A 115343-nucleotide genomic window follows, 5' to 3' on the forward strand; every position below is an offset into this window, starting at 1 on the left:
AGGGTCTGCTGGGCGAGGGCGGTGAGGACACCGCCGGGGCCGACTTCGAGGAACGCGTTGGCTCCCGCGTCGGCGAGAGCACGGACACCGTCGGCGAACCGGACGGTGCAACGGACGTGCTCCACCCAGTAGGCGGCGGTGCTGAGTTGACCCGGGGTGGCGAGCGCGCCGGTCACGTTGGAGACGACGGGGATCGTCGGCTCGCCGTACGTCAGCCCCTCCGCGACCTCGCGGAACGCATCGAGCATCGGCTCCATCAGCGCCGAGTGGAACGCGTGACTGACAGCGAGCCGCTGCGCCTTGCGCCCCTCGGCGACGAACTCGGCCGCCAGCGCGGTGACTTCAGTCTCAGGACCGGCGACGACCACCGACTCAGGACCGTTGACGGCGGCCACGGACAGCCCGTCCGTCAACCGCTCGACCACCTCCGCCTCGGTCGCCTGCACGGCCACCATGGCGCCACCGGACGGCAGTTCCTGCATCAGCCGGGCACGGGCCGCGACCAGCGCGCACGCGTCGTCGAGGGAGAACACCCCGGCGACATGCGCGGCGGCGATCTCACCGATCGAGTGCCCGGCCACGAACTCCGGGCTCACACCGAGGGATTCGACCAGCCGGTACAGAGCGACCTCGACGGCGAACAGCGCGGGCTGGGTGTACCCGGTGGTGTGCAGCCGCTCGTCGTCGTCGGCGAACAGCACCTCCCGCAACTCCGGGACGTCCAGACGGGCCAGGACGGCGTCCAGCGCCTCCGCGAACACCGGGAAACGACCGTACAGTTCACGGCCCATCCCGGCCCGCTGCGAACCCTGACCCGAGAACAGCACCGCGAGCGACCGCTCCACGGCACGGCCCCGCGCCACCTCCACCGGCTCACCCTCCGCACCCGCCAGCAGCACCGCCCGGTGCTCGAAGGAGGTGCGGCCGGTGGCCAGGGAGTAGCCGAGGTCGAGCGGGGCGGTGTCGAGTGCGGTGAGGCGGTCGAGCTGGCCGGGCAGGGCCTCTTCGGTGCGGGCGGATACCGGCCACGGCACGACGGCCGGGGTGGTCTCGGGCTCCGCCGGGGTCAGCGGCTCGTCCTCGGCGGGTTCCGGCTGCTCCAGGATCACGTGGGCGTTGGTGCCGGAGAGGCCGAAGGAGGAGACGCCGGCCCGCCAGGGGCGTCCGGTCTCGGGCCACGCGGTGTGGTCGGCGAGGAGCCTGACCGCCCCTGCCTCCCAGTCGACGTGCGTGGAGGGCTGATCGATGTGCAGCGACTTGGGCAGGGTGCCGTGGCGCATGGCCAGGACCATCTTGATGACGCCCGCGACACCGGCGGCGGCCTGCGTGTGGCCGATGTTCGACTTGATGGAGCCCAGCAGCAGCGGCTGCTCGGGGTCGCGGTCCCTGCCGTAGGTGGCGAGGAGGGCCTGCGCCTCGATGGGGTCGCCGAGGGTGGTGCCGGTGCCGTGCGCCTCGACGGCGTCGACATCGGCGGTCGTGAGTCCCGCGCTCGCCAACGCCTGCCGGATGACCCGCTGTTGGGACGGTCCGTTGGGCGCGGTGAGGCCGTTGGAGGCGCCGTCCTGGTTGATGGCGGAGCCCCGGACGACGGCCAGCACCTCGTGCCCGTTGCGGCGCGCATCGGAGAGCCGTTCCAGGACGAGCATGCCGACGCCCTCGGACCAGCCGGTGCCGTCGGCGGCGTCCGCGAACGCCTTGCAGAGTCCGTCGCCCGCCAGGCCGCCCTGCCGGGTGAACCCGGAGAAGTTCATCGGGGTGGAGAGGACGGTGACGCCGCCCGCGAGGGCGAGGCTGCTCTCCCCGCTGCGCAGGGACTGGGCGGCGAGGTGCAGCGCGACGAGCGAGGAGGAGCAGGCCGTGTCGACGGTGAGGGCGGGACCTTCGAGTCCGAGGGTGTAGCTGACGCGGCCGGAGATGACACTGGTGGCGAGGCCGGTGCTGGCGTGTCCCTCGACGTCCTCGCGTGAGGTCATGACGAGGTTGGCGTAGTCCTGGCCTGTGGTGCCGACGAAGATGCCGGTGGCGCTGCCGCGCAGGCCCGCCGGGTCGATGCCGGCCCGCTCGAACGCCTCCCACGACGTCTCCAGGAGGAGGCGCTGCTGCGGGTCCATGGCGAGGGCCTCGCGCGGGGAGATCCCGAAGAACCCGGCGTCGAAGCCGCCGACGTCGTGCAGGAATCCGCCGCGGCGGGTGGCGCTGACGCCCCGGTTGTCGTGGCCGCCGCCGAAGAGGGCGTCGAGGTCCCAGCCGCGGTCGGTCGGGAAGCCGGTGATGCGGTCCTCGCCGTCGGCGAGCATCCGCCACAGCGCGTCGGGGGTGTCGACGCCGCCGGGCATCCGGCAGGCCATGCCGACGATGACGACCGGGTCGTCGGCGACGTCGGCCGCCACGACGGGGGCGCCCGTCTCACCGTGTTCGTCGAGGAGTTCGGCCACCAGGTGCTCGGCGAGGCCGTGCGGGGTGGGGTAGTCGAAGACCAGGGTGGCGGTGAGGCGCAGCCCGGTGACGGTGGTGAGCCGGTTGCGCAGTTCGACGGCGGTGAGCGAGTCGAAGCCGAGTTCGCGGAACTCGCGTCCCGGCTCCACGGACTTGGCCGAGGAGTGGCCGAGGACGGCGGCGGCCTCGGCGCGGACCAGCTCGACGGCGTACCTGACCCGGTCGTCCACGGGGAGTTCGAGGAGCCGGCGGGCGAGGTCGGCGGCGGTGCTCGCGCCGCCGACGGCGGTCGCGGCGGCGCGGCGGGTGCCGCGCACCAGGTTGCGCAGCAGCGGCGGGACGAATCCGAGGACGCGGCTGTCACCCGAGGTGGCGCCGATGGCGACGACGAGGGGTTCGTCGGAGCCGGTGGCGGTGTCGAAGAGGGCGAGGCCGCGCTCGACGGGCAGGGGCGCGGCACCGGAGGCCGCGATGCGCTGCATGTCGGCGTCGGAGAGGGTGCCGGTCATGCCGGCGCTCTGCGCCCAGGCGCCCCAGGCCACCGACTGGCCCGGCAGCCCGTCGGCGGTGCGGTGCTGGGCGAGGGTGTCGAGGAAGGAGTTGGCCGCCGCGTAGTTGGCCTGTCCCGCGCTGCCCATCACACCGGAGACGGACGAGAACATCACGAACGCGGCCAGGTCGAGGCCGCGGGTCAGTTCGTGCAGATGCCAGGCGGCGTCGACCTTCGGACGCAGCACGGTCGCCAGGCGCTCGGGGGTGAGCGCGGTGACGACACCGTCGTCGAGGACACCAGCGGTGTGCACGACGGCGGTCAACGGGTGCTCGACGGGGACGGAAGCCAGCAGCTCGCCCAGGGCCGCACGGTCCGTCACATCGCACGCGGCGACGTCGACCTGCGCGCCCAAGTCCGCGAGTTCCGTGCGGAAGGCGTCAACGCCCGCCGCGTCCGGGCCGCTTCGGGAGGCGAGCAGCAGCCTGCGCGCGCCTCGGGCGGTCACCAGGTGGCGGGCCAGCTCACGGCCGAGACCGCCGGTGCCGCCGGTGATGAGGACGGTGCCTTCGGGGTTCCAGCGCGGCGGCATGGTCAGGACGATCTTGCCGATGTGCTTGGCCTGGCTCATGTGGCGGAACGCCTCACGGGCCCGCCGCACGTCCCACACCGTCACCGGCAGCGGACGCAGCGCACCGGACTCGAACAACTCGACCAGCTCAGCGAGGAGTTCGGCCGTCCGGTCGGGTCCCGCCTCGCCGAGGTCGAAGGCCCGGTAGCGGACCTCACCGACCGCCTGCGGGTCGCGGATGTCGGTCTTGCCCATCTCCAGGAACCGCCCGCCAGGAGCGGTGATCCGCAGCGACGCGTCCACGAACTCGCCCGCGAGCGCGTTGAGGACGACGTCCATGTCACGGAACTTCTCCGCGAACGCCAGGTCACGCGACGACGCGATGTGCTCGTCGTCAAGTCCGAGGCCGCGCAGGGTGTCCCACTTCGCCTCGCTCGCCGTCGCGAACACCTCGGCCCCCAGATGCTGGGCGAGCTGGATCGCGGCCATGCCGACACCACCCGCACCGGCATGGATCAGCACCCGCTCCCCCGCCGACAGCGCGGCCAGGTCACGGAACGCGTACAGCGCGGTGAGGAACACCAGCGGCATCGAGGCCGCTTCGTCGTCGCTCCACCCGGCGGGGACGTGGGTCAGGTAGCGCTCGTCGATGAGGACGGTGTCGGCGAGGCCGCCGGGCACCATGCCCATCACCCGGTCGCCGACGGCCAGTTCGGTCACGTCGGGGCCCACGGCCGTGACGGTGCCCGTGGCCTCCGAGCCGAGGAGTCCGGCCTCGCCGGGGTACATGCCGAGCGCGTTGAGGACGTCGCGGAAGTTCAGTCCCGCCGCGCGGACCTCGACGCGGACGTGGCGGCCCTCGGGCTCGTCGAGTGCCTCGGGGGCGGGGACGAGGGCGAGGGCGTCGATGCTGCCGGGGGCGGTGCTGTCGAGGCGCCACGGGAGTCCGGGCACAGGAAGCAGGCCGGTGCCGGTGGTCAGCCGGGCGAGGCGGGCCACCAGGACGGTGTCGTCGCGTACCGCGAACTGGGTGTCGCCGCCCGCGAGGAGGGCGGGGAGCTGCGGCAGGACGTCGTCGAGCCCGGCGTTCTCGTCCAGGTCGAGGAGGGCGAACCGGCCGGGGTTCTCGGCCTCGGCGCTGCGGACCAGGCCGTGCGCGGCGGCGGCCGGCAGGTCCCCGACCGTGCCGTCGGGGCCCGCGGCGACGGCGCCACGAGTGACGAACACCAGGCGTCCGGCGTCGGACGGGTCGCGGTCGAGCCACTGGCGGACCAGGTCGAGGGTGCGGGCGGTGAGGGCGTGGACGGCGGCGGGGGTGTCGCCCTCGGGGGCGGCGAGCGGGACGAGGACCAGGTCGGGGGTGTGGGTGGCGGCCTCGTCGAGGTCGGCCACCGGGGTGGGCCAGGAGGCGTCGGCGGTGCCCAGGGTGACGGGGCGGACGGCGCTGGTGCCGCTGTCGGGGGCGGGCACCCAGGCGAGGCGCAGCAGTCCGTCCTGTTCGCTGCTGTGCAGGGTGGGGGCCTGGAGGGCGGAGGGGACGCGCAGGATCAGGGACTCGGCGGAGAGCACCGGGGCGCCCTCGACGTCGACGGCGGCGATGGAGACGGTGTCCTCGCCGGTGCGGGCGACGCGGACGCGGACCACGGAGGCGCCGCCCGCGTGCAGCGACACCCCGGACCAGGAGAACGGGACGAGCTTCTTGCCGTCGCCGAGGCCGGCGAAGCCGACGGACTGGACGGCGGCGTCCAGGAGCGCCGGGTGCATGCCGTAGTACTCGGCGTCGTCGACCCGGGCGGGCAGGGCGACCTCGACGAAGGCCTCCTCGCCGCGGGTCCAGACGGCGCGCAGGCCCTGGAAGACCGGGCCGTACTCGGTGCGCTCGTAGAAGCCCTCCAGGTCGGCGGCGACCGCTCCGCGCGGCGGCCAGACGGCGGCGTCGAAGCGGGCGGTGTGTTCTCCGGTGGTGAGGTGTCCGGTGGCGTGCTCGGTCCAGCGCTGCTCGGGGTCGTCGACGGTCTGCGAGTAGACGGTGACGGGGCGGGCGCCCGAGGTGTCGGGGGCGCCGACCCAGACCTGGACGAGGGCGGCGGACGTCTCGGTGAGGATGAGGGGCTTGGCGAGGGTGAGTTCCTCGATCCGGTCGCAGCCGACCTGGTCGCCCGCGCGGACGGCGAGTTCGAGGAAGCCGGTGGCGGGGAAGGCCGCCATGCCGCCGACGGTGTGGTCCATCAGCCAGGGGTGGGTCTGCGCGGAGAGGCGTCCGGTGAACAGGACGCCGTCGGTGCCGGCGAGCGAGACGGCGGCGCCGAGCAGCGGGTGTTCGGCGGAGACCAGGCCGGCCGCGCTGACGTCTCCCGCGGCGGCCATCAGGACGGGCCAGTACCGCTCGTGCTGCCAGCTGTAGGTGGGCAGGTCGGTGCGGCGGGCGCCGGTGCCGTCGAAGCAGGCGGCCCAGTCGACGGCGACGCCCGCGACGTGCAGCCTGGCGAGGCCGGTGAGCAGGGCGCGTTCCTCGGCGCGGTCCTTGCGCAGCACCGGCACGACGACTGCGTCGGCGGTGGCGGTGGCGGTGGCGGCGTCCAGGGTGCGCTGGGCGAGGGCGGTGAGGACGCCGTCGGGGCCCACTTCGACGAAGGCGTTCGCGCCTGCGTCGGCGAGGGCTCGGACGCCGTCGGCGAAGCGGACGGTGGCGCGGACGTGCTCGACCCAGTAGTCGGGTGTGGTCAGGAGCCGTTCGTCGGCGAGGGCGCCGGTGACGTTGGAGACGATGGGCAGGAGCGGCTCGTGGTAGGTGAGGCTCTCGGCGACGCGGCGGAACTCCGCGAGCATCGGCTCCATCAGCGGCGAGTGGAAGGCGTGGCTGACGGCGAGGCGCTGGGTCTTGCGGCCCTCGGTGGCGAACTCGGCGGCGAGGGCGAGGACTTCGCTCTCCTCACCGGCGAGGACGACGGAGTCGGGGCCGTTGACGGCGGCCAGGGCGACGCCGTCGGTGAGGCGGGGTGTGGTCTCGGCCTCGGTGGCCTGCACGGCCACCATGGCGCCGCCGGACGGCAGTTGCTGCATCAGGCGGGCGCGGGCGGCGACCAGGGTGCAGGCGTCGGGCAGGGAGAGGACGCCCGCGACGTGCGCGGCGACGATCTCGCCGATGGAGTGTCCGGCGACGGACTCCGGGGTGACGCCGAGGGATTCGAGGAGCCGGTAGAGGGCGACCTCGACGGCGAACAGGGCGGGCTGGGTGTACCCGGTGGAGTCGAGGAGGGCGGCCTCGGGGGTGCGACGCTCGGCGAACATGACCTCGCGCAGGGGGCGTTGCAGGTGCGGGTCGAGGAGGTCCATGACCTCGTCGAGGGCGCGGGCGAACACCGGGAAGCGGGCGTACAGTTCGCGGCCCATGCCGGGGCGCTGGGAGCCCTGGCCCGAGAAGAGGACGGCGAGGGAGCGTTCGGTGGCGTGGCCGCGCGCGGTCTCGGCGGGGACGCCGTCGAGTCCGGCCAGCAGGACGGCGCGGTGCTCGAAGAGGGAGCGTCCGGTGGCCAGGGAGTGGCCGATGTCGAGGGGGGTTCCGGTGGCGGTGGTGAGCCGGGTCAGCTGGGCGTCGAGGGCGGCCTCGGTGCGGGCGGAGACCGGCCAGGGGATGACGGCGGGCACGGTCACGGGCTCCGCGGGGGTCTCGGGTACGGCGACGGGCTCGGCCTGTTCGAGCAGGACGTGGGCGTTGGTGCCGCTGATGCCGAAGGAGGAGACGCCGGCCCGGCGGGGGCGGCCGGTGTCGGGCCACTCCTGGGCGCCGGTGAGCAGGCGGACGGCGCCCGAGGTCCAGTCGACGTGCCGGGAGGGGTGGTCGGCGTGCAGGGTCTTGGGCAGGACGCCGTGGCGCATCGCCATGACCATCTTGATGACGCCTGCGACACCGGCGGCGGCCTGCGCGTGCCCGATGTTCGACTTGATGGAGCCCAGCAGCAGCGGCTGGTCGGGGTCGCGGTCCTGGCCGTAGGTGGCGAGCAGGGCCTGCGCCTCGATGGGGTCGCCGAGGGGGGTTCCGGTGCCGTGCGCCTCGACGGCGTCGACGTCGGCGGTGGTGAGCCCGGCGGCACCCAACGCCTGCCGGATGACGCGCTGTTGGGACGGTCCGTTGGGGGCGGTGAAGCCGTTGGACGCGCCGTCCTGGTTGACGGCGGAGCCGCGGATCACGGCGAGGACGGGGTGGCCGTTGCGGCGGGCGTCGGAGAGCTTCTCCAGGAGGAGCACGCCGACGCCTTCGGACCAGCCGGTGCCGTCGGCCTCGTCGGCGAAGGCCTTGCAGCGGCCGTCGCCCGCCAGGCCGCCCTGGCGGGAGAACTCCATCAGGGAGCCGGGCGCGGACATCACGTTGACGCCGCCCGCGAGGGCCATGGTGCACTCGCCCGCGCGCAGGGCGTGGGTGGCGGCGTGCAGGGCGACGAGGGAGGAGGAGCAGGCGGTGTCGACGGTGACGGCGGGGCCTTCGAGGCCCAGGGTGTAGGAGAGGCGTCCCGAGGTGGCGCTCGCGGCGATGCCGGTGCCGATGTCGCCGGTGGCGTCGGACAGCGACCTGATCATCAGGTAGGCGTAGTCCTGGCCGTTGGTGCCGACGAAGACGCCGGTGCGGCTGCCGCGCAGGGCGCGCGGGTCGATGCCGGCGCGTTCGACGACCTCCCAGGACGTCTCCAGGAGGAGCCGCTGCTGCGGGTCCATGGAGACGGCCTCGCGCGGGGAGACGCCGAAGAAGGCGGCGTCGAAGTCGGCGACCGAGTCGAGGAATCCGCCCTGCTGGCTGACGGCGTGGCCGCGGGCGTCGACGCCGGCGTCGCGCAGCGCGTCCAGGTCCCAGCCGCGGTCGGTGGGGAAGCCCGAGACGGCGTCGGAGCCGGTGGCGACGAGGTTCCAGAGGTCTTCGGGGGAGTTGACGCCCCCGGGGTAGCGGCAGCTCATCGCGACGACGGCGATGGGCTCCGAGGCCGCGGCGGCGAGTTCGCGGTTGTGCCGCCGCAGGCGCTCGGTCTCCTTGAGCGAGGCCCGGAGAGCTTCGACAACTTTTTCGCTGGGCGTGGTCATGTTGGCTCCGTCAGTCCCGCTCATGGTCAGGGTTGCCGTTGAGTGCCGCCTGCACCAGGTCGTCGATCGCCATGGCGTCGATCGACGCGTCGGTCGCGCCGTCGGCGGCGGTGGTGTCCTGGTCGGTGCCGGCGCCCGCCGGGGTCTGCCCGGCGAGTTCCAGCAGCTGGTCCAGGAGTCCGCTCTCGCGCAGCCGCTCCATCGGGACGCCCGCGAGGGCGGCGCGCACGGCCCGTTCCTCGTCGCCGACCGCACCGGGGGTGCGGGCGTCGTCGGGGAGGAGCTGTCCGAGGATGTGGCCGGCGAGGGCGGCGGGGGTGGGGTGGTCGAAGACGAGGGTCGCGGACAGGGTGAGTCCGGTGGCGGCGCCGAGCTGGTTGCGCAGTTCGACGGCGCCGAGTGAGTCGAAGCCGAGGTCGCGGAAGGCCTTGTCGGGGCCGACCTGGTCGGTGCCCGAGTGGCCGAGGACGTCGGCGGCGCGCTCCCGCACCAGGGTGAGGACGCTCGTGGCGCGGCGGCCCTCGGGGAGCCGGGCCAGCCGGTCGCGCAGTCCGGGGCCCGAGCCCTGGGTGTCGCTCGCGGTGGCGGTGGCCGCGGTGAGGGCGGCGTGGGCGGGCATCTCGGCCAGCAGGCTGCTGGGCCTGACGCTGGTGAAGGCGCGGACGAACCGGTCGGGGTCGACGTCGGCGACGACGGCGACCGGGTCGGCGGCGGTGACGACCTGGCGCAGGGCGAGCACCGCGAGGTCAGGGTCGAGCGGCCGGATGCCGGTGCGGCGGGCGAGCGCGGCGGCGCGGACGCCGTCGGCCATGCCCTCACCGCCCCAGGCGCCGTAGGCGACGGAGGTCGCCGGGAGGTCTTCGGCGCGGCGCCGTTCGGCGAGGGCGTCGAGGACCGCGTTGGCGGCGGCGTAGGTGGCCTGGCCGGGGTTGCCGACCGCGGCGGACGCCGACGAGAAGAGGGCGAACACCTCCAGGTCGTGGCCGCGGGTCAGTTCGTCGAGGAGCAGCGCCGAGGCGACCTTGGCGCGGAACACGGTGGCGAACCGGTCGGGGGTGAGGCCGTCCACGACGCCGTCGTCGAGGACGCCGGCGGTGTGGATCACGGCGGTGAGGGGCGCGTGGTCGGGCATCGAGGCGAGGACGGCGGCGAGCGCGTCGCGGTCCGCGGTGTCGCACGCGGTGATGACCGGCTCGGCGCCCAACGCCCTGAGGTCGGCGGCGAGTTCGGCGGCGCCCGGGGCGTCGGGTCCGGTGCGGCTGAGGAGCAGCAGGCGGCGGGCGCCCGCTCCGGCGAGCCTGCGGGCGGTGCGGGCGCCGAGGGCGCCGGTGCCGCCGGTGATCAGGACGGTGCCGGTGGGCTGCCAGTCGTGCGGGGTGCCGGGGCGGACGGCGGCGAGGCGGCGGCCGAAGACCGCGCCGGGCCGTACCGCGAGCTGGTCCTCGCCCTCGGGGTCGGCGAGGACGGCGGCGAGGCGCTCCGCGGTCCGCTCGTCGAGGGCGCGGGGCAGGTCGATGGTGCCGCCCCAGCGCTGCGGGTACTCCAGTGCGGCGACCCGGCCGAGTCCGTGGACGGCGGCCTGGAGGGGGGCGGTGACGGTGTCGGCGGGTGAGACGGCGGCGGCGGCGCGGGTGAGGCACCACAGGGGTGCGTCGGTGCGGGCGTCGCCGAGGGCCTGGATCAGGGTGGCGGTCAGGGCGGCGCCGAGCGGCACTCCGTCGGTGAGCCCGTCGGCGGGCCGTTCCGCGCCGGGTTCCGGGTCCTGGCCCGCGAGGGCGAGCAGGGACACCACGCCGGTGAACGGGCCCGCGGTGTCGAGGCGTTCGCGGAGGGCGGCGGCGAGTTCCGCGCGGCCCTGTCCTGCGACCTCGAGGGTCTGGACGCCGGTGCCGAGGGTGCGCAGCACGGTGGCGGTCCACGGGTGGTCGGCGTGGTCGGCGGGCAGCACGGCGAGCCAGGTGCCCGCGGGGGTGCCGGTGGTGGCCCGGTTCAGGGGCCGCCAGGCGATGCGCTGGCGCCAGCCGTCCACGGTGGACTGGTCGCCGTGCTTGCGGCGCCAGTCGCGCAGTGCGGGCAGCACCCGCAGCAACGCGTCGCCGTCGACGCCGAGTTCACCGGCGAGGGAGTCGAACTTCTCGTCCTGGACGGCGGCCCAGAAGGCGGCGTCGCCGGCGTCGGGGACGGCCGGTGCGGCCGACGCGGCGGGCGCCTCGTCGGGCCAGAAGCGCTGCCTGCGGAAGGCGTAGGTGGGCAGGTCGACGCGGGTCGCGCCGGTGCCGTCGAGGAGGGCGGGCCAGTCGACGGGCTGGCCGGCCGCGTGCAGCCGGGCGACCGCGGTGATCAGGGAGCGTTCCTCGTCGCGTCCGGTGCGCAGCGCCGGGACGACCGCGGGGGCGGGCCGGTTCTCGTCGGCGAGGGTGTCGAGGGTGTCCTGCGCGAGGCCGCACAGGACGCCGTCGGGGCCGAGTTCGAGGTAGCGGGTGGCGCCGCGGGCGGCGAGGGTGCGGACGCCGTCGCCGAAGCGAACCGCTCGGCGGACGTGCTCGACCCAGTACCCGGGGTCGCACACCTGGTCGTCGGTGGCCGGTTCCCCGGTGAGGTTCGACACCAGGGGCAGCTTCGGCGAGGCGTACGACACGCTCCGGGTGACCCGTTCGAAGTCCTTGAGCATGGCGTCCATGTGCAGTGAGTGAAACGCATGGCTCACCCGCAAACGCCTAGTCTTCCTGCCGAGTGCGGCGAACTCGTCGGCGAGCGCGGTCACCGCGTCCTCGTCGCCCGAGACGACGACGGCCTCCGGGCCGTTGACGGCGGCGAGGGAGACGCCGTCGGTGAGGCGCGGGACGACCTCGTCCTCGGCGGCGCGGACGGCGAGCATGGCGCCGCCCGCCGGGAGCGCCTGCATGAGGCGGGCGCGGGCGGCGACGATCCGGCAGGCGTCCTCCAGGGTGAACACCCCGGCGACGTGCGCGGCGGCGATCTCGCCGACGGAGTGTCCGGCGAGCAGGTCGGGCCGTACGCCCCAGGACTCGACGAGCCGGTGCAGGGCCACACCGAGCGCGAACAGGGCGGGCTGGGTCCAGCCGGTGGCGTCGAGGAGGTCGGCCTCGGGGGTGCCCTCGGGCGCGAACATCACGTCGCGCAGCGGGCGTTCGAGGGTGCGGTCGAAGTGGGCGAGGACCTCGTCGAGGGCGGCGGCGAAGACCGGGAAGCGGGCGTAGAGGGCGCGGCCCGCGCCGGCCCGCTGGGAGCCCTGTCCGGGGAAGAGGAACGCGGTGCGGCCGCCCGGGGTGGTCCTGCCGTGCAGCACGGTGGCGGCGGCGCGGCCCTCGGCGAGCGCGGTGAGCGCGTCGAGGAGTTCGTCGCGGCCCTGGACGGCGAGCACCGCGCGGTGTTCGAACGCGGAGCGGGTGGTGCCGAGGGAGAGCGCGAGGTCGGCGACGGTCGGCCGGTCCCCGGGTGCGGCGGCGATCCGGTCGCGGAGCCGGGCGGCCTGCTCGGTGAGGGCGTCGGCGGTGGCGGCGGAGAGCGGCACGGGCAGCGGCCGTGCTCCGTCATCGATGGCGCCGGTGGCGCCGTCGGGGGCGTCAGGCGTCGAGGGGGCCGTCCCGGTGGTGGCGGGGGCCTGTTCGAGGATGACGTGGGCGTTGGTGCCGCTGGCGCCGAAGGAGGAGACGGCGGCCCTGCGGGGCCTGCCGGTGTCGGGCCAGTCGGCGGTCTCGGTCAGCAGCCGCACCGCGTCCGGGTCCCAGGCGACGTGCCGGGAGGGCCGGTCGGCGTGCAGGGTGCGGGGCAGGGTGCCGTGCCGCATGGCGAGGACCATCTTGATGATCCCGGCGACACCGGAAGCGGCCTGCGTGTGGCCGATGTTGGACTTCACGGAGCCCAGCAGCAGCGGCTGTCGCGGCTCGCGGTCCTTGCCGTAGGTGGCGAGCAGGGCCTGCGCCTCGATGGGGTCGCCGAGGGTGGTGCCGGTGCCGTGCGCCTCGACGGCGTCGATCTCGCGGGCGGTGAGCCCGGCGTTGGCGAGCGCCTTGCGGATGACGCGCTGCTGGGAGGGGCCGTTGGGGGCGGTGAGGCCGTTGGAGGCGCCGTCCTGGTTGATGGCGGAGCCGCGCAGCACCGCGAGGACCTCGTGGCCGCGGCTGCGGGCGTCGGAGAGGCGCTCCACGACGAGCATGCCCACGCCCTCGGCCCAGGCGGTGCCGTCGGCGTCGTCGGAGAAGGGCTTGCAGCGGCCGTCGGGGGAGAGCGCGCCCATCTCGCCGAACTCGACGAAGCCGACCGGCGTCGACATCACGGTGACGCCGCCCGCGAGGGCGAGGGTGCACTCGCCCGAGCGGATGGCCTGGGCGGCGAGGTGCAGGGCGGTCAGGGAGGAGGAGCAGGCGGTGTCGACGCTGACCGAGGGGCCTTCGAGGCCGAGGGTGTAGGAGAGCCGGCCGGAGAGGAGGCTCGCGGACTGGGCGGTCTCGACGTGGCCCGACTGGCCGATGGCGGGGCGGTAGTCGCCGCTGCCGCCGCCGACGAAGACGCCGGTGTCGCCGCCGCGCAGCCCGGCCGGGTCGATGCCGGCCCGTTCGAGGGCCTCCCAGGCGGCCTGGAGGACGATCCGCTGCTGCGGGTCGATGACCAGGGCCTCGCGGGGTGAGATCCCGAAGAAGGCGGGGTCGAAGTCGGCGACGTCGTAGAGGAAGCCGCCCTCGCGGGTGACGCTGCGGCCGCGTCCGTCGCGGTCGCCGTGCAGGAGCCGTTCGAGGTCCCAGCCGCGGTCGGTGGGGAAGCCGCCGATGGCGTCGGTGCCGGCGCCGAGCAGCTCCCACAGGTCCTCGGGCGAGCGGACGTCGCCCGGGTAGCGGCAGCTCATGCCGACGATGACGATCGGGTCGTCCGCGGCGGCGCCGCCGCGGACCGGCGCGGCGGCCGACTCGGCGTCCGCGCCGAGGAGTTCGGCCAGCAGGTGGGCGGCCAGGACGGCGGGCGTCGGGTAGTCGAAGACCAGGGTCGCGGGCAGGGTGAGCCCGGTGCTCGCGGCGAGGCGGTTGCGCAGGTCGACGGCGGTGAGCGAGTCGAACCCGAGGTCCTTGAAGGCGAGTTCGGCCGGTACCGCGCCGGCGTCGGCGTGGCCGAGGACCGAGGCGACGTCGGCGAGGACCAGGTCGAGCAGCGCGCGGACCCGGTCGGCGGGGTCCGAGGGGCGCAGCCGGTCGCGCAGTCGGGCCGCGGCGGTGGTGTCGCCGCCTTCGCCGCCCGCGGTGCGCAGGGCGTCGCGGGCCTCGGGGAGCGCGGTGAACAGCGGGCCGGGGCGGGTCAGGGTGAAGGCGGGCGCGAACCGGTCCCAGGCGACGTCCGCGACGGTCACGGAGGCGTCGGCGGCCGGGTCCTGGGCGGCCTCGCCGGTCACCGCGGCGAGCGCGGCCAGGGCGCGGTCGGGTGCCATGGCGGGCAGGCCGTTGGCGCGCAGGTGGGCGGCGAGCCCGTCGGGTCCCGCACCCTGCCAGGCGCCCCAGGAGACGGAGACGGCGTTGGTGCCGCGGGCCCTGTGCTCCTGGACGAGCGCGTCGAGGCAGGCACAGGCGGCGGCTCCCGCGCCCTGTCCGCTGACGCCCCAGACGGCGGAGATCGACCCGAAGACGACGAACGCGTCCAGCACCGCGTCCCCGACGGCGACCGTCAACGCGGCGTAGGCGGAACGTGCTTGAGCCGCGCGGGAGAGCAGGTCGGACGGGTCGGAGGCATCGGCACCACCCGCGTCGTTCGCGTCCGAGGTGTCGCCCGTGTGGACGACGGCGGTGAGCGGGCGGTCGGCGGGCAGCGCGGCCAGCGCGTCGGTGAGCGGGGCCGGGTCGGCCGGGTCGTCGTGCCGGACGACGGTGAGGGCGGCGCCCGCGGTCTCGACGTCGGCGCGGAGCGCGTCCAGCGCGTCGCCCGGGGCGTCGGGTCCGGCGAGCAGCACCTCGGTGGCGCCCCGCGCGGCCAGCCAGCGGGCGACCTGCCCGCCGAAGCCCTCGGGGCCGCCGGTGACCAGGACGGCCCCGGTGGGCCGCCAGTCCGCGCCCGGCTGCCGGGCGGCGGCCCGGGTCAGCCTGCGGCCGTGGACCCCGGAGGCGCGCAGCGCGACCTGGTCCTCGGCGGGGGCGTCGGTCGCCGCCTGGTTCAGGACGGCGCGCAGCCGCTCGGCGGTGCGGGCGTCGGCGACCTGGTCGACGTCGACAAGTCCGCCCCAACGCGTGGGCTCCTCAAGGGCGATGACCCGGCCGAGCCCCCAGACGGCGGCCTGCTCGGGGTCGGCGGCGCGGTCGGCGCGGCCCACGGTGACGGCGCCCCGGGTGACGCACCACAGCGGGGCGTCGATCCCGGCGTCCGCCAGGAGCCGCAGCAGGGTGTCGGGTCCTGCGGCGCGCAGCGAGAGGACACCGGCGTAGGCGGTGCCGTCGGCCGTCGCGGCGCGCAGGGCGGCGACGGCCCTGTCGGTGCCGTCGGGCAGGGCGAGGCGGATCGCGTCGGTGCCGAGCGCGGAGGCGAGTGCCTCGGTCCACGGGTCGCCGTCGAGCGCGCCCCGGGTGAGGACCAGCCACGGTCCGGTCGCGGTGGTCGCGGCGGTGAGGGTGACGGGCTGCCAGGTCACGCGGTAGCGCCAGCCGTCGAGCAGGGTGCGCTCGGACCGGCCGCGCCGCCAGGTCGACAGGGCGGGCAGCACGCTGGACAGGAGCGCGTCGTCGAGGTCGAGGGTGGTGGCGAGGGACTCCAGGTCCTCGCGCTCGACGGCGGCCCAGAACGCGGCGTCCACCGGGTCCTGGCCGGTGTCGGTCGCGGAGGCGGGTTCGGGCCAGTACAGCTCGCGTTGGAAGGCGTAGGTGGGCAGTTCGGTGCGGCGGGCGCCGGTGCCGGTGAACCAGGCGGCCCAGTCGACCGGGACGCCCGCGGTGTGCAGTCGGGCCAGCGCGGTGAGCAGGGCGGTCTCCTCGCCCCTGTCCTTGCGCAGGACGGGGACGCTCACGGCGCCGTCGTCGAGGACCCGGGCGGCCATGCCGGTCAGCACGCCGTGCGGGCCGACTTCGAGGAAGGCGTCGGCGCCGACGTCGGCGAGGGCACGGACGCCGTCGGCGAACCGGACGGTGCCGCGCACGTGCTCCACCCAGTAGGCGGGGGTGGTGAGTTGGCCGGGGGCGGCGAGGGCGCCGGTGACGTTGGAGACCACCGGGATGCGCGGCTCGGCGTACGTCAGCCCCTCCGCGACCTCGCGGAACGCGTCGAGCATCGGCTCCATCAACGCCGAGTGGAACGCGTGACTGACCGCGAGCCGCTGCGTCTTGCGGCCCTCGGCGGCCAACTCCGCCGTCAGGGCGAGGACTTCGGCCTCCTCCCCCGCGATGACGACCGAGTCGGGCCCGTTGACCGCGGCCAGCGCGATCCCGTCGGTGAGGCGTCCGGCGATCTCCGCCTCGGTCGCCTGCACGGCCACCATGGCCCCACCGGACGGCAGTTCCTGCATCAGCCGGGCACGGGCCGCGACGAGCGCGCACGCGTCGTCGAGGGAGAACACCCCGGCGACATGCGCGGCGGCGATCTCACCGATCGAGTGGCCCGCGACGAACTCCGGTGCCACACCCCACGATTCGACCAGCCGGTAGAGGGCGACCTCGACGGCGAACAGCGCGGGCTGGGTGTACCCGGTGGAGTGGAGCCGCTCGTCGTCGTCGGCGAACAGCACCTCCCGCAGCTCCGGGACGTCCAGACGGGCCAGGACGGCGTCCAGGGCCTCCGCGAACACCGGGAAACGGCCGTACAGTTCGCGGCCCATCCCGGCCCGCTGCGCGCCCTGGCCTGAGAAGAGGACGGCCAGGCGGCGGTCGGTGGCACGGTCGCGGACGGTCTCCACGGGCTCGCCCTCGGGCGTCACCAGCAAGGCCGCGCGGTGGGCGAAGGCGCTGCGGCCGGTGGCCAGGCTGTAGGCGGTGTCCAGGGCCGGGACCTGCGGGCGGGCCGCGGTGAAGGCGTCCAGGCGGCCGGCCTGGGCGGTGAGCGCCTGCTCGGAGCGGGCGGAGAGCAGCCACGGCAGGACCGCGGGGGCGGGCCCGGTCGCCTCGGGCGCCGCCGGCTCCGTCGCGGGGGCGGGCTGTTCGAGGATGACGTGGGCGTTGGTGCCGCTCACGCCGAACGCGGAGACACCGGCCCGGCGCGGGCGGCCGGTCTCCGGCCAGGCCCGCTGTTCCCGCAGCAGTTCCACGGTGCCCGCGGACCAGTCGACGTGCGAGGTGGGGGCGTCCACGTGCAGGGTGCGCGGGAGGTGGTCGCGGCCCAGGGCGAGGACGGTCTTGATGACACCGGCGGCACCCGCGGCGGCCTGGGTGTGGCCCAGGTTGGACTTGACGGTGCCGAGCAGCAGCGGCCGGTCCTCGGGGCGGCCTTGGCCGTAGGCGGCGATCAGGGCGTGCGCCTCGATGGGGTCGCCGAGGGTGGTGCCGGTGCCGTGCGCCTCGACGGCGTCGACGTCGGCGGGGGTGAGGCGGGCGTCGGCGAGCGCCTGGCGGATGACGCGCTGCTGGGCGCGGCCGTTGGGTGCGGTGAGGCCGTTGGAGGCGCCGTCCTGGTTGACGGCGGAGCCGCTGAGGACCGCGAGGACCGGGTGACCGTTGCGGCGGGCGTCGGAGAGGCGCTCCAGGACGAGGACGCCGGCGCCCTCGGACCAGGCGGTGCCGTCGGCGCTGTCCGCGAACGCCTTGCAGCGGCCGTCGCCCGCGAGTCCGCCCTGTGCGGTGAACTCGACGAACGCGTCGGGGCTCGCCATGACGGAGACGCCGCCCGCGAGGACGAGGGAGCACTCGCCCGAGCGGAGCGCGCCCGCGCCCATGTGCAGGGCGACCAGGGCGGAGGAGCAGGCGGTGTCGACGGTGACGGCGGGGCCTTCGAGGCCCAGGGTGTAGGAGAGGCGGCCGGACATGACGCTCGCGGTGGTGCCGGTGGCGGCGTGGCCCCGGACGTCGGTGGTGCCGCGGCGGAGCATGGTCGCGTAGTCCTGGCCGTTGGTGCCGACGAAGACACCGGTCGCGGAGCCGCGCAGCCGCTGCGGGTCGATGCCGGAGCGCTCCAGGGCCTCCCAGGTGGTCTCCAGGAGGAGGCGCTGCTGCGGGTCCATGGCGAGGGCCTCGCGCGGGGAGATCCCGAAGAACGCGGCGTCGAAGCGTCCTGCGCCGTCGAGGAAGCCGCCCTCCAGGGTGGCGGAGCCGCCGCGGGCGAGGGCGTCCAGGTCCCAGCCGCGGTCGGTGGGGAACCCGGAGACGGCGTCGCGGCCCTCGTCGAGCAGGCGCCACAGGTCGTCGGGGGATTCGACGCCGCCGGGGAAGCGGCAGCCCATGCCGACCACGACGACCGGGTCGTCGTCGGTGGCGCGGCCGGTGCCGTCGGTGGCGCCCGCGGCGGGTTCGGGCAGGGTGCCGAGGATCTCGGTGAGGAGGTGGGCGGCGAGGTCGCGGGCGGTCGGGAAGTCGTAGACGAGGGTGGCGGGCAGCCTGAGGCCGGTGGTGGCGCTCAGGGTGTTGCGGAGTTCGACGGTGGTCAGGGAGTCGAAGCCGAGGTCGGTGAAGGCGCGGTCGGGTTCGACGGCGTCGGGGTCGGGGTGGCCGAGCACGGCGGCGACCTGGGCGCGCAGGAAGTCGAGCACGTACCGCTCGCGGGCCGGCCCGGTGAGCGCGGCGACCTGGCGGCGCAGCACCGGCTCGGTGTCGCCCGGGGTGGTCGCGGCGGCCGCGGTGGCGCGCAGTTCGGGGAGGTCGGCGACGAGGGCGCGGTGGGGGGCGAAGACGGTGGCGTAGCGCTGCCAGTCGATGTCGGCGACGACGAGGGCGGTGTCGCCGTGTCCGACGGCGGTGTCGAGGGCGGCGAGCGCGTCGTCGGGGCTCATCGGGGTGTAGCCGCCGCGCCTGACCCGGTCCTCGACGCCGGTGTGGTCGCCCGCCATGCCGGTGCCCGACCAGGGGCCCCAGGCGACGGAGGTGGCGGGCAGGCCGTGGTCGCGGCGGTGCTCGGCGAGGGCGTCGAGGTAGGCGTTGGCCGCGGCGTAGTTGGCCTGGCCCGCGGCGCCGAGGGCGCCCGCGGTGGAGGAGAACAGCACGAAGTCGGTGAGGCCGAGGTCGCGGGTGAGGTCGTGGAGGTGGGCGGCGGAGCGGGCCTTGGCGTCCAGGACGGTGGCGAACCGCTCGGGGGTGAGGGCGTCGAGGAGCCCGTCGTCGAGGACGCCGGCCGCGTGCACGACGGCGGTCAGCGGGTGCGTGTCGGGGACGGTGGCCAGCAGGGCGGCGAGGGCGTCCCGGTCGGCGGTGTCGCAGGCGGCGACGGTGACCTCGGCGCCCGACTCCCGCAGTTCGGCGGCGAGTTCGGCGGCGCCGGGCGCGTCGGGTCCGCGGCGGCTCACGAGCAGCAGGTGCGGGGTGCCGCGGCCGGCGAGGCGGCGGGCGACGTGCGCGCCGAGGGCGCCGGTGCCGCCGGTGATCAAGGCGGTGCCCTCGGGGGCGAACGGGCGGGCGGGCTGCTGGGGGGCCGGGTGGTGGGCGAGGCGGCGGGCGTAGGTGGCGGAGGCGCGGACGGCGAGCTGGGTCTCGTCGCCGGGGGCGGCAAGGAGGTGGGCGAGGCGGCGCACGGTCCGGTCGTCGATCTGCTCGGGCAGGTCGGCCAGGGCGATGCGGCGTCCGGGCTGTTCGAGGGCGGCGGCGCGGCCGAGGCCCCAGAGGGCGGCCTGTCCCGGGTGGGTGAGGCGGTCGGCGCGGCCGGTGCTGACGGCCTGCCGGGTGACGATCCAGACCGGGGCGCTGATCCCGGCGTCGTCGAGCGCGGTCAGGGCGGTGGCGGTGGGGGCGAGGGCCGCGGTGCCGGCCGGGTCGTCGTCGTGGTCGGTGCCGGTGAGGGCGAGCAGGGCGAGGACGCTGGTGAACCCGCCGTCGGGGCGCGGGAGTTCGCGCAGGGCGGCGGCGAGCGCGGCCCGGTCGGTGGTGTCGGCGGTGACGTCGGTGGTGGTGAGGCCGAGGGTGTCGAGGAGCGCGGTGGCGCCGGGGGCGGGGGTGGTGGGGCGCAGCACCAGCCAGGTGCCGTCGGGGCGGGCGGTGGGGGCGCCGTCGAGCGGCTTCCACAGGACGCGGTGGCGGCGGCTGTCGGCGGTGGCGCGCTCGGTGCGGCGGCGCCGCCAGGAGGAGAGGGCCGGGACGAGGGCGGCGACGGTGGTGTCGTCGAGGCCGAGGTCGGCGCCGAGGGCGGGCAGGTCGGCGCGTTCGACGGCGGCCCAGAACGCGGCGTCGGTGCCGGTCTCGGCGGGGCCCGTCGCGGTGGGCGGGGTGGCGGTGGTGTCGGGCCAGTAGCGGCTGCGCTGGAAGGCGTAGGTGGGCAGGTCGACGCGGCGGGTGCCGGTGCCGCGCAGGGTGGCCGACCAGTCGACGGGGGTGCCGTGGACGTGCAGGCGGGCGACGGCGGCGGCGAGCGAGGGCACCTCGGCGCGGTCGCGGCGCAGCGCGGGGACGGCGGTGACGGTGGCCGCTCCCCCGGTGTTGTCGGGGTCATCGGGGTTGGCGAGGTCGTCGAGGACCGTGCGGGCCGCGGCCGACAGGGTGCCGTCGGGGCCGAGTTCGAGGTAGGAGGTGACGCCCTGGCGGTGCAGGGTGCGGACCGCGTCGGCGAATCGGACGGTGGCGCGGACCTGGTCGACCCAGTAGGCGGGCGAGGTGAGGTCGGCGGCGGTGGCGAGGTCGCCCGTGACGGTGGAGACGACGGCCAGCAGGGGCGCCTGGTAGGTGAGTTCGCGGGCGACGCGGGCGAAGTCGTCGAGCATGGCGTCCATGCGCGGCGAGTGGAAGGCGTGGCTGACCCGCAGCGCGCGGGTGCGGCGGCCGTCCTCGGCGAGGAGCGCGGCGACCAGGGCGACCGGTTCGGCGTCGCCCGCGACGACGACGGCGCGGGGCCCGTTGACGGCGGCCAGGGAGACCTGGTCCTCCAGTCCTTCGAGGAGCGGCAGCACCTCGTCCTCGGTGGCCTCGACGGCGATCATGGCGCCGCCCGCCGGGAGGGCGGCCATGAGCCGGCCGCGGGCGGCGACCAGGGTGCAGGCGTCGGCGAGGGAGAACACGCCGGCCACGTGGGCGGCGGCGATCTCGCCGATGGAGTGGCCCGCGACGCTGTCCGGGCGCACGCCCCAGGACTCGACGAGCCGGTACAGGGCGACTTCGAGGGCGAACAGGGCGGGCTGGGTGTAGGCGGTGTCGTGCAGCAGGCCGGCCTCGGGGGTGCCGTCCTCGGCGAACAGGACGTCGCGCAGCGGGCGGTCGAGTTCCTGGTCGAAGTGGGTGAGGACGGCGTCCAGGGCGTCGGCGAACTCCGGGTGGCGTGCGTAGAGTTCGCGCCCCATGGCGGCGCGCTGGCTGCCCTGCCCGGTGAAGAGGAAGGCGAGCCTGCCGCGGGCGGGGGCGCCGGTGAGGAGGGTGGTGTCGGGGCGGTCGTCGCGCAGCGCGGTCAGGGCGCGCAGCAGTCCCGCGCGGTCCTCGGGCAGGACGGCGGCCCGGTGTTCGAGGGCGGCGCGAGAGCCGGCCAGGGAGGCGGCCAGGTCGGTCAGGGGCAGCGCGGGGTGGTCGGTGAGGTGGGTGAGGAGGCGGCCCGCCTGGTCGCGGAGGGCGGTGGCGGTGCGGGCCGACAGCACCACGGGGACGCCGTCGGGCAGGGTGTCGGGGTCGGCGGCGGCGACGGTGGCGGGCTCGGGCTCCGGCTCGGCCTGTTCGACGATGGTGTGGACGTTGGTGCCGGAGAGGCCGAAGGAGGAGATGCCGGCCCGGTGCGGGCGGCCGGTCTCGGGCCACGGCACGGTGTCGGTGGCGAGGGTGATGGCGCCCGCGGTCCAGTCGACGTGGCTGGAGGGCGTGTCGATGTGCAGGGTGCGCGGGACGGTGCCGTGCCGCATCGCCATGACCATCTTCATGACGCCCGCGATGCCGGAGGCCATCTGGGTGTGGCCGATGTTCGACTTCACGGAGCCGAGCAGCAGCGGGCGTTCGGCGGGCCGGTCCTGGCCGTAGGTGGCGAGCAGGGCCTGCGCCTCGATGGGGTCGCCGAGGGCGGTGCCGGTGCCGTGGCCCTCGACGACGTCGACGTCGGCGGCGGTGAGCCCGGCGTTGGCGAGTGCCTGCCGGATGACGCGGGCCTGGGAGGGGCCGTTGGGCGCGGTGAGGCCGTTGGAGGCGCCGTCCTGGTTGACGGCGGAGCCGCGGATCACGGCGAGGACGGGGTGGCCGTTGCGGCGCGCGTCGGAGAGGCGTTCGACGAGGACGAGGCCGACGCCCTCGGCGAGGCTCATGCCGTCGGCGCCCTCCGCGTACGCCTTGCAGCGGCCGTCGGGGGCCATGGCGCGCTGCCTGCTGAAGCCGGTGAAGGCCTGCGGGGTGGCCATCACGCTGACGCCGCCGGCCAGGGCGAGGGTGGACTCGCCGTTGCGCAGCGACTGGCAGGCCAGGTGCAGCGCGACCAGGGAGGACGAGCAGGCGGTGTCCAGGGTGACGGCGGGGCCCTCGAAGCCGAAGGTGTAGGCGAGGCGGCCGGACATGACGCTGGAGATGGTGCCGGTGATGAGGTGGCCCTCGGCGCCCTCGGAGCTGGCGCCGCCCGCCGAGTAGTCCTGGTAGCTGGCGCCGATGAAGGTGCCGGTGAGGCTGGAGCGCAGGGTCTGCGGGTCGATCCCGGCGCGTTCCATGACCTCCCAGCCGGTCTCCAGGAGGAGGCGCTGCTGCGGGTCCATGGCGAGGGCCTCGCGGGGCGAGATCCCGAAGAACCCGGCGTCGAAGTCGGCGACGTCGTGCAGGAACCCGCCCTGCGTGGAGTAGGTGGTGCCGGGGCGGTCGGGGTCCGGGTCGTAGAGGGCGTCGGCGTCCCAGCCGCGGTCGGCGGGGAAGCCGGTGATGGCGTCGGCGCCGGCCGAGACGAGGTCCCAGAGCGCCTCGGGCGAGGTGACGCCGCCGGGGTAGCGGCAGCTCATCGCGACGACGGCGATCGGGTCGTCGTCGACGGCTGCCGTGGTGCGGACCGGGCCGCCGGTGTCGGCGGCGGGCCCGCCGATCAGGCCGCGCAGGAACCCGACGAGGGTGAGCGGGTCCGGGTAGTCGAACACCATGGTGCTCGGCAGGGTGAGACCGGTGACGGCGGCCAGCCGGTTGCGCAGGTCGACGGCGGTGAGGGAGTCGAAGCCGACGTCGCGGAAGGCGCGGCGCTCGGAGAGGACCTCGGGGGAGGCGTGGCCGAGGACGGTGGCGGCCTCGGAGCGCACCAGGTCGAGGAGGAGCCGGTCCTGTTCGCCTGCGGGCAGGGCGCGCAGCCGGGCGGTGAACTCGCCGCCCTCGGCGGCGCGGGCGGCGCTCTCCTCGGTGAGGGCGCGGACCTCGGGGACCTCCTCGAAGAGGTCGGTGGGCCGCGAGGAGGTGAAGACCGGGTGGTAGCGGTCCCAGTCGACGTCGGCGACGGCGAGCGCGCCCTCGTCGCCGTCGAGGACCTGCCGGAGTGCGGCGAGGGCCAGCTTCGGGTCCATGAACTCCAGGCCGCTGCGGCGGATCTGGCCGGGGTCGACGCGGCCGAGTTTCATGTCGTCGGCCCAGATGCCCCAGGAGACGGCGGTGCCATGGGCGCCGCGGGCGCGGCGGTGCTCGGCGAGCGCGTTGAGGTGGGCGTTGGCGGCGACGTACGCGGCGTGGCGTCCGCTGCCCCACATGCCGGCGGTGGAGGAGTACAGGACGAACGCGTCGAGCTGGTCGTCGTCGAGGAGTTCGTCGAGGTGCAGGGCGCCCGCGGTCTTGGCGTGCACGACCTTCGCGAACGCGTCGAGGCTGGTCTCGTCGAGGGACTGCAGCTCGATGACGGCGGCGGTGTGGAAGACGCTGCGGACGGTGCGGCCCTCGGCGGCGATCCCGTCGAGGAGCGCGGCGACGGCGTCCCGGTCGGCGACGTCGCAGGCGGCGACGGTCACCCGGCAGTCGCGGGCGGCGAGTTCGGCGACGAGGTCGGCGGCGCCGGGGGCGTCCGGGCCGCGCCGTGAGGTGAGGACGAGGTCGGTGGCGCCCTGGTCGGCGAGCCAGCGGGCCAGGTGCGGGCCGAGGGTGCCGGTGCCGCCGGTGACCAGGACGGTGCCGCGCGGGGTCCAGTCGCCGCCGGTGGGCGCGGGGGCGGGGGTGATGCGGCGGGCGAGGACGCCGCCGGGTCGGACGGCGAGCTGGTCCTCGCCTGTGGTGCCCGACAGGACGGCGGCGAGGCGTTCGCCGGTGCGCGCGTCGAGGGTCTCGGGCAGGTCGACGGTGCCGCCCCAGCGGTCGGGGTGTTCGAGGGCGGCGGTCCAGCCGAGGCCGTGGACCATGGCCTGGGCGGGCCGGGTGAGGCGGTCGGCGCGGCCGGTGGAGACAGCGCCCCGGGTCAGCGCCCAGACGGGCGCGTCGGTGCCGGCGTCGCCGAGGGCCTGGACCAGGAGCACGCTGAGGGCGAGGCCGTCGGTGAGGACGGGGTGGACGGTGCCGGTGGTCTCGGCGTCGGCGAGCAGCGACACGATGCCGGTGAGGGGCGGCAGGGCGCGCAGCCGCTCGGCGAGGGCGGTCCGGTCGGTGTCGGCGGCGGTGAGCGTGAACGGCAGGGCCGTCGCGCCGTGCGCGGTGAGCGCGTCGGTGACGGCGTCGGTGTGCGCGGGGTCGGTGCCGTCGGCGGTGACGAGGAGCCAGCTCCCGTCGAGGGCGGCTGCGGGCAGCGCGCCGAGCGGCTTCCAGGTGGCGCGGTAGCGCCAGGAGCCGACGGTGGAGCGGTCGCGGCGCTGCTTGCGCCAGGTGGACAGGGCGGGCAGCAGCGGGGCGAGCGCGTCGCGGTCGAGGCGGAGCCTGGAGGCGAGGGAGTCGACGTCCTGCTGTTCGACCTCGGCCCAGAACTCGGCGTCGGCGGGGTCGCCCGCGCCGGTCCCCTGCGGGCGGCCGGCGACGGCCCAGAGGTGTTCGCGCTGGAAGGCGTAGGTGGGCAGGGGGGTCTTGCGGGCGCCGGTGCCGGCGTAGACGGCGTTCCAGTCGGCGCGTCCGCCGCGCACCCACTGCTCGGCGAGCGAGGTGAGGAAGCGGAGGGTGGAGCCCTGGTCGCGGCGGAGGGTGCCGACGGCGGCGACCGGGCGTCCGGTGTCCTCGGCGGTGGCCTGGACGGCCATGGTGAGGACCGGGTGCGGGCTGATCTCGACGAAGACGGTGTGCTCGGTGGCGAGGAGGGAGCGGACGGTGTCGTCGAAGCGGACGCTCTGGCGCAGGTTGCGGTACCAGTAGGCGGCGTCGAGGCCGGTGGTGTCGAGGAGTTCGCCGGTGACGGTGGAGTGGAACGGGACGCGGGCGGCGCGCGGGGCCACCGGGGCGAGCACGTCGAGGAGTTCGGCCTCAAGGCGCTCGACCTGCGCGGAGTGCGAGGCGTAGTCGACGGCGACGCGGCGGGCGCGCACGTCGCGGGCGGTGAACTCGGCCTGGAGGGCGTCCAGGGCGTCGGGGGTGCCGGCCAGGACGACGGAGCGGGGCCCGTTGACGGCGGCGACGCAGACCGCGCCGTCGTGCGGGGCGAGGTGCTCCTCGGCCTCGGCGGCGGAGAGCTGCACGGACATCATGCCGCCCGCGCCGGCGAGGACGCGGCCGATGGCCTGGGAGCGCAGCGCGACGACGCGGGCGCCGTCGGCGAGGGAGAGCGCGCCGGAGACGACGGCGGCGGCGATCTCGCCCTGGGAGTGGCCGATGACGGCGTCGGGGGTGACGCCGTGGGCCCGCCACAGTTCGGCGAGGGAGACCATCACGGCCCAGGTGGCGGGCTGGACGACGTCGACGCGGTCCAGGGTGGGGGCGCCCTCGGTCTGGCGGACGACGTCGACGAGGGACCAGTCGGTGTGGGCGGCGAGGGCGGCGGCGCACTCGTGGAACCGTTCGGCGAACACCGGCTGGGTGTCGAGGAGTTCGGCGCCCATGCCGGCCCACTGGGAGCCCTGGCCGGGGAAGACGAAGACGGTGCGGCCGTCGGTGTCGGCGGTGCCGTGCACGACCTGCGCGGTGGCCGCGGAGCCGGCGAACGCGGTGAGCGCGTCGGTGAGTTCGGCCGGGCCGGCGCCGAGGGCGACGGCCCGGTGCTCCAGGACGGAGCGTGCGGTGATCAGGGTGTGGCCGACGTCGGCGGGGTGCGGGGCGGCGGCGGTGAGGTGGGTGGCGAGGTGGGCGGCCTGGTCGCGCAGGGCGGCCGGGGCGGCGGCGGACAGGATCCACGGCAGGGTGCCGCCGGCGGGCAGGCGCGGCTCGGCGGCCGGCGCGGGTTCCGCGACGGCGGGCGCCTGCTCCAGGACGGCGTGCGCGTTGGTGCCGCTGATGCCGAAGGAGGAGACCGCGCAGCGCAGCGGCCGGTCCTCGTGGTGCCAGGCGGTGGGCTCGGTGATCAGGCGGACGGTGCCGCTCGACCAGTCGATGTGCCGGGACGGCTGGTCGGCGTGCAGGGTGCGCGGGAGCTGCCCGTGGCGCATCGCCATGACCATCTTGATGATGCCCGCGACACCGGCGGCGGACTGGGTGTGCCCGATGTTGGACTTCACCGAGCCGAGCAGCAGCGGGTGTTCGGGGTCGCGGCCCTGGCCGTAGGTGGCGAGGAGGGCCTGCGCCTCGATGGGGTCGCCGAGGGCGGTGCCGGTGCCGTGCGCCTCGACGACGTCGACGTCGGCGGTGGTCAGTCCGGCGGCGCCGAGGGCCTGCCGGATGACGCGGACCTGGGAGGGGCCGTTGGGCGCGGTGAGGCCGTTGGAGGCGCCGTCCTGGTTGATGGCGGAGCCGCGGACCACGGCGAGGACCTCGTGGCCGTTGCGGCGGGCGTCGGAGAGCTTCTCCAGGACGAGGATGCCGATGCCCTCGGCGAGGGTCATGCCGTCGGCGCCGTCGGAGAAGGCCTTGCAGCGGCCGTCGCGGGCGAGGGCCCGCTGGCGGCTGAAGGCGATGAACGGCATCGGGTTGGTCATGACGGTGGCGCCGCCGGCCAGGGCGAGGGTGGACTCGCCGTTGCGCAGCGACTGGCAGGCCAGGTGCAGCGCGACCAGGGAGGAGGAGCAGGCGGTGTCGACGGTGACGGCGGGGCCTTCGAGGCCGAAGGAGTAGGCGAGGCGTCCGGAGAGGACGCTGGGGCTCGATCCGGTGACGGCGTGGCCCGCCGACCCGTCGTCCATGCTGACGCCGTAGTCCTGGTAGGTGGAGCCGATGAAGGTGCCGGTGGGCGTGGAGTGCACCGACGCCGGGTCGATCCCGGCGTGTTCGAAGGCTTCCCAGGTGGTCTCCAGGAGGAGGCGCTGCTGCGGGTCCATGGAGACGGCCTCGCGCGGCGAGATCCCGAAGAACCCGGCGTCGAACTCGCCCGCGTCGTGCAGGAATCCGCCCTGGGTGGAGTAGGTGGTGCCGGGGCGGTCGGGGTCCGGGTCGTAGAGGGCGTCGGCGTCCCAGCCGCGGTTGACGGGGAAGTCGGAGATGGTGTCGGTGCTGTCGGCGACGAGGCGCCAGAACGCGTCGGCGGAGCGGGCGCCGCCGGGGAAGCGGCAGCTCATGCCGATGATGGCGATGGGTTCGTCGGTGGCGGCGGGCGCCGCGGGGGCGAGGGCCGGCTGCTCGGCGGTGCCGAGGAGTTCGCCGCGGAGATGGCGGGCGAGGGCGACCGGGTTGGGGTAGTCGAAGACCAGGGTGGTGGGCAGCGCGAGGCCGGTCAGGGCGACCAGCCGCTTGCGCAGGTCGACGGCGGTCAGCGAGTCGAACCCGGCGTCCCTGAAGGCGCGTTTGGCGGGGACGCCGTCGGCGGAGGTGTGGCCGAGGACGACGGCGGCCTCGGAGCGCACCAGGTCGGTCAGGAGGCGCTCCTGCTCGTCGCCGGTGAGGGCGCCGAGGCGGACGGCGAGTTCGGAGGTGGCGGCGGTGGTGCCGGCCGCGGGGGCGGCCAGGGCGGCGACGGAGTCGAGGGCGTCGAAGAGTCGGCTGGCGCGGGCGGCGGTGAAGACCGGGTGGTACTGCTCCCAGTCGACGTCGGCGACGGTGACGGCGCTCTCGCCGCGCACGACGGCGCGGCGCAGTTCGGCCATGGCGGTGTCGGGGTCGAGCAGCCGCAGTCCGGTGCGTTCGAAGCCGTCGGAGACCGCCTGGTGGGCGCTGGCCATGCCGATCTCGGCCCAGGGTCCCCAGGCGACGGAGGTGGCGGGGAGGCCGCGCGCGTGGCGGTGTTCGGCGAGGGCGTCGAGGTAGGCGTTGGCGGCGGCGTAGGCGCTCTGGCCGGCGCTGCCCCACACTCCGGCGACGGACGAGACGAGGACGAAGAAGTCGAGGTCGTGGCCGTCGAGGAGGGCGTCGAGGTGGGCGGCGCCGAGGGTCTTGGCGGCCATCGCGGCGGCGACGTCGTCGAGGGGGGTCGCGGTGAGCGGCGCGGCCTGGCCGACGCCCGCCGCGTGCACGACGCCGGTGAGCGGCGCGTCGTCGGGGACGGCGGCGAGGACCGCGGCGAGGGCGTCGCGGTCGGCGCTGTCGCAGGCGACGACGGTGACGCGGGCGCCCGACTCCTCCAGTTCGGCGCGGAGTTCGGCGGCGCCGGGGGCGTCGGGGCCGCGGCGGCTGGTGAGGATCAGGTGGGCGGCGCCGGCGCGGGCCAGCCAGCGGGCGGTCCGGGCGCCGAGGCCGCCGGTGCCGCCGGTGATCAGGACGGTGCCCGAGGCGGTGAAGGCGTCCTCGCGGGGCAGGTCGTCGCCGGGGTGGCGGACGATACGGCGGGCGAGGGTGCCGCCGGCCCGGACGGCGAGCTGGTCCTCGCCGTCGCGGGTGGCGAGGACGCTGACCAGCCGCTGCACGGTGGGCGCGTCGAGCTGCTCGGGCAGGTCGACGAGGCCGCTGAACTGGGCGGGGCGTTCCAGGGCGGTGACCCGGCCGAGGCCCCAGGCGGCGGCGCGGGCGGGGTGGGTGAGGGGGTCGTCCGCGCCGGTGGAGACGGCGCCGCGGGTGACGGTCCACAGCGGGGCGGTGGAGCCGTTGTCGGCGAGGGCCTGGGCGAGGACGACGCCGAGGGCGAATCCGGCGGGCAGCGTGGTGTCGGGGCGGGCCGGGTCGGCGAGCGGCAGCAGCGAGATCACGCCGCTGACGCCGTCGGGGGCGGCGGCGCGCAGGGCCTCGGCGAGGTGGTCGCGGTCGCGGTGGGTGGCGTCGAGGTCGAGGCGTTCGACGACGGCTCCGTGGCCGCGCAGCGCGTCGAGGACGTCGCTGCCGGCGCCGTCGGTGGTGACGGCGAGCCAGGTGCCGTCGAGGACGGGGGCGCCCTCGGCGGCGGCGGGCTGCCAGCCGACGCGGTAGCGGGCGGCGTCGAGGACGGCCCGCTCGTGGCGGGCGCGCCGCCACGAGGAGAGGGAGGGCAGCAGCGCGTACAGGGAGGCGTGTTCCTCGTCGCGCAGGCCGAGCAGCCCGGCGAGGGAGGCGGCGTCGCCCGACTCGACGGCGCTCCACAGGGCGGCGTCGGCCGGGTCGGCGGGGCCGCCGGCGCGGCGGGCGGTGGGCGCGGTGGTGTCGGGCCAGTACGTCTGGTGCTGGAAGGCGTAGGTGGGCAGTTCGACGGTGGTGGCGCCGGTGCCGTGGTGGACGGCCGTCCAGTCGACGCGGACGCCGCGCACGTGCAGGCGGGCCAGGGCGGTGAGGGCGGCCTCGTCCTCGGGGCGGTCGGTGCGCAGCAGCGGGACGGCGTCGGCGCCGGTGTCGTCGCCGAGGGTGTCCTGGGCGGCGGCGCACAGGGAGCCGCCGGGGCCGAGTTCGAGGTAGGTGGCGGCGCCTGCGGCGTGGGCGGCGCGGACCGCGTCGGCGAACCTGACGGTGGAGCGGACGTGCCGTACCCAGTGGTCGGCGGTGCGCAGGTCGTCGCCCTCGGCGAGGCGGCCGGTGAGGTCGGAGACGACGGGCACGGTCGGCTCGTGGTAGGTGAGGCTCTCGGCGACCTCGCGGAAGGCGTCCAGCATGGCGTCCATGCGGGGCGAGTGGAAGGCGTGGCTGACGCGGAGCCTGCGGGTGGTGCGGCCGAGGTCGGCGAAGTGGGCGGCGATCCGGTCGGCGGCCTCCTGGTCGCCGGAGACGACGACGGCGTCGGGTCCGTTGACGGCGGCGAGGCCGACGTGGTCCTCCTGCCCGGCGAGCAGTGGTGTCACCTCGTCCTCGGTGGCCTGGAGCGACCACATGACGCCGCCCTCGGGCAGGGCCTGCATCAGGCGGGCGCGGGCGGCGACGAGGGCGCAGGCGTCGTCGAGGGAGAGGATGCCGGCGGCGTGCGCGGCGGCGACGGAGCCGACGGAGTGGCCGAGGAGGACGCCGGGCCGTACGCCCCAGGAGCGGACCAGCCGGTAGGCGGCGGTCTCCAGGGCGAACAGGGCGGGCTGGGTCCAGCCGGTCTCATAGAGGGCGGTGGCGCCCGGGGTGCCTTCGGCGGCGAACAGGACGTCCTTGAGGGAGCCGTGCGGGGTGCCGGCGGGGGCGTCGACGAGCAGCGGGTCGAGGCGGGCGATCACCTCGTCGAGGGCCTCGGCGAAGACCGGGTGGCGTTCGTAGAGGGCGCGTCCGGTGCCGGGGCGCTGGCTGCCCTGGCCGGTGAAGAGGAACGCGGTGCGGCCCGCGCCGCCGGTCTCGCCGAGGACGAGGGCCGGGTCGGGCCGGTCGGCGGCGAGCGCGGCGAGGGCGCGGCGGGCGTCGTCGGGGGTGCCGACGACGACGGCGCGCTGTTCGAAGGCGGGCCGGGTGGTGGCCAGTGAGAGGGTGAGGTCGGCGGCGGCGCCCGGGTGGGTGTCGAGGTGGCCGAGGAGGCGGGCGGCCTGGGCGCGCAGCGCGGGGCGGGTGCGGCCGGAGAGGGTCCAGGGCAGCGCGGTGGGGGTGGCGGGCCGGGGGGCCGCGGGGCGGGCGGGTTCGCCCTGTTCGAGGACGAGGTGGGCGTTGGTGCCGCTGATGCCGAAGGAGGAGACGGCGGCGCGGCGCGGGCGGCCGGTCTCGGGCCAGGCGGTGTGGTCGCGCAGCAGGGTGACGTCGCCGCTCTCCCAGTCGACGTGCCGGGAGGGCTGGTCGGCGTGCAGGGTGCGCGGGAGCTGCCCGTGGCGCATCGCCATGACCATCTTGATGACGCCTGCGACACCGGCGGCGGCCTGGGTGTGGCCGAGGTTGGACTTCACCGAGCCGAGCAGCAGGGGCCGTTCGGCGGGGCGGTCCTGGCCGTAGGTGGCGAGCAGGGCCTGCGCCTCGATGGGGTCGCCGAGGGGGGTTCCGGTGCCGTGCGCCTCGACGGCGTCGACGTCGGAGGTGGTGAGCCCGGCGCTCGCCAACGCCTGCCGGATGACGCGCTGTTGGGACGGGCCGTTGGGGGCGGTGAGGCCGTTGGAGGCGCCGTCCTGGTTGACGGCGGAGCCGCGCACCACGGCGAGGACGCGGTGGCCGTTGCGGCGGGCGTCGGAGAGGCGTTCCAGGACGAGCATGCCGACGCCCTCGGACCAGCCGACGCCGTCGGCGTCGTCGGAGAAGGCCTTGCAGCGGCCGTCGGGCGACAGGCCGCGCTGGCGGGAGAACTCGATCAGCGAGGTCGGGGTGGACATCACGGTGACGCCGCCGGCCAGCGCGAGGGAGCACTCCCCCGCGCGCAGGGCCTGCATCGCCCAGTGCATGGCGACGAGGGAGGAGGAGCAGGCGGTGTCGACGGTGACGGCGGGGCCTTCGAGGCCGAGGGCGTAGGAGACGCGTCCGGAGGCGATGCTGGGGGCGGTGCCGCTGCCCTGGTGGCCCTCGAAGCGTTCGTCGGCGAGGGTCGCCGAGTAGTCGCTGTACATGACGCCGGCGAAGACGCCCGTCTGGCTGCCGCGCAGCGCGACCGGGTCGATCCCGGCGTGTTCGACGGCGGTCCAGGACGCTTCGAGGAGCAGCCGCTGCTGGGAGTCGGTGGCGAGGGCCTCGCGGGGACTCATCCCGAAGAACTGGGCGTCGAACTCGCCCGCGTCGTGCAGGAATCCGCCGTAGCGGGTGTAGGAGGTGCCGGGGTGGTCGGGGTCGGGGTGGTAGAGGCCGTCGAGGTCCCAGCCGCGGTTGACGGGGAGTCCGCCGATGGCGTCGGTGCCCTCGGTGACCAGCCGCCACAGGTCGTCGGGTGAGCTGACGCCGCCGGGGTAGCGGCAGCTCATGCCGACGATGACGATCGGGTCGTCGGCGGTGGCGCGGGACTGCGGGGCGGCGGCGGGCGCGGCCGGCTCGGGGGTGTCGCTCAGCTCCTCCAGGAGGTGGGCGGCGAGGGCGGCGACGGTCGGGTAGTCGAAGATGACGGTCGCGGAGGTGCGCAGGCCGGTGGCGGCGGCGAGGCGGTTGCGCAGTTCGACGGCGGTGAGGGAGTCGAACCCGAGGTCCTGGAAGGGCCGTTCGGGGTCGATGTCGGTGGCGGAGGCGTGGCCGAGGACGCCCGCGGTCTGGGCGCGCACCAGCTCGACGACGGCGTCGGCGCGGGCCTCCTCGTCGAGCCTGGCGAGCCGCTGGGCGAGGCCGAGGGCGGCTTCGGAGCCGGTGCGCACGGTGCGGCGGGCGCGGCCGCGGACCAGGCCGCGCAGCAGCGGCGGCACCTCGCCCCGGCCGCGCAGCGCGGCGAGGTCGAGGCGGACGGGCAGCACGGCGGCGCGGGGCAGGCCGAGGGCGGCGTCGAAGAGGGCGAGGCCCTGGGCGGTGGTGAGCGGGGGCGTGCCGGAGCGTTCCATGCGCTCCAGGTCGCGCGCGGACAGGTCGCCGGTCATGCCGCCGGTGGGGGCCCAGGGGCCCCAGCCGAGGGAGAGTCCTGGCAGTCCCGCGTCGCGGCGCAGTCGGGCGACGGCGTCCAGGAAGGCGTTGCCCGCCGCGTAGTTGGCCTGTCCCGGGGCGCCGGTGGTGCCGGCGAGGGAGGAGAAGACGACGAACGCGGCGAGGTCGAGGCCGCGGGTGGCCTGGTGCAGGTGCCAGACGGCGTCGGCCTTGGGCCGCAGGACGGTGGTGAGGCGTTCGGGGGTGAGGGACTCCACGAGTCCGTCGTCGAGGGTGCCCGCGGTGTGCACGACGGCGGTGACCGGGTGCTCGGCGGGGACGGCGGCGAACAGCCGTGCCACGGCGTCGGGTTCGGCGACGTCGCAGGCGGTGACGGTGACGTCGGCGCCCGACTCGCGCAGTGCGGCGGCGAGTTCGGTGGCGCCGGGGGCGTCGGGTCCGCGCCGTCCGGCCAGCAGCAGGTGGCGGACGCCGTGTTCGGTGACGAGGTGGCGGGCGAGGACGGCGCCGAGGCCGCCGGTGCCGCCGGTGATCACGACGGTGCCTTCGGGGTCCCAGGCGGTGGCGGCGCGGTCGCCGTCGGGGCGGACCCGGGTGAGGCGGGCGGCGAGGACGGTGCCGGCGCGGACGGCGGTCTGCGGTTCCTCGGCGGCGAGGGCGGCCAGGAGTCCCACGGGGTCGGGGTCGGCCGGGTCGAGGTCCACCAGGCCGAAGCGGTGCGGGTGTTCGGCCTGCGCGGCGCGGACCAGGCCCCAGACGGCGGCGGCGGCCGGGTCGGTGAGGGCGCTGCCGTCGGCGGCGACGGCGCCGCGGGTGACGACGACCAGCCGGGTCGCGGCCGGCCGGTCGCCGGCCAGCCACTCCTGGAGCAGGCCGAGGACGCGCGCGGTGAGGGTGTGGACGGCGGCGGGCACGTCGTCCTCGCCGCCGGTGACCGGTGCGAGGACCACGTCGGGCGCGTCGCCCCCGACGGTCACACCGGCGGCGGTGAGGGCGGCGCCGAGTCCGTAGGGGTCGTCGCCGAGGAGGCCGACGGCGGTGGGCGCGGTGGTGTCGGCGGTGTCGGCGGTGCCGGGGACGCGGGTCCAGTCGAGGGCGAAGAGGGCGTCGCGCTCCAGGGCGGTGGCGGCGGCGCGGGCGTCGGGCGCGGAGCGCAGCACGAGGGAGCCGATGGAGGCGACGGGCGCGCCGGTGGTGTCGGCGACGGCCAGCGTGACGGCGTCGTCGCCGGCCGGGGTGATGCGGACGCGGGCCTCGGCGGCGCCGCCCGCGTGCAGGGTGACGTCCTGCCAGGCGAAGGGCAGTCCGCCGCGGGCGTCCTCGCCGAGCGGGGCGAGGGCGGTGGCGTGCAGGGCGGCGTCGAGCAGCGCGGGGTGCAGGCCGAACTGGGCGGCGTCGGCCGCGGGTCCGGCGTCGAGGGCGATCTCGGCGAAGGTGTCCTCGCCGCGCCGCCAGACGGCGCGCAGGCCGCGGAAGGCGGGGCCGTAGGCGAACCCGGCGTCGGCGAGGCCGTCGTAGAAGCCGTCGAGGTCGACGGGCTCGGCGCCCGCGGGCGGCCAGACGACGGCGAACGCGTCGGTGTCGTCCGGCCGCCCGCGGGCGCCGGTGGCGAGGGTGCCCTCGGCGTGCTGGGTCCAGGGGGTGTCGTCGTCGCCGTCGGGGCGGGAGTAGAGGCTGAGGGCGCGGCGGCCGGTCTCGTCGGGGCTGCCGATCCAGACCTGGACCTGGACGCCGCCGTCCTCGGGCAGGGCGAGGGGCGCGGCGAGGGTGAGGTCCTCGACGCGGTCGCAGCCGACCTCGTCGCCCGCGCGTACGGCGAGTTCGAGGAAGGCGGTGCCGGCCAGCAGGACGGTGCCGCGCACGGCGTGGTCGGCGAGCCACGGGTGGGTGCGGACGGAGAGGCGGCCGGTGAGGAGGGTGCCGTCGGAGTTGGCGAGGGTGACGGCGGCGGCGAGCAGCGGGTGGTGGGCGGCGCCGAGTCCGGCGGAGCGCATGTCGCCGGTGAGTCCGGTGACGGCCTTGGGCCAGAAGCGGCGGTGCTGGAAGGCGTAGGTGGGCAGGTCGGCGCGGTGGGCGCCGGTGCCGTCGAACCAGCGCTGCCAGCGCACGGCGGTGCCGCGCAGGTGCAGTCCCGTGGCGGTCTCGGTGAGGGTGGCGGCCTCGGGGCGGTCCTTGCGCAGCGCGGGCAGGACGGCGGCGCCCTGGTGTGAGCCCGCGTCGAGGACGGTGCGGGTGAGGGCGGCGAGGGTGGCGTCGGGGCCGAGTTCGAGGAAGACGCCGGTGCCGTGCCCGGCGAGGTAGGAGATGCCGTCGGCGAAGCGGACCGGCCTGCGGACGTGGTCGGTCCAGTAGTCGGCGGAGGTGAGCTGTTCGACGGTGGCGGGCGCGCCGGTCAGGTTGGAGACGACGGGGAGGGTGGGCGCCTGCGGGGCGAGTCGGGCGACGACGGCGCGGAACTCCGCGAGCATCGGTTCCATGAGCGGCGAGTGGAAGGCGTGCGAGACCTTGAGGCGGCGGGTGCGGCGGCCCAGGGCGGCGAGGTGCGCGGCGATGTCCTCGACGGCGGTCTCGGCGCCGGCGACGACGACGGCGGACGGGCCGTTGACGGCGGCCACGGAGACCTGGCCCTGGTGGGCGGCGAGCAGCGGCGCCACCTCGTCCTCGGTGGCTTCGAGGGAGACCATGGCGCCGCCCTCGGGCAGTGCCTGCATGAGGGAGCCGCGCGCGACGACCAGGGCGCAGGCGTCGGCGAGGGAGAACACGCCGGCGACGTGGGCGGCGGCGATCTCGCCGACGGAGTGGCCGGTGACGTGGTCGGGGGTGACGCCCCAGGACTCGACGAGCCGGTAGAGGGCGACTTCGAGGGCGAAGAGGGCGGGCTGCGCGTACCCGGTGCGATCGAGGAGGGCGGCCTCGGCGCTGTCGGGTTCGGCGAACATCAGGTCCCTGAGCGGCCGGTCGAGTCCGGCGTCGAGGTGGCCGAGGATCTCGTCGAGGGCGGCGGCGAAGACGGGGAAGCGGGCGTACAGCTCGCGGCCCATGCCGGGGCGCTGGGAGCCCTGGCCGGAGAAGAGGACGGCGAGCTTGGTGCGGCCGCGCAGCTGGTGGACGGTGAGCCCGGGGATGTCCGCGGCGTCGGTGTCCCCGGCGAGCGCGGTGAGGGCGGCGACGGCGGTGTCCCGGTCGGCGGTGGTGAGGGCGGCCCGGTGCTCCAGGGCGGAGCGGGTGGTGGCGAGGGCGTGCGAGACGTCCAGGGCGGGCAGTTCGGGGCGGCCGGTGAGGTGGTCGAGGAGGCGGGCGGCCTGGGCGCGCAGGGCGTCGGGGGTCCGTCCGGACAGCAGCCAGGGCAGGGCTCCGGGCTCGACGGCGGGCGGGGCGTCGGCGGGCTCGGTGGCGGGGGCCTCGGCCGGTGCCTCTTCGATGATGGTGTGGGCGTTGGTGCCGGAGAGGCCGAAGGAGGAGACGCCCGCGCGGCGCGGGGCGCCTTCGCGGCGGGGCCAGGGGGCGGCGTCGGTGAGGAGGCGGACGGCGCCCTCGGTCCAGTCGACGTGGGTGGAGGGCCGGTCGACGTGGAGGGTGCGGGGCAGCAGGTCGTGGCGCATGGCCATGACCATCTTGATGATGCCGGCGACGCCCGCGGCGGCCTGGGTGTGGCTGATGTTGGACTTCACGGAGCCGAGCAGCAGCGGCCGTTCGGGGTCGCGGCCCTGGCCGTAGGTGGCGAGGAGGGCCTGCGCCTCGACGGGGTCGCCGAGGACGGTGCCGGTGCCGTGCGCCTCGACGGCGTCCACGTCGGCGCCGGTGAGACGGGCGTTGACGAGGGCGGACTCGATGACGCGCTGCTGGGAGGGGCCGTTGGGGGCGGTGAGGCCGTTGGAGGCGCCGTCCTGGTTGACGGCGGAGCCGCGCACCACGGCGAGGACGTGGTGGCCGTTGCGGCGGGCCTCGGAGAGGCGTTCGAGGACGAGGACGCCGACGCCCTCGGACCAGCCGGTGCCGTCGGCGGCGTCGGCGAAGGACTTGCAGCGGCCGTCGCCCGCGAGACCGCCCTGGCGGGCGAACTCGACGAAGGTGGTGGGGCTGGCCATCACGGTGACACCGGCGGCGAGCGCGAGGGAGCACTCCCCCGCGCGCAGCGACTGGGCGGCCAGGTGGAGGGCGACCAGGGAGGAGGAGCAGGCGGTGTCGACGGTGACGGCGGGTCCGACGGCGCCGAAGAAGTAGGAGAGCCGGCCGGAGAGGATGCTGGTGGCGTTGCCGGTGAGCTGGAAGCCCTGGACGTCGTCCTCGGGTCCGACCCGGTAGTCCTGGGGCATGGCGCCGACGAACATGCCGGTGCGGGAGCCGCGGATGCCGGCCGGGTCGATGCCGGCGCGTTCGAAGGCCTCCCAGCCGGTCTCCAGGAGCAGCCGCTGCTGCGGGTCCATGGACAGCGCCTCGCGGGGCGAGATGCCGAAGAAGTCCGGGTCGAAGGCGGGCGCGTCGTGCAGGAAGCCACCGGCGAAGTCGGCGCTCGCCTCGCCGACGGCCGCCTCCCAGCCGCGGTCGTCGGGCATCGCGGTGATGCCGTCGCGGCCGTCGACGAGCATCGCCCACAGCTCCTCGGGGCTGCTGACGCCGCCGGGGTAGCGGCAGCTCATGCCGACGATCGCGATGGGCTCGGTGGCCGCCGCCTCCAGCTCGCTCACCCGCTGCCGGGAGCGCTTCAGATCGGCGCTCGCCCGCTTCAGGTAGTCCCGGAGCTTCTGTTCCTTGTCCATATCAACGCAACCCATCTGGAAGAAGACCGGCGGACGGCTGGTGGTCCGGCGTGGACACCTGGTGTCGGAGGCGGCCTCGTGCGGCCGGGGGTGCCGGGGTGTCCGGGAGAGAGCGAGCGGCTGGGGGCGGGTCCTGGGCGGTCCGCCGGGTGCGGTGTCTCACGCGGGCGGGGCGCCGTGCCGCGGGCGGGGCACCCGGGGGCGTCGCTCGGCACGGGGGCGGGCCGGCGTCGCCGGGTCCGCTCCGTCGGGGCACCCGCCGTGGGCGCGTGCCGTGCACACGGTTCCGCAGATCATGGGCTCAGTCTGCGACGGTCCTTCTTTGGAAATCCCTAGTGTGTGACGGCGGTCGGCGCCGGGCGGGCGGGGCACGGGGAAGGCCCGCGACCGGGTGGGGTGCGGGCCTTCGGGGTGCGGCGGCGGGTGCCGTGGGCGGGTGGCCGCTACCAGGCGACGGTGGACAGCAGGCGGCTGTAGTCGCGTTCGCGGGAGGCCTGGCGCAGGTCCGACTCGACCATCATGCGCATGAGTTGCTCGAAGTCGACCTCGGGTTCCCAGCCGAGTTCGCGGCGGGCCGCGGAGGCGTCGGCGCACAGCGTCTCGACCTCGGCGGGGCGGACCAGGTTGGGGTCGACGACGACGTGTTCCTCCCAGTCGAGGCCGACGTGCTCGAACGCGATGCGGGCCGCGTCCCTGACGCTGTGCATGGCGCCGGTGCCCACCACGTAGTCGCCGGGCTGCTCCTGCTGGAGCATCAGGTGCATGGCGCGCACGTAGTCGCCGGCGAAGCCCCAGTCGCGTTCGGCGTCGAGGTTGCCGAGGCTGAGCTTGTCCATCATGCCGAGCTTGATCTGCGCGACCGCGAGGGAGATCTTGCGGGTCACGAACTCGGCGCCGCGGCGCGGTGACTCGTGGTTGAAGAGGATGCCGGAGACGCCGTACATCCCGTAGGACTCACGGTAGTTGCGGGTGATGTAGTGGCCGAAGGTCTTGGCCACGCCGTAGGGGCTGCGCGGGTGCAGGAACGTGGTCTCGCGCTGCGGGGTCTCGGCGACCATCCCGAACATCTCGGAGGAGGAGGCCTGGTAGACGCGTATCTGGCCGCCGCCGGTGGAGCCGGTGGTCTTGCTGAGGCCGGAGACGATGCGCACGGCCTCCAGCATGCGGAGCACGCCGGTGCCGTTGACCTCGGTGACCAGTTCGGGCTGCTGCCAGGACATCGGCACGAACGAGATGGCGCCGAGGTTGTAGACCTCGTCGGGCTGGACCAGGTCGACGGCCGAGACCAGGCTGCCCTGGTCCATCAAGTCGCCGTCCACGAAGGACAGTTCGGGGATCAGTTTGGCGATCCGGTCCTTGCGGGGGTTGGCCTGGCCCCGGCACAGGCCCCAGACCTGGTAGCCCAGGCCGAGGAGGTGTTCGGCCAGGTACGAGCCGTCCTGGCCGGTGATTCCGGTGATTAGTGCACGCTTGGACATCTTCCCTCTTTCCACCGCCACGGTGAGGACCGGTCGGGCGGGAGCCCGCACCCGCGGGGCGGACCGATCGGCACTCGGTGCGTGCTGTCACGCTCAGGCCGCGGCCAGAGCGTCGTCCACCGCCGGAGCACGAGACGCGTGGCTGCGCTCACGAGCCGTCCTCGTCGCAGTCATGCAAGCACGGGCGAAGCTAAGGAATTTGCGAGTCTTCGGCGGCCCCGCGAAGATTTTTTTAAGTTAGGCTTACCTAAGTAATGCGTTGATCAAGTCGCGCCGGGCGACGGCTTCGTCACGCCCGCGATCCGTAGGGAACAGGTATGTCTGTACAGCCGAGCCGCTGGTCCCGTCGTCTGCCGGCCGCCGTGGCCGCCGCGTCGCTGCTGGTCCTCACCGCGTGCGGTGCCTCCGACAACGACGCCGCCGCCCCGGAGAAGAGCGCCGCGGGCGGCGCCTTCCCGGTGACCGTCAAGAGCGCCCTGGGCAGCGCCACCGTCACGAGCGCGCCGCAGCGGATCGTCACCCTCGGCCAGGGCTCCGCCGAGACCGCCATCGCCCTGGGCACCACACCCGTCGGCGTCGAGGAGTACGCCTGGGGCAGCGACAAGACCGGCTACCTGCCCTGGGTGCACGAGGCCGTGAAGAAGGCGGGCGACCCGCTCCCCACCCAGTTCACCGGCGGCGAGGAACTCGACATCGAGGCCATCACCGAGCTGGCCCCCGACCTGATCCTGGCGCCCTGGTCCGGCATCACGCAGAAGCAGTACGACGTCCTCAAGGACATCGCCCCGACCGTCGCCTACCCCGACAAGGCGTGGAGCACCGACTGGGACGAGCAGATCGGCATCATCGCGACGGCCCTCGGCTCGCCCTCGAAGGGCGACGACCTCGTCAGGACCATCAAGAAGCAGCTCGCCGACGCCGCCGTCACCCGCCCCGGGTACAAGGACGTCACGTTCTCCTACATCTACAACACGGGCCCCGGCACCCTCGGCGTCTTCAACGGCAGCGAGCAGCGCGTCGAGATGGTCTCCTCGCTCGGCCTGAAGGTCGACCCGGTGTGGAAGACGTTCAAGGAGACGGAGGGCACCGACTCCTCCCTCATCGGCCTGGAGAACGCCGACAAGCTCGCCGGCAGCGACCTGCTGTTCACGTTCTACTCGGACGACGCCAACCGGCGCGAGATAGAGGCCCAGCCGCTGTACGCGGCGATGCCCGCGGTCAAGAAGGGCGCCCTCGTCCACGGCGAGGACAACTCGTTCGTGACGGCGTCCTCGATGCTCAACCCGCTGACCGTGCCGTGGACCATCGAGCGGTACCTGCCGCTCATCGACGCGGCCGTCGAGAAGGCCGGCAAGTAGCGGACGCCGGAAGTCACCCATGACCACCACCGACACCGCGCCCGTCCCCCGCACCGCGCCCGGGGGACGGGCGCCCCGGCGGGTGCGCCGGTGGCCGCTGGCGGCGCTGCTGCCCGCGGCCCTGGCGGCGCTCGCGGCGGTCTGCTTCGCCAGCGTCATGTACGGCAGCAAATCCCTGTCCGCGACGGAGGTGTGGGACGCGCTGGGCGGCCACGGCGACGCCTACGCGGTCACCGTCGTCGAGAGCCGCTACCCGCGCACCGTCCTCGGGCTGCTCGCGGGCGCCGCGCTGGCCGTCGCGGGCATTCTCATGCAGGCCGTCGCCCGCAACCCGCTCGCCGAACCCGGCCTGCTCGGCATCAACACCGGGGCGGCGGCAGCCGTCGTCACCGGCACCGCCCTCGGCCTCGCGGGCGACCAGGGCGCCGTCCTGCTGTGGGCGCTGCCCGGCGCGGTGCTGACCGGCCTCGCCGTCCATGTGATCGGCACCGCGGGCGGCACCGCGAGCCCGGTGCGGCTGGTGCTCGCGGGCGCCGTCCTGAGTGCCGTCCTCACCGCGTACATCCAGGCGCTGACCCTCAGCAGGCCGCAGGTCTTCGACAGTTACCGCTACTGGGTGGTGGGCGCACTCGGCGGGCACTCCATGGCCTCGGCGCTGACCGTGCTGCCGCTGGTGCTCGGCGGGCTGCTGATCGCGCTCGCGCTCGGGCGCGGCCTCAACGCCCTCGCCCTGGGCGACGATTCGGCCGCGGGGCTCGGCGCGCGCCCTGGACGGGTCAAGGCCGTCGGGCTCCTCACGGCGACCGTGCTCAGCGCCGCCGCGACCGCCGCCGTCGGCCCGATCGCCTTCGTGGGCCTGGCCGTTCCGCACCTCGTGCGGGCCGTGGCGGGCGTCGACCGGCGGGCCCAGACGGTGCTCGCCGTCCTCGTCGGACCGACCCTGCTGCTCGCCGCCGATGTCGCGGGACGGCTGCTGCTGCGCCCGCAGGAGCTGATGGTCGGGGTCGTGACGGCCTTCGTCGGCGCCCCCGCCCTGCTGCTCGCCGTCCGCACCATGAAGGCCGCCTCATGACGACCACGCACCGCGCCGCACCCCGCACCCGGGTCGTCAGGATCGGCTCCGCGGTCACCCTGCTGACCCGCCCCCGGGTGCTGTGGACCGGCGCCGCCCTCGGCCTGCTGACGCTCGCCGTCTGCGTCGCCACCCTCACCACCGGACGGCTCGGCATCGCCCTGGCCGACCTGCCTGACGCGCTGTCGGGCGGCGCCACCGGGGTGGACGCGTTCGTCCTCGACCGGCTGCGCGGGCCGCGCCTGACGGTCGCGGTCGCCGCCGGGGCCGCGCTCGGCGTGTCGGGCGCCCTCTTCCAGAGCGTGACCCGCAACCCCCTCGGCAGCCCGGACGTGATCGGGGTGGGCCCCGGCGCGGGCGCGGGCGCCGCGCTCGTCGCGCTGTTCCTGCCGGCCGGCGTCCCCGTGGTCCTGGGCGCGCTGGCCGGCGCCTGCGCGGCCGTCCTGCTGGTGTACGTCTCGACCGGCACCGGGTTCCGCAACCCGGGACGCCTGGTGGTCGCGGGCATCGCGGTCGCGGCCATGGCCACCGCGCTCACCCAGTACGTCGTCTACGCCGTCGAACGCGACCAGGCGACCGTCCTCAGCGCCTACCTCAACGGCAGCCTCACCGCGCGCTCCTGGGACGACGCGCTGGTGATCTGGCTGGTGCTCCTCGTGACCGCCCCGGCCGCCGTGCTGCTGGCCAGGCCGCTGGCCCTGAGCGAGATGGGCGACACGGCGGCGGAGGCCCTCGGGGTCAGCCCGCGCCGGACAAGGGGCCGGGCGGTCCTGCTCTCCGTGGTCCTCTCGGCGGGCGCGGTCGCCGCCGCGGGCCCGGTCGCGTTCATCGCCCTGACGGCGCCGCAGATCGCCCGCCGTCTGACCGGCGCCACCGGCCCGCACCTGGCGCTGTCCGCGCTCACCGGCGCCCTGCTGCTGCCCCTCGCCGACCTGGCCGCGCAGCGCTCCCCCTACCTGTCCGACCTGCCCGTGGGCATCTGGACCCTGGGCATCGGCGGCCTCTACCTGGGGAGTCTGCTGGTGCGCGAGTGGCGCAAGGGGGCCCTGTGACCCGTGCGGGCCCGCCCGCCTCTGCCGGTCCGGGGAGGCGGGCGCCCGGCCGGGGTCACCGACGGGCAGGCACCGCGTCGCTCAGCCGCTCGTGCAGCCGGGCGCTCGCCTCGTTCAGACCGGTGATCTCGACGCTCTTGCCGCGCCGCGCGTACCGCTCCCCCACCGCGTCGAGGGCGGCCACGGACGAGGCGTCCCAGACATGGGCGGCGGATAGGTCGACGACGACCCGGTCCGGGTCGCCCGCGTAGTCGAACCGGGCGGCCAGATCGTTCGCGGAGGCGAAGAAAAGCTCGCCGACCACCCGGTAGACGACCGTGCCGCCGTCCGGGTCGACGACGGAGGTGACCCGGGCGACCGTGGCGACCCGGCGGGCGAAGACGGCCATGGCGGTGAGCGAGCCGACGACGACACCGACGGCCAGGTTGTGGGTGGCGACCACGCACACCACCGTCACGGCCATGACGGCGATCTCCCCCGCGGGCAGGCGCCGCAGCGTCCTCGGCGCGATCGAGTGCCAGTCGAACGTCGCGAACGACACCATCACCATCACCGCGACCAGCGCCGCCATCGGGATGTCCGAGACGACCGGCCCGAAGACCACGCACAGCACCATCAGGAACGCCCCCGCCAGGAACGTCGACAGCCGGGTGCGGGCGCCCGACACCTTCACGTTGATCATCGTCTGGCCGATCATGGCGCAGCCGCCCATCCCGCCGAAGAACCCGGTGACGATGTTGGCGACGCCCTGCCCGACGGACTCCCTGGTCTTCGACGACCGGGTGTCGGTGAGGTCGTCGACCAGCTGCGCCGTCATCAGCGACTCCATCAGCCCGACCAGCGCCATCGCCAGCGCGTACGGGGCGATCGTGGTCAGGGTGTCCAGGGTGAACGGCACGTCCGGCAGACCGGGCGTCGGCAGCGCGGACGGCAGGTCGCCCTTGTCACCGACGGTCGGCACGGCGATCCCGGCCGCCAGCGTGACGACGGTGAGCACCACGATCGACACCAGCGGCGCGGGCACCACCGAGGTGAGCCTCGGGAAGAACACCATCAGCGCGAGACCGGCCGCGAGCAACGGGTAGACCGGCCACGGGACATGGGTCAGCTCGGGCAGCTGCGCCATGAAGATGAGGATGGCCAGGGAGTTGACGAAGCCGACCATCACCGCGCGCGGCACGAACCGCATCAGCCTCGCCACGCCCAGCGCGCCCAGGACGATCTGCAGGACACCGGCCAGGATCACGGTCGCGACCAGGTACCCGAAGCCGTGCTCCCGGTTCACGGGCGCGATCACCAGGGCGACGGCGCCGGTGGCGGCGGAGATCATCGCCCGGCGTCCGCCGACGATCGCGATGGTGACGGCCATGGTGAAGGAGGCGAACAGGCCGATCGCGGGGTCGACGCCGGCGATGACGGAGAACGAGATCGCCTCCGGGATCAGCGCGAGCGCGACCACCAGACCGGCCAGCACCTCGGTGCGCCAGACGGCCGGATCACGCAGCCAGTCGGGGGCCGACCCGCGCAGCCGGGCGACGGGGGAGAGAGCGGGGAAGGACAACGGAACGGCTACCTGTTCATGGTCGGGCGGGCCCCAGGGGCGGGGCGGGCGCGGAGGACCGCACGCGGGAACGGGGCAAGGACCGCGCGAGGGAGGGGAGGAAGCGGCACGGGACCGGGGCCGCGGAGACCTCGCCGGGGGCGGCGTCGGCCCCGGCACGGCGGCGGGCGGCGGCCCGCGACGCCGTCAACCCTACCCTAACGTTAGGGTAGGGATCGGCGGGCCGGGCGGCACCTGGTCCCGGCCCCGCCCGCAGCGAGAGAGGCCGGGACAGGCACGTGGACGGCAAGCACATGCAGATCGGCGAGGTCGCCGCGCGGACCGAGCTGTCCCTGCGGACCATCCGGCACTACGAGGAGGCCGGCCTGGTGGTCCCCTCCGCGCGCTCGCAGGGCGGCTTCCGCCTCTACACCGAGGCCGACGTGGCCCGCCTGATGATCATCCGCAGGATGAAGCCGCTGGGGTTCACACTGGACGAGATGCGCTCCCTGCTGGAGACCACCGACCGGCTCGACGCGGGCGGTACCACACCCGGGGAACAGGCCGAACTCGTCGCGCGGCTGCGGGACTTCGAGGCCGCCGCCAAGCAGCGGGTGGCTGACCTGCGGGTGCGACTGGCGCGGGCCGAGGAGTTCGCGGCCCGACTGAGCGCACGCCTCCCCGGCCCGGCCGACGAAGATCCCAGGGACGGCTAGAGCGAGAACCGCTCCCTCGCCAGCAGCGGACGGACCCGGCCCGCGAACCCGCCGCCGCGGAACGGGCCCTGGAGCAGTCCTGGGCGCAGCCGCTGGGCCAGCGCCGCCGTGATCATGCCCTGGTCCAGCGCCAGGACGACATCGCTGACCCGGCCCGTGGTGACGTCCACCGAGTCGCGGAAGCCGTAGCGGTCGTCGTAGGCGCCGAAGGCGCGGTCGAGTCCGCGCAGATTGGCCAGCGCCTCGGCCGGGGCCTGCGGCAGGGCGAGGAAGGAGGCGTGCGGGGTGACCACGCCGAGCGAGTGGTAGCCGTCCTCCTGCATGCCGATGCCGTCGACGCCGTACTCGCGGTAGCCGCCGTCCGGGACCGAGGCCGGGGAGAAACCCCAGAAGCCGTACCCCTCCTCGGCGACTCCGTGCTCGATCTGGCTGCGGACGTACCGCCGGTGCGTGGTGCCCCAGGAGCCCGGCGACCAGGTGCTCTCCGGCACGAACAGCGGCACCATCAGCGCCTCGAACATCGAACCGCCCCAGGTGGGCACGAGCTTGCGGCCGCGGTAGGTGTAGTGCCCCTCCCAGACCCGCACCCCGTCGATCGTCACGTACCCGCCCCCCGGCTCCTGCTCCTGGCCCATGCCGGGCAGCAGGGTGCGCAGCAGGTGCCAGTAGTGCTCGGCGGGCAGCGAACCGTCCGCGATGCCGAGGTAACTGGCCATCCGGGGCTCGGTGTTGAGGGCACCGTAGTGATGGGCGGTGGGCTCGCCCCGGCCCGGCTTGTCCGGCCAGTAGCCGCCCCTGAGCTGCCCGGGTCCCGCGACCGGGTCGGCCGGGTCGTAGGGCGTGTAGAAGTAGGACCAGTCGGCGTCGGCGAGCAGCGCCGCGATCCTGGGCCGCAGCAGGGGATCGGCGTCGGCGGCGATCCGCAACCCGGTCACCAGCCACGCGTTGTCGACGGTGGACAGGAACGGGCGCACCGGGTCGCCGGTCTCGGGCCACGCCGTGAGGAGTGAACCGTCGTGCGCGTCGTACCAGTTGAACCAGAACCCGTGGGCGCGCTCCAGCCGTTCGACGGCGGCGACCGCGCGGCTGAGCGCGCGGTGCATGGCCGTCCCCGAGATGACCCCGAGACCGGCCGCGGCGACCGTGGACCAGAGGCCGCAGCCGATGTTGGTGGGCGAGGTCTGGGTGGACGGCACCGGCGTGCCGCCGCTGACGTCGATCTTGTCGGTGGCCAGGCCGAGTTCGGTCGTCATGGCCTGCATCGAGCGGTGGGTGGCGGCGAACCAGGCCCGCAGCAGGCGCTGTTCGGCCTCGGGCCGCGGAGCGGACGCGGCGGCGGCCGGGAGGGAGGTGGCGGCGGTGAGCGCGGCGGCGGTGGCGGTGGTCGCGGTCAGAAAGCTACGACGGTTCATACGGTGCGGACTCCTGCGCGAGGGGGCGGACGGGAGGTGCGGGTGCCGTGATGGGTGGTGCCGTAGTGCGGTGGGGCAACGGGCAACGGGCAACGGGGGGCCGCGGGGTTGCGCGGACGCCGGGGGACGGTGGCGGGAGCCGACCGGGGTCAGGGACCGGCCGGCTCCCGCGGTCTGGTGAGGACCGGGCGGCAGCCCTCGTGGGAGGTCAGCGGCGGGGCAGCGCGCGCTCCCTGCCGAGGCCGCCGAGCCACACGGCGGACGGCTTCGCGGTGCGCTCGAACGTCGTCGGGTCGACGGCGATCAGGCCGAACGTCGGCGCGAAGGAGCCCCATTCGTAGTTGTCCAGCGCGCTCCACGCCAGGTAGCCCTGGACGTTGAGGCCGTCCTCGATGGCGGCGGCGACCTCGCCGAGGGCGCCGGTGTAGTAGTCGACGCGGCGGCGGTCGTCGGCGGTGGCGATGCCGTTCTCGGTGACGATCAGCGGGACGTCGTCGCCGATGAGGTCGGCGGTGTGGCGCAGGGCGTGGCCGACGGCGGTCGGGTAGTACTCCCACTGGGTGAGGGTGCGCTCCACGTCGGCGGGGGCCGGGACCGGGCCGTTCGGGGCGATCTTGGTGCGGGTGTAGGACTGCACGCCGATCCAGTCGTCACCGCGGGCGGCCTCGATGAAGACGTCCTCGCGCGGGTACCGGTACGCGGCGGTGGTCTGCTCGGCGCCGGGGAGGGCCTGGTAGACCTGGTTGGCGATGGTCCAGCCGACCTGGATGTCGGGGTGGTTGGCGCGGACCGTCTTGACGGCCGCGTGGTGCGCGGCGATCACCGCGTGGGTGGTCTCCTCGTCCGGGGTGGGCAGTCCGGCGGGCGGGAAGCCCTGGTTGCCCGCCTTCGCGGCACCGGCCATCACGGCGATCATGTTCGGCTCGTTGATGGTGCACACGTGCCGGACGCCGTCGGCGATGATCGGCGCGCACCGGTCGACGTAGCGGGCGAACAGGTCGACGGCGCCGTCGGCGGTCCAGCCGCCGAGGTCCTCGAACCACTGCGGGACGGTGAAGTGGTGCAGGGTGACCATGGGGCGCAGGCCGCGGGCGAGGGCGCCGTCGACCATCCGCCGGTAGTGGGCGATCTCGGCGCGCGAGAAGTGGCCGGGGGCGGGCTCGATGCGGGACCACTCGATGCCGAACCGGTAGTCGGTGAAGCCGAGTTCGGCGAGCAGGTCCATGTCCTGCTCCCAGCGGTGGTAGCTGTCGCAGGCGTCGAGGCTGGGCTCCTCGATACCGGCCGCCGGGTCGTGCTCCTTGCGCCACCAGTCGCTGTTGACGTTGTTGCCCTCGATCTGGTGACCGGCGGTGGAGGCGCCCCACAGGAAGCCGTCGGGGAAGCGGGTGGTCTGCGTCATCGTTCTTCGCGTCTTTCTGGTGGGGGTGCGGGGGGACACGTGGAGTGCGGAAACGTGGGCGGGGGGGCATGCCGGACGGCGCGGTCACGCCGAGGGGGCGTGGACGCCGTCCGGAGCCGCTACTTGAGGCCCGCGGTGGCGATGCCCTGGGTGAAGTGCCGTTGCAGGACGGCGAAGACGGCCAGGACCGGCAGCACGACGAGCAGGGAGCCGGCCATCAGCATGCCGTTGCCGCCGCCGACCGTGCGGTTGGGATCGTTGGCGAAGGTCGCGAGCGCCACCGGCAGGGTGTACTTGCCGGGGTCGTTGGTGGCGATCAGGGGCCAGATGAAGTTGTTCCACGAGCCGAGGAAGGTGAAGATCGTCAGCGTCGCGAGGGCCGGCTTGACCAGCGGCATCACGATCCGCCAGAAGATGTACCACTCCCCCGCGCCGTCGAGGCGGGCCGCTTCGAGGAGTTCGTCGGGCACCGACAGCATGAACTGCCGCATCAGGAACACCCCGAACGCGCCGGCCGCGAACGGCAGGACCAGGCCCGCGTAGGTGTCGATCAGACCGAGGCCGTTCATCAGCACGTACAGCGGCAGGATCATCAGGTTGCCCGGGACCATCAGGGCGGCGAGCACGAGTCCGAAGACCTTGGAGCGCCCGCTGAAGTCGAGCTTGGCCAGCGCGTAGCCGAGCATCGAGCAGAACAGCAGGTTGCTGACGGTCACCAGGACGGCCACGATCAGCGAGTTGAGGAAGTACTGCGGCATGTCGAGCTGGTCGAGCAGCGCGGTGAAGTTCTCCAGCGTCCACCGGGAGGGGATCCACACCGGCGTGGTCGAGGTGAGGTCCTCCTTGGTCTTGAAGGCGGACAGCGCCATCCACAGGAACGGCGCGGACATCACCAGGAGCCCGAGCGAGGCGACGATGTAGAGCAGCGGTCTGCGCGTCCGTCCGGAGCGCCGGGGGCGGTGGGCCGTGGCGGCCGTCTCGGCGGTCATCGGGTGTTGTCCTTCAGCAGGCGGAGCTGGAGCACCGTGATGCCCATGATCACGACGAACAGGACGTACGCCATCGCGCTGGCGTAGCCCATGTGGAAGAAGTTGAAGCCTTCCCGGTACATGTCGAGGGAGACGGTGAGGGTGGCGTCGGAGGGGCCGCCCTGGGTCATCACGAACGGTTCCTCGAAGACGTTGAGGTAACCGATGGTGGTGATGACGGTGGCGTACAGCAGCGTCGGCCGCAGCAACGGGACGGTGACGCGGCGCAGTTCCTGCCAGCCGCTCGCCCCGTCGAGGCGGGCGGCCTCGCGGACCTCGGCGGGGATCGCCTGGAGCCCGGCGATGCACAGCACCATGACGGTGCCGAGGTTGCGCCAGACGGCCATGGCGATCAGGGACGGCATCGCCCAGGTCTCCGAGCCGAGGAAGTCCGGTGCGGTCAGGCCCACTTCGGAGGCGAGCGAGGCGATCAGACCGTCGGACGGGTCGAGCACGAACCGCCAGACGACGGCCACCGCGACGATCGTCGTGACGACCGGAGCGTAGAAACCGATCCGGAAGACGGTACGGGCCCGGTCGATGCCGTTGTTGAGCAGGACCGCCGCGAGGAGTCCGAGGACGATGGTCGCGGGGACGCCGACGACCACGAAGTAGGCGGTGTTGAAGAGGGAGGTGAGGAACTTGTCGTCCTGGAACAGCCGGGTGTAGTTGTCCAGGCCGACGAAGTCCGCCTCCAGCGGGCGGGTGACGTCACGGGCCCCGAAGTCGGTGAAGCTCATCAGGAGCGTGGCGACGATCGGGAAGAGCATGAAGACGCCGAACAGCACCAGGAACGGCGTGGAGAACAGCCATCCGGTCAGGTTGTGCCGGCTGAGCGAGCGGCGGGGGCGCCGGGCCGACCCGGAACTCCCGCCGCCGCGCGGGCTCTTGTCGACGGCCGCGGCGGACGCGGCCGGTCCTGTCGTGAGGGACATGAGGGGCTGCTCCTACTGGACGAGGCCGTCGATCTCGGACTGGGCCTTGTCCAGGGCGGCCTTCGCGGTGGACTTGCCCTGGGTGACCGACTCGATGGCGGTGTCCACCTTGGAGGTGATCTCGGTCAGCTTGGGCTGGGCGGGCGTCGACTTCGCGGTGTCCATCTGGGTGCGCCAGATCTTCATGGCGGGGTCGGTGGCGAGCGTGCCGGACTTCCAGGCGCCCGTGTTGGCGGGCAGGTCGTTGGTGCGCTCGAACCAGTCGGACTGGCCCTTGGCGTCGGTGAGGGAGGCGACGAACTCCTTGGCGGCGGCCTTGTGGTCGCTGTCCGCGGAGATCGCGAGGCTCGAGCCGCCCGCCATGGAGACGGACGCCTGGTCGGCGGGGACCGGGGCGACGGCCCACTTGCCCTTGAGGCCCGGGTAGTTGTCGTCGAGGAGGCTGGTGAGCCAGGGACCGCCGAAGAACATCGGCACGGCGCCGGTGTTGAAGTCCTTGGTGACGTCGTAGCCGGGCCGCACGGACTTCTCGCTCAGGTTCTTCTTGAAGTAACTGCCGTAGTTCTCCAGCGCCTTGACGGCGGCGGCAGAGTTCACGGCGGCCTTGCCGTCCTGGTCGAGGATGGCGCCGCCGGCCGAGTACAGGAACGGGTAGAAGCTCTGCACGGTGTCCAGGCCGCCGGGCTGGATGGACAGCCCCCACTTGGTGCCGGCCTTGGTCCGGTACGCCTCGGCGTCGCGCTGCAACTCGGCCATGGTCGCCGGGGCCTTGTCGATGCCGGCCTTCTTCGCGAGGTCGGTGCGGTAGAACAGCACGCGCGTGTCGACGTACCAGGGCACGCCGTAGGCCTTGCCGTCGTACGTGCCCTGCTGCCAGGCGGCCGGGAAGAAGTCGCCCTCGGCGAAGGTCTTGGTGTCGACCGGCTCCAGCACGCCCATGTCGGCGAACTCGCCGAGGTAGCTCCCGCCCATCTGGACCACGTCGGGCAGCTTCCCGGCGGCAGCGGCGGCGACCAGCTTCTGGTGCGCGACGTCCCAGCCGATCGGGGTGACCTTGACCGTGATGTTGGCGTGGGACTTCTGGTACGCCTTGGCGACGTCCCCGAGCTTCTCCCCCTCGGTCCCCATGGCCCAGACGGTCAGGGTCTGCTTGGCATCGGCTGCCACGCCCGCACCACCCGAGCCGCCACAGGCGGTGAGGGTGAGCGCAGACGCCAGGGTGAGGGCGAGCGACCCGATTGCGGCGGCGCGGTTCATGGCGTGCTCCTCCTTGAGCTTCCGGATGTATGCGCTGTCTGTAAGCGCATACATCACTCTCTTGCAGCACTTCGGGACCTGGCAAGGGGGGTCTTGGTCACACTCCCGTAACGAGCGGGACATCCGACACACGACCTCGACACCACCGAGGCCGCGTTCCGACGACACCGACGACACCTACGGCGTCCGCCGATAACCGGTGTGACAGCACCGTAAAACGGATGAATGCATAACTAAAGGAACTGTGATCGAGGTCGCGGGGGATGGGGCGTGAGAGGTCGCGGGGGGGATGGGGCGTGAGGGGGACGGCGCCGTGGGCTTGGCTTGGCGGGGGTATTGGGGCCGGGGGGCGCGGGGGGATCGGTGCGGGCGCCCGCGGGGGGGTGCCGGGGGGTGCCGGGGGGCGGTGCCGGGGGGCCGGGGGGTGCCAGGGGGTCGGTGAGCGGATCGGTGCCGGGGAGCCGGTGAGGGGGTCGGTGCCGCGCGGGTCTGGGGTGATCGGTGTCGTGGGCATGGACAGCCGGGGGATCGGTGCCGTGGGCATGGACGGCCGGGGGGATCGGTGCCGTGGACATGGCTGGCCGAGGGGGATCGGTGCCGTGGACATGGACGGCCGGGGGGATCGACACCGCAGCCCGCGCTCACCACCAGGGCTGACTACAGTCACGGCATGTCGCCGCTCCCCCACGCCTTCGCCTTCGACCCGACCCACGGTCGCGCCCTGGACGACCTGCTGGCCTTGGGCGCCCCGCCCGTCCCGGCCGACTTCGACGTCTTCTGGCGGGCGTTGCGGGCGGCGGCGCGACGGGTGCCCCCGCGTCCGCGTCTGGTCCGCGCGGTCGAGGAACGGGACGGGCACCGGATCCACGAGGTGACGTACGACTCCCTCGGCGGCCGGTGCCACGCCCTGCTGGCGCTGCCGGTCGACGACAGGGCACAGCACGGGTTCGTGATCGGCCACGGCTACGGCGGGCGCGCCGACGTCGGGGCCGAACTGCCGCTCCCGCTGCCCGGCTCGGCGGCGATCCTCCCGATCGCGCCCGGCCTCCCGACGCTCGGCGTCCGGCCCGGCGTGCCGTCCGACCCGGCGGAGCACGTCCTGCACGGCATCGCCGCGCGCGAGACGTACGTCCTCGGCGACTGCGTGGCGGGGCTGTGGGGCGCCGCGTCGGCGCTGCTCGAACTGGTGCCCTCGCTGGAGGGGCGCCTCGGCTACCTCGGCGAGAGCTTCGGCGGCGGGATCGGCGCCCTCGCCCTGCCCTGGGACGACCGTTTCGGCGCGGCCCGGCTGACCGTCCCGACGTTCGGCAACCATCCCCTGCGGCTGACCCTGCCGTGCACCGGCAGCGGAGAGGCGGTGCGCGACCACGTCCGCGCGCATCCGGAGGCGGTGGAGGTGCTCGCCTACTTCGACGCGGCGACGGCCGCCACCCGGATACGCGTCCCGGTCCTGGCGGCCTGCGCCCTCTTCGACCCGGCGGTACCGCCGCCCGGCCAGTTCGCGGTGTACGGGGCGCTCGGCGGACCACGGCGCCTTGAGGTCCTGGAGGCGGGTCACTTCGCGTGGGAGGGGGAGGCGTCGGAGCGACGGTCACTGGACCGGGCGACGCGGGACTTCTTCCGGAGGGAACTGCTCTGAGAGGAGCGCCCCGGCCTCCGCATCCGCCGCCTGTGAGTGGGACCGGGTTCCGAGAGTCGATTCGACTACATGTCGAGTGAGGCCAGTGCCCGGCGGGTGACGTCGGCCGGGGCCGCGGCGATGACGTCATCGAGCGCGTTCATGGAAGCCTGAAGGTCGCTGATGACCTGAGCGATGCGGTCACGCTCCTGGTGGAGGTCGGCGAGCAGGTCCGAACAGGTGGGGACGAGGCGGTCGCCGGTGTCCCGAAGGCACGGCAGGACCGTGCTGATCGTCGAGGTGCCCAGTCCTGCGGCCAGCAGGCTGCGGATACGGCGGACGATGGCGACGTCCTCTTCGACGTACTCCCGGTAACCGCCGGCGCCACGCTGCGGATGGAGCAGCCCCTGCTCCTCGTAGTAGCGCAACAGGTAGACGGCCACGTCGGTCCGCCGGGACAACTCACCGATACGCACAGGGCCTCCTGATGGCCACTGGGACAGTGACCGCCCGGCTTGACTCTCATACCGATGTGAGACTTTAGCGTCTGCCGCATGACGGTGAACAACGGTTTCGCGACGCTCGCCGCACTGTGCGCGAGCGTCTTTGTCGTGGGTACCTCGGAGTACCTGATCGCCGGGTTGCTGCCCCAGGTCGGCGAAGATCTGAACGTCTCCGTGGGTACCGCCGGACAAGCGGTGACCGCGTACGCGCTCGGAGTCGTGGTCGGCGGGCCGCTCATGGCACTGCTGACCTCACGTCTGCCGCGCAAGGGGCTCACCATCGGGCTGATGCTGCTGTTCGCGGCGGGCAGCGCGATCAGCGCCACGGCGCCGTCGTTCGGCCTGCTCATGGTGGGCCGCGTGGTGTCCTCACTGAGTCACGCCGCGTTCCTGGCGCTTGCGCTGGTGACGGCGACCAGGGTGGTCCCGGCCGAGAAGACGGGCTCAGCCATCGCCACCGTGGCCTCCGGCTTCACCGTGGCCACCCTTCTCGGAGTGCCCCTGGGGGCCCTGCTCGGGCAAGGAGCCGGATGGAGGGCGCCGTTCACCGTACTGACCGTTCTGTCCCTGGTGGGCACCGTGCTCCTGGCCGCCGTACTGCCCCGGCAGGAGGCGCCGTCCACCCGGCTGCGCGACGAGTTCCGCGTGGTGGCCCGCCGGCCGGTCATGCTCGCCATCGCCACCACCGCGGTGGGCTTCGCCGGGGTCGCCACGGTGTTCACCTACATCGCCCCGCTGCTGACCCGCGTCTCCGGCTTCTCCGCCACGGCGGTCTCCGGTCTGCTGCTCGCCTACGGTGCAGGGGGTTTCCTCGGCAACCTCGCCGCCGGAAAGCTGACTGACAGGGCGATGAACGCCACCGTCCGCGGGATCTTCGGCGGGTTGACGGGAACGCTCCTGCTCGTCCCGTTCGCGGTGGTGCGGCAGCCCACCGCCGTGGCGGCGGTCCTGCTGCTCGGCCTGCTCGCCACCGCGACCATCGCCCCGCTGCAAGGGCTGATCCTGCACCACGCGGGCGCCGCGCCGAACCTGGCGGTCTCGGTCAACGTGGGCGCCTTCAACCTTGGCGCCGCAGCCGGCTCGGTCATCGGCGGCGCACTCGTCGCCGCGGGCGCTCTGCGCTGGACAGGCCTGGCGGGCGCGGTACTGAGCCTGATCGGACTGACCCTGACCGGTCTCGTGCTGCCCCGGAAGCGCACACCGGCGAAGGACGCCGGACACGGAGCCTCCTTCACCACCTGACTCCCTGTCCACTCATCTCGCGGAGGAGGTCGGCGTGCACACGATCCAACTGGCGTGCCGCATCAGCTGTCTGAACCGGCTGCGGACCCTGTCCCGGAAGGATCGGTAAAGTCGTCGGCGTGCGTGAGGTGCGGGTGGTGTTGATCGGCGGGACGTCGAACGTCGGGAAGTCGACCGTCGCCCAGGTCGTGGCGGAGAGACTCGGGTTCGCGTACCTGACCACCGACCGGCTGGCCCGGCACCCCGGGCGGCCCTGGAGAACCCCGGAGTGGGAGGTGCCGGCCCATGTCGCCGAGCACTACGGATCACTCACGGTCGACGAACTGATCACGTCCGTTCTCGCCCACTACGACCGACTGTGGCCCCGCATCGAAGATCTGATCACGACGCACGCGGCCGAGAACGGCGGCCGGACGGGCCTGGTCCTGGAGGGTTCCGCGCTCTGGCCCCGCCGCGTCGCGAGCCTGCGGGTGCCGCGAACGGCCGCCGTGTGGCTCACCGCGGACGACACCGTCCTACGCGCCCGCATTCACGCGGCGGGCCACTATGAAGCGGCCACGGGCGACGAACAGCACCTGATGGACAAGTTCCTGGCCCGCACCGAGCGCTACCAGACCCTCATGACCGAAGCCCTCGGCAGCCTGGGCCTGGATCGCATCGACGCGGGTGACGGACGGTCCGCCGCAGACCTGGCCGACACGGTGCTCGCGGCAGCCGCCTTGCAGAACATGGTGGGACGGTCAACCGCCGTTCAGTGACAGCTCGTTGCGGCGAACAGGTGGCGCTCCGGCCCTTCGTGCCGCTGCGGAGTGACGGGCGGCTGGGGAGGGCGGACGGTCGCAGGACCGCCGGCGACCGGTCCCGTCAGAGGACCCGCCCCGTCAGAGGTCCGTGAAGCCGGTGGTCGTCTCCTCGTCGGCGCAGCCGCAGCTGGCCCGGCGGGCGACGCCGACCGGAAGCATCAGGGAGACCGGCTCGGCCTCCCGCTCCCCGGTCAGCCGCCTCACCAGCAGCTCGACGGCCTTCTCCCCCAGCCGCACCATCGGCTGCCGCACGGTGGTCAGGGCCGGGCGGACCAGACGGCTGAGCGGGATGCCGTCGAAGCCGGTGACGACGATGTCGTCCGGCACCCGCAGGCCACGCCGTTCCAGGGCCTGGAGCGCGCCGACGGCCATCTGGTCGTTGGCGAAGACGAACGCCTCGGGCCGCTCACCGGCTCCCCCGCACAGCAGGTCGGCGGCGTGCGCGCCCTCGGCCTGGGTCATCATCGGCATCCGCAGCGCCGGTTCGTCACCGGTCTCCACGCCCGCCTCCCGGCAGGCGCGCCGGAAGCCCCGGAAGCGGGCCTCGACGTCCGGGGAGTCGTCGGCGAGACCGACGTAGGCGAGACGGCGCAGTCCGTGGTCGTCGAGGAGGTGGCGGGTCAGCTGGTACTGGCCGTCCTCGTTGGCGACCTCGACATGGTCCAGGTGGTCGAGGGAGGGGTCCTGGGCGCGGGGTCCGGCCAGCATGACGACGGGGCGGCGCCTGGAGATCACCTCCAGCTCCTCGGTCGGCACGGTGCGGGCGAGGACGGCGAACCCGTCGACGCGCCCGGCCACCTTGGCGACGAGGTTCTCCGGACCGCCTTCGAGCGAGGCGGCGATCAGCAGCGCGTAGCCGTGCCTGCGGGCGGCACGCTCCATGCCCCGGATGATCTGGTCGGAGTAGAGCATCGCCGCGTCGTCGTCCTCGGCCCCGACGGTGTCCGGGTCGGAGTAGTCGGGGAAGCAGAGGCCGAGGACCCCTGTGGAACGGCTGGCGAGACCGCGGGCGTTACCGCTGGGCACATAGCCGAGTTCGCGGGCCGCGGCGAGGACCCGTTCCCGGGTGGCGGCCCTGACGGAGTCGGGACTGCGGTAGACGCGGGACACGGTGGCGATGGAAACGCCGGAGCGTTCGGCCACGTCGTACACCGTGGGTGCGGCGTTCACGATGCGGCGCCATTCATGGACCGGGTCCCCGTTCTGTGATGCGTGAGCGCGAATGAAAGCGCATTCATGCTAGGGCCGGGCAGGTGGGTGAGGCAACCGGGGCGGCAACAGGGGCGTGGGTGACGGTCTCCGCGGCGGCAACAGGGCGGGGGGTGGCGGTCTCCGGAGCGGGATTGGCCTTCGCCTGACGGCCACGAGGGCGGGCGTCGGGCGACGGCCACGGAGGTGCCCGTTGGGCCACGGCCACGGAGGTGCCCGTTGAGCGACGGCCACGGGTGTGCCCGCCCGTCGAGCGAGAGGCAAGGCCAGGGGTGCGGGGCGCCGGGGCCAGGGCCGCGGCTTCAGGCGCCAGGATTCCGACATTCGATGTCCGATGTCGGGCGTTCGGCGTCCGGCGTCCGGCGTCCGACACCCGACGTCCGCCCCGGGGCCCCCGCGCCCCGTCCGGTCAGGCGGTGGGTTCCGCCGCGCCCTTCCGGAAGTAGTGGCCCTCGTCCAGGTCCTCGATGAGGCCAGGGCCGGTCGGGTTCCAGTCGAGGAGTTCGCGGGTGAGGGCGCTGGAGACCGGGGCGTCGAGGCCGACGAACCCCGCCAACCAGGTGAAGTGCCCGGGTGCGTCCTCGGGGCTTACGGACGTCACCGGAACGTCGAGGTGGCGGCCGACCACCTCCGCGACCTCGCGGATCGCAACGCCCTCCTCCGCGACACCGTGCAGCACGCTCCCAGCGGGCGCCTTCTCGACGGCCAGCCTGAACAGCCGCGCCGCGTCGAGGCGGTGGACGGCGGGCCAGCGGTTGGCGCCGTCGCCGACATAGCCGGAGACGCCCTTCTCGCGGGCGGTGGCGACGAGGGCCGCCATGAAGCCGTTGTCACCGTCGCCGTGACAGGTGGGCGCGAGGCGCACCACGGAGGAGCGGACCCCGCGGGAGGCGAGGTCGAGCACCGCCATGGAGGTGGCGGCGCGGCCCGACAGCGCCGAGCCGTCGATCTCCGGCAGATCCCGCTCGGTGGCCAGTTGCCCCGACTTGAGGCCGGCGACGCCGGAGGCGATGACGAAGGGCCGGTCGCTGCCGGCCAGCACGTCGCCGAAGACGTCGACGGCACGGCGGTCGGCGTCGGACGCGCCCTGGAAGTCGCCGGAGAAGGCGATGTCGTGCTTGAAGGCGAGGTGGACCACCGCGTCGGACCCGGCGGCCGCGGTCCGCAGCACGTCAAGGTCGTCGACGGTGCCGCGGACCACCTCCGCGCCGGCCCCGGTGAGCGCGGCGGCGGAGGCGTCGGAGCGGGCGAGACCCACCACCTGGTGTCCCCCGTCGATGAGTTCCGGCACGAGAGCGGAGCCGATCCAGCCGGACGCGCCGGTCACGAAGATACGCATGAGAATCCCCAACGATCGATGTCAGTGACTGTCATCAAACGTAGCACTGATGTCAGCGACTGTCGTCACGTAGGATCTGTGTCATGGGCAGATGGGAGCCGAACACGCGCCAGCGCCTGGCGAAGGCCGCGTTGGAGCTCTACAGCGAGCGCGGGTACGAGCAGACGACGGTGGCGGAGATCGCCAGGCGGGCGGGGCTGACGGAACGGACCTTCTTCCGGCACTACGCCGACAAGCGCGAGGTGCTGTTCGACGGCTCGGGTGAGCTGCGGGATCTGTTCGTGGCGGGGGTCTCGCAGGCCCCCGGATCGGCCGCCCCGATCGACGCGATGGCGGCCGGACTCGACGCGGCCGCCGGGCCGTTCACCGACCGCAGGACCTTCGCGCGGCAGCGGCAGGCCGTCATAGGGGCCAACGCGGAGCTGCGGGAGCGCGAGCTGATCAAACTGGCGTCCCTGTCGGCGGCGGTCGCCGAGACGCTGCGCGGCCGGGGGGTGCCGGAACCGGCGGCGAGCCTGACCGCGGAGGCGGGCATGGCCGTCTTCAGGATCGGCTTCGAACGCTGGATCGCGGACGGCGAGGAACGGACCCTCGCCGAGCTGATGCGCGACTCACTGCACGAGCTGAGAACGGTGATCGGCGCCGACCGATCCGCCCGGGAGGGCGCCGGATCGCCGTCGTCGCCAGGATGACCGTCCGGCCGCCGCACAGGGCATGACCTCGATGCGGCGGACGGCCTCGAACAGGTGCCTGGTGCCAGGTGCACAGGTACAGGGGTGCGTTGGTACGGAGGTCCCCACGTGACCGTTCGTACAGGGATCCCCAGGTAACCGTTGGTACGGAGGTCCCCAGGTAACCAGGTAGGGGGTCGTCGCTCGCGCGGTCTGGGATCCTCAGTGACCGGACCGCGTGGGGGCTGAGCAGCCGCGCAGGACCGTGGCGCGCGCTAGTCGACCCGTACCCCCACGGTCGGCCACGCGTCGCCCCGCGCCCCCGTCGGCCCGCGGGGCGTGACTCACGTCGTCAGGACGCGCCGCCGAAGACGACGTCGGCCGCCGCGACCACCCCGGCCGTCCGCCCCGGCGCGGCCTGGAAGCTCCAGTACAGGTTCGTGTGCGCGATGACCTGCTCCACCGGCGGCGCGCCCCAGGCCGTCTTGTCGCCCGCCGTGTGCGCGTCGCCGACCAGGGTCACGTCGTAGCCCCTGGTGAACGCGCCGTGCAGCGTCGAGCGGATGCACGCGTCGGTCTCCGCGCCGACGACGACGAGCCGGCCCGTGCCGAGCTTCGACAGGACGGTCTCCAGGGCGGTGTCCTCGAAGGAGTCGCCGTAGCTCTTCTCGACGAGCGGCTCGGCGTCCCCCGGAGTCAGCTCCGGGACGATCCGCCAGTCGTCGCTCCCTCTCGTGAGCCCCTCGTCGGAGTGCTGGACCCAGACGACCGGGACCTCTTCCCGCCGGGCCCGCTCGACGAGTCCGGCGACGTTCGCGACGACCGCGTCGCGCTGGTGGGCCCCTCCGACGACGCCCTTCTGCACGTCGACGACGAGGAGCGCGGTGTTCGGCCGGTTCTCCAGGGTGGTCATGGTCTCCCCTAACTCATGCTGGTTCGTACACCCCCGCACGGTAGCCCCACCCACTGACAACGGGCCGACCGTCGAAACCGTTGATCGGATCAGCGCCGCATCACCGATGAGTCCGCCTCGCTCTGAGAGTCTCACCATTGGTGAGCACCCATCGCAGGAGGAGGACCACGTGACTCAGCTGTTGAAAGTCCAGAACTTCAATGTGTCGAGTGACGGCATCGGTGCCGGTGAGGACCAGACCCTGGAGAGGCCGTTCGGCCATGTCGAGCCGGAGAAGCTGTTCGCCTGGGCCGGTGCCACGGCCAGCTGGCCCATGCGCACCGAACCCGGCGGGAGCAGGGGCCTGGACGACTATCTCGTGCGGGACTACGCGCGCGGTATCGGCGCCGAGATCATGGGCCGCAACAAGTTCGGTCCGCAGCGCGGGCCCTGGCAGGACCACGAGTGGCAGGGCTGGTGGGGTGACGAACCCCCGTTCCACACGCCGGTGTTCGTCATGACCCATCACCAACGTCCGTCGCTGACACTTTCCGACACCACCTTCCACTTCGTCTCGGACGACCCCGCCACGGTCCTCGATCGGGCCAAGGAGGCGGCGGGGGGCAAGGACGTCCGCCTCGGCGGCGGGGCCACCACCATCAGGGAGTTCCTCGACGCGGATCTCGTCGACACCCTGCACGTGGTGGTCTCGCCGATGAAGTTCGGGTCAGGAGTACGCCTCTGGGAGTCCCCCGACGAACTGCTTGACCGCTTCAACCTGGACGTCGTTCCCAGCCCGAGCGGGGTGACCCACCACCTGTTCTGGCGAAAGTGACCACCCTCCCCTGACCCGGCCCCGGGAACGCGGCGGAGACCGGGGCCGCGGAGGGGCGTCGGGACGGACTGGTCACGTGGGCGTTCCGTCCGCGAGGACGCGTTCCAGGGTGCGGCGGCCCGTTCGGCTCATGACCGGGTTGCTCTGGACGTAGTACCAGACCAGCCCCATCGCCTGGACGAAGGCCCACGCCCTGCCCCGCTCCCATGCGAGGTCGTCGCCGCCCAGGCGGTCGCGGAGCGCCTGGCGCGGCCCGGTCTCCAGCAGGTGCCACGCGCCGACGAGGTCGAGGGAGGGGTCGGCGGGCCCGGCGCCGCCGACGTCGAGGACGCCCGTGAGCCGGCCGTCGGCCACCAGCAGGTTGCCGGGGATGAGATCGCCGTGGGTGGTGACGTCATCGGCCGTGCCTCGCGGCAGCTCGCGCAGCGCCGACCAGAGGCGGCGGAGCCGGGGCACGTCGAGGAGTCGTTCGCTGTTTCTGAGACAGGTCTCCATCCAGGCGTCATGGGACCGCAGGTCGCCACCACGGCCCGTGCCGGTGAACGTGCGGCCCCGGGTGTCGATCGCGCGCAGGTCTTCGATGAGGTCGGCCAGGTCGCCCGCGAACGCGAACGACGCGCCCGGGTCGTCGTCGGCGGCCACGTTCCCGGGAAGCCAGGTCTGCACCGACCACGGAAGCGGATAGCCCGCCCCGGGTCCACCGAGCGCGATCGGCTCGGGCGTCGCGAAACGGGTGCCGTCCACCAGCGCACGGGCCGCGTCCGCCTCGGCCTCCAGCCGGTGCCGCGTCGACTCGACGTCGGCGGGCTCCAGGGGGAAGCGGGCCGCGAGCCGGTCGCCGACCCGGAAGACGGCGTTGGCGGTCCCCGCCCCGGTGACGCCTCTGACCGGCAGGTCCCGCCACTCGGGGAACTGGCGGTCCAGCAGGGCGCGCACCGTCTCGGGTGCCACGGTCAGTTGGTCGGGGTGCATCGTCACGGGGGAAGCATCCGCGCCCCGACCTTCGCCGGCAACCTGTTTGCCGGGGCACCGCCATGCCTCGACATCCGAACCGACCGGACACCCGAACCGACCGGACATCCGGACCGGCGGGGCATCCCGACCGACAGACTGCCCCGGCCACCCCGACCGCCGCCCCTCACCACTGGCCGCCGTCGACGAACTCCACGACACCGCGCGGCTCTCCCAGCCCGCCTGGGGCGCCCTGCGCGCCCACCACGACGCCGCCGCCACCGTCGTCCTGCGATCCCCCGCCACGGCGCGACGTCCAACGGCCGACGGAACCCCGGTCACGGAGAACGCGGTTCACTGACCGGGCAGGCGACGCGGTCCCAGGCCAGGGACAGTCGGACCATCGATCTCACCGGCAGACCCGCGCGGCCTCACCTCCCGGGCGGCGTCGTGTGTCGGCTCAGGAAGCTGAACGCCGGTGGGTACAGCCTCGTCCACGTGTTGTAGTTGTGGCCGCCGGTGGGCAGCACCATCACCCGCGTCGTGACGTTCGTGCCCGCGGCGGCCCGTTGGAACTCGCGCAGTCGGCGCGGCGGGCTGTCCTGGTCCTCGGCCGACGTGGCAAGGAACAGGTCGACCGACGCCTTGGTGTGTCTCACCATGTACGTCGGGCTGGTCTGCTCGCGGGACTTCGCGTCGGTGATCACCGTGGGGTCGCCGCTGAGCGGGTCCGGGTCGAGGGCGGCGCCCGTGCCGAAGACGTCCGGGTAGGCAAGCGGGAGGCGGACCGCGCAGAAACCGCCCGTGGAGAACCCCATCAGCCCCCAGCCCTTGGGGCCCGGGAGGGTACGGAACTTGTGGCTGAGCAGTTCCGTAACGTCCCGCGCGATCCAGGTGGCGACCTTCCCCTCACGCTGGTCGGTGCAGTCGGTGTTGACGCCGCCCGGGTCGACCACCGGCATCGCGAGGATGAAAGGGTGGCTGGTCCCGGCCTCCATGAGCTGCCGGAAGTCCCCCGGCATGCCCCCGTGCTCCAGCCAGGACGCCGGGCTGCCCGGCACCCCGTGCAGCAGCAGTACGACCGGGAAGCGGGTGTGCCGGTACTTCGCCTCCTCGTACTGCGGGGGCGTCCAGACGATCACCTGGCCGGCCATCCGGGAGCGCCGGCCGCGGAAGTAGGTGTCCAGGGTGCCCGCGTCGCCTCGGCTGAACGTGGCGCGGTCGGCCGGGGGGCCGACCATGGAGACGGCTCCGTCGTCCTCGCCCAGCAGGTCGTTCCAGGAGGAGTAGAGGCCGTAGTCGTCGTTCATCCAGGTCGCCACCACCGAGATCGCGGTGAGCTGGCACAGCGCGATCATCAGGAACCTGAGCAGCCAGCGCAGCGCCTGCGGACCTCTGAGCCGCGACCACAGCAGCAGCGTCGCGGCCACGCACAGGACGGTGACCACGATCAGCAGGACGAAGAACGGCGTCCCTGTCAGACTCACGGGCCGCCCCTTCGAAGCAGCCGAGGTGCCGGGGGCGTCCCAGGCATCCGCCACGTCCGGAGCGTCCCCAGCCCTCCGTTCACCCCACGATCACCGCCTCCGTGCCGGGTCCTGTGCTCCGTCGTCCGCACCCCTCACTCTGCGGCGCCCCGCCAGGTCGCGCACCATGCCCTACTCCACCGGGCCGAGTCCCGCCCCCGGACGGGAGACGGGACACTCCCCCGGCGATGGCGGGCTGGCCCGCCGTCAGTGTGCCTCGGGCGCGACCGGGTAGCGGTGGACCGGGGGCACGTCGGCCAGCAGGCCAGGCCAGAACGTGTCGATGACATGCGCGCTCGGCGTGAACAGGGGCTGCGCGAGCGCGGGCAGGTCGGCGACCTCGTGCCACTCCCAGCGGCGGATCAAGTGCGGCTCTGTCACCGTCGGTTCACCGGTGTGGGCGGTGACCCGGACGGCGGCCGTCAGACGCGGCATGCCGTGCGTCGAGTCCATGAGGAAGGCCCTGATCAGCGCGTCGGACGCGTCCGCGACAAGCCCTGTCTCCTCCTCCAGCTCCCGCACGGCGGCTTCCCGGAAGTCCTCGTCCGCCGCGTTCTTGCCGCCCGGCAGCTCCCAGACCCCGCGTACCGACCAGCCGAGCAGCACCCGCCCCCGGTGGTCCGTGACGACGACACCCGCGCCGGTGAGGGCGTGCGGGGCCGGCTTGCCCTTGTCCGCGCAGGTGGCGCGCGCGGGCACCGGGCCGCTCAGGAGCAGGACGGCGAGTCCGTCCGCGTCGTGCCGGTCGGCGCTCGTCCAGCCCGCGCGGAGCAGGTCGATCTCCGCCTCGTCGAGGGCGATGCCCGGCCGATCCTCCGGGGCCGTGTCCGCGACAGGCGTGATCACGCACAGGACGCCGCCGGGGCGCAGCCGTTCACGGAGCCGGTTCAGGACGCGGGTGCGGTCGCCGACGAAGGCCCAGCTCAGCCGGAGGGTGATCACGTCGTACGCGGTGTGCGGGAGTTGGTCCGCCGGATCGCGTTCGATGTCGTGGACGTGGTAGCGGACGCCCTCGGTCTCCGGGTGGTCGGCCCTGGCGCGGTCCAGGGCCGTGGGCGCGAAGTCGACCGCGTCGACCTGGTAGCCGGACTCGGCGAGGAACCTGGCCAGTTCGCCCAGCCCGCAGCCGACGTCCAGGGCGCGTCCGCCCTCGGGGGCCGGAACGTGCCGCGCGAGCAGCCGCCGCTCGGCGTCACCGAGCGGCGAGAACTCCTTGCCGTCCGCGTAGTGCGCGGACCACGGGTCGGACGGGGTGTCGGACGGGGTGGTGGTCACTCGGCGCCGCTCCTCTGCTCTCCTCGACCGGACTCGGGTGGACGTCGGCCGCGACCCGGTGCCCGGCAGGAGAGTTGCCCCGCGGGCCGTCGGAGCCCGGCGTTCACTCCCACCCGGGCTCACTGTAGAGCCGCCCGGCGTGCGCGGAGCCGCCGTCGGCCGGGCCGACGAGGAGCCCCGCCAACTCCGCCGTCCCCCACACCCTCAGCGAACCCCCGGCCGCCGCCTCCACCGTTCCCACAGCCGCAGCAAACCCCGCCGCCTCCTCCGCGCTCCCCACAGCCTCAGCGAACCCCCGACCGCCGCCACCTCCACCGTCCCCCACACCCTCAACGAACCCCCGCCCCCACCCCCGTCACCCCCCGCACGAACCGAATCACCGGATACCCCGGCCCGTGCGTCACCTCCGCCCGTACCCCGTACACCTCGGCGATCAGTTCCGGGGTCAGGACCTCGCCCGGAGTGCCCTCCGCCGTGACGCGGCCGGTGCGCAGGATCAGCAGGCGGTCGCAGTACATCGCCGCGAGGTTGAGGTCGTGCAGGGCGACGACCGTCGTGACGGGGAGGCCGGCGACCAGGTCGAGCAGGTCCAACTGGTGCTGGATGTCGAGGTGGTTGGTCGGCTCGTCGAGGAGGAGTTCGCGGGGTTCCTGGGCCAACGCGCGGGCGATCTGGGCGCGTTGGCGTTCGCCGCCGGACAGGGTGTGCCAGGACCTGTCGGCCAGCCCGGTCAGTCCGGTGCGGTCCAGCGCCTCGGTGACCGCGCGGGCGTCCGCCTCCGACGCCGGTGTCCACGCCCGCCGGTGCGGGATGCGGCCGAGGGCGACGACGTCCCTGACGGTCAGCTCCGTCTGGGTGTGCGCGTGCTGTTCGACCGTGGCGACGCGGCGGGCGGTGGCCCGGCGGCCGACCTCGGGCAGCGGGCGCCCGTCCAGGGTGACGACCCCGGCGCTCGGCGCGAGGACACCGGCCAGCATCCGCAGCAGCGTGGACTTGCCCGAGCCGTTGGGGCCGAGGAGTCCGACGGTCTCCCCCGCGTCGACGGCGAGTGTCACACCGTCGACGATGACCCGGCCGTCGACGCGGCGCACGACGCGGTCCGCGCCGAGGCCGCTCACGCCTTGCTCCGGCCGCGGTAGAGCACGGCGACGAAGGCGGGCACGCCGATGAGGGACGTCACCACGCCCACCGGGACCTCCTGGGGGTCGAGGACGGTACGGGCGGCGGTGTCCACCCACACCAGGAAGACGGCGCCGGTCAGCGCGGTGACCGGCAGCAGACGGGCGTGGCCCGAGCCGGTCAGCGCGCGGGTGGCGTGCGGCAGCACCAGGCCGACGAAGCCGATCGCGCCGGCGCAGCTGACCAGGACGGCGGTCAGCAGCGCCGTCACGGAGAGCAGGACCAGCCGGGTCCTGGCGACATGGACGCCGAGTCCGGCGGCGGCCTCCGCGCCGAACGCGAAGGCGTCGAGGGTGCGGGCGTGGCCGAGGCAGACCGCGAGCGCGACGGCGAGGACGGCGGCGCAGAGCGCGACCTGGCCCCAGTCGGCGCCGGTGAGCGAGCCGAGCAGCCAGAACAGGACGCCCCGGGTGGTCTCGGCGTCGGCCGAGGTCAGAACGGTGAACGAGGTGAGCGCCGAGAAGAGTTGCATCGCGGCGACCCCGGAGAGCACCACCCGGTCGGTGCTGCCGCCGAGGATGTGGCTGAGCAGCAGGACCAGGCCGAAGGAGAGCAGCGCGCCGAGGAAGGCGCCCGCGGAGAGCGAGATCGCTCCGCCGCCGACGCCGAGCACGACGACGGCGACGGCGCCGGTGGAGGCGCCGGAGGAGACGCCGAGGACGAACGGGTCGGCGAGCGGGTTGCGCAGCAGGGACTGCATGACGGCGCCGCAGACCGCGAGCCCCGCGCCGCACACGGCGGCGAGCAGGGTGCGGGGCATCCGCAGGTCCCAGACGATGCCGTCGCGCAGGGGGGTGAGCGTGCTGTCGCCGAGGCCGAGGTGGGCGGCGACGGCCGTCCACACGTCGGCGGTGGAGATGGCGGCGGGGCCGATGGTGACGGCGAAGGCGATCGACGTGAGGAGCGCGGCGAGGCCGCCGAGCGAGAGCAGGACCAGGCGCGTTCTCACGTGACGAGCCCGAACGCCCGCAGGGCGGAGGAGACCTGCTCGATCCCGTCGACGGTGCGGATGGACGGGTTCATGGCCTGGCCGCTGAGGCTGATGAATCGCTTCTTCTTGACGGCGGTGAGGTTGCGGGTGGCCGGGTTGGTCTCCAGGAAGCGGATCTTGGCCTGGGCGGTCTCGGCGGTCTGCTGCTTGCGGGTCAGGTCGCCGATGACGATGACGTCGGGGTCGCGGTCGGCGACGGTCTCCCAGTTGATCTGGGGCCACTCGTCGTGGGTGTCGGCGAAGGCGTTCCGCGCGCCGACCGCGCGGGTGATGGCGCCGGGGGCGCCGCAGCAGCCGGCCAGGTAGGGCGACTGCGAGTTGGCGAACCAGTACATGAGGGAGACGTCCGAGGCGTCCAGCCCCTCGGTGGCGGCGGTGACGCGCGACTTGAGACGCGTCACCAGGGCCTCGCCGCGCTGCTCGACGCCGAAGACGCGGGCGAGGTCGCGTATCTCGCCGTAGACGGCGTCGAGGGTGAGGGGCTTGCTGCGGGAGCCGTCGCCGCCGGTGTCGTTGTCCTTGCCCTCGGAGCAGTCGGAGGGCGAGACGTAGGTGGGCACGCCGAGCTTCTCGAACTGCGCCCGGCTGGCGACACCGCCCTTGCCGAGGGTGGAGACGAAGGAGGCGGTGACGAAGTCGGGGCTCGCGTCCAGGACCTTCTCGAAGGACGGGTTGTTCTCGGCCAGCCTCGGCACGCCCGCGTTGGCCTTCTCCAGGCTCCCGAGCACCGGGTCGGTCCAGGTGGCGGTGCCGGCCATCCGGTCGGCGAGGCCGAGGGAGAGCAGGATCTCGGTGGTGCCCTGGTTGAGGGAGACCGCGTGCTCGGGGGCCGCGGTGACGGTGACCTCGGTCCCGCAGTTGTCGAGGGTGAGGGGGTAGCCGGCGGCGGACGTCCTGTCGGCCTCCGCCGTGCTGTCGGCCGAGCCGCCGCACGCGGTGAGCAGGAAGGCGGGGGCGAGCAGGAGCGCCGCGAGGCGGCGGGTGGAACGGAGCACGGGTATGCCTCGGTGGTCGGGGCTCTGTACGCGGAGCCTTGCCTACGGGTGTCCTCCGCGGGGCGCGGAGGTGCCAGCAGGTCTTCGGACTCGGGTTCGTCCGGACGGGGCGCCTTCCCGGTCTCCCAGTGGCGTGCTGTGCCCCGCCCGTCCCCCTCACCGCTGCGCGTCAGTTCCGGATTCGCACCGGATTCCCTGGCCTCGGGTGTGGCTCGACTGGCGCACCGAGGCTATCAAGATGCCGGTGGTGTCCCGGGGGTCGGGTGGGTCACGTGAGCGGCGGGAGAGCGCGCGCGAGGGCCCCGGACAGGTCGTCCGCGGGCCCTCGCGGGTGCTCGCTCGTGATCGGTGGTCGCTCGTGATCGGTGGGGTGGCGCGGTCAGTTGGCGGCGGGGACCGCCCTGGCACCGGCCGCGGTCGCGGGCCTCGGGTTGAGGACGCGTTCGGCGAGTTCCCCGAAGAGGAGGCCGAAGCCGGTCCACAGGGTGAGCTGGATGGCGAGCGCGGCCAGCCGGAAGCGCCACAGGACGGCCGCCGGGAAGTCGGCGGGCACCTCGTTGATGACCGGCAGCAGCGCGAACGCCAGGCCGGTCACGACGGCGAACGCGGCCACCGCGGCGACCGTGGCCCACCAGTTCCCGAGCCTGGGGGCGAGCCGTCTGCCGAGCAGGGTCGCGGCGACGGCGAGGAGCACGCTGAGCACCATCATCAGGAAGTACAGGGTGGTCCGCTTGCCGATGGTGTCGCCGTCGCCGACGGCGGGCGGGTTGGCCGGGTACTTCAGGAACGGCACGACGTAGACGGCGAGCAGGGCGCAGCCGGAGAGCAGCAGCGCGGTGGCGCGGGGCGAGAAGCGGCCGACCCGGCCGAGGGCGAAGCAGTAGGCGAGCGCGGCGATGCCGCCGAAGGCGATGCCGTAGAGCAGGACGCCGGTGGCGAGTCCCGCGGTGGACTGGAGGGAGCGGGAGACGAGTTCGACCTCGTGCTCGTGGCTGTGCGCGTGGGACTCCTCGAAGCCGATCGCCTTGTCGACGGAGGGCTCACCGAGGAGGTAGGCGGCGACCAGGGCGAGCAGTCCGGCGCCGAGGCCGGCCAGCATGCCGCGGACGAGGAGGTTTCTCACTGTTGCGGAGTTCATGGGTGTGCGGCGTCCCTCGGGTCAGTGGCAGGGGAAGCCGAGCAGGTGGCGGGCGTCGTGGACCCACTCGTGGACGTCCTCGCCGGAGACGACCGAGGTGGCGCCCTGTTCGGCGCCGACGAAGTACAGCAGGACCAGCATGAGGATGCCGAAGAAGACCGCCCAGGGTGCTATCGCCTTCAGCGGCAGCGGGGCGGGGGCCACGGGTGTGGTGGTCGGCGGAGCGACGGTCTGCGCCATGGCAGGACCTCCTCTGGGAGTTCGCGTCCCAACTCGGTGGTGCACTGGACGACGGCTACGGGTCTGACTCACGGCCCGCCCGGGGGCGGGCCGTTCACAGTGGCGCGACCGTGCCGGTTTTGCACCGGCTTCCGTTCTGCCGTCGACGATTTCGGTGTGACGGTACCTCGTGACGCGAGCATGGCCAAGACCGCGCCCCCGTCGGTGACGGCGGGGTCAGTCCAGCTGGATCAGGAGGTCGCCGCCCTCGACCTGCTGGATCGGGTTGATGGCGAGGCGGGTGACCCGGCCCGCCCTGGGCGCGGTGATGGAGGCCTCCATCTTCATCGCCTCGATGGTGGCGACGGTCGCCCCGGCCGCCACCTCGTCGCCCTCGGCGACCGCGAGGGTGACCACACCGGCGAACGGGGCCGCCACCTGGCGTTCGTCACCGCGGTCGGCCTTCTCGGTGGCGGGCACGTCGGAGGCGACCGCGCGGTCGCGGACCTGGATCGGGCGGAGCTGGCCGTTGAGCGCGGACATCACGGTGCGCATCCCGCGCTCGTCGGCCTCGCCGACCGCCTCCAGCTCGATCAGCAGCCGGACGCCGGGCTCCAGGTCGACGGCGTACTCCTGGCCGGGGCGCAGCCCGTAGAAGAAGTCCTTGCTGGCCAGGACGCTGGTGTCGCCGTAGCTCTGGCGGTGGGTGTCGAAGTCGCGGGTGGGGCCGGGGAACAGCAGCCGGTTGAGGGTGGCGCGCGGGGTCTTCTCCAGTCCCTCGCGGTCCTCGTCGGTCAGCTCCTGGACGGGCTTGGCGGCGGCGCGGCCCTCCAGGGCGCGGCTGCGGAAGGGTTCGGGCCAGCCGCCCGGCGGGGTGCCGAGGTCGCCGCGGAGGAAGCCGATGACGGAGTCGGGGATGTCGTACCTGCCGGGGGCGGCCTCGAAGTCGGCGGGTGCCACCCCGGCGCCGACCAGGTGCAGGGCGAGGTCGCCGACGACCTTGGAGGACGGGGTGACCTTGACGAGCCTGCCGAGCATCCGGTCGGCGGCCTCGTACATGGCCTCGATGTCCTCGAAGCGGTCGCCGAGGCCGAGCGCGACGGCCTGGGTGCGCAGGTTGGAGAGCTGCCCGCCGGGGATCTCGTGGTGGTAGACGCGGCCGGTCGGGGAGGCGAGTCCGGCCTCGAAGGGGGCGTAGATGCGGCGGACGCTCTCCCAGTACGGTTCCAGGTCGCCGACGGCCTGGAGGTCGAGCCCGGTGGGCCGCTCCGAGTGGTCGGTGGCGGCGACGATCGCGGAGAGGGAGGGCTGCGAGGTGGTGCCCGCCATGGAGGCGACGGCGCCGTCGACCGCGTCGGCGCCCGCCTGGATCGCGGCCAGGTAGGTGGCGAGCTGGCCGCCCGCGGTGTCGTGGGTGTGCAGGTGGACCGGGAGGTCGAACTCGCGGCGCAGCGCCGAGACGAGGGTGGCGGCGGCCGGGGCGCGCAGCACGCCGGCCATGTCCTTGACGGCCAGGACGTGGGCGCCCGCGTCGACGATCTGCTCGGCGAGGCGCAGGTAGTAGTCGAGGGTGTAGAGCCGCTCGGCGGGGTCGGAGAGGTCGGCGGTGTAGCAGAGGGCGACCTCGGCGACGGCGGTGCCGGTGGCGCGGACGGCGTCGATGGCGGGGCACATCTGGCCGACGTCGTTGAGGGCGTCGAAGATGCGGAAGATGTCGATGCCGGTGGCGGCGGCCTCGTGCACGAAGGCGTCGGTCACCTCGGTCGGGTACGGGGTGTAGCCGACGGTGTTGCGGCCGCGCAGCAGCATCTGGAGGCAGAGGTTGGGCACCGCCTCGCGCAGCGCGGCCAGCCGCTCCCAGGGGTCCTCGGCGAGGAAGCGCAGGGCGACGTCGTAGGTGGCGCCGCCCCAGCATTCGAGGGAGAGGAGTTCGGGCAGGGTGCGGGCGACGACGGGGGCGACGGCGAGGAGGTCCTTGGTGCGGACCCGGGTGGCGAGCAGCGACTGGTGGGCGTCGCGGAAGGTGGTGTCGGTGACGCCGATGGTGGGGGCGGCGCGCAGGGCGCGGGCGAAGCCCTCGGGGCCGAGTTCGACGAGCCGCTGCCGGGAGCCGGGGGCGGGGTCGCCGGGGGCCGTCGCGGGCAGTTTGGAGGCGGGGTCGACGAGCTGGGGGCGTTCGCCGTGCGGCTTGTTGACGGTGACGTCGGCGAGGTAGGTGAGCAGTTTGGTGCCGCGGTCGGCGGAGGAGCGGGCGGTGAGCAGGTGGGGGCGCCGCTCGATGAACGACGTCGTCACCCGCCCGGCCTGGAAGTCGGGGTCGTCGAGGACGGCTTGGAGGAAGGGGATGTTGGTGGCGACGCCGCGGATGCGGAACTCGGCGACGGCGCGGCGGGCGCGGCCGATCGCGGTCGGGAAGTCGCGGCCCCGGCAGGTGAGCTTGACCAGCATCGAGTCGAAGTGGGCGCTGATCTCGGTGCCCGCGTGGGTGGTGCCGCCGTCGAGGCGGATGCCCGAGCCGCCCGGGGAGCGGTAGGCGCTGATCCGTCCGGTGTCGGGGCGGAAGCCGTTGGCGGGGTCCTCGGTGGTGATGCGGCACTGGAGGGCGGCGCCGTGCAGGGTGACGGTGTCCTGGGAGAGGCCGAGGTCGGCGAGGGTCTGGCCGGCGGCGATGCGCAGCTGGGCCTGGACCAGGTCGACGTCGGTGACCTCCTCGGTGACGGTGTGCTCGACCTGGATGCGCGGGTTCATCTCGATGAAGACGTGGTGGCCGTCCTGGTCGAGGAGGAACTCGACGGTGCCGGCGTTGCGGTAGCCGATCCGTTCGGCGAAGCGGACGGCGTCGGCGCAGATGCGGTCGCGCAGTTCCGGGTCGAGGTTGGGCGCGGGCGCCATCTCGACGACCTTCTGGTGGCGCCGCTGGAGCGAGCAGTCCCGCTCGTAGAGGTGGATGACGTTGCCCTGGCCGTCGGCGAGGATCTGCACCTCGATGTGGCGGGGTTCGACGACGGCCTTCTCCAGGAAGACGGTGGGGTCGCCGAACGCGGAGGCGGCCTCGCGGGCCGCGGCCTCGATGGACTCGCGCAGCGCGGCCGGTTCCTCGACGCGCCGCATGCCGCGTCCGCCGCCGCCCGCGACGGCCTTCACGAAGACCGGGAAGCCGATCTCGTCGGCGGCGCGGACGAGTTCGTCGACGTCGGTGGAGGGTGCGGAGGAGCCGAGGACGGGGACGCCCGCCTCGCGGGCGGCGGCGACGGCGCGGGCCTTGTTGCCGGTCAGTTCCAGGATCTGGGCGCTGGGTCCGACGAAGGTGATGCCCGCTTCCTCGCAGGCGCGGGCCAGTTCCGGGTTCTCGGAGAGGAAGCCGTAGCCGGGGTAGACGGCGTCGGCGCCCGCCTCGCGGGCGGCGCGGACGATCTCCTCGACGGAGAGGTAGGCCCGCACCGGGTGGCCGGGGCTGCCGATCTCGTAGGCCTCGTCGGCCTTGAGCCGGTGCAGCGAGTTCCGGTCCTCGTGCGGGAAGACCGCGACCGTCCTGGCGCCCAGCTCGTAGCCGGCGCGGAACGCCCGGATCGCGATCTCGCCGCGGTTGGCGACCAGTACCTTGCGGAACATCGCCGCTCCCTTCAGCCTGCCGGTGACGTGCACCATGGTGTCGGTGACCCGACGGGTACGCCATGTGAGCCAGACCACTCCACTCTCCCGGGTGGCGGGGGTGCAACCCTCTCGCAACGTTCGGTGTGGTGCGGTGGCCGGTATGGACGACGAGACTCCCCGCGTCGAGCTGACCCCCGCGGCGGCCGACCTCCTGCGGCGGCTGCGGGCGGAGCACGGCCCGCTGATGTTCCACCAGTCGGGCGGCTGCTGCGACGGCAGCGCGCCCATGTGCTTCCCCGAGGGCGAGTTCCGCACCGGGGCCTCGGACGTGCTGCTCGCGGAGCTGTGCGTGGACGGGGTCGAGGAGCCGGTGGCGTTCTGGATGTCGCGCAGTCAGTACGCGGTGTGGAGCCATACGCGGCTGATCGTGGACGTGGTGGCGGGTCGCGGCAGCGGTTTCTCCATCGAGGCGCCCGAGGGGGTGCGCTTCCTCATCCGTTCTCGTGTAGTCGACGTGTAGGAGCCCCGCGGGCCGCCGCCTTCTGCTGCACTTCCCCTGTGGACCCGGAGAGTTGACGAGGCTTCAGGGGGTTGTATGACACACCGTCAAGAACCGTCGCCGGTAGGCCGGTCGGCGCTGGTGCTGCTCACGGCACTGGTGCTGCTGGCCGGGGCGGCCCTGGTGGGGGCGGCGCCGGCCGGCGCCGTCGGGCGCGGTGTCGTGCTCGCCCGGGGGGTCACCTACCGGGAGTACGAGGTCCGGGGCGCCAAGGGCGTCGTCCGGGTGCATCTGCTGAGCGTCGATCTGCGCGCGCCGTCCGTGCGGACGGATCTGCTGTACCCGGGGGCGGTCGCCGCTCGGGCCACGGTGTCCGGGATGGCGGACGCGCGCGGCGCGGTCGGGGGTGTCAACGGCGACTTCTTCGACATCAGCGAGGCGCAGCACCCGGGGGTCGAGGCGACGGGCGCGTCGGTGGGTCCCGCGGTGGCGGGCGGCCGGGTCCTGAAGTCGGCGGTTCCCGACGGGCAGCGGTTCGGTCCGGCGATGCCGCCGGGCGCGAGCACCCGGGACGTGTTCGGGGTGGGCGTGGACCGCAGGGCGCGGCTCGACCGGCTGCGTCTGGTCGGCGTGGTGCGGACCCCGGGCGGGCGGCTGCCGCTGGGCGGGCTGAACCAGTACGCGCTGCCGGTGGGCGCGATCGGGGCGTACACGGCCGACTGGGGCGGCGCGTCGCGGGTGCGGGCCACCTGCGGCACGGACACCGACCGGGCCGCCGGGTGCAGCGCGGACACCTTCGAGGTGACGGTGCGCGGGGGGCGGGTCGTGGCGCGGTCGCAGCGGCCGGGCGGCGGCGCCGTCGCGGCCGGGACGACGGTGCTGGTGGGGCGGGAGGACGGTGCGAGGCGGCTGCGCGCGCTGGCCGAGGGCGAGCGGGTGCGGGTGACGCACCGGCTGGTGGCGGCCGGTTCGGCGGTCCCGTACCGGTTCGTCGTCGGCGGGTATCCGGTGCTGCGCGGCGGGCGTCAGGTGGCCGGGCTCGACGACCGGACGGCCGCCGTGCGCACGGCGGTGGGCAGTGCGGACGGCGGCCGGCGGCTGCTGCTGTTCGCGCTGGACGGCGCGCCGGCCTACCGGGTCGGGCTGACCATTGCCGAGGTGGCGTCCGCGCTGCGGGCGGCGGGCGCGGTGGACGGGTTCAGCCTGGACGGCGGCGGCTCGACGACGCTGGTGGCCAGGGCGCCGGGAGCGGCCTCGGTGACGGTGCGCAACCATCCGACGGACGCGCCGGAGCGGGCCGTCGCGAACGGCATCGGGGTGTTCGCCGGGCGGTGACGGCGGAGGGCGGGTGCGGCCTCACGGGTGCAGACTGCCGACGATGTCGGCGGTGGCCGTGAGGCCGTTGTGGAGGGTGGGGCCGAGGCTGCTGCCGGCCAGGAAGAACCCGAACAGCGCGCAGACCACGGCATGGGACATCTTCAGCCCGTTCTTCAGGAAGATCACCGCCAGGATCAGCAGCAACAGCACCGCAGAGATGGAAATCGCCATCGTCAGCCTCCTCCGCCACGCCGCCCGGTTCGCGGCGTTTCGGCCGCAAGTGTGGCGTAGCGGGGAGTCCGACCGGGCGACCGACCTGTCCCCCGAACGTGTGGTTCTACGCGGTGTGACGGGCGTCGAGGAAGGCTTCGAGTCCGGCGAGGTCGTCGGTGTTGAGGTGGTCGACACCGGCGTCGAGCAGCTCGCCCCACAGGGCGTCCCTCGCCGGTCCCGCGCTGTCCGGGGTGGCCCAGAAGCGGACGCGCCGGCCCTGGGCGTGCGCGGTGCGGGTGAGGTCGCGCAGTTTCCGGCGTTCGGTGTCGGGGAAGGTGCCCTCGCCTTGCCAGGTGAAGGCGAGGCTCCAGTTGTCGCTGACGAGCGGGATGAAGGAGGCGGGCGCCGGGGTGGCGAGGTCGGTGAGCCGGCCGTCGTAGAAGGCCCGCCGTCGGGTCTGCGCCTCCATCGGGGTGCGGGCGGCCCGGTCGCCGGAGACCACGGCGGTGAGGGGGCCGGGGTGGACGCGGCCGTGTGCGTACGTGGTGAACAGGTGCGGGTAGCGGGCGAGATGGCGGTCGAGTTCGCGGTAGGTGGCCGCGCCCTCGGTCTTGATGTCGATGAGCAGCTGCACCGGCCGCCGGTAGCCCCGGTACACGGAGCCGTGGTGGGCCTCGACGAGGGCGGCGAGGGGGTCGAGGTAGAGGGATTCCAGGGTGCGGGCCGGGTCCAGGTCGACGGGGTCGTGGGCGACGAGGAGTTGGTCGCCGACGAGGTAGATGTCGGCCTCGACGCTGCCGAAGCGGTGGTCGAGGGCGTCGAAGAGGGGGCGCGGGTGGTCGTAGTCGTTGTGGGCGTGCGCGTGCCGAAGCGGGCGCGGGCGGTGCGGCTGCCGGGCGGCGAAGGCGCTGCCGGCGGGCGGCGCGAGCAGGGCGGCGGCGGTGGCGCCGAGGGTGGTGAGGGCTCTGCGGCGGGTGACGAGGGGCATCGTGGGCCTCCCTGTGGGGCGGGACGGGACACAACCACAGGGAGTATGGGGCCGGCCGGGCCCGGATGGACCGGTGCGGGGCGGGAGTTGGCCGGACTGCCGCCGCCCGTTCACTCCCCCGGCCGGGTGGCGCGGGGAAGCCCGCCCACGGCCGGGGCGGGCTTCGGACCGGCGGTGGCGGGGCGGCTCAGGGGGACGGGAGGTCGACGAGTGCGGCCAGTCGGGCGCGGTGGGCGCCGGCCGTGCCGTACGCGAGCGAGTCGGCCTTGGCCCGCTTGAGGTGGAGGTGGACGGGGTGTTCCCAGGTCATGCCGATCCCGGCGTGCAGTTGGAGGGCCTCTTCGGCGGCGTGCACGGCGGCGGGTGCGGCGTAGGACTGGGCGACGGCGACCGCGATGTCGGTGTCTGTGTTGGCATCGGTGGCGCTCGCCAGTGCGGAGGCGGCGTTGCGGGCGGTGGCACGGAGGTTGACGGTCTCCAGCCACAGCTGGGCGAGCCGGTGCTTGAGCGCCTGGAAGCCGCCGACCGGCCGGTTGAACTGCTTGCGGTCCTTCAGATAGCGGACGGTCTCGGTCAACGACCATTCGGCGAGGCCGAGTTGTTCGGAGGCGAGGAGTCCGGCACCGGCCCGCAGGGCGCGCTCGACGGCGGGCCGCGCGTCGCCCAGCCGGCGTCCTGGCGCCGCGTCGAGGGTGACGGTGGCGAGCGGGCGGGTGAGGTCGAGGGAGACCTGCGGGGTGACGGTGGCGGCGTCGGCTTCGACCGCGTACAGGCCGCCGTCGTCGCCGGGGACGAGCAGCAGGTCGGCGCAGGACGCGTCGGCGATGCCGGTCAACTGACCGTGCAGCAGGCCCCTTTCGACGCGTACGGCGGGGAAGGCGACGTCCGGCGCGAGGTGCAGGGGGACGGCGAGGGCGCCGATGGCGCGGCCGGTGGCGAGGCGGCCGAGCAGCTCGCGGTCGCCGCACGCCAGCAGCGCCTCGGTGGCCACGACCGCGCTGGTGAGGTAGGGCACGGGTGCCACGGACCGGCCCAACTCCTCCAGGACGACGGCGGCTTCGCGGTGGGTGGCGCCCTGGCCGCCGTCGTCCTCGGGGATCAGCAGCCCGGCCAGGCCCATGCCGTCCGCGAGCGCCTTCCAGGCCCCGAGGTCGTGGGGGGCGTCGGACTCGGTGCGCGCGATCACGCCCGCCGGGTCGCAGCGGTCGGTGAGGAGGTCGCGGACGGCGGCGCGCAGCGCCTCTTCCTCCTCGGAGTAGAGGAGATCGGGCTGTGCGCTCATCGGGCCAGGTCCTTCCAGGCGACGTCCTTGTCGGTGCGCGGCTCGGCGGGCAGGCCGAGGACGCGTTCGGCGACGATGTTCAGCAGGATCTCGCTGGTGCCGCCCTCGATGCTGTTGCCCTTGGCGCGCAGATAGCGGTATCCGGCGTCCCGGCCGGTGAAGTCGACCTTGTCGGGGCGGCGCATGGTCCAGTCGTCGTACAACAGCCCTTCGGCGCCGAGGAGTTCGACCTCAAGACCGCTGATCTCCTGGTTGAGGCGGGCGAAGCCGAGTTTCATGCCGGCGCCCTCGGGCCCCGGCTGGCCGACGGCGAGCTGCTGGCGCAGGCGTTCGCCGGTGAGGCGGGCGACCTCGGCGTCCACCCAGAGTTTCAGGAGCCGTTGGTGCAGGTCGTGGGTGCGCAGTTCGGGGCGCTCGCGCCAGGCCGTGGCGACCGGGCCGATCATGCCGCCCTCGCGGGGCAGCCGCATGCCGCCGATGGCGACGCGCTCGTTGTTGAGGGTGGTCTGCGCGACCCGCCAGCCGTCGCCGACGGCGCCGAGGCGGCGGGAGTCGGGGATGCGGACGTCGGTGAGGAAGACCTCGTTGAACTCGGCCTCGCCGGTGATCTGGCGCAGCGGCCGCACCTCGACGCCCGGGTCGGTCATGTCGCACACGAAGTAGGTGATGCCGGCGTGCTTGGGGACGTCGGGGTCGGTGCGGGCGATGAGGATCGCCCAGCGGGCCACATGGGCGCTGGAGGTCCACACCTTCTGTCCGTTGACGATCCAGTCGTCGCCCTCGCGGACCGCGCGGGTGCCGAGCGCGGCGAGGTCGGAGCCGGCGCCCGGCTCGCTGAACAGCTGGCACCACACCTCGGCGCCGGTCCACAGGGGTTCGAGGTAGCGGCGCTGCTGCTCCTCGGTGCCGTGGGCGAGGAGGGTGGGGGCGGCCATGCCGAGGCCGATGCCGATCCGGCGCGGGTCGTTGTCGGGGGCGCCGGCCGCCGCCAACTCGGCGTCCACGACGGCCTGGAGGGCGCGCGGGGCGTCGAGGCCGCCGAGCCCTACCGGGTAGTGCACCCAGGCGAGTCCGGCGGCGAAGCGGGCGGTGAGGAAGTCTGCGGGCGCGGTGTCGGCGGGCGGGTGGGCGGCGAGCAACTCGGCGGTGCGGCGCTTCAGTTCGGCGGCGTCGACGCTCATGCGGCGGTTCCTTCCGCGGGCGCGGGCAGGACGGTGACGCGGCCGGTGGTGAGGCCGTCCCCGACCCGCTGCACGGCGTCGGCGCCGTCGGCGAGCGGGACGCGTTCGCTGACCAGCGGCTTGACGACGCCCTCGGCGGCGAGTTCGGTGAGGCGTTCGTGGCAGTGCTTGACCAGCTTGGGGTCCTTGGTGTTGTAGAGGCCCCAGTGCAGGCCGAGGATCGCGTAGTTCTTCACCAGGGCGTGGTTGAGGGCGGGGGCCGGGATGGTGCCGCTGGCGAACCCGACGACCACGATCCGGCCCTCGAAGGCGACGACCTTGGTGGACTGGGTGTAGGCGTCGCCGCCGACGGGGTCGTAGATCACGTCCGCGCCGCGGCCCGCGGTGGCCTCCTTGACGGCGGCGACGACGTCCTGGGCACGCCGGTCGATGACGACGTCGCAGCCGAGTGCCCTGGCCGCCTCCGCCTTGGCGGCGCCGCCGACGACCCCGATGACGGTGGCGCCCGCCGCCTTGCCGAGCTGCACGGCGGCGCTGCCGACCCCGCCCGCGGCGGCGTGCACGAGCAGCGTCTCGCCCGCTTCGAGGCGGGCCCTGCGGTGCAGTCCGAACCAGCCGGTCTGGTAGCCGATGTGCAGCGCGGCGGCCTCGGCGTCGTCGAGGGCGGCGGGCGCGGGCAGCAGGGCGGCGGCGTCGGCGACGGCGTACTCGGCGAGTCCGCCGTGCGGCAGCGCGGGGTTGGCGATCACCCGGCGGCCGTCCTCGGTCTCGCCGCAGATCTCCACGCCGGGGGTGAAGGGCAGCGGCGGGCGCACCTGGTACTGGCCGCGGCACATCAGCACGTCGGGGAAGTTGATGGCGGCGGCGCGCACCTTCAGCAGCACCTGGCCGTCGCCCGGGGTGGGCCGCTCCACGTCCGTCAGCCGCATCACCTCGCTCGGCTCACCGTTCTCGCGCACTTGCCATGCCTGCATGCGGTGCCTCCACGGGACTGCGTCGTCTGACCGGGGTCCCTCGCATACTAAGCGGTCGCTTGCCACCCGGGGAACCGCCCCCGCGCCTCCTGTCGGCTGACCGCCCCGACGGCCGCTTCCCCGGCCGCCCCGTCGAGCGCTCCCCCGGCCGCGCCCGGCGTCACTTCCGCTTCGGCCGTGCCCGTACGTGCATCCGCTCGCCCTGCGGTCCGAAGAGGCTCAGGAACTCCGCCGGGCCCTCGCCCGTCGAGCCGAACCAGTGCGGCACCCGGGTGTCGAACTCGGCGGCCTCGCCGGGACCGAGGATCACGTCGTGCTCGCCCAGCACCAGGCGCAGCCGTCCGGAGAGCACGTACAGCCACTCGTAGCCCTCGTGGGTGCGCGGATCGGGTTCCTCCCTGCCCTGCGGCTGAAGCACCTTGTACGCCTGGAGGCCGCCCGGCTGGCGGGTCAGCGGCCAGTGGGTGCGGCCGCCCATCACGACCGGCTTGGCCCGCACCCGGGGGTCGCCGACCGGCGGCGCCCCGACCAGCTCGTCCAGCGGCACCTGGTGGGCCCGCGCGATCGGCAGCAGCAGTTCGAGGCTGGGCCTGCGCAGCCCCGACTCGAGGCGGGAGAGGGTGCTGACGGAGATGCCGGTCGCCTCCGACAGGCCGGCCAGCGTCGCGCCGCGCTCCTTCCTGATCCGGCGCAGCCGCGGTCCGACCTCCGCGAGGACACCGTCGGTGTCGTCGCCCCGGTCGCCCGCGTCCGCCCTGTCGTCCTTGCCGTGCTGGTGGCTGTTCATCACTCCATTGCAGTTTCGGCAAAGTCATTTGTCAATCCCGTGGCGGTCGGGGGACGGTCTGCGTGGAGGTGGTCACCATGACCGAGCAGTACGAAGTGATCGTGGTCGGCGGCGGGACGGCCGGGCTCTCGGCCGGGCTGGTCCTCGGCCGGGCCAGGCGCAGGACCCTGGTCGTCGACGCGGGCGAGCCGCGCAACGCGCCCGCCGCCCATCTGCACGGCTATCTGTCCAGGGACGGCATGGCGCCGGACGAGTTCCTGGCCGTCGGCCGCGAGGAGATCGCCCGGTACGGGGTCGAGCTGGTCCGCGACCGCGCGGTGGACGCGGAGCGGGACGGACCGGGCTTCGCCGTGACGCTGGCCGGCGGGCGGACGGTGCGGGGGCGGGCGCTGGTGGTCGCGACCGGGCTCAAGGACGAGCTGCCGCGGGTCCCGGGGCTCGCGGAGCGGTTCGGCCGGGATGTGCTGCACTGCCCGTACTGCCACGGCTGGGAGGTGCGCGACCAGCCCTTCGGGGTGCTCGCCACCGGCCCGCTCGGCGTGCACCAGGCGCTGATGGTGTCGCAGTGGTCGAAGGACGTGGTGTTCTTCCCGCACCAGGTCGCCGAGGCCGAGTTCACCGACGTCGACCTGCGCAGGCTCGCCGCCGCCGGCATCGACGTGGTGCCGGGCGAGGTCGCCGGTCTCGAGGTCACCGACGACCGGCTGACCGGCGTACGGCTCGCCGACGGCACCGTCCACGAGCGGTCGGTGCTGTTCGCCGCCCCGCGCCCGGTGCCGCGGGGCGAGCTGCTCGCCAAGCTGGGCGCCGAGCTGCGCGAGACCCCGTTCGGCGCCTACCCGGTGATCGACGAGCGAGGTCTGACGACCGTGCCGGGGCTGTGGGCGGTGGGCAACGCGGGCGGCTTCGCCGAGCAGCTGATCAACGCGGCGAGCCGCGGCTACCGGGCGGGCGCCGCGATCAACGGCGAACTCCTCTTCGCCGACATCGACGCCGCCGCCGGGGTGTAGACCCGGCGCCTTCGTTGCACCATGGCTGCATGCTGCTCTCCCGGCTGGCCCAGGTGTCCCAGGAGGTCGCCGCCACGTCGGCGCGGTCCCGCAAGACCGCGCTGCTCGCCGAGCTGTTCAGGGACGCCGACGCGGACGACGTGCCGATCGTCATCCCGTACCTCGCGGGCAGGCTGCCGCAGGGCCGCCTCGGCATCGGCTGGAAGGTGCTCGGCAGACCCGTCCCGCCCGCACCTGAGCCCACCCTGACGGTGCGCGGCACCGACGCGCGGCTGACCGCGCTCGGCCAGGTCTCGGGCGCCGGGTCGCAGGCCGAACGGGCGCGGCTGGTCGAGGAGTTGATGGGCGCGGCGACCGCCGGCGAACAGCGGTTCCTGCTCGGCCTGCTCACCGGTGAGGTGCGCCAGGGCGCCCTGGACGCCGTCGCGGTGGAGGGGCTGGCCCAGGCCACCGGGGCGCCCGCCGCCGAGGTGCGGCGGGCGGTGATGCTGGCGGGCTCGCTCCAGGCGGTGGCGCGGGCGCTGCTCGCGGACGGCCCGCCCGCCCTCGAACGGTTCCGGCTCACCGTCGGCCGGCCGGTGCAGCCGATGCTCGCGCAGAGCGCGTCCTCGGTCGCCGAGGCCGTCGGCAGGCTCGGGGGGTGCGCGGTGGAGGAGAAGCTCGACGGCATCCGGGTCCAGGTGCACCGGGACGGCGACACGGTCCGCGTCTACACCCGCACCCTCGACGACATCACCGACCGGCTCCCCGAAGTGACGGCGGCGGCACGGGAGTTGGCGGGCGAGCGGTTCATCCTCGACGGCGAGGTGATCTCGTTCGACGCGGCCGGGCGGCCCCGCTCCTTCCAGGAGACCGCGGGGCGGGTCGGCTCCCGCGTGGACGTGCCGGCGGCGGCCGGCGCGGTGCCCGTCTCCCCCGTCTTCTTCGACGTCCTGTCCGTCGACGGCCGCGACCTGCTGGATCTGCCGTTCGCCGAGCGCCACACGGAGCTGGCCCGGCTGGTGCCCGGCGAGATGCGGGTACGGCGGCTGGCGGCCACCGGGCCCCAGGACGTGCCGGACGCCGAACGGTTCCTCGCCGACAGCCTGGCGCGCGGCCACGAGGGCGTCGTGGTGAAGGGGCTCGACGCGCCCTACAGCGCGGGCCGCAGGGGCGCGTCCTGGCTGAAGGTCAAGCCCGTGCACACCCTCGACCTGGTGGTGCTGGCCGCCGAGTGGGGCCACGGCCGGCGCACCGGACGGCTCTCCAACCTGCACCTCGGCGCCCGCGCGGACGACGGCTCGTTCGTGATGCTCGGCAAGACCTTCAAGGGCATGACGGACGCGACGCTCGCCTGGCAGACCGAGCGCCTCCAGGAGCTTGCCGTGCGGGACGACGGGCACGTGGTGCGGGTCCGCCCCGAACTCGTCGTCGAGATCGCCTACGACGGCCTCCAGCGCTCCACCCGCTACCCGGCGGGTGTCACGCTGCGCTTCGCGCGGCTGGTCCGCTACCGCGAGGACAAGCGGCCCGAGGACGCCGACACGGTCGGTACGCTGCTCGCCGCCCACCCGGGGGTCCTGCCGTGACCGGGCGGCACAGCGCCGGCCTCCTGCTGCTGCGGCGCACCGGCGACGACGGCCTCGAAGTGCTGCTCGGGCACATGGGCGGCCCGTTCTTCGCCCGGCGGGACGCGGGCGCGTGGACCGTGCCCAAGGGCGAGTACGAGCCGGGCGAGGAGTCGGCGTGGGACGCGGCCCGCCGGGAGTTCCGCGAGGAGCTGGGGCTCGCGCCGCCCGACGGTCCGGCGCTGCCGCTGGGCGAGGTCGTCCAGCGCGGCGGCAAGACCGTCACGGCCTGGGCGGTGGAGGCCGACCTCGACCCGGCGGCGGTCGTCCCCGGTACGTTCCGGATGGAGTGGCCGCCGAAGTCCGGGCGGCTCCAGGACTTCCCCGAGCTTGACCGGGTGGCCTGGTTCACGCCCGACCGGGCCCGCGAGGTGATCGTCACCGCGCAGGCGACGTTTCTCGACCGGCTGGCGGAGCACTCGCCCTGAGCGGACCCGCACGCGTTGCGGCCCCCGGTGGCGCGCGGGAGGGTCGAGTGAACAGCCACGCTCCAGGAGGACGGCCATGGCCATCGCGACGGTGAACCCGGCGACCGGCGAGACGCTCACCACGTTCGAGGCGCTCGACGAGCAGGAGCTGGAACGCAGGCTCCAGCTCGCCGAAGCCACCTTCCGCACCTACCGGACCACGTCGTTCGCCGACCGCGCCCGGCTGCTGAACCGGGCCGCCGACCTCCTCGACGAGGACCGCGAGGACGTCGCCCGCACGATGACGACCGAGATGGGCAAACCGCTCGCGCAGGCCCGCGCGGAGGCCGCCAAGTGCGCGAAGGCGATGCGCTGGTACGCCGAGCACGCCGAGTCGCTGCTCGCCGACGAGGTGCCCGCCGAACGGGACGTGAAGGACTCGGGCGGCAGCCGCGCCCTGGTCCGCTGCCGGCCGCTCGGCCCTGTGCTCGCGGTGATGCCGTGGAACTTCCCGCTCTGGCAGGTGATGCGGTTCGCCGCGCCCGCCCTGATGGCCGGCAACGTGGGCCTGCTCAAACACGCCTCGAACGTGCCGCGCACCGCCCTCTGGCTGGAGGACCTGCTGCGCCGCGCGGGCTTCCCCGAGGGCTGCTTCCAGACCCTGCTGGTCGGGTCGGGCGCGATCGACGCGATCCTGCGCGACGACCGGGTCAAGGCGGCCACCCTGACCGGCAGCGAGCCGGCGGGACGCGCGGTCGCCGCCACCGCCGGCGAGATGATCAAGAAGACGGTGCTCGAGCTGGGCGGCAGCGACCCGTTCGTGGTGATGCCCTCGGCCGACCTCGACCGGGCCGCCGAGACCGCCGTCACCGCGCGGGTGCAGAACAACGGCCAGTCGTGCATCGCCGCCAAGCGGTTCATCGTCCACGCCGACGTCTACGACGCGTTCGTCGAGCGGTTCGTGGCGGGCATGGCGGCGCTCACCGTCGGTGACCCGATGGCGGAGGGCACGGACGTCGGACCGCTCGCCAGCGAGCAGGGGCGGGCCGATCTGGAGGAGCTGGTCGACGACGCCAGGCGCGGCGGCGCCGACGTGCTGTGCGGCGGCGAACGGCCGGACAGGCCCGGCTGGTGGTACCCGCCGACCGTGCTGGCCGGCATCACCCGGGAGATGCGCATCCACCGCGAGGAGGCCTTCGGGCCCGTCGCCACCCTGTACCGCGCCGGTGACCTGGACGAGGCCGTCCTGATCGCCAACGACTCGCCGTTCGGGCTGAGTTCCAACGTGTGGACGCGTCAGGAGGCCGAGGTGGAGCGGTTCGTGCGGGACCTGGAGGCGGGCGGGGTCTTCGTCAACGGGATGACCGCCTCCCATCCGGCGTTCCCGTTCGGCGGGGTCAAGCGGTCCGGGTACGGACGCGAACTGGCCGGGCAGGGAATCCGCGAGTTCTGCAACATCACCACCGTTTGGCACGGTGCGTGAGCGCGGCGCGGATACCATCCCGTCTGTGAACCGCGAAGTGACTCTCCCCCTGATCGTCGACGACCGCGGGACCTTGCAGGTGACTGCCGCCGACGTGAGCAAGCTGCTGCGCACGGTGGGTGCCAGGTGGCTGCATCTGGTGGAGGCCGGGGAGGGCGGGCTCGACGAGGACACGGTGGCCGCGCTGACCATCGAGCTCGCCAAGCTCGCCGACCGCATCGACGTGGCGTGCATCGCCCACAGCAGCGGCGGCACGTCCTGACGGCTGCCGTCCGGATCACGCCGTCTGGAGCAGGGTGTCCCAGAACAGCGCCTCGTAGCTCTGGAGCAGGCCGCCGTAGGTGTGCGCCAGGTGGGTGTCGAGGCGGCCCGTCGCCAGCCCCGCGCCGACCGCCGCCGTGGCGCTCTCGTCGAGGTCGGGGGCCGGGCGGGCGAAGAAGTCGAAGAACGCGCACGCCTCGGCGGTGAAGCCGTAGTGGGTGCGCAGGGCGGCGCCGATGGTCGCGCAGTAGCCGCCCCACGCGGAGAAGTTCACGGTGATCGCCAGCACCGCGTCGGTCGGTGACGCGTTCAGGGCCAGCCAGGACACGTACGCCGGGTAGGCCTGGCAGCCCGGCCTCGGGCGGTGGGCCCTGGACCGGGCCTCGTCGACGCCGCAGGCCGCCGCGAAGGCCGCCAGGTGCCCCCGGGCCAGCTCCTCGCCGCCGGCCAGCAGACGGAAGTAGGCGGCCGCCTCCGGTTCCTCCGCGGCGCGTTGCTCCAGATGGAGGAAGGCGCGCCGATCCGCGTCGATCACCCACCGCTGTTCCAGGGCCAACGCCTGGAGCACGGCGGGGCCCGCCGCGCCCCGGGCGATGAGCGGCACCAGGCGGTTGGCCCCGGGATCGGGCGCCAGCTCGGCGACGGTCGTGTCCAGCAGTTCCGCGGCGGTGTGCGCCATCGCGTCCTCCGTCGTTCCGGATGAGGGGCCTCCCCCTTCGACCCTGGCACGGCGTCCCCGAGACGGAGTAGTCCGGCGCGAGATCGTCGCCCCGGCGGGTGATCGTGGAATCCACCACCTTCTGAGGTGAGCCACCTTCTGACCGGCGGGCGCAGGCCCTCCGGAAGGCGAAAGCAGGCATGGTTCATGGCGACTTTGTGCAGACCCTCGGTGTCCGTCCCGGAGCACGTGATCACGATGGAACAGACGCTGGAGCTGGCGCGCTCCCGGCACGCCGACCATCCCCAGCTCCCGCTGGCCCTCCGGCTGATCGCGAACACCGGAGTACGCACCCGGCACATCGTGCAGCCGATCGAGGAGACCCTGAGACACCCCGGCTTCGAGCAGCGCAACAAGCTCTACCAGGCCGAGGCGAAGGCCCGGGTGCCGTCCGTCATCCAACGGGCGCTCGACGACGCCGAGCTGCTCACCGGCGACATCGACGTGATCATCTACGTCTCGTGCACGGGCTTCATGATGCCCTCGCTGACGGCCTGGCTGATCAACGAGATGGACTTCGACAGCACCACCCGGCAGCTGCCCATCGCCCAGCTCGGCTGCGCGGCGGGCGGCGCGGCGATCAACCGGGCCCACGACTTCTGCACCGCCTACCCGGAGGCGAACGCGCTCATCGTGGCCTGCGAGTTCTGCTCGCTGTGCTACCAGCCCACCGACCTCAACATCGGCTCGCTGCTCTCCAACGGCCTCTTCGGCGACGGTGTCGCGGCGGCCGTGGTGCGCGGGCGCGGCGGCGAGGGCATCGACCTGGAGCGCAACGGCTCCTACCTGATCCCCAAGACCGAGGACTGGATCGCCTACGACGTGCGGGCCACCGGCTTCCACTTCCTGCTGGACAAGCGGGTGCCCGCCACCATGGAGCCGCTCGCCCCCGCCCTCCAGGACCTGGCGGCGCTGCACGGCTGGGACGCCGCCGACCTGGACTTCTACATAGTCCACGCGGGCGGGCCCCGCATCCTCGACGACCTGAGCAAGTTCCTGAAGGTCGACCCGCACGCCTTCCGCTTCAGCCGGGCCACGCTCACCGAGTACGGCAACATCGCCAGCGCCGTCGTCCTGGACGCGCTGCGCAGGCTGTTCGACGAGGGCGGCGTCCAGCACCGGGCGCGCGGGCTGCTCGCCGGGTTCGGACCCGGTATCACCGCCGAGATGGCCCTGGGCCGCTGGCGCACGGACGACGAAACGACGTGACATGACCGAAGAGACGATCACCGACACCACCCTGCCCCCGGTCCGGCCCTGGCCGGCCCTCGATCTGACCGGCGTCGACTTCGACCCGGTCCTCACCGAGCTGATGCGCGAGGGTCCCGTCACCCGCGTCCAGCTCCCCAACGGCGAGGGCTGGGCCTGGCTGGTCACCCGCTACGACGACGTCAGGACGGTGGCCAACGACCCGCGCTTCAGCCGCGAGGCCGTCATGGACCGGCCCGTCACCCGGCTCGCCCCGCACTTCATCCCGCAGCGGGGCGCGGTCGGCTTCCTCGACCCGCCCGACCACACCCGGCTGCGCCGCACGGTCGCCGCCGCGTTCACGGCGCGCGGCGTGGAGCGGGTCAGGGAGAGATCCCGGGCGCTGCTCGACGAACTGGTCGACGAACTCCTCCAGGACGGCCCGCCCGCCGACCTGACGGCGACCGTCCTCAGCCCGTTCCCGATCGCGGTGATCTGCGAGCTGATGGGGGTGCCGGCCGCCGACCGGCACTCCATGCACGTCTGGACGCAGCTGATCCTGTCGTCCTCGCACGGCGCCGACGTCAGCGAGCGGGCCAAACGCGAGATGGGCGCCTACTTCGCCGATCTGATCGGGCTGCGGGAGGGCGCCACGGGCGAGGACGTCACCTCGCTGCTCGGCGCGGCCGTCGGGCGCGAGGAGGTGACCCTCGACGAGGCGGTGGGCCTCGCGGTGCTGCTCCAGATCGGCGGCGAGGCGGTCACCAACAACAGCGGCCAGATGTTCTACCTGCTGCTCACCCGGCCCGATCTGGTCGAACGGCTGCGCGCCGAACCGGGGATCAGGCCGAGGGCCATCGACGAACTGCTGCGGTTCGTCCCGCACCGCAACGCGGTCGGGCTGTCCCGCATCGCCCTGGAGGACGTGGAGATCAGGGGCGTGACGATCCGCGAGGGCGACCCGATCTATGTGTCGTACCTGGCGGCCAACCGAGACCCCGAGGTCTTCCCCGACCCGGAGACGATCGACTTCGCGCGCGACCCCAACCCGCACGTGTCGTTCGGCTTCGGACCGCACTACTGCCCCGGCGGCATGCTGGCCAGGCTGGAGTCGGAGCTGCTCGTCGACGTGCTCCTGGAACGCGTCCCGGGGCTGCGGCTCGCCGTGCCCGCGCACGAAGTGCCGTTCCGCAAGGGCGCGTTGATCCGGGGACCCGAGGCCCTGCCGGTGACGTGGTGAGCGGGCGGTGACCGCGACCGAGGGGCTGCTGGTGCCGCCGGGGCACGGCAGGGTGGTCCAGACCCCGGCCCAGCGGGTGACGTTCAAGGTGACCGGCGCGCACTCCCGGACGGCCTCCGCCTTCGAGGTGGAGGTACCGCCGGGGTTCGACGTCGGCGCCCATGTGCACGCCCGCAGCGAGGAGTTGTTCTATGTGCTGGAGGGCGAGCTGGACGTGCTCGCCTTCGAGCCGCTGGTGCGGACCCCGGACAACTGGCAGCGCTGGGAGTCGGGTTCGGGCACCCGGGTGGTGCGGGCGACGCCCGGCACGGTCATCGTCGTCCCGCCGGGCTGTCCGCACGCGTTCGCCAATCCGACGGACACCCCGGCGAAGATGTTCTTCCAGGCGTCGCCGCCGCCGGACCACGAGCGCTACTTCGAGGAGCTGCTGGAGATCCTGCGCGGCGGCGGCCCGCCCGACCACGAGGCGATCGAGGCCCTGCGGGCGCGCTACGACATCGAGCAGCTGACGCCGTTGCGGCACGCGCCCTGAAGGGAGCGGGGGCGGGCCGTCCCGCGTGGACCGACCCGCCCCGCGCTAGCGGATGTTCATCCCGGAGAGCGTCCGGGCGATGACCAGCCGCTGGATCTCGCTGGTCCCCTCGAAGATGGTGTAGATCGCGGCGTCGCGGTGCATCCGCTCCACCGGGTACTCACGGGTGTATCCGTTGCCGCCGAGGATCTGGATCGCCTGCCCGGTGACCTTCTTCGCGGTCTCGCTGGCGAACAGCTTGGACATCGACCCCTCGGCCGCCGTGAACGGCTTGCCGTTGATCGCCATCCAGGACGCCCGCCACACCAGGAGCCTGGCCGCGTCGACGGAGGTGCGCATGTCGGCGAGCTGGAAGGCGACGCCCTGGTTGTCGATGATGGGGCGCCCGAACTGCTCGCGGGTCTTGGCGTAGTCGAGGGCGACCTCGTAGGCGGCGCGCGCGGTGCCGACGGCCATCGCGCCGACGGCCGGACGGGACGCCTCGAAGGTGGCCATCGCCGCGTTCTTCACCCGCTCGCCGCCCGACCTGGCGCGCTCCCGGGCGCGGGCGAGCCGCTCGTCCAGCCGCTCCTTGCCCCCGAGGAGGCAGGAGCCGGGCACCCGCACGTCCTCGAGGACGACCTCGGCGGTGTGCGAGGCGCGGATGCCGTGCTTCTTGAACTTCTGGCCCTGGGAGAGTCCGGGGGTGCCGGGCGGCACGATGAAGGAGGCGTGGCCCTTGGAGCCGAGCTCCGGGTCGACGACGGCCACCACGACGTGGACGTTGGCGATGCCGCCGTTGGTGGCCCAGGTCTTGGTGCCGTTGAGCACCCACTCGTCCTTGGCCTGGTCGTAGACGGCGCGGGTGCGCAGCGAGGCGACGTCGGAGCCGGCGTCGGGCTCGGAGGAGCAGAAGGCGGCGACCTTGACGTCGTTCTGGTCGCCGTACATCTGGGGGATCCAGGTGCCGATCTGTTCCTCGGTGCCGTTGGCGAGGACGCCGACGGCGGCGAGGCCGGTGCCGACGATCGACAGGGCGATGCCCGCGTCGCCCCAGAACAGCTCCTCCATGGCCATCGGGATGCCGAGGCCGGTGGGGTCGAAGTACTGCTGGGCGTAGAAGTCGAGGGAGTAGATGCCTACCTTGGCGGCCTCCTGGATGACCGGCCAGGGGGTCTCCTCACGCTCGTCCCATTCGGCGGCCGCGGGGCGGATGACGTCGGCCGCGAAGCCGTGCAGCCAGTCCCTGACCTCCTTCTGTTCGTCGTTGAGCTCCATGGTGAACTCGGCCATGTCCCCTCCAGCGGCAGCGCACGTACATGTTACTAGCGGTAACCCGAGTCTGTTACCCGTGGGTAGGAAAAGTCAACTCCCGATGACGGCTCGGCAGCCCGTTCGATGCGAACAGGGTGTTGAGTGCTAGTTTGCGCAAGCGTCACCGAACAAGCACGGGTGGGGAGAGATCATGGACACCACGCAGCGGACCGACCAGCAGAGGTCCGCCGACCGCCGTCGGCGCGAACTGCTGGAGGCCGCCGACAGAGTGGTGCTCCGCGACGGACCGCAGGCCTCCATGAACGCCATCGCGGCGGAGGCCGGCATCACCAAGCCGATCCTGTACCGCCACTTCGGCGACAAGAGCGGACTCTACGCCGCTCTCGCCCAGCGGCACACCGACGCCCTGCTCGCCTCGCTGCGGGCGGCGCTCGACGCGCCGGCCGACCGGCGGGAGCGGGTCGAGGCCACCCTCGACACCTACCTCGCGGCCATCGAGGCCCGTCCCCAGGTCTACCGGTTCCTCATGCATCCGGCCGAGGGCACCCAGAGTTCCGACCAGGGGTTCGACGTCGGCCAGCACAGCGTGCCGCTGCTGCGGCGGATGGGCGAGGAACTGGCCCAGGTCATCGAGGAACGGCTCGACCTCGGCCCGGAGACCCAGCGGCTCGCGCGGGTGTGGGGGCACGGCATCGTCGGCATGATGCACGCGGCGGGCGACTGGTGGCTGGGCGAACGCCCCTGCTCCCGCACGGACCTGGTACGGAGCCTTGCGGACCTGCTGTGGGGCCGGCTGGCCGCCGCCGGGGACCGGGTGGGCGGTCCTGGCTTCTGACGAGGCCACGAGGGGCGCGGGGAACGGCGCGACCGACCTCCACCTGACCGTCAGCCGCCCGCTCGCCCCCAGGAGGCACCGGCTCACCCGGCCGTCAGCCGCCCGCTCGCCCCCGGCTCCACGCCGCCCGCGCCACCTGGCGGGCGTGCCGGCGCCGGCGCCATCCCGTGAGCCGGTCCGCGTACACCCCGCCGGCCAGGTGCTCGCACTCGTGCTGGAGGCAGCGCGCGAAGAACCCGGTGCCGTGGATCGTGACCGGCTCCCCCGTCACCGTGAACCCCTCGACCACCGCGTGGTCGTGGCGTTCCGTGCCCGCTTCGAGGCCCGGCAGCGACAGGCACCCCTCGGGCCCCCGCACCACCACTCCGTCGGCCGTCACCAGACGGGGGTTCACCACATGCCCGAGATGGCGCACCTCCTCGTCGTCCGGGCAGTCGAAGACGAAGACCCGCGGCGACGCGCCGATCTGGTTCGCGGCGAGACCCACCCCCCTGGCCGCGTACATCGTGGCGAACAAGTCCTCCACCAGCTCCGCGAGTTCGGGACCGAAGTCGGTGACCTCCGCGCAGGGGGTGCGCAGCAAGGGGTCTCCGAGCAGGGTGAGGGGCCGGACGCGCCCGTGGGCGCCCGGGATGGGACCGTGTCGCATACCGGCAAGGGTACGGTCCTCTCGACCCACACCTGCCGCGCAGCCTGGGCCGGGATTCTGGAGTATGAACAGATCTCGATAGGCTGATGTCCACACCACGTTGCCGTCAGGCAGAGGCGCGGCGCGTACGCAAGGAGGATCGAGGACTGATGTCAGGCAACTCGGACCCGCTCACGCCGCGGGCCAAGCTGGCCGTGACCGCGGGCAAGGCGGTCGCGGCGGCGTCGCGCGCCGCGGGGCGCGGCAGCGGTTCGGTGATCGGCGGCAAGGTGGCCCTCCGGCTCGACCCCGATCTCCTGGCACGGCTCGCGCAGAGCCTGGACGTCGTGCTCGTCTCGGCGACCAACGGCAAGACCACCACCACCCGGCTGATCGCGGAGGCGCTGCGCGCGGCGGGCCCGGTCGTCTCCAACGCGCTCGGCGCGAACATGCCGGCCGGCATCACCTCGGCGCTCGCCGGGAACTCGGACGCCCGCTACGGCGTCATCGAGGTCGACGAGAAGTACCTCGCCGGTGTCGCCCGGGACACCGACCCCAAGTGCATCGCGCTGCTCAACCTCTCCCGCGACCAGCTCGACCGCGCCGCCGAGACCCGGATGCTTGCGGAGAACTGGCGCGAGGGCCTGGCCGGTTCGAAGGCCGTCGTCGTGGCGAACGCCGACGACCCGCTGGTGGTGTGGGCCGCGTCGTCCTCCCCCAACGTGATCTGGGTCGCGGCCGGCCAGATGTGGAAGGACGACGCCTGGTCCTGCCCGTCCTGCGGCGGTGTCATGCAGCGTCCGGGCGACGACTGGTTCTGCGGCGACTGCGGCTTCCGCAGGCCCACCCCGAGCTGGTCGCTCTCCGGTGACCACGTCCTCGACCCGCACGGCTCGGCCTGGCCGATCCACCTCCAGCTGCCCGGCCGCGCCAACAAGGCGAACGCCACCTCCTCGGCCGCCGTCGCCGCCGTCTTCGGGGTGCCGCCGCAGGTCGCCCTGGAGCGGATGTACCAGGTGCAGGCCGTGGCCGGCCGCTACGACGTCGTGCAGTTCAAGGAGCGCGACCTGCGGCTGCTGCTCGCGAAGAACCCGGCCGGCTGGCTGGAGACGTTCTCCCTGATCGACCCGCCGCCCACCCCGGTGATCCTCTCGGTGAACGCGCGCGGCGCCGACGGCACCGACACCTCCTGGCTCTGGGACGTCGACTACACGCGGCTGACCGGCCACCCGATCTGCGTGATCGGTGACCGCAAGCTGGACCTCGCGGTCCGGCTCGAAGTGGCCAACCAGCACTTCCAGGTCTGCGACGACATCGACCAGGCGGTCCAGCTGTGCCCGCCGGGCCGGATCGAGGTCATCGCCAACTACACCGCGTTCCAGGACCTGCGCCGCCGCGTCGGCAACTGACCACGAAGGACGTCCACCCCATGAGCGACAACAGCCTGCGGATCGTCTGGATCTACCCGGACCTGCTCAGCACCTACGGCGACCAGGGCAATGTGCTCGTCGTGGAGCGGCGGGCCCGGCAGCGCGGTCTCGACGTGGCCCGCGTCGACGTGCGCAGCGACCAGCCCATCCCCACCTCGGGCGACATCTACCTGATCGGCGGCGGCGAGGACCGGCCGCAGCGGCTGGCGGCCGAGCGGCTGCGCCGGGACGGCGGTCTGCACCGGGCCGTGGAGAACGGCGCGATCGTCTTCTCGGTCTGCGCCGGCTACCAGATCCTCGGCCACGAGTTCATCAACGACCTCGGCCAGCGCGAGCCCGGCCTCGGCCTGCTCGACGTGGTGTCGGTGCGCGGCGAGGGCGCGCGGTGCGTCGGCGACGTCCTCGGGGACGTCGACCCGCGCCTCGGGCTGCCCCCGCTGACCGGCTTCGAGAACCACCAGGGCGTCACCCACCTCGGCCCCACCGCCCGCCCGCTCGCCCGGGTCCGCCTGGGCAACGGCAACGGCACCGGGGACGGCACCGAGGGCGCCTACAACGACACCGTCTTCGGCACGTACATGCACGGCCCGGTGCTGGCCCGCAACCCGCTCATCGCGGATCTGCTGCTGAAGCTGGCGCTCGACGTCAACGCGCTGCCGCCGACCGACGACCGCTGGTACGAGGCGCTGCGCAACGAGCGCATCGCCTCCGCGCAGCAGCCCGCGTAGGGAACGGGCCGGGGCCCGCCTGACGGCCTGTCCGCTCACATGTGCGGGCTCGTCCAGCAGGCGGACGCCCGGTGGGGCGGACCCCCCTCGCGCCGGTAGGGTGGCCGCGATCCAGCCGGACGACCGCGACATCACGTCCGGTACCCGGTCCCACGTCGGGAAGGTATTTCGGGCAATGCGCATTGGTGTCCTCACGTCCGGCGGCGACTGCCCCGGCCTGAACGCCGTCATCCGGTCCGTCGTGCACCGCGCCGTCGTCGACCACGGCGACGAGGTCATCGGGTTCAGGGACGGCTGGCGCGGTCTGCTGGAGTGCGACTACCTCAAGCTCGACCTCGACGCCGTGAGCGGCATCCTGGCCCGCGGCGGCACCATCCTCGGCTCCTCCCGGGTCCAGCCCTCGCATCTGCGGGACGGCGTGGAGCGGGCCAGGGGGCATGTGCAGGAGCTGGGTCTCGACGCGATCATCCCGATCGGCGGCGAGGGCACGCTGAAGGCGGCCCGGCTGATGTCGGACGGCGGGCTGCCGATCGTGGGCGTCCCGAAGACCATCGACAACGACATCGCCGTCACGGACGTCACCTTCGGGTTCGACACCGCGGTCGGGGTCGCGACCGAGGCCCTCGACCGGCTGAAGACCACCGCCGAGTCCCACCAGCGGGTGCTGGTCGTCGAGGTGATGGGACGGCACACCGGCTGGATAGCGCTGCACTCCGGGATGGCGGCGGGCGCCCACGCCATCGTCGTGCCGGAGCGGCCCTTCGACATCGAGGAGCTGGCCCGCAAGGTCGGCGAGCGGTTCGAGGCGGGCAAGCGGTTCGCGATCGTCGTCGCCGCGGAGGGCGCGAAGCCGCGGGCCGGGAGCATGGAGTTCGACGAGGGCGTCAAGGACGTCTACGGGCACGAGCGGTTCGCCGGGATCGCCCGGCAGCTGTCGCTCGAACTGGAGGCGCGGCTCGGCAAGGAGGCGCGTCCGGTGATCCTCGGGCATGTGCAGCGCGGCGGCACGCCGACGGCGTACGACCGGGTCCTCGCCACCCGGTTCGGGTGGCACGCGGTGGAGGCGGTGCACCGCGGCGAGTTCGGCAAGATGACGGCGCTGCGGGGCACGGACATCGTGATGGTGTCGCTCGCCGAGGCGGTCGAGACGCTGAAGACGGTTCCCGCGGAGCGGTACGAGGAAGCGGAGTGCGTGCTGTAGACGTCCTGGACGCCCGCGGCCGACCCCGGTCGCAGGCGTGGGGCGGGGGCGCCATAACCTAGCGGGGACAGAACGCACAAGCCCCACGAAACAGGAGCCCTCGGATGGATCACAGCGGGCACGGCATGACGATGGATCTGCCGCCGTTCACGCTGGCACGGGGGCTCGGCTGGTCCGCCGACCCGTTCTTCCTGGTGGCCTGTCTGGTGGGGCTCGGCCTGTACGGGTGGGGCGTAGTGCGGCTGCGGCGGCGCGGCGACGCGTGGCCCGTCGGGCGGACCGTCTCGTACGTCGTCGGCGTGCTGACCGTCGTGCTGATGATGTGCACCCGGCTCAACGACTACGGCATGGTCATGTTCAGCGTGCACATGGTGCAGCACATGGTCATCAGCATGCTGTCGCCGATCCTGATCCTGCTGGGCGCCCCGGTCACCCTGGCCCTGCGCGCGCTGCCCACGGCGGGCCGGGGCCGCAAGGGGCCGCGCGAGGTGCTGCTGATGCTGCTGCACAGCCGCTACCTGCGGATCGTGACGCATCCCGCGTTCACCATCCCGCTCTTCATCGCGAGCCTCTACGGGCTGTACTTCACGCCGCTCTTCGACTTCCTGATGGGGTCGAGGGCCGGGCACCTCGCGATGATGGTGCACTTCCTCGCGGTCGGTGTGGTGTTCTTCTGGCCGATCATCGGTGTGGACCCGGGCCCCAACCGGCCCGGCTATCTGATGCGGATGCTGGAGCTGTTCGCGGGGATGCCGTTCCACGCGTTCTTCGGCATCGCGCTGATGATGGCGTCGACGCCGATGGTCAGCACGTTCCTGCACCCGCCGGGCTCGCTCGGGGTCGACCCGCTCTCCGACCAGACCGCGGCGGGCGGCATCGCGTGGGCGTTCAGCGAGATCCCGTCGGTGCTGGTGCTGATCGCGCTGCTGTTCCAGTGGTACCGCTCCGACCAGCGGCAGGCCAAGCGGTCCGACCGGGCCGCCGACCGGGACGGTGACCAGGAGCTTCAGGCCTACAACGCCTACCTCGCGTCGCTGAACACCCGCGGGCGCTGACGGCCGGCGGCGGTTCGGGGCACCATGGAGGAGGACGATTCCTTCAGAAGGGTGTCGCGATGCCCGGTTCCTCGGACAGTTCCACGAAGACCATGGGGGTGTTCACCGTGGGCGGTCTGGTCGCGGTGACGGCCTACACGGTGGCCCTCGGCAGCAACGGCTGGCTCTGGTTCGGCTGGGTCGTGCTGGGGCTGATCACGCTCGGCATGATCGCCCTGCGCGGCAACTGATTCTCACTCCTTGGTCACCCGTCCCGCGGTGTGGACGCCCGGCTGGTACTTCGGCAGCCGGGCGGTGATCTTCATGCCCGCTCCGACGGCGGTCTCGATGACGAGCCCGTACTCGTCCCCGTACACCTGGCGCAGCCGGTCGTCCACGTTGGACAGACCGATCCCGCCGGACGGGCCGACCTCGCCCGACAGGATGCGGCGCAGCAGCGCCGGGTCCATGCCGACGCCGTCGTCCTCGATGACGACGAGTGCCTCGGCGCCGGTGTCCCGCGCGGTGATGCTGATGCGGCTTCGGCCGCCCGCGGAGGCGCCCTTGCCCTCCAGGCCGTGTTTGACGGCGTTCTCCACCAACGGCTGGAGGCAGAGGAAGGGCAGGGCGACCGGCAGCACCTCGGGGGCGATCTGGAGGGTGACGGAGAGGCGGTCGCCGAAACGGGCCCGCACCAGCGCCAAGTAGTGGTCGATGGCGTGGAGTTCGTCGGCGAGGGTGGTGAAGTCGCCGTGCCTGCGGAACGAGTAGCGGGTGAAGTCGGCGAACTCCAGGAGCAGTTCGCGGGCGCGTTCGGGGTCGGTGCGGACGAACGAGGCGATCACCGCGAGCGAGTTGAAGATGAAGTGCGGGGAGATCTGGGCCCGCAGCGCCCTGATCTCGGCCTCGATGAGCCGGGTGCGGGACTGGTCGAGGTCGGCCAGTTCCAGCTGCACGGAGACCCAGCGGGCGACCTCGCCCGCCGCCCGCACCAGGACCGCGGACTCCCGGGGGGCGCAGGCCACCAGCGCGCCGTGCACCCGGTCGTCGACGGTCAGCGGGGCGAGCACCGCCCAGCGTGCCGGGCAGTCGGGGGTGTCGCAGCTCAGCGCGAAGGCGTCGCCGCGGCCGGTCTCGCGGGCGGCGGCCAGCCGCTCCAGGATCTCGGCCCTGTGGTGGGCGCCGACGCCGTCCCAGACCAGGACCCGGGTGCGGTCGGTGAGGCAGAGGGCGTCCGTGCCGAGCAGGGACCGCAGCCGCTTGGCGGACCGGCCCGCGGTCTCCTCGGTCAGCCCGGCCCGCAGCGGGGGCGCGGCCAGGGACGCGGTGTGCAGGGTCTGGAAGGTGGCGTGCTCGACGGGTGTCCCGAGGTCGCCGAGGCTCTGCGGCCCCGCGGTGCGGCGGCCGAGCCAGAACCCGGCGGCGAGCAGCGGCAGCACGGCGACACAGAGTCCGGCGAGGAAGCCGCTCATGGTGTGGTCTCCGCCCACAGTTCCTCCGGCAGATGGAAGCGGGCCAGGATTGCGGCGGTGCCCGCCGGGACCCGGCCCGGGGTGGCCAGGGACACCAGGATCATGGTGAGGAAGCCGAGCGGTACCGACCAGAGGGCGGGCCAGGCGAGCAGGGCGTGCAGCCGGCCGGTGCCGGGCAGTCCCGCCATGGTCGCGGTCACGGCGAGGAACGCGGAGCCGCCGCCGACCAGCATCCCGGCCGCCGCGCCCGGCGGGGTCAGCCGCCGCCACCAGATGCCGAGGACCAGCAGCGGGCAGAACGACGACGCGGACACGGCGAAGGCGAGCCCCACCGCGTCCGCCACCGGCAACCCGCCCACCAGGGCGCCGGCCGCCAGGGGTACGGCCATGGCGAGCACCGTGCCGAGCCGGAAGTGCCGTACCCCGCGCGCGGGCAGCACGTCCTGGGTGAGGACCCCGGCGACGGCCATGGTGAGTCCGGACGCCGTCGACAGGAACGCGGCGAACGCGCCGCCCGCCACCAGGGCTCCGAGCAGGTCGCCGCCGAGCCCGCCGATCATCCGGTCGGGCAGCAGCAGGACGGCCGCGTCGGCGGAGCCGCTGAGGGTCAGCTCGGGGGCGTAGAGGCGGCCGAGCGCCCCGTAGACGGGCGGCAGCAGATAGAAGACGCCGATCAGGCCGAGAACGGTCACCGTGGTGCGGCGGGCGGCGACGCCGTGCGGGCTGGTGTAGAAGCGCACGACGACGTGGGGCAGGCCCATGGTGCCGAGGAAGGTGGCGAGGATCAGGCCGTAGGTGGCGTACAGGGGCCGCTCCTCGCGGCTCGCGGTGAGGGACGTCGACATGCCGCCGTTGCTGCCGCGGTCGGCGGCGGGGACGGGGTCGCCCGCGGCGAACGTGAGCCGGGTGCCGCCGCCGACCCGGTGGGTGCCGGAGCCGAGCAGGACGTCGTCGCCCCGGTGGGCGCGGCCGTCGACGGTGCCGGTGACGGTGACGGTGAGCGGCCGGTCGAGGCGCAGGTCGAGGGCGGTCGCGACGGTCACCACACGCTGTTCGCGGAAGGCGGCGGGTTCGGCGAAGACGCGGTGCGGGGCGCCGTCGCCCTGCCAGGCGAGGACCAGGAAGAGGGCGGGGACCAGCAGCGCGGTGAGCTTCAGCCAGTACTGGAACGCCTGGACGAAGGTGATGCTGCGCATGCCGCCGGCCGCGACGGTCGCCACCACCACGCACGCGACGATCACTCCGCCGAGCCAGTCGGGCGCGTCGGTCAGGACCGTCAACGTCAGTCCCGCGCCCTGGAGTTGGGGCATCAGATAGAGCCAGCCGACGCCCACCACGAAGGCGCCGGCCAGGCGCCGCACGGCCTGCGAGGCGAGCCGCGCCTCGGCGAAGTCGGGGAGCGTGTAGGCGCCGGAGCGGCGCAGCGGGGCGGCGACGAACAGCAGCAGGACGAGGTAGCCGGCGGTGTAGCCGACGGGGTACCAGAGCATGTCGGGGCCCTGCACGAGGACGAGCCCCGCGATGCCGAGGAAGGAGGCGGCGGAGAGGTACTCGCCGCTGATCGCGGCGGCGTTGAGGCGCGGGCCGACGGTGCGGGAGGCGACGTAGAAGTCGGAGGTGGTGCGGGAGATGCGCAGCCCGAAGGCGCCGACCAGGACGGTGGCGACGACCACCAGGGCGACGGCGGGCACGGCGAAGCCGGAGTTCATCGGTCCTCTACGAGGCGTACGAAGTCCCGTTCGTTGCGTTCCGCGCGCCGCACGTACCAGAGGGCGAGCAGGACCAGCGGGGCGTAGAGGCAGAAGCCGAGGACCAGCCATTCGAGGCGGTGCGCGTCGGGCATCGCGGCGAACAGCAGCGGCAGCGGGCCGACCAGCAGCACGAGGACCGCGAACACGGCAAGGGCAGCGCGGAGTTGACTGCGCATCAGGGAGCGGACGTAGGTGTGGCCGAGGGCGGTCTGCTCGTCGATCTCGGTGCGCGGCCGGTAGTAGGCCGGGGCCCTGCGGGTGCGGCGGGGTGCCCCGATGACGACGACCCGGGGTTCGGCCGACTCCTGCGGCACTAGGGCCTCCTCATCAGCAGGTCCCGCAGTTCCCGCGTGTGCCTGCGGCTGACCTGGAGCTCCTCGCCGCCGACGAGGACGCTCACCGTGCCCGCGTCCAGGCGGAGTTCACCGATGTGCCGCAGGGCGACCAGGTGGCGGCGGTGGATGCGGACGAAGCCGCGGGAGCGCCAGCGTTCCTCCAGGGTGGAGAGCGGGATGCGGACCAGGTGGCTGCCCTTGTCGGTGTGCAGCCGCGCGTAGTCGCCGCGCGCCTCCACGTGGGTGATGTCGTCGACGGCCACGAACCGTGTCACACCGCAGAGTTCGACCGGCAGATGGTCCGGGTCGGGTTCGTGGACGGGGATGCGCGGGGCGCTGCCGGCGAGGAGCGCCGCGCGTCTGACGGCCTCCGCGAGCCGTTCCTTGCGGACCGGTTTGAGGACGTAGTCGACGGCCTTGAGGTCGAAGGCCTGGACGGCGAAGTCCTCGTGGGCGGTGACGAACACGACGAGCGGCGGCTGGGCGAACCCGGTCAGCAGGCGGGCCAGGTCGAGGCCGTCGAGGCCGGGCATCTGGATGTCGAGGAAGACGACGTCGATCGCCTCGGGGCCGCCGGGCCCCGACTCCAGGGCGCGGTTGATGCGGCGCAGCGCCTCGGTGGCATCGCCCGCGCCCTCCGCGCTGCCGATGCGCGGATCCGCGTGCAGCAGATACAGCAGCTCCTCCAGGGAGGGACGTTCGTCGTCGACGGCGAGGGCGCGCAGCATGAACCCGGAGTCTAGGTGGAATTCGGACGGCTGGACATGTGGGCGGCGTGGTCGTTCGTGGCCGGTGCTGTGGCGCATACAGTGCCCCCATGAACAGCAGGCCGGCCCCGTTCGACGACCTCGATCGGAAGATCGTCACCGCGTTGATGGCGAACGCGCGGACCAGTTTCGCCGAGATCGGCTCCGCGGTCGGGCTGTCGGCGACGGCCGTGAAGCGGCGGGTGGACCGGATGCGGGAGACCGGGGTGATCACGGGGTTCACGGCGACGGTGACGCCGGAGGCGCTCGGCTGGCGCACCGAGGCGTACGTCGAGGTGTACTGCGAGGGCGCGGCACCGCCCCGGCGGCTCGCGGAGGTGGTGCGCAACCATCCGGAGATCACCGCGGCGATGACGGTGACGGGGGGCGCGGACGCGCTGCTGCATGTGCGGGCGCGGGACGTGGACCACTTCGAGGCGGTCCTCGAACGCATCCGTACCGAGCCGTTCATCCGGAAGACGATCAGTGTGATGGTGCTGTCCCATCTGCTGCCGGAGAGCCCCGAGGCGGGGGCCAGCCAGCCCGCACCAGACGTGCGCTGAAGCGGGCAAAGACGCAGCGTTCCTGCGGGGACACGCAATCTTCGTCACTTGTCGGGCGTCTCGGTCATTTTCTACCGTGGTGTCAACCCCAGTCGACACTGGTCGGCCTTCGTAGGAAAGCGGAGGGACCCTTCTGTGACCGACACCCGTGTGCCGCGCCGACGGCGCTTCCTGGTCTGCGAACCCAGACACTTCGCCGTGCAGTACGCGATCAACCCCTGGATGCATCCCGACACCCCCGTCGACGTCGATCTCGCGCGGGAGCAGTGGCAGTCGCTGATCCACGCCTACCGCACGCACGGCCATGACGTGGACACCCTGGAGCCGGCTCCGGGGCTGCCCGACATGGTCTTCGCGGCGAACTCCGCGGTCGTCCTCGACGGCCGGGTCTTCGGCTCCCTCTTCCACGCGCCGGAGCGGCGCCCGGAGTCCACCCACTACGACCTGTGGTTCAAGACGGCGGGCTTCGACGTCCACCGCCCGGAGTACGTGTGCGAGGGCGAGGGCGACCTCGTGTGGACCGGCCGCTACCTGCTGGCCGGCACGGGTTTCCGCACCACCCGTGAGGCGCACCGCGAGGTGCAGGAGTTCTTCGGTCACCCGGTCGTCAGCCTGACGCTGGTCGATCCGCACTTCTACCACCTGGACACCGCGCTGTTCGTGCTGGACGACGGCCCCGGCAACAACATCGCGTACTTCCCCGAGGCGTTCTCCGCGGGCAGCCGCGAGGTGCTGGCGCGGCTGTACCCGGACGCGGTGCTCGCCACCCGCGAGGACGCGACGGCGTTCGGTCTGAACTCCGTGTCCGACGGGCGGCACGTCTTCATCGCGCCGCAGGCCGAGGCGCTCGCCACCCGGCTGTCCGAGCACGGTTATGTCCCCGTCCCCGTCGACCTTTCGGAGTTCCGCAAGGCAGGCGGCGGCATCAAGTGCTGCACCCAGGAGATCCGCTCATGACCGCTCCCGTCCGCACCCGCTCCTCCGAGGACCTGATCCGCGCGGAGGAGCCGGTCCTCGCGCACAACTACCACCCGCTGCCCGTGGTGGTCTCCCGCGCGGAGGGCGTCTGGGTCGAGGACGTCGAGGGGCGCCGCTACCTCGACCTGCTGGCGGGCTACTCGGCCCTGAACTTCGGCCACCGTCACCCGGCGCTGATCGCGGCCGCGCACGAGCAGCTCGACCGGCTGACGCTCACCTCGCGGGCCTTCCACAACGACCGGCTCGCGGAGTTCGCGGAGCGGCTCGCGGGGCTTGTCGGCCTCGACATGGTGCTGCCCATGAACACCGGCGCCGAGGCCGTGGAGAGCGGCATCAAGGTGGCCCGCAAGTGGGCGTACGACGTGAAGGGCGTCCCGGCCGACCGGGCGACGATCGTGGTCGCGGCGGAGAACTTCCACGGCCGGACGACGACGATCGTCGGGTTCTCCACGGACGAGACGGCGCGGGCCGGGTTCGGGCCGTTCGCGCCGGGGTTCCGGATCGTGCCGTACAACGACCTCGCGGCGCTGGAGGCCGCCGTCGACGAGACCACGGCGGCGGTGCTGATCGAGCCGATCCAGGGCGAGGCCGGGGTGATCATCCCGGACGAGGGCTACCTCACCGGGGTGCGGGAGCTGACCCGGCGCACCGGCTGCCTCTTCGTCGCGGACGAGATCCAGTCGGGCCTCGGCCGCACCGGGCGCACTCTCGCGGTGGACCACGAGTCGGTCGTCCCCGATGTGCTGCTGCTCGGCAAGGCGCTGGGCGGCGGGATCGTGCCGGTCTCGGCGGTGGTCGCGAACCGGGACGTGCTCGGGGTGCTGGGTCCCGGCGAGCACGGTTCCACGTTCGGCGGCAACCCGCTGGCCGCGGCGGTCGGCACGGCGGTGGTCGACCTGCTGGAGACGGGCGAGTTCCAGCGCCGGGCGGCCGAGCTGGGCGCGGTCCTGCGGGACGGTCTGACGGGCCTGGTCGGCAAGGGCGTCGTCGGCTTCCGCTCGCGCGGCCTGTGGGCGGGCGTCGACGTCGACCCGGCCCTCGGCACCGGGCGCGAGGTCAGCGCCCGGCTGATGGGCGAGGGCGTCCTCGTCAAGGACACCCACGGCTCGACGATCCGGCTGGCGCCGCCGCTGACCATCACGGAGGACGAGCTGCTGAACGCCCTGGCCACCCTGGGGAGGGTGCTGGAGCGGAGCGTGTGAAGGGGCCCGCGGGAGGTGTCCTGAGCGGGGCGTCCGAGTACGGCGCCTGACCGGGGCGTTCGACCAGGGCGTTCGGCCAGGGCGCCCGAGCGGCACCGAGGGCGGACGGGACGGGTCCGCACCGCCGGACCCGTCCCGTCTGCGCTCATCTCCCACCCCGGTGTCACCCACTCCGGTCTCGCCCCGGCCCGTCCCGTCGCCTCTCGTCTCCGCTCATCTCCCACCCCGGTCCGTCCCGGTCGGGCCCCGTCGACTCTCCTTCACTCCCCCGGTGCTGGTCACGCGCACGGGCGGGCGGGGCGAGTGAAGATGGAGAAGAGACAGAAGAGGTGGCAGAGGTGGAAGAAGTGGAAGACCACTCTCCGCTACAGAGAGGTCGGCCGTGGGTGCTCAGGAGGAGCGGAGCGGGAACCGGCAGCGGTTCGACGTGGCCGATGCCGCGCCCCTGCTGCTCGACGCGCGCGGCACCGTCACGAGCTGGACCCGGGGCGCCGAGCGCCTGCTCGGCCGCCCCGCCGCCGAGGCCGTCGGCACGCCCGTCGCCGCCTTCCTCGCGCCCGCCGACGCGGCCCGCCTCCCCGAGCTGGCCGAACGGTGCCGTACCGACGGCGACTGGGCGGGCCCGCTGACCGCGCTGCGCGCGGACGGACGCCCGGTGCGGGTGATGGCGCGGGTCACCCGGGCGGTGGAACCCGACGGAGCCGTCCGCTGGCTCGTCCTGCTCTCCGACCTGGCCTGCGGTCCCGGCTGGGACCTGAGCCGCACCGTCCTGGAGCAGATGCTCACCCGGTCCCCCGTCGGGATAGCGGTGGTCGACACCGGGCTGCGGTTCGTGTGGTCGAACCCGGCCCTCGAACAGTTCGGCGGCGGCCCCCCTGGACAGCGCCTGGGCCGCAGGCTCGCGGAGATCCAGCCCGGCCTCGACATCGACGGCATCGAGGCGCAGATGCGGCGGGTGCTGGCGACCGGCGAGCCGGTGGTCGGCTACGAGCACGTCGGCCATCCCAGGTCGGCCCCGCACCGGGAGACCGCGCACCTGCTGTCCTTCACCCGTCTGGAGGACGAGCACGGCCGACCGACGGGCGTCTGCTACACGGTCGTCGACGTCACCGAGCGGCACCGGGCCCGGCAGCGCCTCGCGCTCCTCGACCGGGCGGGCGAGCGCATCGGCCGCACCCTGGACATCGAGGGGACCGCCCAGGAGCTGTCCGACGTGGCGGTCCCCGACTTCGCCGACCTCGTCACCGTCGACCTGCTCGCCTGGGTGCTGCGCGGCGGCGAACCCGCGCCGCCGCCCGAGGGTCCCGAGCGTCCGGTGCTGCGCCGGGCCGGGCACCGGTCGGTCGACCCTGAGCGGGGCCCGGACGGCGCCGCGGGGGACGTGGCCGAGGCCGCGTTCGTCGACATCGGCGCCGAGGCCGGGTACCTGGCGGATTCGCCGCCGCTGATCGCGCTGGCGTCCGGGCGGGCCTGGCGGCAGGAGCGGCTCGATCCGACGGCCCCCGAGTGGGCGAGCCGGGCGCCGGGCGCGCGGGCGGTCACCTTCCGCGATCTGGGCCTGCACAGCGCGATGGTGGTGCCGATCAGGGCGCGCGGCGTGACTCTGGGCGTGACGGCGTTCTTCCGGCGCGGCCGCCAGGACCCCTTCGACGCGGACGATCTGCATCTGGCGGAGGACCTGGTGTCGCGGGCCGCCGTCTGCGTGGACAACGCCCGCCGCTACACCCGGGAACGGGATGCCGCGTTGGCGCTCCAGCGCAGTCTGCTGCCGCGCCGGCTGCCCGAGCAGGACGCGGTGGAGGTGACCGCCTGCTACCGGCCGGCCGACGAGCTGACCGGCCTCGGCGGCGACTGGTACGACCTGATCCCGCTGTCGGGGGCACGGGTGGCGCTGGTCGTCGGGGAGGTGCCGGGGCACGGCATCGACGCGTCCGCCGCGATGGGCAGGCTGCGCACCGCCGTCCGCACCCTCGCCGCCCTCGACCTGCCGCCCGACGAGATCCTCGCCCACCTCGACGACCTGGTGGGCAGGACCGCCCAGGAGGAGGGGGTGCGCCCCGACCCGGAGGGCGACTCGTACGGCGACAGCATGCAGGCGGTCGGTTCCGGCTGCGTCTACGTCGTCTACGACCCCGTCGACGGGCACTGCGCGATGGCCGCCGCCGGGCACCCCGCGCCCGCCGTGGTGCGACCCGACGGCACGGTCCGCTTCGTCGAGCTGCCGCAGGGACCGCCGCTCGGGGCGGGCGGCCCGCCCTTCGAGGCGGTGGAACTGGCGCTCGACGCGGGCAGCACCCTGGTCCTGCACACCGACGGCCTGCTCGCCGACGGCGACGGCGGCGGAGACGGGGAGGACGGCGACGCCGGGCGGGAGCGGCTGCGGCGGGCGCTCGAACGGGCCACCGGCTCCTTCGACCGCAGGGGCGAGGCGGTGATCGACGCACTGGTCCCGGCCCATCCGCACGACGACGTGGCCCTGTTGATGGCCCGCACCCGGCTGCTCGGCGCCGACCAGGTGGCCGACTGGGAGCTGACGTCCGATCCGGCGATCGTCGCGGTCGCCCGCAAGGCGGCGGCCAGGCAGCTCACCGAATGGGACCTGGAGGAGCTGGCGTTCACCACCGAACTGGTCGTCAGCGAGCTGGTCACCAACGCGATGCGGCACGCGGGCGGACCGATCAGGCTGCGGCTGATCCGGGACCGCGCGCTGATCTGCGAGGTCACCGACCGCGGCGCCACCGCACCCCATCTGCGTCATCCCCGCACCACCGACGAGGGCGGCCGGGGGCTGCTGCTGGTCTCGCAGTTCACCCAGCGCTGGGGCACGCGCTACTCGCCCGAGGGGAAGGTCATCTGGGCCGAGCAGTCGCTGACCGGGCCGCCCGAGTGACCGGAGAGGCCACCGACGGCAGGCAGCCCGCTACGCGGCGGTGCGGGACGGCCCGTGGCGGTAGTCCCTCGGCGGGACGCCGTACGCGGCGCGGAAGGGCGGCTGAACTCGGCGGCCCGCGGGAACCCCCAGCGCGCGGCGATGACATGGATGGGGGTGTCGTGGAGGGCGGGGTCGGTGAGGTTGTGGCGGGCGCCCTCCAGGCGCTGTCCGCGGATGTAGGCGGCGACGGTGACGCCCTCGTCGCGGAAGAGGCGGTGCAGATGGCTCAGCGAGACGGAGTGCGCGGCGGCTATCGCGCCGGGGGTCAGGCCGGGGTCGTGCAGGTTCTGCCGGATGAACGCCTGGATGGCGAGGGCCAGGGTCCGCCGCCTGGTCTCGGGCGACAGGGACGTGACCGTTTCGAGGGTGTGCGCGAACAGCGCGGCGACGAGGTCGGCGAGGACCGTGCCGAGGCGCGGGGCGTCCTCGGCGGTGTACTGGCCGGTGTTCTCGCTGAGTTGGGTGAGGAACAGGGCGAGCAGCGCGCCGACTCCCGTACCGCCCGACATCGGCCGCCCGATCGCCTGCTCGGCCCGGCCCCTCGGCAACGGCAGCCGCGCCTTGGGGACCTCCACACCGACCGTCCTGATCAGTTCCTGACTGGTCCAGGTCTCCGACGTCCGCGCGGAGTCGGTCGAGTAGAAGTCACCCAGTCCGTAGGTCGCCTCCTGTCTGCTCCAGGCGACTCCCCCGTGCCCCTTCAGGACCAGGGTGAGGTGGAAGATCTCGGGGTCGGACTGCCGGATCAGCTTCGGGGTCCGTACGAACACCGTGGGGTCGAACTCGGCCGGCCAGACCGCGACATCGCCGAGGCTGATCAGCCGCAGCCGCGCGTGGAAGTCGGCCGCGCGGGTGCTGCGCAGCTCCAGCGGGGCGTGGGTGGCGCTCATGACCTGGCGCCAGCCCTCGAACCGTTCGGCCGTGGGCAGGTCCGCGCTCCGGAACACCGTCTCGACCAGCATCTCCGCCACCCCTCCTGTTCGACTTCCGGGCCGATGCCCCCGCACCCCAGTCTCACCCGGTCAGGCCCGCCGGCACAGCTCCGCCCGCGGGTGATCACGGGCCGGGACGTCTCAGGCCCCGGACCTGAGCGCGCCCAGTATCCAGGGGATGTCGTGCCGGTCCGCGGCGATCAGCACGGGGGTGTCGCCGTCGCGGCACTCCACCACCAGGTGGGTGTGGTGCGGCGGGGGCCGCGGATCGGTGCGGAGCGGCGGGCGGACCCGGACGGCCTCCAGGTCGGGCGGGACCGGCCGTCTGGCGACCCGGCCGGTCGGATCGGTGGTGACGGCGAGCAGCCCGGGACCGATCACCAGATAGTCGAAGCCGTGCAGGTCGTAGGGCACGTCCCCGCTCAGCGACACGGGCACGCACCGCTGCTCCGCTGACCGCTCGGGCGCGATCTCGACGCTGTCCGCGTCGGCAGACCGGGTGGACCCGGCGGTGCGGCGGCGGCCCGTGAGGAGGACGACGGCGGTGGCGGCCGTCGCGGTCACCGCAGTGGCGACGGCCGTGAACACCAGCACCTCGGTGAGGCCGGGCCCGAAGAGTCCGACGACGAAGACGGTCGCCGCGAGCAGCGCGCACGCCACCACGGGAACCACGAGCTGCCAGGGGGAGGCGAGACGGGAGAAGCGCGAGCGGCGGGCCGACCAGTACGCGCACCAGCAGAACATCCCGGCGGCGATCAGCAGGGCGAGCGCCGTGGCGGCCAGCGCGCCGGGGGTCCTGGTGGGTGCCGCCGCCGTCTCCTCGCGGACGCCCGCCGACGTGACGGCCCGCACCTCGCCGCGCCAGGAGGTGAGGGTGATCCGGTCGCCCGGCTCGGCCGCCGACAGGACCGGGCCGCCGCCCCTCAACCGCACCTCGCCGCGGTGTCCTCCGGTGGTGTAGGAGAGCCGGCGGTAGATCTGCCGCCAGCTCTCCCCGGGGGCACCGGCCTCGACCACGGTGGCCTGTCGGTCCCGCAGGCAGTCGCCCTCGTCGCGGCCGGCGCCGGCGGGGCAGGGCCGTGCGGAGCGGTAGTCGTCCCGGGCGGCCGTCGCGCCGGGCAGCGGTCCTGTCAGCAGCACCACGGCCGCCACCAGCAGGAGCAGCCCGGCGAGACCGCACAGGAGCACTCCGGTCCTGCCGCCCAGGGGCGGATACGGCGCGCCGCCGGACGACGGGGACGACGGCGATGGCCCGGACGACGGAGACCGCCCGGACGACGGGGATGGCCGGGGTGACGGAGACGGCTGAGGCGGCATCGAACAATTCTCCGTCATCGTGGCTGATCCCGCTCGGAACGCGTGTTCCGGACGGAGGACCGGATCTGACGAAACGTCATGACAGCGGGTGCGCGACCGGCATGGGACCGGCCCGAGCCGGTTACACGTAAGAGGACCCGCACGTAAACTGATCTCCTCCAACATCACTCTTGACCTGTGTGAACGCGGCCCCCTCGGGCCGAATCGGTACCGTTGGGAGCGACCCCGTGTTCTATTACGTCCTCAAGTACGTGCTGTTGGGGCCCCTGTTGAGAGTGCTGTTCCGGCCTCGCATCGAGGGCCTCGACCACGTGCCTGCCACCGGCGCCGCGATCATCGCCGGCAACCACCTCTCCTTCTCCGACCACTTCCTGATGCCGGCCATCCTCAAGCGGCGCATCACGTTCCTGGCGAAGAAGGAGTACTTCACCGGGCCCGGCATCAAGGGCCGGCTCACCGCGGCCTTCTTCCGCAGCGCGGGGCAGATCCCGGTCGACCGCACCGGCAAGGAGGCCGGGCAGGCCGCGATCCGCGAGGGCCTCGGGGTGCTCGCCGAGGACGAGCTGCTCGGCATCTACCCGGAGGGCACCCGCTCGCACGACGGCCGGCTCTACAAGGGCAAGGTGGGCGTCGCGGTGATGGCCCTGAAGTCGGGCGTCCCGGTGATCCCGTGCGCGATGATCGGCACCTTCGAGGCGCAGCCGCCCGGGAAGGTCATCCCGAACGTCCACCCGGTGGCGATCCGGTTCGGCGAGCCCCTGGAGTTCTCCCGGTACGCCGGCATGGAGGACGAGAAGGCGATCCTGCGGGCCGTCACGGACGAGATCATGTACGCCATCCTGTCGCTGTCGGAGCAGGAGTACGTCGACGAGTACGCGTCGGTGGCGAAGGCGCAGCAGGCCGCCGAGCGGGAACGGCGGTTCCCGCGGCTGCCGTTGGGCTGAGCGGGTGCGAACGGTGCGGGGGGCGGCCGACGTTGTGGCCGCCCCCCGCACCGTGTGCGGGTGAGGGTTACGGCTTGGGCGTGGCGTGCGGGCCGCAGGTCACGTCGGCCGCGTCGAGCTTGCCGGTGAGCAGGTAGCTGTCCACCCGCTGGTTGATGCAGGAGTTGACCAGTCCGGTCACGCCGTGGGAGCCCGCGTCCTTCTCGGTGATCAGGCGGGAGCCCTTGAAGCGCTGGTGCAGGCTGACGGCGCCCTCGTAGGGGGTGGCGGCGTCATTGGTCGACTGCACGATCAGGACCGGCGGCAGCTCCTTGTGGCTGGTGACCTCCACCGGGGTCCGCTGCTTGACGGGCCAGGTCGCGCAGGGCAGGTTCATCCAGGCGTTGGCCCAGGTCATGAACGGGTAGTTCTTGTGGAGCGCGGTGTTGTCGCGGTCCCACTTCTGCCAACTGGTGGGCCACTTGGCGTCGGTGCACTCGACGGCCGTGTAGACGGCGTTGCCGTTCTCCGAGGAGATGTTGCCCGCGGTGTCCGACAGGTCGGGAGCCGCGGCGTCGATCAGCGCCTGGGTGTCGCCGGCGACGTACTTGCTGAAGACGGTGGCGACCGGCACCCACGACGAGTCGTAGTAGGGCGCGCTCTGGAAGAAGCTGATCAGCTCGGCCGGTCCGACGACCCCGCCGAGGGGCTTCTTCTTGGCGGTGGCGCGCAGGTCGAGCCACTTGGCCTGGACGGCGGCGCGGGTGGTGCCGAGGTGGAAGGCGGCGTCGTTGGCGGCGACCCAGTCCTGCCACTCCTTCCAGCGGCCCTCGAAGGCGATGTCCTGGTCCAGGTTGGCCTGGTACCAGACCTTCTCGCGCGACGGGTTGACGACGCTGTCGACGACCATGCGGCGCAGGTGGCCGGGGAACATCGTGCCGTAGACGGCGCCGATGTACGTGCCGTAGGAGACGCCGAGGTAGTTGAGCTTCTTCTCACCGAGGGCGGCGCGGATCACGTCGAGGTCGCGCACGGTGTTCGGCGTGGTCATCTGGGCCAGCGTCTGCTTGCCGGTGCGCTCGGCGCAGCCCTTGGCGTAGGCGGCGGCGAGCTTGCGCTGGACGCGCTTGTCGGCCTCGGAGTCGGGCACCGGGTCGAGCTTCGGCGCCTTGACGAACTCCTGCGGGTCCTGGCAGGAGATGGGCGCGGAGTGGCCGACGCCGCGCGGGTCGAAGCCGACGAAGTCGTACGCCTTGGCGACGTTCGCCCAGACCGGGTTCTTGTTGGTGACCCGGGTCGGGAAGCGCAGACCGGAGCCGCCGGGGCCGCCGGGGTTGTAGACGATCGCGCCCTGGCGCTCGGCCTTGGTGCCGGTGTTGCCGATGTGGTCGACGGCGAGCTTGATCTGCTTGCCGTAGGGCTTGGCGTAGTCGAGCGGGACGCTGACCCAGCCGCACTGGATGGGGGCGACGAGACCCCAGTCGGCGGGGCAGTCCTTCCAGTCGATGCCGGTCTTCGCGGCCCGTTCCGCCGCGATGGCCGCGCCGCGCGCCTCACGGTCCTGGCCGTGCCGGGTTCCGGCGCTGGCCGAGGGCGCGGCGACGGCGCCGGCTATCAGCGCGGCGGTGACGAACACGCCGGCGGAACCGAGCGCCGCCGCCCGCCTGTTCGTTCTGATACCCCTCAAGTGGGACCTCCCCGTACATCGTTTCGATTCGGTACGGGGGATCCTCGCTGCTGTGAGCTTCCTGAGAACAGGGGTCGTTGACCTTCTTTGCCAATCCGATAGCCGGAATGTGATGTCCCGCTGAGCGGTCAGGGCAGTTGACCGAGGGCTTCGTCCAACACCCGCCGCAGCAGCCGGGCGTCGGCCGCGACAGCGGTCACCAGGACGGCGGGCCCGGCGAGCGGCACCAGTGCGGCCCCCTCTCCGAGCAGTCGTGCCCGAGGCGGATCGGCGGCGAACTCGGGTCTCACGAGCAGCAGTTGGCCGACGGCGCGGTGGCCGCCGAGCACGGCGGGGCCGTCCCAGCCGCCGGGGGCACCGGGACCGCAGGCCAGCTCCTGGTCGAGGACCAGCCCCCCGCCGATCCGCAGCGTCAGACGGCTGGTGAGCCGGCCGGGCTCCTCGCCGAACCGTCCGAGCACCTGCTCCTCGCGCAGCACGATCCTGGCCCCCTCGCCCGCCTCCACCCGGGTGGTGACATACAGGTCGCTGCCGGCCGCCGAGATCAACTGCTCGGGCAGCCAGGTCAGTTCGCCGCCCTCGGCGATGTCGAGGTGGACGTCGTAGCGGGCCTCGCCCTTGGCCTGGCCGGGCAGCGCGATGGTGGCGGCGGCCGAGCCGACCCGCAGCCGGGCGCCGCTCTCCACGGCCGCCCGCACCGCGAAGCGGTCGCCGCCGAGCGGGCCGCTCATCGCGCCGACGAGCATCACCCGGGCCTCGTCCCCGCTCCCCCGGGTGCGTCGCGGGGCCAGCGGCCCGTCACCTTCCAGGACCGGCAGGGAGGTGCCGCCCCGGCCGTCGGCGCGGGCGACGATCCGGGCGGTGGCGCGGACCCCGCTCACGCTCACACGCTCCAGGCGGCGAGCCGCCCGCGCACCCAGGCCGCGACGTCGTCGACCCCGCCCTCGGCGCGCAACGACTGGAGGATCACGGGCAGTTCGCCCCGCTGGGCCTTGGCGTCGGCCGCCATCCGCGCCAGGTCGGAGCCGACGTAGGGGGCGAGGTCGGTCTTGTTGACGACGAGGAGGTCGGCGGTGGTCACGCCGGGGCCGCCCTTGCGCGGGATGTCGTCGCCGCCCGCCACGTCGATCACGAAGATCTGCGCGTCGACGAGGCCCTTGGAGAAGGTGGCGGTGAGGTTGTCGCCGCCGGACTCGACGAGGATCAGGTCCAGCGGGCCGACCTCGTCCTCCAGGTCCTCGACGGCTTCGAGGTTGGCCGAGATGTCGTCGCGGATCGCGGTGTGCGGGCAGGCACCCGTCTCCACCGCGCTGATCCGCTCGGGCGGCAGCACGGCCTCGCGGAGCAGGAACTCGGCGTCCTCGCGGGTGTAGATGTCGTTGGTGACGACGGCCAGCGACAGTTCGTCGCGCAGCGCCCGGCAGAGGGCGGCGACGGTGGCGGTCTTGCCCGAGCCGACCGGGCCGCCGAGCCCGACGCGCAGGGCACGCCGGGTCCCGTCGGGGCGCCGGGCGTCGGCGCTGACGGCGAGGGCGCCGTCGTGGAGGTGATCGAGGTGCATGTACGGCTCCTAAAGTGCTCTGTGCCCTGGGGCGGCAGCCCCCTGGCTCACGACGCGAACAGGCGTACCGGCCAGCCGGCGTGCGCCTCCGCGCCGATCTCCGACAGCGGGGCGGAGGCGGCGGGCAGGGCGTCCACGCCGTCCGTGGCGGCCCGGCGGGCCGCCTCCACGGCCCGGTCCGCGACCTGGTCCGTCTCGGGTGCCAGCCGGGCCAGGACCCCGGTCGCGTCGAACGGGTCGAGGCTCAGCAGCCGCACCGTCGCCGACGCGGGCCCGCTCACGCTCTCGTAGGCCGCGCAGTACGCGGCGTCGAGCGGTCCGAGACCGGCGGCGCGTGCCGTGAGCCCCAACACCACAGGCTGGTGCGCCCCCTTGGGGAACGCCCGTGCCAGCGCGTCGAGTTCGGCGGCCGGCCAGGTCGCCCGCGCGGCCCGGGTCAGTTGCCTGCCCAGCTTGCGGGCGGCCGTGCGCAGCGCGGGTGAGGGGGTGCGCGCGTCGGCCGCCGCGTCCAACTCCCTTACGTCCAGGCCGAGGCAGGCCGCCGCCGCGAGGGAGGCGGCGACCAGGCCGGTGGTGTGCAGCCGGCCCCGGCAGAAGTCCGCGAGGCCGGCGGCGCCGGTGACCCGGCCGTCCTTGACGGCGGCCTCGGCCCCGCCGGAGTGCGCGTGCCCTCCGGCGGGGAACCGGCCGTCGGCCAGGACCAGCAGTGCCGACCTGGACATCAGAAGAGGAAGTAACGCTGGGCCATGGGCAGTTCGGCGGCGGGCTGGGCCTCGACCAGCTCGCCGTCGATGTGCACGGCGAAGCTGTCCGGGTCGATCAGGACCTGGGGCCTCGCGTCGTTCTCCCGCATGTCCGCCTTGGTCACCGCGCGCGTCGACTCGATGGCGACGAACCGCTTGCCGAGCTGGAGCCGTTCCGGCAGTCCGTCCTCGATCGCGAGCGGCGCCACGAAGTTGAAGGAGTTGGCGGCGGGCGCCCGGCCGATCGCGCCGAACATCGGGCGCGGCAGGATGGGTTGCGGGGTCGGGATGGACGCGTTGGCGTCGCCCATCTGCGCGTAGGCGATCTGACCGCCCTTGAGCACCAGGAGCGGCTTGACACCGAAGAACGCGGGCTCCCACAGCACCAGGTCGGCGAGTTTGCCGGTCTCGACCGAGCCGATCTCCCGGGCGAGGCCCTGGGCGAGCGCCGGGTTGATCGTGTACTTGGCGACGTAGCGCCTGACCCGGTGGTTGTCGGCGCGGCCGTCGCCCGGCAGGGCGCCCCTGCGGCGCTTCATCACGTGCGCGGTCTGCCAGGTGCGCAGGATCACCTCGCCGATCCGGCCCATGGCCTGGGCGTCGGAGGAGATGATCGAGATGGCCCCGAGGTCGTGCAGGACGTCCTCGGCGCCGATGGTGGAGGGCCGGATGCGGGACTCGGCGAACGCGAGGTCCTCGGGGACGGCCGGGTTGAGGTGGTGGCAGACCATCAGCATGTCGAGGTGTTCCTCGGCGGTGTTGACGGTGTACGGCCGGGTGGGGTTGGTGGAGCTGGGCAGCACGTGCGGCTCGGAGACGACGGTCATGATGTCGGGCGCGTGCCCGCCGCCCGCGCCCTCGGTGTGGTAGGCGTGGATGCCTCGGCCGCCGATCGCGGCGAGGGTGTCCCCGACGAATCCGGCCTCGTTGAGGGTGTCGGTGTGGATGGCGACCTGGACGCCGGTCCGGTCGGCGACGGTGAGGGCCGCGTCGATGACGGCGGGCGTCGAGCCCCAGTCCTCGTGCAGCTTCAGGCCGAGGGCGCCGCCGCGGATCTGGGAGAGCATCCCCTGCTGGGAGACGGTGTTGCCCTTGCCGAGGAGACCGATGTTGACCGGGTGGCCCTCCATCGCCTCCAGCATCCGGGCCAGGTGCCAGGGGCCGGGCGTCACGGTGGTGGCCTTGGAGCCCTCGGCGGGTCCGGTGCCGCCGCCCACCAGGGTGGTGACACCGGAGGCGAGCGCCTCGTCGGCGACCTGCGGGCAGATGAAGTGGACGTGCGCGTCGACGGCGCCGGCCGTGAGGATGCGGCCGTTGCCCGCGATGATCTCGGTCTCGGGACCGATCACCAGGTCCGGGTGGACGCCGTCCATGGTGTCGGGGTTGCCGGCCTTGCCGATGCCGGTGATCCGGCCGTCGCGGATGCCGACGTCGGCCTTGACGATGCCCCAGTGGTCGATGATCAGCGCGCCGGTGACGACGGTGTCGGGGGCGCCGTCCGCGCGGGTGGCGAGGGACTGGCCCATGGACTCGCGGATGACCTTGCCGCCGCCGAAGACGGCCTCGTCGCCGGCGAGCCCGGGGCCGCCGCTGCGGTCCTCCTCGATCTCGACGAGCAGATCGGTGTCGGCGAGCCGGACGCGGTCGCCGGTGGTGGGGCCGAAGAGGTCGGCGTAGGCGGCACGGGAGATCTCAGGCATCGAGGGCACCTCCGGTCTCCCCGCGCAGTCCGGGCACGACCCGGGCACCGGCGAGGGGGACGAGTTCGACGTCGACGGGGATACCGGGCTCGAAGCGGACGGCGGTGCCGGCGCTGACGTTCAGCCGCTTGCCGCGGGCCGCCGCGCGGTCGAAGTCGAGTCCGGGGTTGGCCTCGGCGAAGTGGTAGTGGGAGCCGACCTGGACGGGGCGGTCGGCGGCGTTGAGCACGGTCAGGCGGGTGACCTCGCGGCCCGCGTTGTAGACGACCGGGTCGTCCGCGAACAGGATCTCTCCGGGAATCACGGGCGCACCTCAGACGATCGGTTCGTGGACGGTGACGAGCTTGGTGCCGTCCGGGAAGGTCGCCTCGACCTGGACGTCGTGGATCATCTCGGGGACGCCTTCCATGACGTCGTCCCGGGTGAGCAAAGTCCGTCCCGAGGCCATCAGCTCGGCGACGGTCCGGCCGTCGCGGGCGCCCTCCAGGATGTGGGAGGTGAGGAGCGCGACCGTCTCCGGGTGGTTGAGCCGCAGCCCGCGGGCCCTGCGCTTCTCCGCCACGTCAGCCGCCACATGGATCAGCAGCCTCTCCTGCTCGTGCGGGGTCAGTTGCACATCACACCTCACAGTCCTCGCTCCGGGCCGCGCGGGGCCCGGATTGCCGCGGCCACGGGGCGACGTCCCTGGTGGCGTGGATCGGCAGGCTAATTGGGCAGGGTTTCGAACAAGTTAACCTCGCGGTGATCACGCGACCCGGCCCGGGGCCGCTTCCCGGCACCCTCGGCGGAACGTATACGGCGGCGGCGGGGCGGCACGGGCCGGCCGCGGGGAGACGACGGGAGTCCGCGCGGGCAGGCCGCCGGGCGGCGGGGGCGCCACCGCCGGGCGCGAGGGCGCCGGACCGCGGTTCAGGTTCAGGGGCCGCCGGGCCGCCGGTGCTCCGCCGCGACCCCGTAGCGCTGGTGCTCACGCGGGGCGGAGGCGACCTCGCGGACGGCGGAGACGGAGCTGACGACGGGCTCGTCAGCGGCGGCGTCCAGCTCGGCGAGCCGCTCCAGGTCGGCGGCCGAGACCAGGGCGACCAGGGGCTTCCCGTGCCGCGTCACGACCACGCGCTCGCCGCCGTACACCACCCGATTGATCAGGTCCGCCAGCTCGGCCCTGGCTTGGGTCACGGGAATCTCGTAGGCCATGGCCCCTAGCTTACGGCGGCCCTCCGACACCGGGCCGGGCCGGGAAAGGGGAGGTCGCCGGGCACGGGAGAGCGGTCGCCGGGGCCGGGAGCGGTAGGACGTCCGGGCGGAGCGGGGGGCGTCCGAGCCGGAGCGGAAGGCCGTCGGGTCGGGTCGTCGGGGGCGCCGGGCTGGGGCGCGGAGGCGCGGGCCGCTCCTTTGGGCGCGCCGGGCCCGTCGCACCGTCACCAGCGCGCGCACCGGCGGCAGTCGAGCCGCCGCACCCCGACCGACCGGGGCGGGCGGGGGCGTTGGCGACGCGGATGTCCGCGAACGCCACCCCACCGTCTGTACGTCCTGTACATTTTCGACGGAGCGCTCCGCCAGGGGCCGGCTCCGACTCAGGAGGGGTACGTCATGACCAGAGGGTCCGCCCGCCACGTCCTGCCCGAGATGACCGCGATGGGGACGGCGCGCCCTGGGCGGGACCCGGCCCAGGACACCCGAGAGGCCGTGGCCCACGGGCCGGTGGACCCGATCGTGGCCGGCCTCGGGTCCGCCGCCGTGCCGCCCACCGGGCGGTGAGCCGCCGATGCTGCCGCCCGAGCTGCCGCCACTGCCCGCGCTGACTCGCGCCGAGGGCGAACTGATCGACCGTTACCTCGACGCCGTCGACCTGCTCGGCCGGATCAACCCCGGCCGGCACGGGGACACCTACGCCGGACTGCGGGCGGCGCAGGCCCTGGTGGCGCGGGCCACCGAACTGCGGGACGCGCTCGCGACGATGCACCAGCGCGGCGAGAGCGAACTGCACGCGCCGACCCTCGCCCGCGCCCTGCGGGTGCTCGACGGCGAACGCCGTACGGCCCGGGTCACCCTGCCGCCGGCCACGGGAAGTTGACGTACAGCCACGCGGTGTCCAGGAGCCGGTCGAAACGGACCAAACGACTTACCCCCATTCGAAGGACTCATGACTGCTCATCAGGGACCTCGGAGTTGCGCATCCCGCGTACCGCAGCGCCGCCGAGAGGCCCTTCGCCGCTGGTCCGGGCGTCCCCCACGCCCTCGGCCGCGGCGCGCGGCGGCAGATGTCCACCCGAACGGGCGAGTGGTGAGGAACAACACAAATACCCGATTGCATTGGGATTTTCAGACATC

General features: G+C 73.9%; 77 protein-coding genes, 1 pseudogene and 2 riboswitches (1 of these 80 only partly in view). Of the genes and pseudogenes, 32 read left to right on the forward strand and 46 right to left on the reverse strand.

Features of this window, described 5'->3' with window-relative positions:
- From DDJ31_RS05220 to DDJ31_RS05230, 3 genes are all read right to left on the reverse strand, one after another.
- On the reverse strand, positions 1 to 8573 hold the 5' portion of the coding sequence (locus tag DDJ31_RS05220; RefSeq protein ID WP_127181462.1) for a type I polyketide synthase. Its footprint begins 14608 nt before the window's first position; 8573 of the gene's 23181 nt are visible here — the first part of the coding sequence; it begins with the start codon at positions 8571 to 8573; the stop codon falls past the left edge of the window.
- Between the two features lie 10 nt (positions 8574 to 8583).
- A complete protein-coding gene (locus DDJ31_RS05225; RefSeq protein ID WP_171480772.1) occupies positions 8584 to 37143 on the reverse strand; it encodes a type I polyketide synthase in 28560 nt (9519 codons plus the stop codon).
- A gap of 443 nt (positions 37144 to 37586) precedes the next feature.
- Positions 37587 to 38621: a GDP-mannose 4,6-dehydratase gene (locus DDJ31_RS05230; protein WP_127181461.1), complete on the reverse strand. Its 1035-nt coding sequence runs from the start codon at positions 38619 to 38621 to the stop codon at positions 37587 to 37589.
- Positions 38622 to 38938: 317 nt separating this feature from the next.
- Between DDJ31_RS05230 and DDJ31_RS05235 the strand changes: the two genes are divergently transcribed.
- The 3 genes from DDJ31_RS05235 to DDJ31_RS05245 are packed head-to-tail and all read left to right on the forward strand — an operon-like array spanning position 38939 to position 42103.
- Positions 38939 to 39979, forward strand: coding sequence for an iron-siderophore ABC transporter substrate-binding protein (locus DDJ31_RS05235; protein ID WP_127181460.1), 1041 nt, complete (start codon positions 38939 to 38941; stop codon positions 39977 to 39979).
- Positions 39980 to 39998: 19 nt separating this feature from the next.
- A complete protein-coding gene (locus DDJ31_RS05240) occupies positions 39999 to 41051 on the forward strand; it encodes a FecCD family ABC transporter permease (RefSeq protein ID WP_127181459.1) in 1053 nt (350 codons plus the stop codon).
- Positions 41048 to 42103: a FecCD family ABC transporter permease gene (locus DDJ31_RS05245; protein ID WP_127181458.1), complete on the forward strand. Its 1056-nt coding sequence runs from the start codon at positions 41048 to 41050 to the stop codon at positions 42101 to 42103. The genes DDJ31_RS05240 and DDJ31_RS05245 overlap by 4 nt, the downstream gene beginning before the upstream one ends.
- Before the next feature lie 55 nt (positions 42104 to 42158).
- On the opposite strand, the gene DDJ31_RS05250 is transcribed toward DDJ31_RS05245, so the two are convergent.
- Positions 42159 to 43664 (reverse strand): SulP family inorganic anion transporter, encoded by a 1506-nt coding sequence (locus tag DDJ31_RS05250; RefSeq protein ID WP_127181457.1) that lies wholly within the window; start codon positions 43662 to 43664, stop codon positions 42159 to 42161.
- Between the two features lie 293 nt (positions 43665 to 43957).
- Between DDJ31_RS05250 and DDJ31_RS05255 the strand changes: the two genes are divergently transcribed.
- A complete protein-coding gene (locus DDJ31_RS05255; protein ID WP_127182942.1) occupies positions 43958 to 44359 on the forward strand; it encodes a MerR family transcriptional regulator in 402 nt (133 codons plus the stop codon).
- Here DDJ31_RS05255 and DDJ31_RS05260 read toward each other — a convergent pair.
- The 5 genes from DDJ31_RS05260 to DDJ31_RS05280 form a co-directional block, all read right to left on the reverse strand.
- Complete coding sequence (locus DDJ31_RS05260) at positions 44356 to 45771, reverse strand: glucoamylase family protein (protein ID WP_127181456.1); 1416 nt, start codon at positions 45769 to 45771, stop codon at positions 44356 to 44358. The two genes, DDJ31_RS05255 and DDJ31_RS05260, sit on opposite strands and share 4 nt — an antisense overlap.
- Positions 45772 to 45979: 208 nt before the next feature.
- Positions 45980 to 47173, reverse strand: coding sequence for a glycoside hydrolase family 1 protein (locus DDJ31_RS05265; RefSeq protein WP_127181455.1), 1194 nt, complete (start codon positions 47171 to 47173; stop codon positions 45980 to 45982).
- Between the two features lie 119 nt (positions 47174 to 47292).
- Positions 47293 to 48162, reverse strand: a complete 870-nt coding sequence (locus DDJ31_RS05270) for a carbohydrate ABC transporter permease (RefSeq protein WP_127181454.1) — start codon at positions 48160 to 48162, stop codon at positions 47293 to 47295.
- Positions 48159 to 49136, reverse strand: a complete 978-nt coding sequence (locus tag DDJ31_RS05275) for a carbohydrate ABC transporter permease (protein ID WP_127181453.1) — start codon at positions 49134 to 49136, stop codon at positions 48159 to 48161. Before DDJ31_RS05275 ends, DDJ31_RS05270 begins: the two co-directional genes overlap by 4 nt.
- Positions 49137 to 49148: 12 nt before the next feature.
- Positions 49149 to 50393: a sugar ABC transporter substrate-binding protein gene (locus tag DDJ31_RS05280; RefSeq protein WP_127181452.1), complete on the reverse strand. Its 1245-nt coding sequence runs from the start codon at positions 50391 to 50393 to the stop codon at positions 49149 to 49151.
- Between the two features lie 670 nt (positions 50394 to 51063).
- On the opposite strand from DDJ31_RS05280, the gene DDJ31_RS05285 reads away from it, so the two are divergent.
- Positions 51064 to 52032, forward strand: a complete 969-nt coding sequence (locus tag DDJ31_RS05285) for an acetylxylan esterase (RefSeq protein WP_127181451.1) — start codon at positions 51064 to 51066, stop codon at positions 52030 to 52032.
- A 65-nt stretch (positions 52033 to 52097) separates the two neighbouring features.
- Here the strand turns inward: DDJ31_RS05285 and DDJ31_RS05290 are convergent, their stop codons facing one another.
- Complete coding sequence (locus DDJ31_RS05290; RefSeq protein WP_127181450.1) at positions 52098 to 52487, reverse strand: MerR family transcriptional regulator; 390 nt, start codon at positions 52485 to 52487, stop codon at positions 52098 to 52100.
- A 78-nt stretch (positions 52488 to 52565) separates the two neighbouring features.
- Between DDJ31_RS05290 and DDJ31_RS05295 the strand changes: the two genes are divergently transcribed.
- Positions 52566 to 53756, forward strand: a complete 1191-nt coding sequence (locus DDJ31_RS05295; RefSeq protein WP_127181449.1) for an MFS transporter — start codon at positions 52566 to 52568, stop codon at positions 53754 to 53756.
- Positions 53757 to 53875: 119 nt separating this feature from the next.
- Complete coding sequence (locus tag DDJ31_RS05300; RefSeq protein ID WP_240678269.1) at positions 53876 to 54514, forward strand: AAA family ATPase; 639 nt, start codon at positions 53876 to 53878, stop codon at positions 54512 to 54514.
- 123 nt (positions 54515 to 54637) lie between these two features.
- Here DDJ31_RS05300 and DDJ31_RS05305 read toward each other — a convergent pair whose 3' ends face one another.
- Both DDJ31_RS05305 and DDJ31_RS05310 read right to left on the reverse strand, forming a co-directional pair.
- The gene (locus DDJ31_RS05305; RefSeq protein ID WP_127181448.1) at positions 54638 to 55729 is read right to left on the reverse strand and encodes a LacI family DNA-binding transcriptional regulator; all 1092 of its coding nucleotides are present in this window, start codon (positions 55727 to 55729) and stop codon (positions 54638 to 54640) included.
- 448 nt (positions 55730 to 56177) lie between these two features.
- Entirely contained in the window at positions 56178 to 57107 is a 930-nt protein-coding gene (locus tag DDJ31_RS05310) for an SDR family oxidoreductase (protein WP_127181447.1), read from the reverse strand.
- Between the two features lie 83 nt (positions 57108 to 57190).
- Here DDJ31_RS05310 and DDJ31_RS05315 point away from each other — a divergent pair, with 83 nt between their 5' ends.
- On the forward strand, positions 57191 to 57799 hold the full coding sequence (locus DDJ31_RS05315) for a TetR/AcrR family transcriptional regulator (RefSeq protein ID WP_127181446.1): 609 nt from the start codon (positions 57191 to 57193) through the stop codon (positions 57797 to 57799).
- 331 nt (positions 57800 to 58130) lie between these two features.
- On the opposite strand, the gene DDJ31_RS05320 is transcribed toward DDJ31_RS05315, so the two are convergent.
- Positions 58131 to 58691, reverse strand: a complete 561-nt coding sequence (locus DDJ31_RS05320) for an isochorismatase family protein (RefSeq protein WP_127181445.1) — start codon at positions 58689 to 58691, stop codon at positions 58131 to 58133.
- A gap of 169 nt (positions 58692 to 58860) precedes the next feature.
- On the opposite strand from DDJ31_RS05320, the gene DDJ31_RS05325 reads away from it, so the two are divergent.
- The gene (locus DDJ31_RS05325; RefSeq protein ID WP_127181444.1) at positions 58861 to 59505 is read left to right on the forward strand and encodes a dihydrofolate reductase family protein; all 645 of its coding nucleotides are present in this window, start codon (positions 58861 to 58863) and stop codon (positions 59503 to 59505) included.
- Between the two features lie 72 nt (positions 59506 to 59577).
- On the opposite strand, the gene DDJ31_RS05330 is transcribed toward DDJ31_RS05325, so the two are convergent.
- The 10 genes from DDJ31_RS05330 to DDJ31_RS05375 form a co-directional block, all read right to left on the reverse strand.
- Positions 59578 to 60483 (reverse strand): aminoglycoside phosphotransferase family protein, encoded by a 906-nt coding sequence (locus tag DDJ31_RS05330; RefSeq protein ID WP_206280723.1) that lies wholly within the window; start codon positions 60481 to 60483, stop codon positions 59578 to 59580.
- A 404-nt stretch (positions 60484 to 60887) separates the two neighbouring features.
- Positions 60888 to 61943 (reverse strand): alpha/beta hydrolase, encoded by a 1056-nt coding sequence (locus tag DDJ31_RS05335; RefSeq protein ID WP_127181443.1) that lies wholly within the window; start codon positions 61941 to 61943, stop codon positions 60888 to 60890.
- A 246-nt stretch (positions 61944 to 62189) separates the two neighbouring features.
- Positions 62190 to 63257 (reverse strand): bifunctional class I SAM-dependent methyltransferase/NUDIX hydrolase, encoded by a 1068-nt coding sequence (locus DDJ31_RS39630; protein ID WP_127181442.1) that lies wholly within the window; start codon positions 63255 to 63257, stop codon positions 62190 to 62192.
- A 103-nt stretch (positions 63258 to 63360) separates the two neighbouring features.
- Complete coding sequence (locus tag DDJ31_RS05345) at positions 63361 to 63498, reverse strand: hypothetical protein (RefSeq protein WP_164785037.1); 138 nt, start codon at positions 63496 to 63498, stop codon at positions 63361 to 63363.
- An 88-nt stretch (positions 63499 to 63586) separates the two neighbouring features.
- The gene (locus DDJ31_RS05350; protein ID WP_127181441.1) at positions 63587 to 64375 is read right to left on the reverse strand and encodes an ABC transporter ATP-binding protein; all 789 of its coding nucleotides are present in this window, start codon (positions 64373 to 64375) and stop codon (positions 63587 to 63589) included.
- Positions 64372 to 65385: a FecCD family ABC transporter permease gene (locus DDJ31_RS05355; RefSeq protein ID WP_127181440.1), complete on the reverse strand. Its 1014-nt coding sequence runs from the start codon at positions 65383 to 65385 to the stop codon at positions 64372 to 64374. The genes DDJ31_RS05350 and DDJ31_RS05355 overlap by 4 nt, the downstream gene beginning before the upstream one ends.
- Positions 65382 to 66422: an ABC transporter substrate-binding protein gene (locus DDJ31_RS05360; protein ID WP_127181439.1), complete on the reverse strand. Its 1041-nt coding sequence runs from the start codon at positions 66420 to 66422 to the stop codon at positions 65382 to 65384. Before DDJ31_RS05360 ends, DDJ31_RS05355 begins: the two co-directional genes overlap by 4 nt.
- Before the next feature lie 58 nt (positions 66423 to 66480).
- Positions 66481 to 66658, reverse strand: a riboswitch (cobalamin riboswitch).
- Between the two features lie 143 nt (positions 66659 to 66801).
- Positions 66802 to 67560, reverse strand: a complete 759-nt coding sequence (locus DDJ31_RS05365; protein WP_127181438.1) for a CbtA family protein — start codon at positions 67558 to 67560, stop codon at positions 66802 to 66804.
- Between the two features lie 21 nt (positions 67561 to 67581).
- A complete protein-coding gene (locus tag DDJ31_RS05370; RefSeq protein ID WP_127181437.1) occupies positions 67582 to 67800 on the reverse strand; it encodes a CbtB domain-containing protein in 219 nt (72 codons plus the stop codon).
- Positions 67801 to 67836: 36 nt separating this feature from the next.
- A riboswitch (cobalamin riboswitch) is annotated at positions 67837 to 67959 on the reverse strand.
- A gap of 57 nt (positions 67960 to 68016) precedes the next feature.
- Positions 68017 to 71391, reverse strand: a complete 3375-nt coding sequence (locus tag DDJ31_RS05375; RefSeq protein ID WP_127182939.1) for a pyruvate carboxylase — start codon at positions 71389 to 71391, stop codon at positions 68017 to 68019.
- Between the two features lie 142 nt (positions 71392 to 71533).
- Here DDJ31_RS05375 and DDJ31_RS05380 point away from each other — a divergent pair, with 142 nt between their 5' ends.
- Together DDJ31_RS05380 and DDJ31_RS05385 are read left to right on the forward strand one after the other, a co-directional pair.
- Positions 71534 to 71893 carry a DUF779 domain-containing protein gene (locus tag DDJ31_RS05380; RefSeq protein ID WP_127181436.1) on the forward strand — a complete coding sequence of 120 codons (360 nt, stop codon included), beginning with the start codon at positions 71534 to 71536 and terminating at the stop codon, positions 71891 to 71893.
- 75 nt (positions 71894 to 71968) lie between these two features.
- Complete coding sequence (locus DDJ31_RS05385) at positions 71969 to 73207, forward strand: phosphodiester glycosidase family protein (protein ID WP_127181435.1); 1239 nt, start codon at positions 71969 to 71971, stop codon at positions 73205 to 73207.
- Positions 73208 to 73228: 21 nt separating this feature from the next.
- On the opposite strand, the gene DDJ31_RS05390 is transcribed toward DDJ31_RS05385, so the two are convergent.
- From DDJ31_RS05390 to DDJ31_RS05415, 6 genes are all read right to left on the reverse strand, one after another.
- Positions 73229 to 73420, reverse strand: coding sequence for a hypothetical protein (locus DDJ31_RS05390; RefSeq protein ID WP_127181434.1), 192 nt, complete (start codon positions 73418 to 73420; stop codon positions 73229 to 73231).
- A 106-nt stretch (positions 73421 to 73526) separates the two neighbouring features.
- Positions 73527 to 74390: a phosphatidylinositol-specific phospholipase C/glycerophosphodiester phosphodiesterase family protein gene (locus DDJ31_RS05395; RefSeq protein ID WP_127181433.1), complete on the reverse strand. Its 864-nt coding sequence runs from the start codon at positions 74388 to 74390 to the stop codon at positions 73527 to 73529.
- A gap of 187 nt (positions 74391 to 74577) precedes the next feature.
- Complete coding sequence (locus DDJ31_RS05400) at positions 74578 to 75672, reverse strand: acyl-CoA dehydrogenase family protein (protein ID WP_127181432.1); 1095 nt, start codon at positions 75670 to 75672, stop codon at positions 74578 to 74580.
- On the reverse strand, positions 75669 to 76853 hold the full coding sequence (locus DDJ31_RS05405; protein WP_127181431.1) for an acyl-CoA dehydrogenase family protein: 1185 nt from the start codon (positions 76851 to 76853) through the stop codon (positions 75669 to 75671). Before DDJ31_RS05405 ends, DDJ31_RS05400 begins: the two co-directional genes overlap by 4 nt.
- Positions 76850 to 77827, reverse strand: a complete 978-nt coding sequence (locus DDJ31_RS05410; protein ID WP_127181430.1) for an NADPH:quinone oxidoreductase family protein — start codon at positions 77825 to 77827, stop codon at positions 76850 to 76852. Before DDJ31_RS05410 ends, DDJ31_RS05405 begins: the two co-directional genes overlap by 4 nt.
- A gap of 160 nt (positions 77828 to 77987) precedes the next feature.
- On the reverse strand, positions 77988 to 78614 hold the full coding sequence (locus DDJ31_RS05415; protein WP_164785036.1) for a helix-turn-helix domain-containing protein: 627 nt from the start codon (positions 78612 to 78614) through the stop codon (positions 77988 to 77990).
- Positions 78615 to 78691: 77 nt separating this feature from the next.
- Here DDJ31_RS05415 and DDJ31_RS05420 point away from each other — a divergent pair, with 77 nt between their 5' ends.
- The 5 genes from DDJ31_RS05420 to DDJ31_RS05440 all read left to right on the forward strand — a co-directional run bounded on the left by DDJ31_RS05420 (position 78692) and on the right by DDJ31_RS05440 (position 83383).
- Entirely contained in the window at positions 78692 to 79624 is a 933-nt protein-coding gene (locus DDJ31_RS05420; RefSeq protein WP_127181429.1) for an NAD(P)/FAD-dependent oxidoreductase, read from the forward strand.
- Positions 79625 to 79653: 29 nt separating this feature from the next.
- Positions 79654 to 81192 carry an ATP-dependent DNA ligase gene (locus DDJ31_RS05425; RefSeq protein ID WP_127181428.1) on the forward strand — a complete coding sequence of 513 codons (1539 nt, stop codon included), beginning with the start codon at positions 79654 to 79656 and terminating at the stop codon, positions 81190 to 81192.
- Positions 81189 to 81659, forward strand: coding sequence for an NUDIX domain-containing protein (locus tag DDJ31_RS05430; RefSeq protein ID WP_127181427.1), 471 nt, complete (start codon positions 81189 to 81191; stop codon positions 81657 to 81659). Before DDJ31_RS05425 ends, DDJ31_RS05430 begins: the two co-directional genes overlap by 4 nt.
- A gap of 76 nt (positions 81660 to 81735) precedes the next feature.
- Entirely contained in the window at positions 81736 to 83121 is a 1386-nt protein-coding gene (locus DDJ31_RS05435; protein WP_127181426.1) for an NADP-dependent succinic semialdehyde dehydrogenase, read from the forward strand.
- A 25-nt stretch (positions 83122 to 83146) separates the two neighbouring features.
- Positions 83147 to 83383 (forward strand): DUF6213 family protein, encoded by a 237-nt coding sequence (locus tag DDJ31_RS05440; RefSeq protein ID WP_127181425.1) that lies wholly within the window; start codon positions 83147 to 83149, stop codon positions 83381 to 83383.
- 15 nt (positions 83384 to 83398) lie between these two features.
- On the opposite strand, the gene DDJ31_RS05445 is transcribed toward DDJ31_RS05440, so the two are convergent.
- Positions 83399 to 84061, reverse strand: a complete 663-nt coding sequence (locus DDJ31_RS05445) for a transcriptional regulator (RefSeq protein ID WP_127181424.1) — start codon at positions 84059 to 84061, stop codon at positions 83399 to 83401.
- 186 nt (positions 84062 to 84247) lie between these two features.
- Here DDJ31_RS05445 and DDJ31_RS05450 point away from each other — a divergent pair, with 186 nt between their 5' ends.
- The 3 genes from DDJ31_RS05450 to DDJ31_RS05460 are packed head-to-tail and all read left to right on the forward strand — an operon-like array spanning position 84248 to position 87060.
- The gene (locus tag DDJ31_RS05450; protein WP_127181423.1) at positions 84248 to 85309 is read left to right on the forward strand and encodes a type III polyketide synthase; all 1062 of its coding nucleotides are present in this window, start codon (positions 84248 to 84250) and stop codon (positions 85307 to 85309) included.
- Position 85310: 1 nt separating this feature from the next.
- Positions 85311 to 86528 (forward strand): cytochrome P450, encoded by a 1218-nt coding sequence (locus tag DDJ31_RS05455; protein WP_127181422.1) that lies wholly within the window; start codon positions 85311 to 85313, stop codon positions 86526 to 86528.
- A 7-nt stretch (positions 86529 to 86535) separates the two neighbouring features.
- Positions 86536 to 87060 (forward strand): cupin domain-containing protein, encoded by a 525-nt coding sequence (locus tag DDJ31_RS05460; protein WP_127181421.1) that lies wholly within the window; start codon positions 86536 to 86538, stop codon positions 87058 to 87060.
- A 45-nt stretch (positions 87061 to 87105) separates the two neighbouring features.
- Here the strand turns inward: DDJ31_RS05460 and DDJ31_RS05465 are convergent, their stop codons facing one another.
- On the reverse strand, positions 87106 to 88332 hold the full coding sequence (locus DDJ31_RS05465) for an acyl-CoA dehydrogenase family protein (RefSeq protein ID WP_127181420.1): 1227 nt from the start codon (positions 88330 to 88332) through the stop codon (positions 87106 to 87108).
- Between the two features lie 172 nt (positions 88333 to 88504).
- Here DDJ31_RS05465 and DDJ31_RS05470 point away from each other — a divergent pair, with 172 nt between their 5' ends.
- A complete protein-coding gene (locus tag DDJ31_RS05470; protein WP_127181419.1) occupies positions 88505 to 89149 on the forward strand; it encodes a TetR family transcriptional regulator in 645 nt (214 codons plus the stop codon).
- Between the two features lie 94 nt (positions 89150 to 89243).
- Here DDJ31_RS05470 and def read toward each other — a convergent pair whose 3' ends face one another.
- The gene (gene def / locus DDJ31_RS05475) at positions 89244 to 89798 is read right to left on the reverse strand and encodes a peptide deformylase (protein WP_171480773.1); all 555 of its coding nucleotides are present in this window, start codon (positions 89796 to 89798) and stop codon (positions 89244 to 89246) included.
- A gap of 149 nt (positions 89799 to 89947) precedes the next feature.
- On the opposite strand from def, the gene DDJ31_RS05480 reads away from it, so the two are divergent.
- The 5 genes from DDJ31_RS05480 to DDJ31_RS05500 all read left to right on the forward strand — a co-directional run bounded on the left by DDJ31_RS05480 (position 89948) and on the right by DDJ31_RS05500 (position 94421).
- Positions 89948 to 91186 carry a MurT ligase domain-containing protein gene (locus DDJ31_RS05480; protein ID WP_127181418.1) on the forward strand — a complete coding sequence of 413 codons (1239 nt, stop codon included), beginning with the start codon at positions 89948 to 89950 and terminating at the stop codon, positions 91184 to 91186.
- A gap of 20 nt (positions 91187 to 91206) precedes the next feature.
- Positions 91207 to 91935: a type 1 glutamine amidotransferase gene (locus DDJ31_RS05485; RefSeq protein ID WP_127181417.1), complete on the forward strand. Its 729-nt coding sequence runs from the start codon at positions 91207 to 91209 to the stop codon at positions 91933 to 91935.
- Between the two features lie 175 nt (positions 91936 to 92110).
- A complete protein-coding gene (locus DDJ31_RS05490; RefSeq protein ID WP_127181416.1) occupies positions 92111 to 93136 on the forward strand; it encodes a 6-phosphofructokinase in 1026 nt (341 codons plus the stop codon).
- A 104-nt stretch (positions 93137 to 93240) separates the two neighbouring features.
- Positions 93241 to 94191, forward strand: a complete 951-nt coding sequence (locus tag DDJ31_RS05495; protein WP_127181415.1) for a cytochrome c oxidase assembly protein — start codon at positions 93241 to 93243, stop codon at positions 94189 to 94191.
- A 59-nt stretch (positions 94192 to 94250) separates the two neighbouring features.
- Positions 94251 to 94421 (forward strand): hypothetical protein, encoded by a 171-nt coding sequence (locus tag DDJ31_RS05500; RefSeq protein ID WP_127181414.1) that lies wholly within the window; start codon positions 94251 to 94253, stop codon positions 94419 to 94421.
- Between the two features lie 3 nt (positions 94422 to 94424).
- Here the strand turns inward: DDJ31_RS05500 and DDJ31_RS05505 are convergent, their stop codons facing one another.
- Genes DDJ31_RS05505 through DDJ31_RS05520 form a run of 4 tightly spaced genes read right to left on the reverse strand, consistent with a single transcriptional unit; the run spans position 94425 to position 98456 of the window.
- Positions 94425 to 95642: a sensor histidine kinase gene (locus DDJ31_RS05505; RefSeq protein ID WP_127181413.1), complete on the reverse strand. Its 1218-nt coding sequence runs from the start codon at positions 95640 to 95642 to the stop codon at positions 94425 to 94427.
- Positions 95639 to 97351, reverse strand: a complete 1713-nt coding sequence (locus tag DDJ31_RS05510; RefSeq protein ID WP_127181412.1) for a sodium/solute symporter — start codon at positions 97349 to 97351, stop codon at positions 95639 to 95641. Before DDJ31_RS05510 ends, DDJ31_RS05505 begins: the two co-directional genes overlap by 4 nt.
- On the reverse strand, positions 97348 to 97707 hold the full coding sequence (locus DDJ31_RS05515; RefSeq protein WP_127181411.1) for a hypothetical protein: 360 nt from the start codon (positions 97705 to 97707) through the stop codon (positions 97348 to 97350). Before DDJ31_RS05515 ends, DDJ31_RS05510 begins: the two co-directional genes overlap by 4 nt.
- Positions 97707 to 98456 carry a LytR/AlgR family response regulator transcription factor gene (locus DDJ31_RS05520; RefSeq protein WP_127181410.1) on the reverse strand — a complete coding sequence of 250 codons (750 nt, stop codon included), beginning with the start codon at positions 98454 to 98456 and terminating at the stop codon, positions 97707 to 97709. The genes DDJ31_RS05515 and DDJ31_RS05520 overlap by 1 nt, the downstream gene beginning before the upstream one ends.
- An 89-nt stretch (positions 98457 to 98545) precedes the next feature.
- Here DDJ31_RS05520 and DDJ31_RS05525 point away from each other — a divergent pair, with 89 nt between their 5' ends.
- From DDJ31_RS05525 to DDJ31_RS05540, 4 genes are all read left to right on the forward strand, one after another.
- On the forward strand, positions 98546 to 99037 hold the full coding sequence (locus DDJ31_RS05525; RefSeq protein WP_127181409.1) for an Lrp/AsnC family transcriptional regulator: 492 nt from the start codon (positions 98546 to 98548) through the stop codon (positions 99035 to 99037).
- Between the two features lie 135 nt (positions 99038 to 99172).
- On the forward strand, positions 99173 to 99994 hold the full coding sequence (gene ddaH, locus DDJ31_RS05530) for a dimethylargininase (protein ID WP_127181408.1): 822 nt from the start codon (positions 99173 to 99175) through the stop codon (positions 99992 to 99994).
- Positions 99991 to 101217: an ornithine--oxo-acid transaminase gene (gene rocD, locus DDJ31_RS05535; protein ID WP_127181407.1), complete on the forward strand. Its 1227-nt coding sequence runs from the start codon at positions 99991 to 99993 to the stop codon at positions 101215 to 101217. The genes ddaH and rocD overlap by 4 nt, the downstream gene beginning before the upstream one ends.
- A 382-nt stretch (positions 101218 to 101599) precedes the next feature.
- Positions 101600 to 104107: a SpoIIE family protein phosphatase gene (locus DDJ31_RS05540; protein WP_127181406.1), complete on the forward strand. Its 2508-nt coding sequence runs from the start codon at positions 101600 to 101602 to the stop codon at positions 104105 to 104107.
- Between the two features lie 30 nt (positions 104108 to 104137).
- On the opposite strand, the pseudogene DDJ31_RS05545 reads toward DDJ31_RS05540, so the two are convergent.
- Together DDJ31_RS05545 and DDJ31_RS05550 are read right to left on the reverse strand one after the other, a co-directional pair.
- Positions 104138 to 105111, reverse strand: a pseudogene (locus tag DDJ31_RS05545) (helix-turn-helix domain-containing protein).
- A gap of 111 nt (positions 105112 to 105222) precedes the next feature.
- Positions 105223 to 106269, reverse strand: coding sequence for a hypothetical protein (locus tag DDJ31_RS05550; RefSeq protein WP_127181405.1), 1047 nt, complete (start codon positions 106267 to 106269; stop codon positions 105223 to 105225).
- A gap of 356 nt (positions 106270 to 106625) precedes the next feature.
- On the opposite strand from DDJ31_RS05550, the gene DDJ31_RS05555 reads away from it, so the two are divergent.
- Positions 106626 to 107342, forward strand: a complete 717-nt coding sequence (locus tag DDJ31_RS05555; protein ID WP_127181404.1) for a lysophospholipid acyltransferase family protein — start codon at positions 106626 to 106628, stop codon at positions 107340 to 107342.
- A gap of 67 nt (positions 107343 to 107409) precedes the next feature.
- On the opposite strand, the gene DDJ31_RS05560 is transcribed toward DDJ31_RS05555, so the two are convergent.
- From DDJ31_RS05560 to DDJ31_RS05595, 8 genes are all read right to left on the reverse strand, one after another.
- A complete protein-coding gene (locus DDJ31_RS05560) occupies positions 107410 to 109008 on the reverse strand; it encodes an alpha/beta hydrolase (protein WP_127181403.1) in 1599 nt (532 codons plus the stop codon).
- Between the two features lie 128 nt (positions 109009 to 109136).
- On the reverse strand, positions 109137 to 109895 hold the full coding sequence (locus DDJ31_RS05565) for an urease accessory protein UreD (RefSeq protein ID WP_240678268.1): 759 nt from the start codon (positions 109893 to 109895) through the stop codon (positions 109137 to 109139).
- Positions 109892 to 110569 (reverse strand): urease accessory protein UreG, encoded by a 678-nt coding sequence (gene ureG / locus DDJ31_RS05570; protein ID WP_127181401.1) that lies wholly within the window; start codon positions 110567 to 110569, stop codon positions 109892 to 109894. The genes DDJ31_RS05565 and ureG overlap by 4 nt, the downstream gene beginning before the upstream one ends.
- 47 nt (positions 110570 to 110616) lie before the next feature.
- Positions 110617 to 111291 (reverse strand): urease accessory protein UreF, encoded by a 675-nt coding sequence (locus DDJ31_RS05575; protein WP_127181400.1) that lies wholly within the window; start codon positions 111289 to 111291, stop codon positions 110617 to 110619.
- Positions 111291 to 113012, reverse strand: a complete 1722-nt coding sequence (locus DDJ31_RS05580; protein WP_127181399.1) for an urease subunit alpha — start codon at positions 113010 to 113012, stop codon at positions 111291 to 111293. Before DDJ31_RS05580 ends, DDJ31_RS05575 begins: the two co-directional genes overlap by 1 nt.
- Positions 113005 to 113316 (reverse strand): urease subunit beta, encoded by a 312-nt coding sequence (locus tag DDJ31_RS05585; protein ID WP_127181398.1) that lies wholly within the window; start codon positions 113314 to 113316, stop codon positions 113005 to 113007. The genes DDJ31_RS05580 and DDJ31_RS05585 overlap by 8 nt, the downstream gene beginning before the upstream one ends.
- Positions 113317 to 113325: 9 nt before the next feature.
- Positions 113326 to 113628, reverse strand: coding sequence for an urease subunit gamma (locus DDJ31_RS05590; protein ID WP_127181397.1), 303 nt, complete (start codon positions 113626 to 113628; stop codon positions 113326 to 113328).
- 299 nt (positions 113629 to 113927) lie between these two features.
- Positions 113928 to 114206 carry a type II toxin-antitoxin system Phd/YefM family antitoxin gene (locus DDJ31_RS05595; RefSeq protein ID WP_127181396.1) on the reverse strand — a complete coding sequence of 93 codons (279 nt, stop codon included), beginning with the start codon at positions 114204 to 114206 and terminating at the stop codon, positions 113928 to 113930.
- 396 nt (positions 114207 to 114602) lie between these two features.
- Between DDJ31_RS05595 and DDJ31_RS05600 the strand changes: the two genes are divergently transcribed.
- Both DDJ31_RS05600 and DDJ31_RS05605 read left to right on the forward strand, forming a co-directional pair.
- On the forward strand, positions 114603 to 114770 hold the full coding sequence (locus DDJ31_RS05600) for a hypothetical protein (protein ID WP_164785034.1): 168 nt from the start codon (positions 114603 to 114605) through the stop codon (positions 114768 to 114770).
- Positions 114771 to 114777: 7 nt separating this feature from the next.
- Positions 114778 to 115086, forward strand: coding sequence for a hypothetical protein (locus DDJ31_RS05605; protein ID WP_127181395.1), 309 nt, complete (start codon positions 114778 to 114780; stop codon positions 115084 to 115086).
- Positions 115087 to 115343: the final 257 nt, after the last annotated feature.

The sequence above is a fragment of the Streptomyces griseoviridis genome (genome assembly GCF_005222485.1).
Taxonomy (GTDB): domain Bacteria; phylum Actinomycetota; class Actinomycetes; order Streptomycetales; family Streptomycetaceae; genus Streptomyces; species Streptomyces hintoniae.

Bases quoted from the DNA above. Each gene is read 5' to 3' on its own strand.
- DDJ31_RS05225 (WP_171480772.1), bottom strand. From the start codon at position 37,143: ATGGACAAGGAACAGAAGCTCCGGGACTACCTGAAGCGGGCGAGCGCC.
- DDJ31_RS05230 (WP_127181461.1), bottom strand. From the start codon at position 38,621: ATGTCCAAGCGTGCACTAATCACCGGAATCACCGGCCAGGACGGCTCG.
- DDJ31_RS05235 (WP_127181460.1), top strand. From the start codon at position 38,939: ATGTCTGTACAGCCGAGCCGCTGGTCCCGTCGTCTGCCGGCCGCCGTG.
- DDJ31_RS05240 (WP_127181459.1), top strand. From the start codon at position 39,999: ATGACCACCACCGACACCGCGCCCGTCCCCCGCACCGCGCCCGGGGGA.
- DDJ31_RS05245 (WP_127181458.1), top strand. From the start codon at position 41,048: ATGACGACCACGCACCGCGCCGCACCCCGCACCCGGGTCGTCAGGATC.
- DDJ31_RS05255 (WP_127182942.1), top strand. From the start codon at position 43,958: ATGCAGATCGGCGAGGTCGCCGCGCGGACCGAGCTGTCCCTGCGGACC.
- DDJ31_RS05260 (WP_127181456.1), bottom strand. From the start codon at position 45,771: ATGAACCGTCGTAGCTTTCTGACCGCGACCACCGCCACCGCCGCCGCG.
- DDJ31_RS05265 (WP_127181455.1), bottom strand. From the start codon at position 47,173: ATGACGCAGACCACCCGCTTCCCCGACGGCTTCCTGTGGGGCGCCTCC.
- DDJ31_RS05270 (WP_127181454.1), bottom strand. From the start codon at position 48,162: ATGACCGCCGAGACGGCCGCCACGGCCCACCGCCCCCGGCGCTCCGGA.
- DDJ31_RS05275 (WP_127181453.1), bottom strand. From the start codon at position 49,136: ATGTCCCTCACGACAGGACCGGCCGCGTCCGCCGCGGCCGTCGACAAG.
- DDJ31_RS05280 (WP_127181452.1), bottom strand. From the start codon at position 50,393: ATGAACCGCGCCGCCGCAATCGGGTCGCTCGCCCTCACCCTGGCGTCT.
- DDJ31_RS05285 (WP_127181451.1), top strand. From the start codon at position 51,064: ATGTCGCCGCTCCCCCACGCCTTCGCCTTCGACCCGACCCACGGTCGC.
- DDJ31_RS05295 (WP_127181449.1), top strand. From the start codon at position 52,566: ATGACGGTGAACAACGGTTTCGCGACGCTCGCCGCACTGTGCGCGAGC.
- DDJ31_RS05310 (WP_127181447.1), bottom strand. From the start codon at position 57,107: ATGCGTATCTTCGTGACCGGCGCGTCCGGCTGGATCGGCTCCGCTCTC.
- DDJ31_RS05315 (WP_127181446.1), top strand. From the start codon at position 57,191: ATGGGCAGATGGGAGCCGAACACGCGCCAGCGCCTGGCGAAGGCCGCG.
- DDJ31_RS05320 (WP_127181445.1), bottom strand. From the start codon at position 58,691: ATGACCACCCTGGAGAACCGGCCGAACACCGCGCTCCTCGTCGTCGAC.
- DDJ31_RS05365 (WP_127181438.1), bottom strand. From the start codon at position 67,560: ATGAACTCCGCAACAGTGAGAAACCTCCTCGTCCGCGGCATGCTGGCC.
- DDJ31_RS05370 (WP_127181437.1), bottom strand. From the start codon at position 67,800: ATGGCGCAGACCGTCGCTCCGCCGACCACCACACCCGTGGCCCCCGCC.
- DDJ31_RS05375 (WP_127182939.1), bottom strand. From the start codon at position 71,391: ATGTTCCGCAAGGTACTGGTCGCCAACCGCGGCGAGATCGCGATCCGG.
- DDJ31_RS05380 (WP_127181436.1), top strand. From the start codon at position 71,534: ATGGACGACGAGACTCCCCGCGTCGAGCTGACCCCCGCGGCGGCCGAC.
- DDJ31_RS05385 (WP_127181435.1), top strand. From the start codon at position 71,969: ATGACACACCGTCAAGAACCGTCGCCGGTAGGCCGGTCGGCGCTGGTG.
- DDJ31_RS05390 (WP_127181434.1), bottom strand. From the start codon at position 73,420: ATGGCGATTTCCATCTCTGCGGTGCTGTTGCTGCTGATCCTGGCGGTG.
- DDJ31_RS05395 (WP_127181433.1), bottom strand. From the start codon at position 74,390: ATGCCCCTCGTCACCCGCCGCAGAGCCCTCACCACCCTCGGCGCCACC.
- DDJ31_RS05400 (WP_127181432.1), bottom strand. From the start codon at position 75,672: ATGAGCGCACAGCCCGATCTCCTCTACTCCGAGGAGGAAGAGGCGCTG.
- DDJ31_RS05405 (WP_127181431.1), bottom strand. From the start codon at position 76,853: ATGAGCGTCGACGCCGCCGAACTGAAGCGCCGCACCGCCGAGTTGCTC.
- DDJ31_RS05410 (WP_127181430.1), bottom strand. From the start codon at position 77,827: ATGCAGGCATGGCAAGTGCGCGAGAACGGTGAGCCGAGCGAGGTGATG.
- DDJ31_RS05415 (WP_164785036.1), bottom strand. From the start codon at position 78,614: ATGAACAGCCACCAGCACGGCAAGGACGACAGGGCGGACGCGGGCGAC.
- DDJ31_RS05420 (WP_127181429.1), top strand. From the start codon at position 78,692: ATGACCGAGCAGTACGAAGTGATCGTGGTCGGCGGCGGGACGGCCGGG.
- DDJ31_RS05425 (WP_127181428.1), top strand. From the start codon at position 79,654: ATGCTGCTCTCCCGGCTGGCCCAGGTGTCCCAGGAGGTCGCCGCCACG.
- DDJ31_RS05435 (WP_127181426.1), top strand. From the start codon at position 81,736: ATGGCCATCGCGACGGTGAACCCGGCGACCGGCGAGACGCTCACCACG.
- DDJ31_RS05445 (WP_127181424.1), bottom strand. From the start codon at position 84,061: ATGGCGCACACCGCCGCGGAACTGCTGGACACGACCGTCGCCGAGCTG.
- DDJ31_RS05450 (WP_127181423.1), top strand. From the start codon at position 84,248: ATGGCGACTTTGTGCAGACCCTCGGTGTCCGTCCCGGAGCACGTGATC.
- DDJ31_RS05455 (WP_127181422.1), top strand. From the start codon at position 85,311: ATGACCGAAGAGACGATCACCGACACCACCCTGCCCCCGGTCCGGCCC.
- DDJ31_RS05465 (WP_127181420.1), bottom strand. From the start codon at position 88,332: ATGGCCGAGTTCACCATGGAGCTCAACGACGAACAGAAGGAGGTCAGG.
- DDJ31_RS05470 (WP_127181419.1), top strand. From the start codon at position 88,505: ATGGACACCACGCAGCGGACCGACCAGCAGAGGTCCGCCGACCGCCGT.
- def (WP_171480773.1), bottom strand. From the start codon at position 89,798: ATGCGACACGGTCCCATCCCGGGCGCCCACGGGCGCGTCCGGCCCCTC.
- DDJ31_RS05480 (WP_127181418.1), top strand. From the start codon at position 89,948: ATGTCAGGCAACTCGGACCCGCTCACGCCGCGGGCCAAGCTGGCCGTG.
- DDJ31_RS05485 (WP_127181417.1), top strand. From the start codon at position 91,207: ATGAGCGACAACAGCCTGCGGATCGTCTGGATCTACCCGGACCTGCTC.
- DDJ31_RS05490 (WP_127181416.1), top strand. From the start codon at position 92,111: ATGCGCATTGGTGTCCTCACGTCCGGCGGCGACTGCCCCGGCCTGAAC.
- DDJ31_RS05495 (WP_127181415.1), top strand. From the start codon at position 93,241: ATGGATCACAGCGGGCACGGCATGACGATGGATCTGCCGCCGTTCACG.
- DDJ31_RS05500 (WP_127181414.1), top strand. From the start codon at position 94,251: ATGCCCGGTTCCTCGGACAGTTCCACGAAGACCATGGGGGTGTTCACC.
- DDJ31_RS05505 (WP_127181413.1), bottom strand. From the start codon at position 95,642: ATGAGCGGCTTCCTCGCCGGACTCTGTGTCGCCGTGCTGCCGCTGCTC.
- DDJ31_RS05510 (WP_127181412.1), bottom strand. From the start codon at position 97,351: ATGAACTCCGGCTTCGCCGTGCCCGCCGTCGCCCTGGTGGTCGTCGCC.
- DDJ31_RS05520 (WP_127181410.1), bottom strand. From the start codon at position 98,456: ATGCTGCGCGCCCTCGCCGTCGACGACGAACGTCCCTCCCTGGAGGAG.
- DDJ31_RS05525 (WP_127181409.1), top strand. From the start codon at position 98,546: ATGAACAGCAGGCCGGCCCCGTTCGACGACCTCGATCGGAAGATCGTC.
- rocD (WP_127181407.1), top strand. From the start codon at position 99,991: ATGACCGCTCCCGTCCGCACCCGCTCCTCCGAGGACCTGATCCGCGCG.
- ureG (WP_127181401.1), bottom strand. From the start codon at position 110,569: ATGCACCTCGATCACCTCCACGACGGCGCCCTCGCCGTCAGCGCCGAC.
- DDJ31_RS05575 (WP_127181400.1), bottom strand. From the start codon at position 111,291: ATGTCCAGGTCGGCACTGCTGGTCCTGGCCGACGGCCGGTTCCCCGCC.
- DDJ31_RS05580 (WP_127181399.1), bottom strand. From the start codon at position 113,012: ATGCCTGAGATCTCCCGTGCCGCCTACGCCGACCTCTTCGGCCCCACC.
- DDJ31_RS05595 (WP_127181396.1), bottom strand. From the start codon at position 114,206: ATGGCCTACGAGATTCCCGTGACCCAAGCCAGGGCCGAGCTGGCGGAC.
- DDJ31_RS05600 (WP_164785034.1), top strand. From the start codon at position 114,603: ATGACCAGAGGGTCCGCCCGCCACGTCCTGCCCGAGATGACCGCGATG.
- DDJ31_RS05605 (WP_127181395.1), top strand. From the start codon at position 114,778: ATGCTGCCGCCCGAGCTGCCGCCACTGCCCGCGCTGACTCGCGCCGAG.